We start from the raw sequence: 115,343 nt of genomic DNA, 5'->3' as shown, positions 1-115,343 counted from the left end.
CTGGCGGTATCGAAGTAGGTCCGGTAGTTCTTCGGGCCGACGTGCTCGAACATGCCGACCGAGACGATCTTGTCGAAGCTGCCCTGCAGCTCGCGATAGTCCTGCAGCAGCAGCGTGACGGGCAGCCCGCGGCAGCGCTCCTGCGCCAGCGCCAGTTGCTCCTTGGAGACGGTCACGCCGGTCACCTTCACGCCGTAGCGCTCGGCGGCGAACTTGGCCAGGCCCCCCCAGCCGCAGCCGATGTCGAGCAGGGTCTCGCCGGGTTTCAACTGCAGCTTGCGGCACAGCATGTCGAGCTTGTCGAACTGCGCCTGCTCGAGATCGGTGGCGTGTTCCCAATAGCCGCACGAATAGATCATGCGCGAATCGAGCATGGCCTCGAACACGTCGTTGCCGGCGTCGTAGTGCTGCTCGCCCACCTGGAACGCACGGCTTCTCGACTGCAGGTTGAACAGGCGATGCCGCAGGTGCTCGTAGCCGAGCCGCAGCTTGGCCATGCCGACCGCCGCCATGTCGATATCGGTGAGCAGCAGCCTGGTGAACAGCTCGTCGAGCCGCTCGCAATCCCACAGCCCGTCCATGTAGGCTTCGCCGAAGCCCAGCGACCAGCTCGAGAAGATGCGCCGATAGACCTCGCTGTCGTGAACCTGGATGTCCCAGGCGCGCTTGCCGCCGATCTCGACGTCGGCTGCCCTCAGCAGCGAAACCAGCACCGCGGGCGCCGCGCCCGCCTGCCGGGAAGTCCCGTGTTCGGATTGGCCGGGAAGGGATGGTTCGGGTGTCATGCCGGCTGGTTCTCCAGTTCGAGGGTCGTGCGCCGCCAGGATTGCGCGGTCTCTTGTCGGGTCAGCACTATCGCCGGAACGCCGCCGGCCTGTGAAATTCAATATTCGAATGGACCCGATAGCCTGAACCCGCGGGCAGGCCCTCGCCCGCTACCGGCATCCCCCGCCTGTCTCGCCGCGCTCCGTGTCCGGATTGCACGTGAAATGGCAGCAATCGTCGCGCGGTTTTTATTGAGATTGGCTATCGCACAAGGGAAACTGATTGCGTTTTCCGTTGGCTTCGATGCGTCTCGCGCCGCGCTGCAAATACGATAGCCGATCCGCGCCGAAACTGCCGCGAAGCGCCGCGCGCCTGCCGGGACCATCTCTGCAAGCCGCGGCGGCTTCGCCCAGAATCCGCTGCGCGCACATCGCCCGCCGCGAGGCGCGATGCGCGAGACCCCGCCACGGAACACCTGCCCTCGCGCGATGCAGCCCGCTGCCGCGCCGGCAGCGCGTCGTGCCGAACCGATCGGCGCGCGCTCCCCACACTCAAGCTCAGGAGAAGTTTCATGTCCGACAAGACGACCCCGACCTACCTGACCCACGCGGCCGGCGCCCCGGTCAGCGACAACCTCAACATCCAGACCGCCGGCCCGCGCGGCCCGGCCCTGCTGCAGGACGTCTGGCTGATCGAGAAGCTCGCGCACTTCGACCGCGAGGTGATCCCCGAGCGGCGCATGCACGCCAAGGGCGCGGGCGCGCACGGCAGCTTCACGGTCACGCACGACATCACGCGCTACAGCAAGGCGAGGATCTTCTCGGAGATCGGCAAGCAAACGCCGATGTTCGCGCGCTTCTCGACGGTGGCGGGCGAGCGCGGCGCGGCCGATGCCGAGCGCGACATCCGCGGCTTCGCGCTGAAGTTCTACACCGAGGAAGGCAACTGGGACGTGGTGGGCAACAACACGCCGGTGTTCTTCTTCCGCGATCCGCTGCGGTTCCCGGACCTCAACCACGCGATCAAGCGCGATCCGCGCACCGGCATGCGCAGCGCCGACAGCAACTGGGATTTCTGGTCGCTGCTGCCCGAGGCGCTGCACCAGGTCACCATCGTGATGAGCGAGCGCGGCCTGCCGCGCAGCTTCCGCCACATGCACGGCTTCGGCAGCCACACCTACAGCTTCATCAACGAGGCCAACGAGCGCAGCTGGGTGAAGTTCCACTTCCGCAGCCAGCAGGGCATCGAGAACCTGACCGACGCCGAGGCCGAGCAACTGGTGGGCAAGGATCGCGAATCGCACCAGCGCGACCTGTACCAGAGCATCGAGCGCGGCGAGTTCCCGCGCTGGACGCTGTTCATCCAGGTGATGACGGACGCGCAGGCCAAGGCCTTCCCGTTCAACCCGTTCGACCTGACCAAGGTCTGGCCGAAGGGCGAGTTCCCGCTGATCGAGGTGGGTTACTTCGAGCTGAACCGCAACCCCGAGAACTTCTTCGCCGAAACCGAGCAGGCCGCCTTCTCGCCCTCGAACATCGTGCCGGGGATCGGCTACTCGCCCGACAAGATGCTGCAGGCGCGGCTGTTCTCCTACCCGGACGCGCAGCGCTACCGGCTCGGCGTGAACTTCAACCACATCCCGGTGAACGCGCCGAAGTGCCCGTTCCACAGCTATCACCGCGACGGCGCGATGCGCACCGACGGCAACCTCGGCGGCACGCCCTCGTACTGGCCCAACAGCAAGGGCGAGTGGACCGACCAGCCCCAGTTGAACGAGCCGCCGCTGGCGATCGACGGCGCGGCCGCGCATTGGGATCATCGCGTCGACGAGGATCACTACCAGCAGCCGGGCAACCTGTTCCGCATGATGAACGAGGCGCAGAAGCAGGCGCTGTTCGACAACACGGCGCGGGCGATGGGCGACGCGCGCGAGGAGGTCAAGCAGCGCCACGTGGAGAACTGCGCGAAGGCCGATCCGGCCTATGGCGCGGGGGTGGCCGCGGCGCTGGCGAAGCTGGCGGGCAACAGCCGCTGAGCGAGGCAGAGCGCAACCGTGGCGGGCGGTGATCCGGCCGGCGGCTTCGCGCCGCCGGCCGGGCGCTGCCCGAACCTGCTCACGAGCACAGGGAAACCATGCCGCGAGCGCGCGACGCGACGCCGTCAGGCATCCGAATAATCGAACACGCCGATGAACACCGGGTCGCCGTCGAGCCTGGCGGCAACGCGCCGGGGATCATAGGCGAAGTCGTATTGCACGACGACGCTGCGCGCCGCGTGAATGCCTCGCGCGGCGGCCGCGGCGATCACCGCTTCGGCATAAGTCGTGGAATACGACAGCTCGGCAAGCAACTCGGCCACGCTCGTCAGGCGGAAATCGAAGACATTGCTTTCCTGGTCGTCGAGGCGGTAGTAGCGCACACCGCACAGATCGCGTAGCGTATCGAGGTGCGTGTCGTCGCGACGATCGACCATCCCGAGCCACACCGAAACCACGCCCCGGCGCTCGAAATCCTGGGGCGGCGCCTCGTCCGTCCCGTCGTCGGGTGCCGTCATGCTCAGGCGATCGAATCCGGATCGAACACCATCAACTGGTCGTCTTTCATGCCGCATGGCCAGCCGCCCGCGCGATAGAGCGCGAACACGTCCTCGAAAAACGGCTCGCCGAGGAAGTCGTCGAGATAGCGATGGATGGCGATGGTGGACAGGACGAAATAGGCATCCTCGCGGGCATCGGAAAACTGGAAATCGTCGCGCGCGGTGTTCACCTTCCTCACCTTCTTCTTGCGGTAGTCGAGCTGCGCCGAGGCGTGCTGCTGCTGAAGCTCGCCGAGCTGGTCGCCGACGAATTCATGCGCCTCGTCGAACTGCGCGTGTTCGCGCAGCCGACCCCGCCAGTTCTCCACCACGTCGAGCCAGACCGCCTGGCCGGCCGGCAGGTTCTGCTCGAAGGCCGCCTCGAAGGCGAGGGCGAGATCGCCGATCACGATGGCCCGCGGCGGAACCTGGCCGGACAGGCCCTTGAACAGGGCCGGCGTGAAGGCGAAGGCCAGTGCTTCGGTCGCGCGTTGCGGGTTCATTACCATCCCCCTTTGCTGAAGATTCCCGACCACATGTTGTAGACCCTCGAATTGCCGGCCTGACCGCCGGCCGGATCCATGTCGAGCGGACGAATCGGATAGCCGTCCTGCATGCCCTTCTTGGCGACGTTCTGGATGTCGGCCACCTGCTTGGCGATCTCGCTGTTCGACTGGTTGAGGTCGATCTTGTCGAGCGCGTCCTTGACCGACTGGGTATAACCGTCGTGGTTGCCCTGGTGCCGCGACATGGTGCTGACGCCGTCGTCGGTCTTCCTCAGGAAAATGCCGTTGTCGGCGCTGTCGATGTCGTAGTTGATCCGTTCGAGGGCCGGGTGATTGTACAGTTCCTTCGGAATCACGTGATGCGCCTGGTAACCCTTCCAGCCGGTCGAGCGCGGCAGGCCCATGTCCTCCATCATGTTCTTGCCGAGCTTGGTCGAGCAGCCGACCAGGCCCAGCGGATCGGCCCAGGCGAGCGGATCGGCCACGTAGGCCTGGGTATTGAAGCCGCCCGCCAGCCCGATCGGATCGACGCTCAGGTAGCGCCCCGAATCGGGATCGTAGTAGCGCTGCAGGTTGTAGCTGAGCCCGCTCTCCTCGTCGGCCCATTGCCCGGGAAACCGCAGCGTGGTGTCGATCGCCGCGTCGGCGTCGTTCGCGGCCACCTGCCCTGCCGCCATCAACTTGCCCCACAGGGTGCCGCCCGACTGCCACACCGCCCTGCCGCGCGTGTCGAACACGGCGCTCGGCAGGCCGACCTGGTCGCCCAGCACCGGATAGAGCCCCGCGTCGGTTTCCTGCGCGAGCGGCGCGAAACTCCCCGGCTCGATATGCCAGGTCACCACCTGCCCGGTGGTGCCGTCGCGCTGCTCGGTCCAGTGCTCGGCAAGCAGGTTGCCGTCCCACTGGAAGCGGACCCGCTCGGGCGCGCCGACGCGCTGTTTCGCGACGCGCCGGTTGAAGGCGTCGTAGCGATAGGCCCAGACGCCGCGCTCGGGCGTGACCACGCGCACCAGGCGATTCAGGCCATCCCAGCGGTATTGCCAGGTCCGGGGGCGAAAGCCGGGCTGCTCGACGGTCTTCTCGATGGTGCGCCCGCGCGCGTCGTAGCGGTAGCGCGTGTGGCCGATCTGCTCCGGCAACCCGCCGCGCGCGTAGCGATGCGTGTCGTCGGGGCCGCGCCGGCCGTGCGCGGCGATATTCATGGCCGCATCGTAGGCATAGTGCTCGGCGGGCTGCAGCAGGCTGCCGACCGAGACCACCTGTCCGCGCAGGTCATGCTGGTAGTCGCGCACGTCCTGCCCGGTCTCGACGCGCTCGAGCTGCCCCGCCGCGTCGTAGTGATAGACCTGCCGCTGCAACTGCGCCAGCGCATCGGCCGCGCCGCCCTGCAAGGCCTCGAAGGCCGCGTGCGGACCGGCGATCTGCCGCTGGATCCGCCCCATCACGTCGTACTGCCGGTGCGCGACGAACTCGCCCGCGCGCCGGCCGGTCTCGCGGCTCAGCACATCGCGCGAGATCGACAGGGCGCCGACCCGGGTCAGCCCGCCCAGCGCATCGTGCTCGTAGGATGTCTCGCGCCCGGCCGTGCCGCGCCAGTTGCGGCGGCCGTTGGCGTCATAGGCATGCCGCAGCAGGGCGCCATGCTGGTCCTCGCCGACCAGGCGGCCGCTCGCGTCGTAGGCGAAGCGGATGGTGTGCGGCGTCTCGCCGAGCACCTGCGCCGCCGCGATGCGCCCGTTCGCGTCGTAGCGATAGACGAGCCGCACGTCGCCCGCGTCGATCTCGCTCACGCGATCGCCGTCGTCGTAGGCGTATCGCCATATGCCGCCGTCGGCGAAGCGGCGCTGCACCAGGCGGCCGCAGGCATCGCGCTCGTAATGCGTGGTCCGCCCGCCCCAGTCGGTCTCGCTCGCCAGCCGGCCCGCCGCGTCGTACCGGTAGGTCCAGCTCTCGCCCAGCGCATTGGTGACGCGCGCGAAGCGCGTCGCGTGATCGTGCTCGAAGCGCGTGACCTGGCCGGCCGCGTCGATCGACTCGCGCAGCATGTCGAACGGCCCGTAGGCGCGCTTCACCGAACGCCCGAGCGGATCGACCAGCTCGATGGCCAGCCCCTCGCTGTCGTAGCGCGCCTGCGCGGTGGTCCCGTCGGGGCGCGTGATGGTGCGCAGCGCGCCACGCGGATTGTCCGGGCCGGCACGATAGTCGAACCGCGTGCACTGTCCGTCCGGCCCGGTTTCCTCCAGCAGCCGCCCGAGCACGTCCACCTGCCGCCGGAAACGCGCGCCGCCCGGCAGGACGATCTCGCTGGAACGCAGGCGCGCGTCGTAGTCGAGGCGCGTTTCGCGATCGCCCTGCACGATGCGCAGCAGCTCGCCGCGCGCGCCGTAGCGATAGCTCGTGGTGGTGCCGTCCGGCGCCTTGCGCGCAATCAGCCGCCGCAGGTGATCGTATTCGAGCTCGACGCGCAGGCCCGTGGGCAGCCTCACCGCAACCAGTTGCTGCGCGTCGTCGTACTCGAAACGCGCCTCGCTGCCGGATGCGTCGACGATGGCGACCAGCTGACCGCGCGCGTCGTAGCGGAATTCGGTGCGCCGGCCCAGCGCGTCGACACGCGCGAGCTGCCGGCCGAGCGCCCACTCGATGCGCGTGCAATGGCCGAGCGCATCGGTATAGGCATGCACCAGGCCTTCGCCGTCGTAGTCGTAGATCCGCTCGCCATCGGCGTCGATCACGCGCGTGCGCCGATGCTCGTAGACGAAGCGGCCGGTATGGAAGCCCTGCCGCGTGCCGGTCTCGACCACGCGGCCCTCGCCGTCGTAGAGGTAGTGCACGTCGGTACGGCCGGCGTCGCGCCAGTTCGTCATCCAGCCGCGCGCATCGTAGTCGTAGCCCAGCGTGCCGAACTGGAAGCTCGCCGCGCGCACCAGTTGCCCGTGCCGATAGGCGTATTCGACCAGGGTCTGCGCGCCGCCGTCCGCGTCGTGCAGCACGATCCGCTCGGGGCAAGGCGCGTCGCGGTCATAGGCCAGTTCGAGCCGGTAGCCGTCGCTGTGCCGCAGTTCGGCGAGTCGGCCGGCCTCGTCGTAGGCAAACGCGATCGCGTTGCCGTCGAGATCCTCGATGCGCTCCAGGCGCGACGCCCGCTCGGCGTCGAGCGGCGCGAACACCCGTACCTGGCGCGTGTCGCGATCGATCAGGCGCGGCTCGCGCCGGCAGCCGACCAGCCGGTAGCGCGGCTCGCGCAGGTTGATGCCGTCCAGCGCCGCCTGCGGCGCATCGAACCCGAGCGCCAGTCCGGCGCCGTCGTGGAAGCGCACCATGCGCCCGCCATCGAAACGCAGATGCTGCGACCAGTTGTCGGACCAGCGCTCGCCCAGCAGGCCCGCCTCGGTCGAGCGGGTGCGGTAGCGACGCGTCAGCTCGAGCGGCAGCACGCCGGGGATCGCCAGGTCGCGGCGGATCTCCACCACCTCGCCGGTCGCCACGTCGACCGGGTCCTCGTCGCAGGTGCTGTTCTTCTCGTTGACGCCGCTCTGCTCCACCGATTCGCTGGAGCGCGGCTTGAAATGCTCGCCGGCCATATGCCCGAGCTTCGCGCCGATCAGGCCGCCCAGCAGCCCGGCCAGGAACTCCTGGCCGGCCGTCAGCTCCGGGTTCTTCGGGCCGTATTGCCCGGTGGTCTTGTCGATCCAGATGCTGTTGCGCCCCGAGTTGACCTTGCCGCTGCAATGCGTCTCGTGGCCGATCCGAACCAGCGGCAGGCCGTTGACGAAGATCGTCCTGCTGCCCTCGACCAGCGGCTCGGGCGCGCCCGAGTGATGCTCGCACTGCACCAGGTCGCTCACGCGCGCGACCTTCTTCTTCTCGAAGTAGACGGTGCGCGAGCCGGTCATGATCTTGCCGCAGTTGCTGCCCATGCTCTGGCTGGCCTGCGCGAGCGCGCTGCCCAGGCTCAGGCCGCCGGCCATCACGCAGCCGACGATCACCGCGCCGGCCAGCCCGCCGGTGGCGACCGTGGCGGCGATCGCCGCGCCGATCGCGACACCGACCGCGAGCCCCGCCACCATGCCCCAGAAGCCCGAGGAATGCGCGATGTCGTCGCCGACGCAGGCCGGGTGCGGGTCGCCGCGGCCGATCGTGAGCCCGAGCGCGTCGCCGAGCCGGGTGAAGCCGCTGGCCATCGCGCCGGTCACGCCGATCTTCTCCAGCAGCATCGCGCCGCCGAAGGCGATCACCGCGGGCGCCGCGGCCAGCGCGCCGGCGCCGAGCGCGGCCGCGCCGCCGGCGCCCCCCGCCAGCGCGGCCGAGCCGCCCGCGTAGGCGGCATAGCCGATGTCGGCGCCGGTCATGCCGTAGTTGGCGCCGTCCACCCAGCCCATCTGCTGCTGCTTGGTCTTCTCCCCGTCCTCCAGCGTCTGCAGGTTCGCGACGCGCTGCTCGGCGCTGCCGCTCGGCTCCTGGTAGGTGGGCGTGGTGGAATCGGACATGGCCGCTGCCCCGCTCAGGCCGGCTCGCGCAACTGCAGGCTGGCGATCAGCGCCTGAAGTTGCTCGCGCTGCGTGTCGCTGATCGCGCCCGGCGCCGTGAAGGTCAGCATCAGCACCACGCGGCCGTATTCGACCATCGTCAGGCGCTGCTGGATCGGCGCGCGGTTGTTGGTCCAGGTGTATTCGTGCGCGAAGGCCTCGCGGCCCGACACGCTGGTTTCCTCGCTGGAGACCGCCGCGTAGTCGCTGACCTGCCGCGCCAGCTTGCGGATCTCGCCCGCGGTGTATTCGGCGAACTTCATGCCCCACGGCAGGGGCTCGCGGGTGATCACGAAACTCACGCCCTCGGTGCCGGTGGCAGCCGACACGAATACGTTCATGGTCTTGTCCTGCCACGCCTCGGGCATCGCGAAGCTGCCCTCGTGCATCTGGTACATGCTCGGCTTCCTGGTGGGTGAGCGATGCTCGCCGGCTCGCTCAGCTGTTGTCGGGATTGATGTCGGTGCGCGCGGCCTGCACCTTGATGTTGTCGGCGTCGATGTGGATCACCGACCGGCCCTTGTAGATCTCGATCACGTCGCCGGTCATGTGGATCTTCGTGCCGGCATCGCCGCCGATCTTGATCCACAGTTCCTTGGCCTCGATGGTGTGCGTGCCGTTGGGCGCCAGGTAATCGGTCTTGCCCTGCGCCACCACGGTCTTCTGGTCGCCGACATGGACGGTGGTCGCGTCGTTGCCCTTGGCGACGTGGACGGTGCGATCGCCCTTGAGCACCGAGGTGGTCTGCGCGTCCTCCACCACCGTGTTCATGTCCTTCTGCGCGTGCAGGTAGAGCATCTGCGCGCCGGCCACGTCGCTCATCAGCAGTTCGTTGGAGCCGGCGCCCTTGTGCGTCTGGCTCTTGATGCCCATGGTCTGGCCGGCCGCGCCGTGGTACGGGTTGCCCTGCTCGCCGTTGAACATGCGCCCGACGATCACCGGGTTGTCGGGGTCGCCCTGGTTGAAGGCGACGAGCACCTCCTGGCCGATCCGCGGGATCGCCGCGGCGCCCCAGCCGGCGCCGGCCCAGGGCTGCGAGACGCGGATCCACATCGAATCGGAGCCGTCGCATTTGCCGCGCCGGTCCCACAGGAAATGCAGCTTCACGCAACTGCCGTTGGTGTGGATCTCCTCGCCCTTGGGGCCCACCACGATGGCCGACTGGGTGCCCTGGATCAGCGGCTTGGCGGTCATCCGCTGCGCGCGATAGGCGACCTTCTGCGGCAGCAGCGCGAAGCTGTTGCGATAGGGCAGCCTGGCCGCGTGCTGGGTGTAGTCGTTGACCGCCTCGTGGCGCACCTGCAGCACCACGTACTCCTGGTTGTCGGCCGCCACCGGATGCCCGGTCACGCTCACGCTGCCGGCCGCCGTCATGCGCCAGGCGTAGCCCTGCCCCGTGTAGCGATGCGCCTGCGCCTCCTCGGCCTCGATCGCGTAGCGCGCATAGCGGTTGCCGTCGTCGCTGTGGTCGTAGAGCGACTGGTGCTCGAAGCGCTCGGTGGTATCGAGCCGCGCATGCGTGAGCGTCAGCGATTCGGCCTGCACCATCATCAGCGGCGAGGACGGCGTCTGGTGGTTGAAGTCGCGGTAGGTCACCTTGCCCACCCCGAAGCGCCCGCCCTCGTGCAGTTGGTCGATGCCGTTGTATTCGCTGGAGGCGCTGTCCGCGTAGGGCACGCTCGCCAGCCCGTCGATCGGGCGGAACACGCCGTTGGTGTCGCCGATCGCGAGGATGTGCTTGTCCTTCTGGTAGCGATGCGTCCAGATCAGCCCCTCCTGCTCCATCAGCCGCGCGCAGAAGTTGAAATAGGACTCCTGGTACATCACCACGTAGTCGAGCGGCTTCTGCGCATTGCGGATGTCGAAGGCGAAATCGGAGAAGCCGTGCTCGGTGAAGATGGTCGAGAGGATGTCGCGCGCGCTCTGGTTCTGGAAGATCCGGCAATCGGTCGAGCGCGTCAGGAACCAGAACCACGGCACCACCGACATCTGGTATTGCGTGACGCTGCCCGGGTTGCCGACGCGGTCGAACGAGCACACGTAGCCGTCGAAGTAGCGATAGTTATCGCCGCTGGAGGCCGTCACGCGCTCGAGCGATACCTGGGTGGGCTGCTGGTCGAGGCGCAGCTTGACCTGCTGGCCGATCAGGTCGGCCGGCTTGAGGTCGTTGCGATGCGAGAGCAGGTCGAGATGGATCTCCGGCAGCCGGTTCACCTGCTCGTCGACGATCGCCACGCTCACCAGCAGCACGTCCTGGCCCAGCGGCGTGTCGAGCGTGACGTAGCGGTTGGCCTGGGTCAGCGTGGCGCTGCTGCCGGCCACCTGGCCGTTGATCGACTCGGCGATCGCCGAGGGCGGCCGGTTCAGCAGCGAGAAGCCGGTCTGCGCGAGCTGCATGGCGCGCTGCACGGTGTCGAGATGGCTGGCCACCCCGGCCAACGGGCCGAGCTGGCCGGCAACGCCAGAGGCCAGCGAACCGGCGAGTCCGCCGAGCGGACTGGGTAAGGGGCTGCCGCCGATCGCACTGAGCAGGCCGCCGCCGTTCGGAGCAAAACTCATCGTGGTTCCTTTCCGTCTCGGGTTCCGCCAAGGCAGCCGGGGCCGCGCCGAGGCGTCGATACTTTAGGGGAAATTCCGCCGACAAGAAAGCTCAGGATCACTATTGAATCGCATGAAAAGCGCCTTGTTTTAAGGGTTCGAACGTATCGCGCCGCGCAACGGAAATCCCTACCTGAAAGCCGCGTCGCGCACTGGAAAGACTTGCCGATTTCCGGCGCGCGCGTCGCCGACATGCCGTCGGCATGTCCGCCGCATGACACCTCGATGACGCGTTGCGCGAGGCCGCCCACGGCGCGCTGCCACCGCTTCCGGCAGCGATTCATCCGACGATTCCTCACCCCGGCACTGCGCGCCACTGTTCGCGTTTCGAGAAGAATCCATTCGCGCCGCGGCCGATTCCCCGCCCGGCGCCGCGTCCCTAGACTGGCTTCATGCGATCGGATGGTCCGGTCGCCCAGACCCAAAGGACTCCACCATGAAGCTCTATCACCACCCGCTGTCCGGCCATTCGCACCGCGTGCGCCTGCTGCTGTCGCTGCTCGGCATCGAGTACGACGCGATCGAGGTCGACCTGGCCGCCGCCGCCCACAAGTCGCCCGAGTTCCTGAAGCTGAACCGCTTCGGCCAGGTGCCGGTGCTGGTCGACGGCGAGACGGTGATCGCCGATTCGAACGCGATCCTGGTCTACCTCGCGCGCCGCGCCGGCAAGCCGGGCTGGCTGCCCGAGGCGCCGGTCGAGGAAGCGGCGGTGCAGCGCTGGCTGTCGGTGGCCGCCGGCGAGATCGCCTACGGCCCGGCCGCGGCGCGCCTGATCACGGTGTTCGGCGCGAGCTACCATGCCGACGAGGTGATCGCGCGCGCCCACCGGATCCTCAAGCTGATCGACGAGGAACTGGCCGGCCACGCCTTCATCGCGGGCGAGACCGCGACGATCGCCGATGTCGCGCTGTACGGCTACATCTCGCGGGCCCCCGAGGGCAACGTCGACCTGTCGTTCTACCCGCGCATCAATGCCTGGCTGAGCCGCATCGAGGCGCTGCCCGGCTTCGTCGAGTTCCGCAAGACGCCGGTCGGCCTGGCCGCCTGAACGACACGCAATTTCCCGGGAGTCCTGGCATGAAGCTCACGCACACCGAAACCGCATCGCCCTGGCACGAGGGCGAGCTGGCGATCCAGCGCAGGACCGGCGTGGCCGGGAAGATGCACGAGGTAGGCCAGCGCGTGGTGCGCGACTACATGCCGGACCAGCATCGCGAGTTCTACGCGCAGTTGCCCTTCATCGCGTTCGGTGCCGTCGATGAACGCGGCGATGCCTGGGCGAGCTTCCTGAGCGGCCATCCCGGCTTCATGCAGTCGCCCGAGCCGGGGCGGCTGCATGTCGAGGCCGGCGTCGATCCCGCCGATCCGGCCGCGCCCGGCCTGTACGAAGGCGCGGCGATCGGCCTGCTCGGCATCGAACTGCATACGCGCCGCCGCAACCGCATGAACGGCACGCTGCGCGCGCACACGGCCGGCGGCTTCGACGTGCAGGTGCGGCAGAGCTTCGGCAACTGCCCGCAGTACATCCAGTTGCGCGATTTCGGTTTCGTGCGCGAGCCCTCGCAATACACCGACATCGCCCCGCTCGAGTTCGACCATCTCGACGCGCGTGCCCGCGCCATCATCGCGGCGGCCGATACCTTCTTCGTCGCCTCCTATGTCGGCGAGGGCGAGGCGCGCCAGGTCGACGTCTCGCATCGCGGCGGCAATGCCGGCTTCGTCAGGATCGACGAGGACGGCCGGCTGACCGTGCCCGACTTCGCCGGCAACCTGTTCTTCGCCACGCTCGGCAACTTCCTCGTCAATCCGCGCGCCGGCCTGGTGTTCGTCGATTTCGAAACGGGCGACATGCTGCAGATGACGGGCGAGGCCAGCGTCGAGCTCGAGTCGGAGGAGATCGCCGCCTTCCAGGGCGCCGAGCGGCTGTGGCATTTCAAGCCGCGCCGCGTGATCCATCGCCGGCAGGCGATGCCGCTACGCTGGCGCTTTCGCGTCGACGGCTGGTCGCCGAACTCGCTGATGACGGGTAGCTGGGACGAGGCCGCCAGCCGCCTGAAGGCCGCCGCGCTGGCCCATGCCTGGCGACCCTTCGAGGTCACCCGCATCGTCGACGAGACGCCGGCGATCCGCTCCTTCCACCTGCGGCCGGCCGACGGCGCCGGCCTGCTGCCGCACGCGGCGGGCCAACACCTGCCGATCCGCGTCACGCCGCCGGGCCAGGAGCGCGCGCTGATTCGCACCTACACGCTGTCCACCGCGCCCTCCGACGGCGTCTACCGGATCAGCGTCAAGCGCGACGGGTTGGTGTCCGCCTACCTGCACGACACGCTGCGCCTGGGCAGCACGCTCGAGACGCGCGCGCCGGCCGGCGCCTTCACGATCGACGCGGCGCAGATGCGGCCGGCCGTGCTGCTGGCCGCGGGCGTGGGCGTCACGCCGATGCTGGCGATGCTGCGGCACATCGTGTACGAGGGGCTGCGCAAGCGCCGCGTGCGGCCGACCTGGTTCTTCCATTCGGCGCGCTCGCTCGGCGAGCGGGCCTTCTCCGCGGAGATCGCGCAACTGGCCGCCGCCTCGAAAGGCGCGGTGACGGTGGTGCGCGCGCTCAGCGACACGGTGGGCGCGCAAGCGCACGAGGACTACGACTTCGGCGGCCGCCTCGATATCGCGCTGCTGCGGCGCACCCTGCCCTTCGACGACTACGACTTCTATCTGTGCGGCCCCGGCGGCTTCATGCAGTCGATGTACGACGCGCTGCGCGACCTCAACGTGGCCGACGCGCGGATCCATGCCGAGGCCTTCGGCCCCTCGGGGCTGCAGCGACGACGCGATGCCGCCGCCGCGGCCGCCCCGGCGCGCGAGCCCGCCACCGAGCCGACGCCCGTGGCCTTCGTGAAGTCGGGCAAGGAAGCGCGCTGGCAGCCGGACGGCGGCTCGCTGCTGGAGCTGGCCGAGGCGCGCGGGCTCGCGCCCGAATACGGCTGTCGCAGCGGCAGTTGCGGGTCCTGCCGCGCACGTGTCGTCGAGGGCGCGGTGGCCTATCCGAGCGCGCCGGAGTTCGAGGTGGCCGAGGGCGAGGCGCTGATCTGCTGCGCGGTGCCGGCCAGCCCGGCATCGGGCGGCGGCTCGCGCCTGCTGCTCGATCTTTGAGACGGGTGCCGCCGGGTTCAATCGGCCCGGCGACGGCGCCCGATGCTGCTATCTTTACGGCCATCGCGCCCGCTCACCCGCCACACCATCTTCACGCCCGCCCATGGACAAGCATCAGGCAATGACCGTCTTCGTCACCGTCGTCGAGACCGAGGGTTTCGCCTCGGCCGCGCGCAAGCTGCGCGTCTCGCCCTCGGTGATCAGCCGCGTGGTGACCGAACTCGAGGCGCATCTCGGCGTGCGGCTGCTCACGCGCACCACGCGCGTGGTGCGCGTGACCGACGCCGGCGCGCGCTTCTTCGAGGACAGCCGGCGCATCCTCGCCGACACCGCCGCGGCGGAGCTGGGCGCCGCCAGCGAGAACACCACGCCGCGCGGCCAGTTGACCGTCACCGCGCCGGTGATGTTCGGCAAGCTCCATCTGCTGCCGATCACGCACGCGTACCTGCGGCGTTATCCGGCCGTCAACGTGCAATGCTGGTTTCTCGACCGCATCGTCAACCTGGTCGACGAGGGCGTGGACGTGGGGATCCGCATCGGCGAGCTGCCCGATTCCTCGCTGCAGGCGGTCCCGGTCGGCAAGGTGCGGCGCGTGCTGTGCGCCTCGCCCGCCTACCTGAAGGCGCATGGCACGCCCCGGCATCCCGACGAGCTGGCCTCGCACGTCACGATCCAGAGCGTGAGCGCGGCGCCCACGGCCGAGTGGCGCTTTCGCGAAGGCGAGCGCCAGACCCTGGTGTCGATCCAGCCGCGCCTGTCCACCACCACCAACGATTCGGCGATCGACGCGGCGGTGGCGGGCCTGGGCATCATGCGCGGCATCTCCTACCAGATCACCGAGGAAGTCGCGGCGGGCCGCCTGCGGATCGTGCTGGCCGACTACGAGATCGAGCCGCTGCCGGTGCACGTGATCCATCGCGAAGGCCGGCACGTGAACCAGAAGGTGCGCGCCTTCGTGGATCTCGCGGTGGAGACGTTGCGGGCCAAGTCGGGAAGATGGGGCGCGGGCTGAGGTAGGCACATGCGGGATTCGCGCCGGGCATGGTCCGAGCCGCTCAGGCCGAAGGCGTCCTCGCCCACTCTCCCAGCGCCTGTCTCACGCGCGCCACCACCCGCTCCCATCCCTCCCCGTCCCGTTGCCGGAACAGGCGCAGACGCGCCGGGTACCAGGGCGTGTCCTCGCGCCCGTGCATCCAGCGCCAGTCGACGTCGCGCCCCGGCAGCAAGACCCAGCAAGGCACGCCCAGCGTCGCGGCGAGATGGGCCACCGAGGTATCCACGCAGATCAGCAGGTCGAGCTGGGCGAGGATGGCCGCGCTGTCGGCCAGGTCCTCCGCCTCGGCGCCGAGCGCCAGCAGCGGCTGGCTGGCCGCCGCGGGCGCGATCTCGTCCTCGCCCGCGCCCTTCTGCAGGCTGACGAAGCCGATCCCCGGCACCGACCAGAGCGGCGCCAGCGCAGCCAGCGACGGCAGCGAGCGATGCGCGTCGTTGTGATGTTGCGGATTGCCCTTCCATGCCAGCCCGACCTTGCGCCCGGCTCCGGGCGCCAAGGTATCGAGCGTATCGAGACGGGCGCGCCAGCGTGCCAGCCGCGCCGGCTCCATCGGCAAGACGACGGGCGCCGGAATCGTGATGGCCGAGGTGCCGAAATGCGCGGGCGCGCTGAGCAGGCTGGTCCAGCAATCGAAGCTCGCCGCCCGCGCCTGGGCGCTGTCGTGATCGAGCACCGCGTCGACCCCGGCCACGCCCGCCAGCAGGCGATGCAGGGCGCCCATGCAGGCGACGCTCACGCGGCTCGCGCCGGCGGCCTTGAGCATCGGCAGGTAGCGCGCGAACTGGATCATGTCGCCCAGGCCATCCTCCTGCCATACCAGCAGCGAGCGCCCGGCCAGCGTCTCGCCCTGCCATTGCGGGCAAGGCAGCATGGCGCGGGTGCGTTGGTGCACGAAGCGCGGGTGCGCGTAGCGCGACTCATAGAGCGGCCAGCCCTCCTCGAAGCGCCCGAGACTCAGCAGCAGCGTCGCCAGGCCAAACAGCGCATCGGGATAGTCGGGGCGCAGCGCCAGTGCGCGTCGATAGGCGAGCTCGGCCTCCTCGAGGCGCCCTGCATGGCGCATCAGGCTGGCGAGGTTGCAATGGGCTTCGGGCAGGTTCGGGTCGAGCACCGAGGCGAGGCGCACGTGCGCCTCGGCCTCGGCGAAACGCTCCAGCACCTCGAGCACGTTGCCGAGATTGCTGTGCGCCACCGCGGCGCCGGGCAGGATCGCCAGCACCTGGCGATAGGCGTGCTCGGCCTCGGCATGGCGGCCTTGCGCGACCAGCGAGAGGGCGAGATCGAAATGCGCTTGGGCCGGATGCGGATCGGGCAGCGTGGCGGTCATGGCGAGGTGGCGGCAGTCTCGTGGGACGAAGACGCTACGCTAGCGCAAGCCCGCCCCGCCCGATCGCGAGAGTTGCGCGCCTGCCGGGCCGCAATTCGGGCAATCGCGGCCGCGCGCGGCGATCTGGAGGGAAGCAAGGCGCGAGGATCAGCCCGGCTGGCCGGCGCGTGCCTCGCGCGAGGCGAAATGCGCGCGCACGCGCTGGCGCGCCGCTTCCCACAGCACGGGCGAGCCGCGCTCGATCACCGGGCCGTAGCGCTCCAGCACCTGCTGCTCGCTCACGCCGTTCTCGGTCCAGGTGCCGCCGTCGGTCAGGGTATTGAGCAGCAGCGGCTGCAGCCGGTCGAGCGACTTGGCGAACACCGCCTCGGGCGTTTGCGCCGCCTCGAACTCCTCCCACAGGCCCAGCATCGCCTCGGCCTGCGGGCTGGGCAGCAGGCCGAAGATGCGCCGGGCGGCGCGGCGCTCGGCTGCCTCGATCTGCGCGGCATCGGCGCTGGAGGCGTGGATCGGATGATCGCCGGCGTCGATCTCGACGATGTCGTGCACCAGCAGCAGCCGGACCACGTGCAGGACATCGACCTCGCCGGCGTGCTCGGCCAGCGTCAGCGCGAACATCGACAGGTGCCAGCCATGCTCGGCGGAGTTTTCCTTGCGGCTGCGATCGATCAGCGGCGACTGGCGCATCACGGATTTGAGCTTGTCCAGCTCGGCGAGAAACTCGAATTGCCGCGCGAGCGCGTCGGTGGCGCGGGCGGGGGTGTTCGGGGTCAAATGCATCCTCCTGACGAGTCCTGATGGGGTGGATGCCGCAGTTTGGCACGACTGGCCGCCGGCGATCGCCCCGATATCACGATCCAGGCAATTTATCCCTAAAAACAGTCAGGCTTCGCGCCGGCGGGGCGCACGCATGGGATACTGAAATTCGATACATTCGCCGTGGGCAAGGGATGAACACGACTCAAAACATGAGCGTCTTTGTGCGAGTCGCCGAATCGGGCAGCTTCTCCGGCGCCGCTGCCGCGTTGCAGCGTTCGACGGCCCAGGTCTCGCGCGCCGTGTCGGACCTGGAGGCGCACCTGAGCACCCGGCTGCTGAACCGGAACACCCGCCGCGTCGCACTGACCGAGGCGGGCGAACGCTATCTGCGGCACTGCCGCAAGATCCTCGCCGACCTCGAATTCGCCGAGGCGGAACTGCTCACCGACCAGCCGCCCCAGGTGCCGCGCGGCCAGTTGCGCATCCATTCGATGACCAGCTTCGGCACGCACTACGTGATGCCGCTGGTCGCCGAATTCATGCGCGCCTATCCGCAGATCAGCATCGACCTCACGCTCTCCCAGCGCTCGGTCGACATCCTCAACGAGATGTACGACGGCACCCTCACCATCTCCGACATGCCGGCCGGCGACGGCATCGTCTCGCGGCGGCTCGGCGAGATCTCCTGCATCGTCTGCGCCTCGCCGGACTACCTGGCCGCCCACGGCGTGCCGCGAACGCCCGCCGATCTGCAGGCACATACCTGCCTGCACCTGCGCTCGCCCGGCATGCCCTTCAGCGACTGGCAATTCAGCGGGCCCGCCGGCATCGAGCAGGTGCGCTTCGAACAGCATCCCTTCGTCGTCAACGTGGCCGCCTCGATGGCGGTGGCCGTCGAGCAAGGCATGGGCGTCGGCATCCTGCCCGCGCCGATCGCCCTGGGTGGCCTGCGCAAGGGCACCCTGCGGCGCCTGCTTCCCGCCTACACGATGCCGTCGATGCTCGTCGAGCTGGCCCACCCGGCGCGCGCCCAGCTCAGCCCGCAACTCGGCGCCTGGATCGCGTTCCTGGCCGATCGCCTGCCGGCGATGCTGGCGAGCGATGCCCAGGCGCTGGCCGAGGGCACCGGCAATGCGGATGCGCCGGCGCAAGGGTGAGCCTTGCGCAACCCGAACCCCGCTCACGCTCCGGCCGCCTTCGACCCGGATCACCATTCGGCCGGCGCCGTGGCCCTGCACCTGGATGCGCGCGACAACGCGGTCGAGTTGCCGGTTCACCGGCACCGGCGAGGCCAGTTGGTGATCGCGCGGCGCGGCTTCGTCACCTGCCTGGTCGAAAGCGGCGTGTGGGTGGTGCCGCATCATTGCGGCGTCTGGATTCCCGGAGGCGTCGCGCACAGCAACCGGGTGGCGGCCCATGGCGAAATCACCGTGCTGTTCGTCGAGCCGGGCGCGGCGCGCATGCCGCAACACTGCTGCACCTTCGCGATCCCGCCGCTGATCCGCGAACTGATCGCCCATCTCGCCGAGCGCCCCCACGACTACGAGGAAGACAGCGCGACCGGCCGCCTGGCCGCCGTCCTGCTCGAACAACTGGGCGGCATGCCGCTGGAGCAGTTGCACCTGCCGATGTCGCCGAAACGGCAACTGCGCCGGATCGCGGCCGCCTTGCTCAAGGACCCGTCGAATCGCGCCACGGTCGCGCAATGGGCGGCGCAGGTGGCGCTCAGCGAGCGCAGCCTGGCGCGGCTCGTGATGGCCGAGACCGGCTTGAGCTTCGGCCGCTGGCGGCGCCAGCTGCACATCGTGGTGGCGATCCAGAGGCTTTCGACGGGGCTGTCGGTGCAGCGCGTGGCCGCGGAGCTCGGCTACGAATCGGTGAATGCCTTCATCACCATGTTCAAGAAGGTGCTGGGGAAAACGCCGGGGCATTACCTGCCGCGCGCGGCGCAGGTTCGCGACGACACGCATCGATCGTGAACAATCGCGCCAATCGCATCGCACTTGCGCAATTGACAAAATCCTTTCATCGCTCGTAAAACAACACCGGATTTCGCCAGCCATTTCCACCACGAACAAATAATCAAAATCGACCATCAACGGCCGATCATCAAACGAAATACATTTCTTTTCCGGAACCGGAATTCCTTGAAAGATCCCTGCCCGGTTTCGCGGAATCTCGCCAGACGGCCAATTTCCTGCGGTGTTTATCGAAATCGCGGCAACAAGAATGCTCGCCGCCGGGCATATAAGCATCCGAGAAAAAACACTAAAAAATGTCTCCCGGACATTTGACCCATTCGATTTTCCCCACTATCTTCCCCATCACTTCAGCAATCTTTCAAATTCTCACCAACGCTTTCCAGGCATTTCATCCGATGCGCCCGCATCGGGGATGAGATTCGCACTCCGGAATATCCGCATCAGCGCATGCATGACAGGCGGCCTGCCCGATCCGGGTAGCGCAGCCGCATTGGCGTCGCCGCTCCGATCACCCCCGGCGCGGCGGCATACGAGGGGGCCGCAAGGTCGCATCGGTGGATCACCGATCGCCCGACCGGTCTTGTTTTGCCGGGAGGGAAACATGTCGCCGTGATTCGCGTCCGCTTCGCCGTGCTCGCAGCAAGCGAGCGCCGCCCGTCGAGCCTCGACGGGTATCGCCGATTTCATCTCCTGCCTTTCCGTTCGGAGTCGAACATGTCAAACCATCAGTCCGTCCAGCGCCGTGCCCTGAAGCGTTTTGCCTTTTCGCTGCTCCCCATCGCGGCCGCCGTGCTCGCGCAGCCTGCCGCGCACGCGGCCGATCCCGGCAACTGGGTCGCCACCCGCACCCAGGCCTTCCTGCTGCCGGCCGGCGCGAGCGCCGGCACCGCCACGGCCAGCATCGCCAGCACCACGCAAGCGCGTACCGCCGCCGCCCGCTACGCGCTCAACAGCGCCGGCAAGCCCGCCCTGCCCAACACGCAGGTCACGCCGCTGGAACTGAGCCAGCCGCTGCATATCGCGGTGGCACTGAAGAATCGCAACGAGGCCGAGCTCGACGCGCTGCTCAAGGAGATCGAGCAGCCGGGCAGCGCCAACTACCAGAAATACCTCACGCCGGCCCAGTTCAAGGCCCGCTTCGCGCCCACCGACGAACAGGTGCAGGCGGTGGTCGCGCATCTGAAGGCGAGCGGTTTCAGCCATGTCGAGGTATCGGCCAACAACAAGCTGGTCACGGCCAGCGGCAACGCGAACGACGTGCAGAACGCCTTCCATGCCAGCCTCAAGCGCTTCAGCTACCTGGGCAAGCCGGTGTATGCGAACGACACGCCCGCGCTGGTTCCAGCGCAGCTGGGCGCGACCGTGGACAGCGTGCTCGGCCTGCAGAACGTGGTGACGCCGCGCCCGCAGATCGCCCTGCCGCCGGCGAACCCGGCGCGCAACCAGGGGGCCTCGGCCAACGCGGCCGCGCCGCAGGCCGCCGCGGCCTCGCAGGTGGCCCACCAGCCCACCGATTTCGCGAAGATCTACAACGCCGGCAGCCTGCCGGCGGCGACCAGGACCACGGTGGGCATCATCACCTGGGGCGATGTCTCGCAGGCCATCACCGATCTCGACATCTTCACCAGGAACGCCGGGCTGGCCACCGTCGACACCAAGGTGGTGGCCGGCGGATCGGGCACCCTCAATCCGATCGACGACAATTCGCTGGGCGAGTGGAATCTCGACAGCCAGAGCATCATCGGCACCTCGGGCGGGGTCAAGCAGCTGATCTTCTACTCCGCGCTCAATACCATCGACGACGGCTCGGGCGTCAGCTACGTGGCTTCCGATGCGGACATCGCCGCGGCCTACGACAAGGCGGTGAGCGACAACGAGGCCAAGATCATCAACGTCTCGCTGGGCGCGGACGAGACCGCGGCGGGCGGCAGCGGCGCGCTGGCCGCGCTCGACAGCACCTTCAAGCAGGCGGTGGCGCAGGGGCAGATCTTCTCGGTGTCCTCGGGCGACGCGGGCGTCTATCAGTGGTCGCGTTCGCCCTATGGCCAGCCCGGCGTGGTCGGCAGCGACTCGAACTACTGGTTCGATGCCTTGTTCGGCTCGCCGCGCCTGACATCGACCGTCGACCTGGGCAAGTACAGCGTGTCGACCCCGGCCAGCTCGCCGTATGTGGTCGCGGTCGGCGGCACCACGCTATCCACCACCAACACCACCACCTGGGCCGGCGAAACGGCCTGGAACGAAGGCCTGCGCTTTGCCGACGCCACCAGCAGCGGCGCGCTCGACGATGCCGTTCGGCTGTGGGCGACCGGCGGCGGCGTCAGCCAGTACGAACCCGTGCCTTCATGGCAAACCGCCACGCTGGGCAAGTCGGTCACCAAGCGCGCGCTGCCGGATGTGTCCTTCGATGCGGCCAGCGCGACCGGCGCGATCCTGGTCCACAAGGGCAAGACCGGTTATGGGCCGGTGGGCGGCACCAGCCTCGCCTCGCCGATCTTCGTGGGCGGCTTCGCGCGGGTCGAGTCGGCGCACGACAACAGCATCGGCTTCCCCAATCCCGGCTTCTACCAGAACCTGCCCACCAGCCCGACGCTGGTGCACGACGTCACGTCCGGCAACAACGGTTATGACGGGCATGGCTACAAGGCCGGCGCGGGCTGGGACTACGCGACCGGTCACGGCAGCCTGGACTTCGCCAAGCTGAGCGCCAGCTACAAGTGATGTCGCGCGACGGCATCGACAACCTGAATCGGGGGCGTCGATGTCGTCGGGAGAAAAGCGCGGCGATTCCCGGTGATTCGAGGGGAATGCCGCGCGCCAAGCAGGACGGGCCCGGCACGCGAGGCAACAAGCTCGCGTGCCGGGCCCGTTGCCGGGTACCAGGTATCGGGTACCGGGTTCAGGCCGCTGCCGATTGCGGCCGGGCCGCCCCCTGCCCGCGCGGCCAGCCGGGACGGCTCGGCGCCGTGAGATCCGCGAGCGTATAGCGGAACTCGCGCAGCGTGGCGTCGATCGCCGCGCCGATCTCGTCCTCCGAAGCCCCGCGATAGCGGAAGCGCGCGAGGATCGTATCGTAGCCGCCCTTGCCGTCGAAGCCATGATGGCGCTTGGGCAGCACGGCACGATACAGCGCCGCGATGCCCGACGGCACCTCGGCCTCGACGAAGCGGCTGCCGACCGGCTCGGGCAGCATCAGGAAGCCGCCGCGCAGCGGCGAGGCGGACGCGGCCCGCGCCGCCTGCGCGCGCGCGGCGAAGCGCGCCGCGTCGCCCGATTGCTGGGCGACCCACAGGTCGTAGAGGTCGACGCCATAGAGATCGCGGAACAGGAACGGAATCTCCCCGCCGCCGACGCGCGCGCCGATCTCCAGGAAGGTCAGGCCATCGCCGCCGCGGATCACCTCCAGGTGGAAGGCGCCGTCGTCGAGCCCGAGCGCGCGCAGGCTGTCCCGCGCGAACGCGAGCAGCGCGTCGTGGGCCGGGCCGGGGTCGAGCATCACCGAGCCGAGCGGCTTGCCGTTGGCGAAATCGAGGCAGGTATTGACGTAGCGCGAGGCACGCGCGATCACGAATTCGCCGTCGGCGACCAGCCCGTCGACGTGATAGATCGGCCCCTCGATGTACTCCTCGCACTCGTGGTCGGCACGCGCCAGCGTCGGCCACAGCGCCGCGAGCTGCGCGGGCGTATCGACACGCCGCACGCCCGCGCTGGCCGCGCCGGCGCGCGGCTTCAGGACCAGCGGAAAACGCAGCGCGGCGAGCGCCGGCGCATCGGGCGCGTCGACCTCGTCCAGCGCGACGAAGCGCGGCACGCGCAGGCCCGCCGCGGCCACCACCTGCTTCATCACGGCCTTGTCGCGAAAGCGAGCCACCGCCGCGGGCCGATCGCCGGGAATGTCGAAGGCCTCGCGCAGCCGGCCCGCCGCGATCAGGTCGAACTCCGACAGCGCGACCAGCCGGTCGATGCCGCCCAGCGCCGCGCCGCAGGCTCGCACGGCCTCGTGCAGGGCCGCCTCGTCGAGGAAGTCGGGCAGCGGCTCGAGATGCGCGATACGCGAGGCGGCGAGCGCGGCGGCGCCGTCGGGCGTGCAGACATAGGCCACCTCGTGCGCGTCGTGGTCGATGTAGCGGTGATAGGCGGCGAAATCGTCGGACCAGCGATTGAGCACGACGATGCGGCTGCGCCCGGGAGAAGGTTGCGGATGCAAGCTCATTGGCGTATCTCCTTCAGAGATCGGTCAGCGCGGGGCCGAATTCGAGCGCGCGCAGCGCCTCGGCCACGCGCCGATCGAGCGTCGCCCGATCCGGCGCGGTGAACAGCACATGTCCGACGCGGCCGCGAAAATCGGTCAGGCGCGGCACCAGCTCGCCAAGGCGCGGGTAGATCTCGATCTCCTCGAAACCGGGCAGCGCGCGCACCGGCTCGATGCCGTGCACGCCGGCGAAACGCCCCGCCGCGTCCGGCGCGAGGAAACGCACGCCGCTCACCTGGGTGGCGAGCCGGCCCTCGTAGGCGGGCGCCGGATCGGCCTCGCCGAGATGGCCGCGGATCATCACCTCGGGCAGCGAGATCGACTTGCTGAGCTCGACCAGCCGATAGATGCGATCGCCGCCGAGTCGCGCGGCGATCTCGATGAGCACCGGGCCGTCGCGCGTGATACGCGCCTCGGCATGGAACACGCCGAGCGTGAGCCCGATGCGCGCCGCCGCGGCCTCGACATAGGCGACCAGCGTCGCCCGCGTCTCGGGCGCGAGCGGCGCGTCGACCACGTGCCCCATCTCGACGAAGTACGGCTCGGGCCCGAGCAGCTTCTCGGTCACCGCGAGCACGCGCGGCCCGTGCCGGCCGACGTAGCCCTCCAGGCTGTATTCGGGGCCGTCGAGATATTGCTCGAGCAGCAGCGCCTGGCCGAGCTCGCGGCCCATGTCGACCACGCCCTCGCGGGTGGCGCGCTCGACGGCCTCGCGCAGCGCCGGCAGCGAATCGACGCGCGTCACCAACTGGCTGCCGCAGCCGTCGACGGGCTTGAGCACGGCCGGGAACCCGACCCGCTCGGCGGCGGCCTCCAGCTCGGCCGGTGACGCGATCCGCGCGAAGCGCGGCACCGCCAGCCCGGCCTCGGCCAGCCGCTGCCGGCTGCGATGCTTGTCGCGCGTGAGGGCCGCCGCGTCGGGCCGCAGATGCGGCAGGCCCAGCCGCTCGGCCGCCTGCGCGGCCACGCCGACCACGTATTCGAAGCCCGGGACGATCGCCTCGGCGCCCACCGCGCGCGCGGCGGCCGCGACCGCCGCCGGCGAACTCGTATCCACGGCGGCAAACGAGGCGGCGGCCGCGCGCAGTTCGGGCGGCACGATGCGCTCGTCGTGGTCGGCGGAAAACACGTGGGCGGCAAGCCCGAGCCGCGCGGCGGCGGCGACCAGCGCCGCGCCCGACGACGCCGGTTCCAGCACGATGATGGCGGTCATGGCGCGCCCCTCAAGCGGCAACCGCTTCCGGCTGCGCCTGGGTCGCCTCGCGCAGTTCGTCGAAGTACTCGCCGATCAGGCCGACGAAGTGGCGCAGATAGGCTTCGGCCTTGTCGATGCCGCCCCAGCCGTCGATCGCGCGCTGCACCGCGCCCCACATCAGGTCGTCGTGATCGTGCGATTCGTCGTACTGGATATGGCCGAGCGAGCCCTTCACCAGCTCCTGGCCGAAGGCCTGCGCCGCCGCCTCGGTGATGATCTTGTTGTAGCGATCCGAATACCATTCGACGAACCAGTTCCACACCATGGTCGGCAGCGGGCCGTCGCGGCCGATGCTCAGGTACAGGTAGCCGATCAGCTTGTCGGTGCTGTGGAAGGGCTGGATCGCGTCGACCTGCTTGTCGGTCAGGCCAAACTTCTCGATGTCGCGCAGGAACAGGCCTTCATGGCCGTATTCCTCGGCCAGGTATTGCGCGAGGATCTGCGCGAGGTGGTTGTCCTTGAAGCCGATCTTGTAGAGCGCGAAGGCATCGACTTCGTTGTTGAGGCGGATGCGCAGCACGGTTTCGACCAGGTGCCGCCGATAGAACTCGCGGTCGATGCCCTCGCCGCGATGGAACGCGGCCGTTGCCGGCGATGCCGCGAACAGCCGGTTGATGGACTGCTCGGCGACTTGCTCGAAGCGGGCGCGATCGTGGTTTGCCATCTTTTCTCTCCAGGTTCCAGGTCATAGGGGACGGTTGTCCGGCGCGGGCACTGCCCGCGATCCGGCTTTCGGCTGCTCGATGACATGGGAGGAAAGACAGCGCGGCTGCGGAGGGCGGCGCCGCTCGGCGCGCCATCCTGCGTCGGCTTTTATGATGACCGGCGGGGCCGGTTACTTCTGTACGACCGCGCCGATGCTCGCGGCCACCACGCAGAAGGTGCCGGCGATCTGCAACGCGCTCAGGGGCTGCGAGAGCACCACGAAACCGATCGCCGCGGCGATCGCCGGCTCGGCGCTCATCAGGATGCCGAACGACGAGGCGCTCATGCTGCGCAGCGCGATCAGCTCCAGCACGTAGGGAAACAGCGGCACCAGCATCGCCAGGTAGGCCGCGTCGAGCAACTGGCCGGCAGGCAGGTGGCCGCCGCTTTGCGCGATGCCGAACGGCGTGGTCACCAGCGCGGCCACGATCAGCGAGGTGGCGAGCCCCTGCAGGCCGTCGAACAGCGTGCCCACGCGCTTCATCAGCAGGATGTAGGCGGCCCAGCCGAGCGCCGATCCGACCGGGAACACCAGCGCGGCGGGCGTGGCCACCCACATGCCGTCCTGGCGCGCCAGCAGCAGCACGCCGGCCAGCGCCAGCACCGGCCACAGCAGCAGGGCCGGCTTGCGCACGCGGAAGGTGGCGATCGCCAGCGGCCCGAGGAAGTTGATCGCGACCGCGAGCCCGAGCGGCACGCGGCGCGCCGCCTCGAAGAAGCACAGCGTCATGCCGGCCATCGCGCTGCCCAGCGCGATCGCGGCGATCCAGCGCTGGCGAGAATAGCTGTGCAGCGGCGGGCGCACCACCACCGCGAGCACCAGCGCGGCGAAACAGAGCCGCAGCCAGGTGGTGCTGACGGTGCCGTATTCGATCGTCGCCGGCCGCGACAGCGCGGCGCCCAACTGCACGCTGCACATCGAGGCGACCGCCAGCAACGGCGCGATAGCAGCCACGAACGACGCAGGAGCGCGCGATTCGGCAGGCGGGCCGCCGTCCGCCCGGGCGGCGCTCAATTCATCGCTCATGGTGGGTTCCAGGTAGGTGACCGAACGAGTCTAACCGGGCTCGGGCGCGTGGTATAAGCTGCTTATTCTTATGGCCGCATCAGGAAAATTGATGATCCGAGATCTCGACAGCACCCTGCTGCGCACCTTCGTGACGGTGGTCGAAACCGGCAGCGTAAGCGGCGCGGCCACCGCGCTGCGGCGCACCCAGGCCGCCGTCAGCATGGCCTTGCGGCGGCTCGAGGACGAGGTCGGCCAGCGCCTGCTGGAACGCTCGCCGCGCGGCGTGAAGCCGACCGCGGCCGGCAGCGTGCTGCTGCCCTATGCGCACGAGCTGCTCGGCATCGGCCTGGCCGCGCGCGCGGCGCTCAACGCGGGCGAGATCTCGGGCACGGTGCGGCTCGGCATCCTGGAGGACATCGCGGTGGGCCACCTGCCGCACGCACTCTCGCAATTCGCGGCCGCGTTCCCCAATGTCGCGCTGGAGATCGTGGTCGACGCGAGCCCGGTGCTGTCGCAGCGCCTGGCCAACACCTCGCTCGATTTCGCGATCGGCGATCCCAGCCTGATCCGCGCCGAGCCGCTCGTCACCTGGCAGCATCCGCTGCACTGGGCCGCCGCGCGCACGCGCGAGGCGTTCACGCGCGGCGAACCGCTGCCGATCGTGGCCTTCGGCGGCACCTGCCCGTGGCAGGAGAAGCTGTTCGCGACGCTGCGCGATGCGGGCATTGCGTGGCGCGTGATCTGCACCAGCACCAGCCTGTCGGCGATCCAGTCGGCCGTGGAGGCCGGGCTGGGCGTGGCGGTGCTGCTGGACTGGAACGTGCGCCGCGACTCGATGCGTGTGCTCGATCCGCGCGCGGCCGGCCTGCCGGCGCCGCCGATGGCGGATTTCGGCTTGTTCAGCCATGCGGATGCCGGCGATCCGGGTTCGGCGGCGGCCACGCTGCAGCGCTTCCTGTTTCATGCCTTGCAGCTCGGCACGCCCGGCGAGGCGGCCGGCGACGGCGGGCGTCGGGTCGGGTCGCTGCGGGTGGCGATCTGAGCGCGCTGCGGGCTTCCCGCGAGGTCACCGAGCGAGTTGTCCAGGCTCCCGCCAGCGTCTGGCGAACTATGGGCAACACCGATCGCGCCTCGCGTTTTGTCATGAAATACTCCGGGAACCATTCATCGCGATCCTGTCATCCCGACAATTCGCCCACGCCCGCCCGGCGCCGCGCCTCGTGCCGCCCGGCCGGGCTCGCTTCCCGGTCCAGCCCCTTCAGCGGCAATGAAACAGCATTCGGCACATAGGATCCTCATCGTCTTCTCCCTCGCCTCGGCCATGCTCGCCGCCAGCTTCCCGGCGGCCGCGCAACACGCGCCCCGGCAGCCGCGCCACTGCCTGGACCTGGCCGGCGTGCAGATTCCCCCGGCTGAAATCGGCCTGCCGACCGACGGCGCGATGGTGCAGACCGCCTCGACCATCGGCGCGACCACGATCGGCAACCAGGATGGCGATTATTGCCGGCTGACCGGCGTGATCCGCGCGAAGACGGCCGGCACGCCCGACATCCGCTTCGAGATGAACCTGCCGGATCGCTGGAACCGCCGCGCCCTGCAGTTCGGCGGCGGCGGCTACAACGGCGTGGTCGTGACCGGCACCGGCCCGACGCCGTTCTCGCCCGACATCGCGCCGCTCGCCCAGGGTTACGCCACCTTCGGCGACGATTCCGGCCATATCGGCAACCCGGGGGAAGGCAGCTTCGGCATGCTCGACGAGGCCGTCATGAACTACGGCTACGCGCATCTGAAGAAGGTCCACGACGTGGCGCTCGCGCTGATCACGCGCGGCTACGAACGCGCGCCCGACAAGATGTATTTCGCGGGCGGCTCGACGGGCGGCCGCGAAGCCTACACGGTGATCCAGCGCTACCCCGACGACTACGACGGCGTGATCGCCAACGCGCCCGCGCTGAACTTCACCGGCGTGCGCCTGATCGGCGTGGCGGTGGGACGGGCCGAGTACCGCAGGCCGGGCGGGTTCGTGTCGAGGCATTTGCTCGAACGCGTGTACGAGCGGACCTTGCAGGTTTGCGATGGGCTGGACGGCGTCGCCGACGGGATCGTCAGCGATGTCGAGGCCTGCCGCGCGAAGGAGCCGGAGATCATCGACTCCTTGCGTTGTCCGGATCAGCGTGCATCGGCGGAGGACGTGCCGGCGCAGATGCCGGCGATCGTCGCCAGCCCCGGCACCATGGCGCGCGGCGGCAACCCCGCCGGCGCCTGCCTGACGCCGACGCAGCTCGCCACGCTCGAATTGCTGCGCGACGGGCTGCATCTGCCCTACCCGCTCGCCTGGAACGTCGACGGTTATCGCGGCTACAACGTGTTCCAGGGCACGCGCTTCACGAGCGGACTCGGGCTCGCCAATTCGCCCTTGCCGCTCGCGCAGCCGCAGTTCCATGAAAACGGCTATCTGTTCGCGCAGGGCGATGCCTATATCCGCTACTTCGTCACGCGCGACACCGGCTTCAACGGTCTCGACTTCGACGTGAAGCACCCGGGCCGCTACCAGCAGCGGCTGGTCTCGCTGTCGAAGACGATCGGCGCGATGAATCCGGACCTCTCGCGCTTCATCGCGCGCGGCGGCAAGCTGATCACCATGCAGGGGCTGGCCGATGAAGTGATCAGCCCGAACCAGACGATCGCGTATTACGACAGGCTGGTTGCGCGCTACGGGCAGGAGCGTGTGGATGGCTTCATGCGCCTCTACATGGCGCCGGGTTTCCAGCACGGCAATGGCGTGTTCATTCCGTCGGTCGATCTGCTGGGCGCGCTCGATCGATGGGTGTCGCATGATGTGTCGCCGGAAACGCTGCTCGCCACCGATATCGTGCCGGCCACCAACGGGCGCACGCGCCCGCTGTGCCGATATCCGGCGTTTCCGCGCTATGTGGGCAAGGGGAATGTGAATCGGGCGAGCAGCTTTGTCTGTGCGATGTCGTGACGGGGGCGGCCTCGCGGTTCCCTACTAGGCGCCGACCATCGAACCCAGGAACATCGCGACCTTGGCCTTGCTGGTCTTCTGCAGTCGCGACATGAGTGCGTGATCGATGCGGCTCAGGCCGTAGGTCCGCGCCATGTCGCTTTGCAGGCGGCACCACAGATGGCTCGCCATCTCCGCGTCGACCATCGCCCGGTGGGCACGGCCCGTCTTCGGCAGGCTCAGCATCTCGACCAGGCTCGACAGTCGATGGCTCGGCGCCTGCGGATAGATGCGTCGCGCGACCAGCAGCGTGCAGGCGAATTCGTGTGCCGACGGCACGCCCAGCAGCCCCAGCTCCGATTGCCAGAAACGCCGGTCGAAACCGGCGTTGTGGGCCACCACCGGATGGTTTCCGACAAACGCCGCCGCCTCCCGCATCACGCTCGCCACCGGCGGCGCCGACGCGATCATGTCGTTCGTGATGCCGGTCAACGCGACCACGTCCGACGGGATGCGACGCCCGGCGTTCATCAGGCTCTGATAGCGGTCGACGATTTCGCCATCGCGCAACAGCACGATGGCGATTTCGGTAGCGCGGTCGCCCTGGGCGGGGGAAAGTCCGGTGGTTTCGAAGTCCAGAACGGCAACGGTTTGCATATCTCTTTGCTTGTGCGGCGGGTTGAATCGGGCGAACTCCCAGGCCCGTGCGGGCTTCGACGCTTGAGCTTGCGGGACGCGGCGGCTTTCGACGCCGCGTCCCAAGTGCCGATGAGAACGAGCTCAAACGGCGACTTGCCGACTTACTTCGTCAAGCGCACCACATACAGGCCGGAAGCCTGTGCGTTGGCGGCCACGCTGTAGTTCGGCGCGTTCGAAATCGATGCGCCTTGCTGCAGCGGCTGATAGCTCACCGTGCCGCCCGACAGGCTCGCATACTCGATCACGGGCGGATTCTGCGTCGGCTTGACGTCCGTCTTGAAGTTCAGCGTCAGCGTCGACGAGGCCATCGAATGCAGATCGCCGGCGGATTTTACCTCGTAGACATAATCGGCCGCCACGCCGGCGAGAACCGGATCGGGTTTGCCCAGGCAAACGGCGAAGTCGCCGGAGATGCCGTTGGCCGGCGTCTTGATCGTCAGCGTCGCGATGCCGTCGTCGGTCACCAGGTTCATGTTCGCGTTCGAGATGCTGCTGTTCGAGAGCGTCAGTTTCTTGTAACTGGACGGGCAGGAGAACGCCGCCTCCTTCGTCGTCTCCTTCGAACCTTGCGAGGTCGAACCCGTGGTGTTGCCGCCGGCCACCGGGGTGCCGCCATCATCGTCACCGCCGCCGCATGCCGACAGAAGGACCGCCACGCTCATGATGCTTGTCAAAACGAAACGCTTTTTCATCTTCATCCTCGTAATTGTTAAATATAACTAACGAACAACATCACATCCTCGGATCGATCTGGATTCCATCGTCCCGTGTGATTCTTGATAAACCTCGCGCGGCTATGGAAATAGCTACGCGGAAGCTACATGCCTGGGTGAAACTCGCTTCCCGGCAACACTAGAGTTGTGCGGTCACCTGGAGCGAATTGAATCTGTTTCAACCATTCGAGCCAGGGCGCTTGCCACCGATTTTGAGACGTGGCCTTCGCACCTGCCGCGGCGGCACGGTCAGCAGGCGTGGAAGTTTGCCGAGCAAAAAGCAGCGAGCGGCAAAAGCGATGTTGCCGCCAGCGTCATCACGGATAGGCGAATGATCATGCGTGTGGTGATGTCGATTTTTTCTTATGGCTTTGGCGCCAAATGGCCTGGAATCCAAAGCCATTCCGAGCCGCTCCATTTCCAGTAACCCATGACCCACATCTCGCTCGACCAGGATGGAAGCACGGGTTCCATTTCAGGCCTCCGCGGTGGACGTGGTGCTGCATTGGGTGGCACGGTCTCGCATGCGGCGAGAAGTGCGGACATGGCGATCAGCAGGATGATTGACCTTGTTGATTTCCTCACTGACACCTCGATTTCCGTGCGACGTGCTCTCTGCTCATGATTTATGCCAGCGAGAGATTTTGGAGGCCGGCTTCCACAAGAGTAGTACGCAGGTTGGTCTAAGAAATTGTCATATGTCATCACAATCATAAAGTGATTAATCGGCATCAAGTTCATCAAAACCTTCCGATCAAGATTTTCACGACTCGAACAAAATCATTCGCTCGATCCACAAATTATTTCCACGTCTCCAGATGCGATTGACCATTAAATCAGTTTCTCAGAATCTTGATTTCGTCTTTATTTCGACTGATCTTGCCCACGATCCTCCCCCCTATAGCTCTCTCGTGCCCGCTCGTAGCTATTGTCGAATGGTTTAATATTCAGCTGATGAGCCTTGCTGGCGTACCCACCGATGGCCGCGACCCCCAACCCTACTGACATCAATATAATCGAACGACACCAGATAAAACTAACCACACCGATACCAATTCCAACAACAATCAGCAGAGCACGAACATGACGCGATAAATTTCCGTTTTCCATCAACTTCATCACTCCCCTCCACTTTCCATGAGATGAGTTTTTATCTGGTTAGCCCATGCCGAATTTTTTATTAATTCACCGATTTCAGTAAAAATTGGGCCTGCCAACGGATATCGATCTGATTCATAAAATACTGCCAAATCGACAAAGCCATCGAACCCCAAACCCCAAGGCTGTGGATTCACCAATTGCAGAACACCGCTCGCCCCCAAACTCACAGTAGCAGCACCAACCGATAATCCAACTGCAGCAACCGAGTGGGGTCCAGGTACGGCAGCAGCAGCGCCCGCGGCCGCACTTACCCGTCCAGCATTCACGGAAATCGCCTCGGCAGCATCCGCCGTCGTATCTTTCACGTAATTCGCATCCGACGGATCAAACTTCGTGAACGGTCCCGTTACCTCAAAACCAAAGCTTTTCTTACCGGCCCCGTCGTACATGATGCTCGGCACGTCGTCTTGCGCCCACGCAGAATTCGCAAGAATGTAGCTCTGCAATTCAGCATTCGGCTTCACCGTGATCTGCGTCAGAATCTGCTTGCCGTCGTCGGTCGTTCCCGCATACAGCCATTTCGCTCCCGAATCGGTCGGCATCGTCCCCACCAAGGTTTCCGGCGTTCCAGACTCACGATCGCCGCCAATCAACCCGCCCATGATCCGCATCTGATCCTCGATCTGCTGCTGCGTATATTTCCCCTCGCTCTTCACTGCCAGTTGCTTCGCAAGCGTCTTTTCATCTGCCCGGTTGCCCTCGTGCAACTGCCTGTTATAGACCTCGTTGCCAATCGCCGAGCCCGCACCCGCCAACGCCCCCGACGTCCCCCTTCCAGCCAACGCCCCACCTACGGCCCCCCCTGCCGTTGCCACGATCTCATTCAACGCGTTCCGCGCGGCCGATTGCGCACTCAACGGCAACTGACTCACCGTCTGATCGACGATCGGCTGCGCCAGCGACTGCAACACATCACCCGCCAACGACCCGGCAACCGCCCCACCGACATTCCCTCCCGACAGCGCCGCCCCGATCGCCGCCACTGCGGCGTGCATGGCATCGCGCCCTGCACCACCCTCGCCGAACAGCGTTTTCATTTCCGGACTGCTGTCGGCCAGTTTGGTGGCCGCTTCCGCGAGCGCGAACGTAGCAACCTTGCCGAACGCGTGGGCAAAAGCCAGATTGTTCTGAACCTCACGCAGGTTGAACGTGCTCTGCACCGTCTCATTTGCATTTGCAGTGTCGCGCGACAAACCTGCCGTGCTGTCGGTGCCGTTCTGTTGATCCGATTTCACGACGATCTTCGCCGGGCTGACTGCGGCATGCGTGACACCGCTCGCACTATCCCCTGTCTGTGCGAAGCTCGGCCCGCCGGACAGCGAAATACCTTCCGACGACCCGGAATACGACATCCTGTTTTGAATGTCACTGAACCCCAGCGTGTTGGTCGTCAGCGTGTTGTGGTCCGCAGGGGCGACACTCGCTATCTGCGCGCCATTGAGCTGCGTATGGCCGGCTACCTCGACATCGAATCCCTGTTTGCCCGCCACGATGCCGGTCTGTTGGTTCACCGACGCGTAATTCGAATCGATGCTCGTGTGGCCGATCGACGCGTCGATACTGCCGCCACCGCCGGGGCCAAGGGTGAAGCCGCCGCTCCCGCCGGCGTTGTGCTGGTTGTTGCCATAGCTCGACATATCCTGAAGGCTCGCTATCGTCAGGTTACCGCCGACATCCGCCTTGACCTTGTCGCCTGACAGTTGCGCCCCAGCAAGCGCGGTGTCGCCGCCGGACTTCATCGTCAGCGTATTGCTCGCCGCCACCGTCGTATTGGTTTGCGTGACACTATCCCCGTTGCCTCGGCCATGTGCGTTCGAACCATTCGCGAAAACGCTGATGCCGGTGCTCTTGCCAACACCGATGGCAATACCCGCATTCCAGCCGGTCGAACTGTTCGAACTACTGCCCTGCTCCGTGCTCCGCGCGCTTTGCAGCAGGATCGCGTTATTGGCGTCGAGCGTGACGTCCTTGCCAAGCAAGGAAGTTCCAGTCAGCGCGATATTGCCGGTGCCGGCCTGAGCATTGCCGTCAGCGTCCGGGCTTCCCCGAGCCGTGATGGAAACATCACCGTTGCCGATGATCGACGAACCCTTGGCATGGGTGATCGATGTGGTCGCGTTATTGCTGCTATGGCTCGATCCGATGCCGAGTTGTACCTGCACGCCCTTCGCGGCTTCGCTCAGGTTTCCGCCAGACAAGGCGCCGACAGCATCCTCGAGGCCACCGCGGCTGCGATAGGTTTGCCCGACAGCCGCAACGGCCTGTACTGCCGCTAGGCGCGAATCCCCCGATTGCTGCCCCTGGCGGACAGTGCTCGCCATCGACTGGCCGAGGCCGAGCAGCCCGCCGCCCAATCCGACGCTCAACCCCGATTGGCTGAACCGTTGGGACTGCGCATCCTCGTAACTGTCATATGCCGTATTCACGCTCACGTTTTGCGCGTTGATGCCGACATTCTGGCCCGCGACCAGCGTGCTCCCGGTAATCGCCGCATCCTTTCCGGCCTGGATCGAGAGATTGCCTTGCGACGAGCCGATCACGCTCGCGTTATTGGTTACCGATCTGTTCTGATCCTGTTCCGCCCCGGAGCGGGAGCCCACGGTCAATGAAAGGCCGCCATTCGTAAGCAGCCCGGATTCCCTCTTCTGGTAATAGCTGGACGACTGCGTCGTATCCTGCGAGGTCGTGATATTGACGTTGCGCGACGCCTGCAATGCAACGTCGTTCGTGCCGACCACGTTGCTGCCGGCGACATTGATGTCGCGGCTGCTGACAATGTGGATGCCGTCAGCCGACACCGTACTGCCCTGGCTATCGGTCGCTGTCCGATCTACCCCGCTGGCAATCTTCGCGCCGCTCACGATATTGCCGTGGCTATGCGTTTCGCGTGAGTTCAGTTCATGTGTCTCGGCCGTGGCACCGATGTTCACGTCCCCTGCCGCGATCAGAATCGCATTGCCTTTATCCAGGCTCACCGTGCTGCCGATGATCGAGAGATCCTTGCCCGACGCGATCGTAACGGCACCTCCGCCCTCGAGTTGCGTGCCGGTAAGCGACTGATCCAGGGTGTACAGCATTTGCGCAGCGCTACCGTGACCATCTCGGCTCGAACTGTTGCTGTTCGAGATCGAAGTCGCGCTAGCCGCACCGAGTGTGACATTGCCCTTGGCCGCGATGACTCCACCGCGCCCAAGATCGATTTGCGCGCCCTTCGCGTCAAGGTCTCCACCAACCCCGACGCTCGACTGCCCGCCCACCTGCACCACGCTGCCCGTCACCTGGTTGACTTCGGTATTCGACACCCCATTCGCGCGCTGCACTATCTTGTGCTCGCCTGTCTGCACCGCGCCGAGATCCCAGCCGCCCCCCACGTTCATCCCGAGATTGCCGCCGACCGACAGTTCACCCGCGTTCTGCCGGAAGTCGCCGCCCGTCGTGATCGCGGCGTCGCCGGTCACACCGAGCCTGGCCATCGGCCCGAGCGTCGTGGTCGTGCTCGTCGCGCCATCGCGGCTCACTCTCGCCACGGTGGCCGTTGCCGTATCAAGCATCAGGTCCTTGCCCGCCTCCAGTTGCAGGCTGCCTGCCTTCACATTGGCTGAAATCAGATTCACATTGTCGGTCGTCGTCAGCGACATCAGTCCGCAGCTTTGCAGCGCGCCGAATGCGTCGTCGATCTGCCTGCCCTGAATCGCCAACGTGTTGTCCGCCTTCAGCGTGCCGCTGTTCGTGAAGTCCTGGGTGTCTTTCAGGTCGATATCGGTCGCGCTGATCAGCGGCCCGTTGACATTGCGCTGCCCCGCCCGCGCGAGATACACGACAGGCACCAGAGCCGCTTGCCCGTCCACTACGCGCGTTTCCATCATGATCACGTTGCCGGACAGCTTCGAGACCTGGTCGGCCGAGAGGCTCGCGCCGATCGGTAGATCGAGCGATTTCGCCACGCCCGCGCCCGCGGCCATCAGCGATCGATACATCGTCTGCAGGTCAGTGTATGGTCCGAGCAGCGCCTTGCCGGTCAGCGCCATGACTTCGTCGCGCACGAGTTGCTGCTCGTGGAAACCGTCACCCAGGCGCTTCGGGATATGTGTGAGGTCCACGCCGATCTGGCTGAAGAAGTAGTCGCTGGAAATGAAATTCCTCTGGTTCGTGAAGGCAGGATTGGTCTCGACCACATAACTCGCGTTGGGCGACGGATTCGGCTTGTACAAGCCGCCCGGTGGAGTCGCCAGGTTGCTCAGGACGTTTTGCGCCGTCGCGCTGGCCACGATTGGATCGACTGCCTGCATCGGCTTGCCGATCGAGCCGACGCCCTGTGCGCCGATACCTTCAACCTGGCCGGCCACCGTGCCGCCAAACGTCTTCGGCACGCTGACATTGCCGCTCACCTCGCCGAACGTCAGGCCTTGCACGGCCTGGCCCGGAAGCAGGCCGAGCGGAGGCAGCGATGCGTTGGCGGCGGTATTGTGGACGCTGACGCCCGTTCCCGATATCGCACCATTTGCGCCCAGGGTCGATCGGTAATCCGGAAGCGAATAATCCTTGAACGAGCCCGGCGCCGCCTGCGTGTACCCTCCCGGATGCCTGGTGACGAACGGAGCATTGCCGAACGGCAGTTGCCAGTCATGCTCCTGGTTGTTGTAGTTGTTGTAGTGATACTGGCCAGAGTAAGAGACGGTGACGCCGGGAGCCTGCTGCCCCGAGGCAGCCCAGCCGTCCGCGTCGTAGTATCGCGGCATCTGGAGATTGCCGACGGCCGTGATGCTGCTCCAGTAGTTCCGCAGCGTGCCGCTCCGCGACGCGTCGATATTGCCGCCCGACACGATTTGCGCGGCCGGACTGAGCCCCGCCACTGTCGTTGCCGTCGCACTGTCCGCGTAATAGGTCGTGAAGTGATAGTCGCTGTTCCAATGTCCCTCATGAGGCGGCTCGGTGTACACGCCGCCGATGTTGTTCGGATCCTTTACATTGATCTGCCCGGTTTGCCCTTTGATCTGGATACCAAACTGCGCCAGCGTCGCCGGATCGATCGAGCCGGTCGAGGTGCTCATCACGCGACGCTTGTTCACCAGTTTGTCGGCATGCAGTTGCATGTCGCCGCCGGATTGAATCAGCGCCGACGAGTTGTTGACCAGGGCCGCGTTCGTGTAATGGCTGGCCGCGTCCTTGCCGCCCGCGAGCACCAGCGTGCCCATGCCGAGGATCGCCGCGGTCGCCGTCGCGTCGGTGGCCGTGCTGTCGTCGCGGTTCTCGATATCAGGCGCGAGAATCTCGAGCGTGCCCTGGCTGTCCGAAGCGCCGATCAGGGCCGAGGGCCCGAGGTTCGATGCCGTGCCGGTCGCATTGATCGAGGTGCTGCCGCCCACGATCGAGCCGCTATTGACGAGATCCGCCGATTGCGCGCGCAACAGGCCACCCGCCATCATCGTTCCGCGATTGACGATGTTGCCCGCGTCGATGCTCACCTCGTTGACCGCCTGGATGCTCGCGCCGTTGCTGAAGGTGCCCGACAGCGTAAAGACGAGATTGCGGCCGGCGTTGAGCTGGAAGTCGGGCGTGGTCGAGAAATCGCCCTGCATGCTCAAGGCGGCGTCACGAGCGGCCTTGTACGCGCCACCGTCTTGTAGCGTCGCTGCCTTCACGGTCAGATCGCGGTTCGAGCCGATCTGACCGCCGGTGTTCGCGATGGCGCCGTTCATCGTCACGTCCACGTCGCCGTTCGTATCCTGGACGCTGCCGATCCGTCCTCCTGAGTTGTCCAGGCTGGTTCCCAGCACCTGGAGGTTCGCGCCGCTCAGCTGGCCGCCTTGCGTATTGCGAATCGAGGCGGCCTGGATCGTCACGTCGCCGTTGCCGGTGATCACGCCACCTTGCGCTCCGATCCCGGCGGCACCGGCTGCGTTCGTGAGCAGGCCCGTCGTGTTGAGTCGCAGCCCGTCGGCATTGAGGGAGATGATGCGACCGGCCGTGTTGTCGATCGTGGCTCCTTCGACAATGGCATGCCCCTCGCTCTGGATCGTGCCTTGATTGTTGGCCAGTTTGCCGCCGTGCAGCACCATCGTGCCCGCGGAAACCAGCGTGCCCGTTTGGTTGGCGATCTGTTCGGCGGCCGTCACCGACAGCAAGCCTTTCGAGGATACGCTGCCCCCCTGGTTCGATACCGTGCCGCCGCTCAGCGTGGCGGAACCGCTGCTCGTCAGCACGCCGTGATCGTTCGCGATCGTGCCCGCCGCCTTCGCCGTGGCGGCGCCCTGCGCGCTCGTTGTCGCGTTCGCGAGGTTCACGTCGCCAGTCGTGGCGCGCAGCGACAACTCGCCGGCCGCGGCCGTCGTGCCGCCGGCGAGATTCACACCCGCGCCCGTGGCCGAGAACTTGCCGCCCGCGATGTTCAGTCCAGTAGCAGTCAACTGGCCCACAGTCGTGACCTCGAGATCGCCAGCTTGCGTGACGGCACCGTCACCATTCACACCCGAGCCGAGCATCCCCGTCGAATTCAGCGTGCCGGCTCTCAGCTCGACGCCGTGCTGCGCCGCGAGCGCACCGGCATTCGCTACATCGGCGCCGGTGTCGAGCGACGCCGATTGCCCGGCATAGGTCGTCCCGCTGTTTTCCATGCCGGCCACCGCCGATACGACGAGATTGCCGAGCGAGCTTAGCTTGCCGGCCTGCGTCAGGCGCCCGTCGGTATTCAGCGTCAGCCCCATGGCATCGGCCGCGATGGTGCCGGCATTACGCACGCCGACGCCGCCCTCGGTTCCAACCAGGAAGATGCGATTGCCGTACATCCCGCCCAGTTGGCCAACATCGATCGCGACAGCCGGCGCCGCACCCTCGCCCTGGATGCGCGTCGCCCGGAGCAGGTCGTGATCGACCCGGTTCGCGCCGGTCACGACGTTCAGAGTCGATGCATGGATGGCCGCATTGGCCTCTATGGCCCGGGAAATGAGATCGACCTGATCGACATTCGTCGCATCGAGGCCCGCGCCCCGCACGGCAATGAGGCCGCGCGTGACATTGAATCCGGCCAGTGATCCGTCCGCATTGAGATTCGGCGTACCCGTCGTCAGAATGGCGCGCGAAGTATTGATGAAGCCACCGCCATCGACCACGAGACCAGACGGATTTGACATGATCATCTCGGCCCGCTGGCCGGCAATCTCGATAAAACCTCGTAACTGTGACGGATTATTGCTATTGACTTGGTTGACAATGATCCGGGCCGCGTCGTTCGCGCCGAAATTCGGATTTCCGTTGATATAACCCGCCTGCTGCGTGTTCGTCATCACCGCTGAGTTGTTCACGATCACGCCGGGTTTCTGGACGTCGAACCGGGAATAGGTATTAAGCGAAACACCGCCGCCTCCCGGCTTGTTGATATTGACCTGCGGCAGGCCGTTGGGCGTCTGGATAACCGAAGGCGCGTGCGCGCCGCTGCCCGCCACCTGGGCCTTGCCCGTCAAGGGTGTCGCGCCCGCGGCAAGCCATGCCGCGAATGCCACTTGACGCAGCGCGAATCGCGCAACCAGATGTGGCACGCGGGCCGCGACAACGGACTTGCCCTCGTTGCCGCGCCCCGGCGCATGCACGGTTTCCTCCACGGCGACAAACATGCCGTGGACGCGACTGAACACCAATCGGTGGCTATTTTTGTTCACGTGATTTGGTCTACTCGCAAGTCGCGCCCCGGCGCGATACTGATCAACTGACAATCACATTCTTACCCGAAACATCCCTCCATTCGATTATCTCGATTTAAAGAATGTCAAATCAGGTAGGCACGTGGGGTTTTCACCTCAATCCGTCAATCCGAATGCGCAATGCAGCACCGTCTCAAAAATAACGGCACCCCTCACCGGTCGATAATGACGCGCGACAACCAATTCGAGATATCGGGATAGACGTGAAAATATCAGCAGTTCTTTTATCTAATTATTAGCCCGAACGGCGCGGACTCGCGCTGGCACACATGGACGGCACGCGACTTGATCGACTTACCTTTCGCGATATCTCAGTCAATTTGACGCGGCTCGCACCCAACAAAAAACCCGCGATGCCTTGCGCGATCGCGGGTTTCAACCTCTCACCGAATCTCGGTGCACTGCTTGTCTGGTGCCGGGGACCGGACTCGAACCGGCAAGCCAATGAAGGCGGCGGATTTTCGTCACACTGCTTCTTTCGAAGCCGGCCGGGCGCGTGCCTGGCCGTTCGTGCGCTGGACTATGCCTTCGCCGTCGCCTGCACGCGTTCGCCGCATGCAAGGCCTTAGGCGCCCCCCGTCTAGTCTCTACACCTTCCCGCGCATCGCTCGCGCGATGTCCGGGCTTGGCTCGGCGTTGCCTCGTCGCGCTGCGCGCCAGGGGTTTCACCGAATTTGAGGGGTTCTGCACCGGACGTTTCCGACCGGGCACTCAAATCATTTAAGTCCGCTATGTTTACCAATTTCATCACCCCGGCTAAAGGGCGGACCGCATTCTACCACTGGTCCGGCACGACTTCAGTCCGATAAACAGGCTCGCCTGCGGATTGGCGGCGAGGGTTTCGCCATCGTCGGGGAAACCACCCTGACCATCCCCGCCGGCGCCTTGCCCCATCTCATCCGGCCCGCGTCATCGAAGCGTCACACGCACTGCCGATAATCGTCGACGTAAACGTTTACATCGCGAGTGCCCATGACGTCGACCATCAAGGATGTTGCAGCCTTGTCCGGCTTTTCGATCGCCACGGTCTCGCGTGCGATCAACGCCCCGCACACGGTGGGCCCGGATACGCTCGCGACGATTCGCGCCGCGATCGAGACACTGCAGTTCCGGCCCAATCCGCTGGGCCGACAGTTGCGCAGCGATCGCACCCAGTTGATCGGCGTGATCCTGCCCACCTTCGCCAACCCGGTGTTCACCGAATGCCTGCAAGGCCTCGACGAGCTGGCATCGCAAGCCGGCTTCAAGCTGATCGTGATGACCACGGAGTACGACACGGCGCGCGAGCGGCATGCGATCGAAACGCTGCGCGCGCAGCGCGTCGAAGGCCTGATCCTGACGGTCGCCGACGCGCATGCGCATCCCCTGCTCGACGCGCTCGATCGCGACGGCCTGCTCTACGTGCTGATGCACAACGACACGCCGCATCGCCCCTCGGTGGCGGTCGACAATCGCCAGGCCGCCTACGACGGCGTGAGCCACCTGATCGCGCGCGGCCATCGTCGCGTGCTGATGCTGGCCGGCTCGCTGGCCGCCTCGGATCGCGCCAGGCAGCGCCATCTCGGCTACGCGCAGGCGCTCGCCGATCACGGTCTCGAGCCGCTGCCGGCGCTGGAGGTCGACTTCAACGCACCCGAGCTGCCCAACGCGGTGCTCGCGCACCTCACCTCGAAGGCCACGCGCCCCACCGCGATCTTCTGCAGCAACGACCTGCTGGCGATGGTGGTGATGCGCGGGCTGCGTCGCGCGAAGTTCCGCGTGCCCGACGACATCTCGGTGCTCGGTTTCGACGGCCTGGCAATCGGCGAACTGCTGGCGCCGCCGCTGGCCAGCGTCGCCACGCCGAATCGCGAGATCGGCCGCTCGGCCTGGCGCCGCCTGGCCGAGCGCCGCGCCGGCGAGACCCATGCCGCGCCCGCGCTGGTCCTGCAACACACGGTGCGCGACGGCGGCTCGGTGACGGCGATCGGCGATGCGCTCGATACCGGCTGCGGCAACGGTCACGGCCCGGACGGCGCGCATGGCCTCGACACCCACGACTGAGGACGACGCGATGCTCATTCCGTTTCCGCCGTTCAAGCAATTCGTTTCGTCATCCCTATCGATTGGCTCGACGCACGCGTCGCCGCCCACCCCGCATTCCTCGAGTGGACGGCAAGTACCGTCCGCTCCTTGCTCGTTCCCCCCTGTCCATGCTCCATCCGTCCTCGCCAGGAGACCTCACGTGACTTTCCGCTTCCCCTTCCCGCGCGCGCTTGCCGGCGCGCTGCGCCGCGCCGCGGCCCTGCCGGCCGCCTGCGCACTCGCGCTGGCCGCGTTCGCGCCGCTCGCCGCGCACGCCGACGAAACCGCGATCTGCTACAACTGCCCGCCCGAATGGGCCGACTGGGCCTCGCAGATCGCCGCGATCAAGCAGAAGACCGGCATCCGCGTGCCGTTCGACAACAAGAACTCGGGCCAGGCGATCGCGCAGCTGATCGCCGAGCAGAAGAGCCCGGTGGCCGACGTGGTGTATCTCGGCGTGTCCTCGGCCTTCCAGGCCACGGACAAGGGCTTGGTCGAGCCGTACAAGCCCGCGCACTGGAACGAGATCCCGGCCAACATGAAGGACCCGCAAGGCAACTGGTTCGCGATCCATTCGGGCACGCTGGGCTTGTTCGTCAACAAGGACGCGCTCGACGGCAAGCCGGTACCGCGCTCCTGGGCGGACCTGCTCAAGCCGGAGTACAAGGGCATGATCGGCTACCTCGACCCGGCCAGCGCCTTCGTCGGTTACGCCGGCGCGGTCGCCGTCAACCAGGCGCTGGGCGGCTCGCTCGACAACTTCAAGCCCGCGCTCGACTGGTTCCGCAAGCTCAAGGCGAACCAGCCGATCGTGCCGAAGCAGACCGCCTATGCGCGCGTGCTGTCGGGCGAGATCCCGATCCTGATCGACTACGACTTCGACGCCTATCGCGCCGAGTACAAGGACCACGCCAACGTCGCCTTCGTGATCCCGGCCGAGGGCACCATCTCGGTGCCCTATGTGATGAGCCTGGTGAAGAACGCGCCGCACGCGGCCAACGGCCGGAAGGTGCTCGACTTCGTGCTGTCCGACGAAGGCCAGAAGCTGTGGGCCAATGCCTACCTGCGCCCGGTGCGCGCGCAGGCGATCAGCCCCGAGGTGGCCGCCAAATTCCTGCCGGCCAGCGACTACGCGCGCGCCAGGCCGGTCGACTTCGGCAAGATGGCGGCGGGCCAGCAGGCCTTCGGCCAGCAGTACCTGCAGACCATGCAATGAGGAGCGACGGCGAGATGCGCGACCTGAGCTTTCCGCTGCGCTGGCGCCTCGCGCTGCTCGCGCCGGCGCTGGCGGTATTCACCGCGTTCTGGCTGCTGCCGATGGTGGTGCTGGTGCGCGTCTCGGCCGAGGGCGGCTTCGTGTCGACCTACCTCGCGCTGCTCGCCAATGCGCGCTACATGAAGAGCCTGGCCTCGACGGTCGCGCTGTCGGCGGCCGTCACGCTCGCCACGCTGGCGCTCTCCACCCTGGCCGGGCTGCTGCTGGCGCGTCGCGAGTTCGCGGGCAAGCGCGCGCTGGTGGCCCTGCTGACCTTCCCGCTCGCGTTCCCCGGCGTGGTGGTCGGCTTCATGGTGATCATGCTGGCCGGCCGGCAGGGGCTGGTCGGCATGCTGTCGGCGAAGCTGACCGGCGACAAATGGGTGTTCGCCTATTCGGTGGCGGGCCTGTTCGTCGGCTACCTGTATTTCTCGATTCCGCGCGTGATCGTCACCGTGATCGCCTCGGCCTCGAAGCTCGATCCCTCGCTGGAGGAAGCCGCGCGCTCGCTCGGCGCCTCGGCCTGGCGCGTGTTCGCCGACATCGTGCTGCCCGCGCTGGCGCCGGGCCTGATCGCCTCGGGCGCGATCTGCTTCGCCACCTCGATGGGCGCCTTCGGCACCGCCTTCACGCTGGCCACCGAGCTCGACGTGCTGCCGATGACGATCTACACCGAGTTCACGCTGAACGCGAACATCGCCACCGCCGCCGGCCTGTCGATCGTGCTCGGCATCGTCACCTGGGCGGTGCTCGCGCTCGCACGCAGCCTGACCGGGCAGGCCGCGGCCGTCGCCTGACTTCATCGAGGACCCCGCCCCGACCATGACCACGCTCCCACCCCCGACCGGCCTCGATGCCGAGCAGGCCGCGCCGCCCGATCGAAACCGCGCGAGCGGCGCGCTTCGAGGCTCACATCACGGCCCACATCACGGCCCGCATCACGGCCCACGACGCGGCCCGCTGCGGGCCTTGCCGAGCGGGCGCAGCCTCGCGGCCGCCGCGCAATGGGCCGTCACGCTCGGCCTGTGCGCCTTCCTGATCATCCCGATCGGCATGTCGGTGCTGGCCGGGCTGACCGTCAACTATTTCCGCGGCCCGTCGAGCGGCCTCACGCTGCGCTGGCTCGGCGAAGTCTGGGCCCAGTACCAGGGTTCGGTCTGGCTGTCGCTCGAGGTGGCGGCCGCCACGCTCGCGCTCACGCTGGTCACCGGCGTGCCGGCCGCCTATGCGCTGGCGCGCAGCCGCCATCGCCTGGCGCGCCTCGCCGAGGAGGCGCTGGTGCTGCCGATCGCGCTGCCGGGCCTGGCCTCGGCGCTGGCCCTGCTGATCGTCTATGGCGGCTTCTCGTCGTTTCGCACCAGCCTGTGGTTCATCGTGGTCGGCCACGTGGTGTTCACGCTGCCCTTCATGGTCCGCGCGGTGGCGGCGGTGGCCGCGCGCGCCGACCTGCGCACGCTGGAGGAAGGCGCCGCCAGCCTCGGCGCCTCGTTCGCCACGCGCTTTTTCACCATCGTGCTGCCCAACCTGCGTCCCGGCATCGTGGCCGGCGCGCTCGCGGTGCTGACGCTGTCGATCGGCGAGTTCAACCTGACCTGGATGCTGCACACGCCCGACACCAAGACGCTGCCGGTGGGTCTCGCCGATACCTATGCCTCGATGCGCATCGAGATCGGCAGCGCCTACACCATCCTGTTCCTGCTGATGACGCTGCCGTTGCTGGTGGCGATGCAATGGCTCGGCGTCGACGCGACCGGCACGCGCGTCGACGCCGGCGCCGCGCGCAAGTCGCGCAAGCCTTCCGCCTGACCTCTCACCGCCCCCTCCCGACGATGAAGCTCGATTCCATCCCCGTCACGCTGACGCGCTGCACCAAGACCTTCCGCGACACGCGCGTGCTCGAACCGCTGGACCTGACCATCGGCGCCGGCGAAACCCTGGTGCTGCTGGGCCCTTCCGGCTGCGGCAAGACCACCACCTTGCGCATGATCGCCGGGCTCGACCGGCCCGACGCGGGCGGCGCCATCCACTTCGGCGACGAGGACGTGACGGCGCTGCCGATCGAGCGGCGCCAGGTCGGCATGGTGTTCCAGAGCTACGCGCTGTTCCCGAACCTGACGGTGCGCGGCAATGTCGGCTACGGCCTGAAGATCCGCCGCACCGCGGCGGCCGCGCTGCGCGAGCGCGTCGACGAGCTGCTGGCGATGATGCAGCTCGGCGCGCATGCCGACAAACCGGTCACCGAGCTGTCGGGCGGCCAGCGCCAGCGCGTCGCGCTGGCCCGCGCGCTGGCGGTGCGCCCGCGCGTGCTGCTGCTCGACGAGCCGCTGACCGCGCTCGACGCCAAGCTGCGCGACACCCTGCGTCGCGACATGAATGCCCTGCTGCGCGAGCTCGGCGTGACCACCGTCTACGTCACGCACGACCAGGCCGAGGCGATGGAGCTGGGCGACCGCATCGTGGTGATGGGCGCCGGGCGCATCGAGCAGATCGGCACGCCGCGCGACATCTACTACCGCCCGGCCAGCCGCGCGGTGGCGCAGTTCATCGGCACGCTCAACCGCATCGAGGGCGTCTGGCGCGACGGCGCGCTGGTCACCACCGGCGGCGCGGTGCCGAGCGATCGTCAGGCTTCCGAACTGTTCTTCCGCCCCGAGGATGCCCAGCTGGTCGATCCCGGCACGGCGCCGCTGCGCGGCGCGGTGGCCGGCTGCGCCTTCCTCGGCGAACGCACACGCCTGACGATCGAGCAGGCCGCGCCCGACGCGCTGGTGATCGACGTTCCCGGCCGGATCGCGCTCGCGCGCGGCACCGCCGTCGGCCTGGCGATCGCCCCCGAGGGGCTGATCGCGCTTCCCTGACTCCACACAAGTACCCACGAGGATTTCCCCATGTTGCTCGCCCAGATCAGCGACCTGCACATCAAGCGCCGGGGCGCGCTCGCCTATCGCCGCGTCGATACCGCCGCGAGCCTGGCGCGCACCGTCGCGCGCCTGAACGCGCTGGTGCCGCGTCCCGACGCGGTGCTGGTGACCGGCGACCTGACCGACTTCGGCCACGACGACGAATACCAGCACCTCAAGCGCCTGCTCGCGCCGCTCGAGATCCCCTACTACCTGCTGATCGGCAACCACGACGAGCGCGGCGCGCTGCGGCGCGTGTTCGCCGAGCGCGCCGAGCTGCAGGGCGGCGAGTTCGTGCAGTACGCGCTCGACCTGGGCCCGCTGCGGGTGATCGCGCTGGATTCGCAGATCACCGGCCAGAGCGCCGGCACGCTGTGCGAGGCGCGCCTCGACTGGCTCGCGCGCGAGCTGGAGGCCGCCGCCGGGCGCCCGACCGTGGTCGCCCTGCACCATCCGCCGTTCGCCTCGGGCATCGCCCACATGGATCGCCAGCGGCTCGATCCCGAAGCCGCGCGCCGGCTCGATGCGCTGCTGCGCGCCCATCCGAACGTCGAGCGCGTGCTGTGCGGGCACGTGCATCGCACCATGTTCGCGCGCTTCGGCGGCACCATCGCCCTGGCGGTGCCGGCGCCCGCGCACCAGGTGGCCTTCGACCTGCGCCCCGACGGCCCTTCGGCCTTCGCGATCGAGCCGCCGGCCTTCGCCGTGCACCGCTACGATCCCGTCGAGGGCCTGGCCACCCATCATGTGTATGTCGACGACAGCGACGGCCCGCATCCGTTCTATGACGCCTCGGGCGCGCTGATCGACTGAAGCGGCCGACGGCGGCACGATGTCCCTCGCCGTGCGCGCGGCACGGGCAGCCGGCCCGGCAGGCCACGATGCCGGCGCCCCCGGGTGCCGCGTCGGCAGAGTTCACGGCGCTCCGGTATGATCGGCAGCCTCGCCGGCGCGGCCGTCCTCGCGCTGCCCCGGCCCCGCCGTTCCGGCGCGCCCGGCTTCGCGCGCCCCGCTTCGTCCCGATCGCCCATGTCCACGCCGCCTTCCGCCATCCCCTCGCCGTCCGCCGCCCATCGCCATTACTCGCGCGGCCTGCTGCTCCTGCTCGCGACCATCGCGGGCGTGTCGGTCGCCAACATCTACTACAACCAGCCGCTGCTCGGCGCGCTGCGCCTGTCCTTCCCCGACGGCGCGGCCTGGATCGGCGTGGTGCCGACGGCCACCCAGCTCGGCTACGCGGCCGGCATGCTGCTGCTCGCGCCGCTGGGCGACCGCTTCGACCGCCGCAAGCTGATCCTGCTGCAGATCGCCGGACTGTCGGTGGCGCTGCTGGTGGCGGCCGCCGCGCCGGCGCTGCCGATGCTGGCCGCGGCCAGCCTGGCGATCGGCGTGCTGGCCACCATCGCCCAGCAGGCGGTGCCCTTCGCGGCCGAGATCGCGCCGCCGGCCGAACGCGGCGCGGCGGTCGGCACGGTGATGAGCGGCTTGCTGCTGGGGATCCTGCTGGCGCGCACGGCGGCCGGCTTCATCGCCGAATATCTCGGCTGGCGCGCGGTGTTCTGCGCCTCGGTGGCGGCGCTGCTGGCGCTGGCGGTGGTGATCATGCTGCGCCTGCCGCGCAGCACGCCGACCTCGACGCTGCGTTATCCACAGCTGCTGGCCTCGCTCTGGCACCTGGCGGTGGAACTGCGCGAGCTGCGTTACGCGGCGGCCACCGGCGCGGCCATGTTCGCCGCGTTCAGCGCCTTCTGGCCGGCGCTCACCCTGCTGCTGGCCGGCGCGCCCTTCCATTACGGGCCGCAGGCGGCCGGGCTGTTCGGCGCGATCGGCGCGGCCGGCGCGCTGGCCGCGCCCTATGCCGGCAAGTCGGCCGACAAGCGCGGGCCGCACGCGGTGATCGCGCTCGGCATCTGGCTGGTGGCGATCTCGTTCGCGATCTTCGCGGTCTCGGCCAGGTCCCTGGCGGGGCTGGTGATCGGCGTGATCGTGCTCGACGTGGGCGTGCAGGCCGCGCAGATCTCGAACCAGTCGCGCATCTATGCGCTCAAGCCCGAGGCGCGCAGCCGCGTCAACACGGTCTACATGGTCTGTTATTTCATCGGCGGCGCGATCGGCTCCTCGGCGGGTGTCGAGGCCTGGCATGCCGGAGGATGGCTCGGCGTGAGCGTGGTGGGGCTGTTGTTCGCCTGCCTGGCCGGCGCGATCCATCACGTCGGCGCGCGCCGCCGGGGCTGAGCGGAGCGGGCCGCCGCGAACCAGGCCCTACCGGCTCGGCTGCCGTGAATCGGCAGGCGCTGCCGGGGGCCGGCGGCGGGCGCGCTTGCCCGTGAATCGGGCCAGGTTGCCCGAGCCTGTCTAAATCTCGCTGCCTCGAGCATGATCCTGAGGAATCCGTGCATCGCAGGCCGCCCCGAGCCGGCCGAGGCCGCGCGCCCTACTTCACCGCCTTGCGCGCCGGATCGCAGACGAAGGACAAGCCCACGCTGCCGAGGATCGCCAGCGTCGCGATCACAGTGGCGGCCGTGACCGGCTCGCCCAGCAGCAGCGCGCCCAGCGCCACCGCGACGATCGGGTTCACGTACATGCAGCTGCTGGCCAGCACCGGGCTGGTGTTGCGGATCAGGTAGCCGTAGGCGACATACGCGATCATGGTGCCGAAGATCATCAGGTACAGGAACGCGAAGGTCGGCAGCACCGCCCACTGCACGCTGCGCTCGCCGAGGAACATCGCGGCGATGGTCGACATGGTGCCGCCCAGGCCGATCTGCAGCGAGGTGGACAGGAACAGGTCGCTGGGCAGCTTGAGTCGGCTCGACAGATGCACGCCGCCGGCCCAGAACAGGCCGCCGCACAGCACCGTGATGCTGCCGAGCGTGGAGCCGGGCGTGGACGGCCCGCCCGAGTTCAGGATCACGATGCCGACCATGCCCAGCCCGACCGCCACCCACTCGCCGCGCGCGACCTGGCGCCCGGCGATGGCGGCGATGACGGTGGCGAACAGCGGCACGGTAGCCACCATCACGGCCGCCGAGCCGCTGCTGACGGTGCGCATGCCGAGCGCGATCAGCCCCGAGGAGGCCGCCACCAGCATGGTGCCGACGATGCCGGCATTGCGGATCTCGACCAGGCTGGGCATCACCGGCTTGCGTCGCATCGCGAACACGAACAGGCCGATGCCGGCCAGGCCGTTGCGCATGCCCGAGAGCAGCAGCGGCGGAAACGACTCGAGCGCGATGTGCAGCGCCAGGTAGGTCGAGCCCCAGACGAAATAGATGAAGGCCAGCGCCAGCGCGATGCGCCCGCCGCGGCTTTGCGGCAGGCTGATGCGGACTCGCCCCGCGATGGCGAGCAGACGGTCGAGCAGGGTCATGGCTCAGCTCGGCTCGTTGGCGGATCGGCAAGACGGGACGGATCGAGGGCCCGGCATGGCAGCCGCAGCCGTCGCCCAGGCGGCGGGCAGCGCGGCGAAACCATCGTGGCGGGCAATGCGGACGTGCGAGGGCGACCGGCGCGAAGCCGATGCGGCGGGGAAAAACGAGCGGGACGGCATGTCGTCGAGAACGGAACCGGAGAAGTCGAACTGACCCAGAAGAATGGGCGCGCCGCGACCGACGGCGCCTTTGAAAGCATTATGCATGACAGCCAGGAAGGCGAATCGGGGTCAATCAGGAAAAGCTCGACGCTGACGTTTCGGCGCGACAGCCCCCGCTCGCCCTTGTCGCGACCCGACGCGAATCTGCCGCAAAACGACAGCCACCGCCGCATTTCAAACCATCCCGGCAAGACCCCGCGCGGCAAGCCCGCCGGCCCTGCCCGGCGAATTCGGCGGCGCGCCGGCCAAGCGAGCGGTTGAAACCTCGGCCGTCCGGGTGTATCGTTCGCCCTTGCTAACGCGGGGGTCCTGCGTTGCGCCATTCGGAATGCGGCGCATCGCGGGTGAGAAATACCCTTTGAACCTGATCTGGATAATGCCAGCGCAGGGAAGCGTACGGGCCTCGCCACACGTGGTACCTCCGGCCGGCCTGCCGCCCTCTCTCGTCTCCTGCTTAGCGCCCCACATCAGGAGATGACCGCATGAATGCCAACCCGAAGTTCCTGTCCGCCGATGCCCGCGTCGACGCCGCCGCGATCGCCCCGCTGCCGAATTCCCGCAAGGTCTACGTGACGGGCTCGCAGCCCGACATCCGCGTGCCGATGCGCGAGATCACGCAGGCGGACACGCCGACCGGCTTCGGCGGCGAGAAGAATCCGCCGATCTACGTCTACGACACCTCGGGCCCCTATACCGACCCGGAAGCCAGCATCGACATCCGCTCGGGCCTGCCGGCGCTGCGCCAGGGCTGGATCGAGTCGCGCGGCGACACCGAAACGCTGGACGGCCTGAGCAGCGCCTACGGCCGCGAGCGCGCCGCCGACGCGGCCACCGCCGAGCTGCGCTTCCCCGGCCTGCACCGCCAGCCGCGCCGCGCGCAGGCCGGCAGGAACGTGACGCAGATGCACTACGCGCGCCAGGGCATCGTCACGCCCGAGATGGAATACATCGCGATCCGCGAGAACCAGCGCCGCGCAGAATACCTCGCCAGCCTCGAGGCGAGCGGCCCGAACGGCGCCAAGCTGGCCGCCATGATGGGCCGCCAGCACCGCGGCCAGGCCTTCGGTGCCGCCGCCTTCGGCGAGAACCCGCTGGGCGAGATCACGCCCGAGTTCGTGCGCGAGGAAGTCGCGCGCGGCCGCGCCATCATCCCCGCCAACATCAACCACCCGGAATCGGAGCCGATGATCATCGGCCGCAACTTCCTGGTGAAGATCAACGCCAACATCGGCAACTCGGCCGTCACCTCCTCGATCGGCGAGGAAGTCGACAAGATGACCTGGGCGATCCGCTGGGGCGGCGACACGGTGATGGACCTGTCCACCGGCAAGCACATCCACGAGACGCGCGAGTGGATCATCCGCAACAGCCCGGTGCCGATCGGCACGGTGCCGATCTACCAGGCGCTGGAGAAGGTCAACGGCCGTGCCGAGGACCTGACCTGGGAGATTTTCCGCGACACGCTGATCGAGCAGGCCGAGCAAGGCGTCGACTACTTCACGATCCACGCCGGCGTGCGCCTGCAATACGTGCCGCTGACCGCCAACCGCATGACGGGCATCGTCTCGCGCGGCGGCTCGATCATGGCCAAGTGGTGCCTCGCGCATCACAAGGAAAGCTTCCTCTACGAGCACTTCGAGGACATCTGCGAAATCATGAAGGCCTACGACGTGAGCTTCTCGCTCGGCGACGGCCTGCGCCCCGGCTCGATCTACGACGCCAACGACGAGGCCCAGCTCGGCGAGCTCAAGACGCTGGGCGAGCTCACCCAGATCGCCTGGAAACACGACGTGCAGGTGATGATCGAAGGCCCGGGCCACGTGCCGATGCAGTTGATCAAGGAGAACATGGACCTGCAGCTCGACTGGTGCAAGGAAGCGCCGTTCTACACGCTCGGGCCGCTGACCACCGACATCGCGCCGGGCTACGACCACATCACCTCGGGCATCGGCGCGGCGATGATCGGCTGGTTCGGCACCGCGATGCTCTGCTACGTGACGCCCAAGGAGCACCTGGGCCTGCCGAACAAGGACGACGTCAAGGAAGGCATCATCACCTACAAGCTGGCGGCGCACGCGGCCGACCTGGCCAAGGGCCATCCGGGCGCGCAGGTGCGCGACAACGCGCTGTCCAAGGCGCGCTTCGAGTTCCGCTGGGAAGACCAGTTCAACCTCGGCCTCGATCCGGACAAGGCGCGCGAATTCCACGACGAGACCCTGCCCAAGGATTCGGCCAAGGTCGCGCACTTCTGCTCGATGTGCGGCCCGCACTTCTGCTCGATGAAGATCACGCAGGACGTGCGCGACTTCGCGGCCAAGCAGGGCGTGTCGGAAAGCGAGGCGCTGAAGAAGGGCATGGAAGTCAAGGCGGTCGAGTTCGTCAAGACCGGCGCCGAGATCTACCACCGCCAGTGAGCGGCATCGGCGCGGCCGTTGCCGCGCGCGGGATCTCCCCTGCGCGCGGCCTCGCGCTGCGCCGCAGCATGCGCAGCCTCGGGGGCGCGGCCGGTGCAAGCCGCGTACCCGCGGCGATACATTTGATTACGCCGGAAAAGCGGCTTAACAAGTCCTTACAGCAACCGGTTCGCGGCTCCTCTAGATTGATAGTGTCGCGCGCGAATCGGATTTCACGGGCCGCGCGCCACGACTCACTCTTCACTCTTTCCGAGGACACACCATGAACTCGATCCGACGTGTTGGGATAGGGGCGCTGCTGATCGCCACCATCGCGAGCCTGTCGGCCTGCGACTCGATGACGACGCGCCAGCGCGATACGGCGATCGGCGCCGGTGTCGGCGGCGTGGCCGGCGCGGCCATCGGCGGCAGCGCGCTGTCGACGCTGGGCGGCGCGGCCGCCGGCGGCATCATCGGTAACCAGGTCGGCAAGTAAGCGCCCGCCCGGGCTTGAAGCAGTTGGTCGCCCCGCCCGCGCGTTCGCGGGCGGGGCGAGTCGTCCTGCCGCCCTCGCTCCCCGCGATCCGCCTCGTGACACGATGCGGGCTCGCGCGTGTTGAAATCTGCCGTTACTGTTTCACACAGCGTTTCGTCCGCGACGCGCCTAAGCTCCCCGTATCGCCACCGTCACAGGACGCCTCCGTCCGGAGGTCCGCCATGAAAACCCGCACTTTCGTCGCCGCCGGCCTCGCCACCGTCGCCCTCGCCGGCTGCTATTACCCTTACGGCTATTACCCGGCCGGCGGTTATTACGCCGCCACGCCGGTCGCGCCCGCCGCGACCGATCCGAACTACCCGGCACCGGCCTACAACACCGCGCCGGCCTATGTCGCGCCCGCCTATCCGGCCTATTACCCGGCCTACCCGGCGCCGGCCTACTATCCGGCCTATGGCGGCTGGTGGGGGCCGTCGGTCTCGCTGGGCTTCCGCTTCGGCGGAGGCGGCTACTGGGGACACGGCGGACGCTGGGGCGGCTGGCACGGCCATCGTTGAGCGTGGCGAGCGCGGGCTGCCGGTTCGCCTCGCCCGCGCCCGAGCGATCGCGGCCGCGCCGCCGTGCGTGGCCTGATCCATCGTCAGCGTGGCGCGCCGGGCGCCCGATCGTGCGTGCGGCTGCGAGAGCCGGCCTTCGGAGTTCAAGGCCCTTCGCCTTGCCACGCGCCCCCACGCGCCCGACCTGCCGCCTTCGCCGGCAAGCCAGCATCGACGATTCCTCAGACCTATCTCCGCCTTTTTGCCATTTCATCCGTTCCTGTAACATCGGCGGCCGGCGCGGCGCTACCATGCCTCGGCATCCCGCGCCCCCATTCGAGCCCGCCATGTCCACCCGCCATCTCTCGCTGCTGATCCTGCTCGCCGCCTTCTGGGGCGCCTCGTTCCTGTTCATCCGCGTCGGCGTGGCCGACTTCGGCGTCGCCCCGCTGATGGTGCTGCGCGTCGGCTTCGGCGCGCTGTTCCTGCTGGTGCTCGCGCTGGCGCGCAACGGCGCGGCCGGACTGGCGCGCACGCTGCGCCGCCATGCCTGGCCGCTGCTGGTCTGCGGCCTGCTCAACTCGGCCGCGCCGTTCTGCCTGTTCGCCTTCGCCGAGTTGACGCTGCAGGCCGGCATCACCTCGGTGATCAATGCCACCGCGCCGCTGTGGGCCGCGGTGGTGGCCTATCTCTGGCTCGGCGAACGGCTCTCGATGCCGCGCGTGTTCGGCCTGGTGCTCGGTTTCGCGGGCGTGCTGCTGCTGGTCGGCAACCAGGTGCTCGCGCCCGAGGGCAGCACCGGCGGCGCGAGCGCCGGCGCCACCGCGCTGGCCGCCGCGGCCGCGCTCGGCGCGACCCTGCTGTACGGGATCGCCGCCAACTACACCAAGCGCAAGCTGTCCGGCGTCGACCCGCTGATCAACGCGACCGGCACCATGACCGGCGCCACCCTGTTGCTGCTGCCCTTCGCGCTGGCCACCTGGCCGGCCGCGCCGGCCTCGGCGCAGGCCTGGGGCGCGGTGATCGCGCTCGGCATCCTGTGCACCGGCGTCGCCTACCTGATCTTCTTCTACCTGATCGCGCATGTCGGGCCGTCGCGCACCATCACCGTGACCTTCGTGATCCCGATCTTCGGCATCCTGTGGGGCGCGCTGTTCCTCGGCGAAACAGTCGCGCCGATCATGCTCGCCGGCTGCGCGGTGGTGCTGCTCGGCACCGCGCTGGCGACCGGCGCGATCCGGCGCATCCCGGGCTTCGGGTCGGCACGCGACACGGCCGCCTGAACCGCGACGCGCGGCGGCAATGCTTCGAATCCTGCCACGCATCGCCACTGCAATGCTGCCTCTCTTTTTCCTCGCTTTCCGGCTTTTTCGACACTTCAATCGTTTGCGCCCAGGCTTTCGCGCAGGGCCGACAAGGCCCCGCCAAGCGCTGCGCGTGCGGCCGAACAACAGGTGTGCGAAGCGTCGATGATTCGTAGCGCCGATCATTTTCCGTGCTCGTCCATTCGGTGTAGAGTACGTGGGCGCGCGACGCGGCGGCCACCGCGTCAACCCGGCCGGCAGCGCGCTGCCACACACAGCCTCACGCAGCCTCGGGTAGCCACACACGACCGCGCGGTGCCGCCGCCGATCCCCCCGGATCGCACGACGCCCGCCCCCCACCGAACTCACGCGCAATGCGACCGTCCGCCGAACTGACGCTAGACCATCTCGTCAGCCTGCTCGTATCCGACGGTGCCGGCGGCTGGACCGCCAACTATCGCGGCATGCGCCTGACCACGGCATTCCAGCCGGTACTCTCGATCACGCACCGGCGCATCGTCGGCTACGAGGCGCTGGTGCGCGCCCAGGCTTCGAGCGATGCCTCGCTGGAACCGGAAGCGCTGTTCGCGCTCGCGCGCACGCGCGGCGACGCGCCCCTGCTCGATCGCATGACGCGCTGCCTGCACGCGGCCAATTTCGCCGCGCAGGATCCGGGCCACGGCTGGCTGTTCCTCAACGTGATGCCGCAGATGCTCGACTCGGGCAGCGCGCAGCGCGAATCGATCGACGAGCTCTGCGCGCATTTCTCGCTGCCGCCCACCCGCGTGGTGCTCGAGGTGATCGAGCAACCGGTGCGCGACGAAGCCGCGCTGGCACGCACCATCGACCGCATCCAGCATCGCGATTTCCTGATCGCGATCGACGATTTCGGCACCGGCTTCTCGAACTTCGACCGCGTCTGGCAGGCGCATCCCGACATCGTCAAGCTCGACCGCTCGCTGGTCGAGCGCGCGCAGCAGCCCGGCGACGCGCGCCGCAACATCCGCCACCTGGTGACCATGCTGCATCAGGCCGGCGCGCTGGTGCTGGCCGAGGGCATCGAAACCACCCACGCGCTGCAGGTGCTGATGGATGCCGACGTCGACTTCGTGCAGGGTTTCCTGTTCGGGCAGCCCGATGCCTCGCTGGCACGGGCCGGCGAAGGCGGCACGCGCCATATCGACGAGGCATGGGCGCGGCACGCCGCGCGCCGCGAGGCGCGGGCGCTGCGCAACGGCCCCTGTTTCGGCGAGCTCGAGCGGCGGCTGCTGGCGGCCGCGCAGGCCTGGCTCGCGAACGGCGACCTGGCCGCCGCGGCCGCGCCGCTGTTCGAACTGCCCGAGATCCGGCGCTTGTTCGTGACCGACCCGCAGGGCCGCCAGCCGGTCCCCTCGATCGCGCGCCCCGACGCGGTCTCGCCGACCCAGGCGGCGCGCCTCGCGCCGCTGTTTCCCGATACCGACAGCAACTGGTCGCGCCTGCCGGTCTGGCAGCGCGCGATGCAGACGCCGGGCCGCGTGATCATGGCCGGCCCGCAGCATTCGCTGACCGAGGGCCGCAACGCCTGGTCGGCGGCGCTCGCGGCGAGCGCGCCGCAAGGCAGCGAGGTGAAGGTGGTGCTCTGCGTGGAGTTCGTGTCGGACCCGCACGACGACGGCGACGCATTCGAGGCGGCCGACGAGTCCTGAGCCGCGTTCACGCGCGCCGAGCCGTTCCCTCGTGATTCGAGCCGCAACCGGCTCGATGCCTCAATCGACCACCTTGCCCCGCCCGGCCTTGACGGTCCCGCGCCGATTCTTCGCATCGAGCCGGCGCTCCTTCGAGGCGCGCGTCGGGCGCGTCGCCACCCGCGCGCGCCGCACCACGGCGACACTCGCGATCAGCGCGTCGAGCCGCGCCAGCGCGGCCACGCGGTTCTGCTCCTGGGTACGATATTCCTGCGACTTCAGCACCACCACGCCGTCGCGCGTGATGCGCTGGTCGGACAGCGCGAGCAGGCGCTCCTTCAGCAGCTCGGGCAGGGAGGAGGCGCGGATGTCGAAGCGCAGGTGGATCGCGCTCGACACCTTGTTGACATTCTGGCCGCCGGCGCCCTGCGCACGCACCGCCGAGAGTTCGACCTCGGCCGGATCGAGCGTGTAGCGGATCATGTTCCGTTCTCCTGATCGACTGTCTTGCCGGCGCCTGCGTGCCGCGCGGCGGCCTCGGCGATCCGCGCGGCAAGGCCCGAGTCGCGCTGGGTGCGCGTGGCGATCGCCTGCGCCAGCACCGTGCGCGGCCCGATCACCTGCACCCGTGAACGCGCGCGCGTGATCGCGGTATAGACCAGCTCGCGCGACAGCACGCGCCCGAACGCGGCCGGCAGGACCAGCGCCGCCTCGTCGAACTCCGAACCCTGCGACTTGTGGACCGTCAGCGCGAAGGCCGTATCGTGCGGCGGCAGCGCGGCCGGCGAGACCGCGCGTGCCTGCCCGTCGGCGCCGCGGAACCAGACCCGCAGCGCGCCGCGCGCATCGGGCAGCGCGATGCCGATATCGCCGTTGAACAGGCCGAGCGCGTAGTCGTTGCGCGTGACCATCACGGGCCGGCCCGCGAACCAGTGCGCGCCGACCGCGAGCGGCACGCGCACCGCGCGGCGCACCTGGGCGGCGACACGCTGGTTGACCTCGTCGGCACCGCGCGCGCCGCTGCGGGTGGCGCACAGGATGCGGAAGCGGTTCAGCGCGTCGAACAACGGCAGCGGATCGGGCTCGGCCGTGGCGAGCGCGGCGCGCAAGGCCTCGCCATAGGCATCGAAACCATGCGCGAGGCGCTCGATGGTGGCCACGGACAAGGCATCGCCGCCGTCGTCGTAGTAGCGCGCGGCGGCGCCGACTTCAGTCGACAAGGCGTCGAGCGCGTCCTGCGCCGCGCCGCGGCGGATCGCCAGCGACAGCCGGCCGATCGGCGAATCGAGGCCGAAGCGATAGTTGCGTTCGAGCCAGACGACACAGTCGGCCAGGGGGGAGATGGCGCCGGCGGAAGGTGCCGGTTCGAGTCCGGTCCCCGGCACCCAAGTTCGCGCCTCCCGATTCATCGCGGCGCCCCCGACATCCTGCTCGTCGATCCGCCAGGCATCGAGCCAGCCCAGTTCCTCGGGCTCGATCCAGGCATCGAGCGGCGCGCCCGCGAAGCTGTCGATCGATACCGCGGGCAGCGCGACCGGCTCGACGATCGGCGCCTCGTCGAAATCGAACAGGGAAGCCTGCGCCGGCGGCTGCTCCGCTTCGTCACGCGCCTTGCGCTTGCCGCGCGCCGTCGTGCGTTGAGTGGCCGAAGCCGGCCCGGCGGGCGGCGTCACCGCATCGGGCGCCGCTCCAGCCAGCGCCGGCGGCCCGCCCGCCTCCGCCGGCAGCGCCGCCACGAAGTCCGCCACCTCCACGCCCAGCGCCTGCGCGATGCGCCGGCAGCCCGCCGCGCTGAAGGCCGGCCGCGCGCTCAGCTCGGCGAACACGGCGCCGGCCTCGACGGCGGCGAGCTGGTCCTTGTCACCGAGCAGCACCAGCCGCGCGCCCGGTGCCAGCGCGTCGAGCAGGTGGGCGGCGAGCGCGACGTCGATCATCGAGGCCTCGTCGACCACCACCAGCTCGTAAGGCAGCGGATTGTCGCGATGATGACGGAAGCGCCCGCCCGGCAGCCAGCCGAGCAGGCGATGCAGCGTGTAGGAGGTTTGCGGCAGGCGCGCCGCGAGTTCCGGCGGCAGGCCCGAGGCGCGCGCATGCAGGGCTTCCTGCATGCGCTGCGCGGCCTTGCCGGTCGGCGCGGCCAGCGCGATCCGCAGCGTTGGCTGCATCTCCATCAGGCAGGCGATCACGCCCACCACGGTGGTGGTCTTGCCGGTGCCGGGGCCGCCGCTGACGATCGTCACCCGCCCGCCCAGCGCGACCAGGGCCGCGACGCGCTGCCAGTCGATCTCGCCGGCGCGCGGCGCCGCGAAGAAGCGCTCGAGGCTCTCGCGCAGCGCGACAGGCGAGAACGCGGCCTCGTCCGCTTGCGAGGCCGCGCCCGCGTGCATCACCAGCGCATCGGCCAGGCGCGTCTCGTAGTCGTAATAGCGCGCGAGATAAAGCCGCCCTTCCCCATCCACCACCAGCGGGCAATCGGCCCCGCGCGGCGCGCGGCCGAAGGCGGCCACGCCGCTGGCGGCCAGCTCGGCGCGCACCGCCTCGAGCGTGGTGTCGTAGCGTTCGGCCAGCGCCGCCAGCGAGATGCAGACATGGCCGGCGGCGGTCGCGCGGCTGGCCGCGAAGGCGGCGCGCGCGGCCCAGCGCGCGGCATCGGGGGCGGCGCCCAGCCGGCGCGACAGCATGCCGATCCGGCGCGCGAAACCCTCGGCCAGCGCGAGTCCGAAATCGGCCGGCTCGGGCAGGCGCTCGGCCAGCCCGCCGACGAAGCCGAACGGTTCGGTCAGGTCCTTCATGCGCGCTCCTTGCGCATCAGCGCGTCGAGCGCCTCGACCAGCTCGCGCGAGGGCCGCCGCGCATGCACGCCCGAGGGCCGCCCGCCGCTCGACCAGCCGGGACGCACGCCGCGCACGAACAGGTAGAGATACCCGGCCATGTGGCTGTCGTAGTCGTAGCCGGGCAGGCGCACGCGCAGGTAGCGATGCAGCGCGACGGTATAGAGCAGCGCCTGCAGGTGATAGGCGTGGTCGGCCATCGCCGCATCGAGCGCGGCCGGCCCATAGGCGTCGGGGGTCGCGCCGAGATGGTTCGACTTCCAGTCGACGATCCAGAAGCGGCCGTCGTGCTCGACGATCATGTCGATGAAGCCCTTGAAGAAACCCGCGAGCGTACCCGATTCGAGCGCCACGTCGGGATAGCCGTGCTCGACCAGCAACGCACGCAGCGCCGCGAAATCGAGCGCGGCGGCCGGGAACAGGAATTCCATCTCGTTCAGGCGCCGGCCCGGATCGATCGCGGCGAGCTGCATGCCGGGCACCAGCTCGGTGGCGACCACCTCGGCCAGCATGCGCGTCATCATCGCCGGCAGCCGCTTGGCCAGCTCGGGCTCGACTTCCACCGGCCGCTCGTGCAGCGCGCGCCGCGCGGCTTCGTCCCAGCCGCTGGCGTCGCCGAAGTCGCTCAGCTCGAACAGCAGGTGCAGGCACTCGCCCGCCGCCGCGCCGCGCGGGAAACCAACGATATCGTCGGGATCGGGTTGCACGGCGCGCTCGCCGCCGCCGTCGATGCGCGGCACCGGATCGACGGCGGCGGCGAGCGCATCGTGATCGGGACGCAGCGCCTCGTCGGGCACGGCCGCGATGCCTTCCTGCTCGCGCGCGATCGAGACCGTCAGCGAGCTGAAGCTGGCGATGCGCCAGGCGTCGCGCAAAAAGCGCGCGGCCTGGCGCGCGCCGCCGAGCCGTTCGGCATCGTGGCCGGCCGCCAGCGGCGTGCGTGCGCTCACGCCCGGCAGCGGCGCGATCGAGATCGGGCCGGTGGCCAGCGCACGCCAGCTCGCGGCCAATTCCTCGGCCTCGGGCGGTGTCTCGAGCCAGGCGTCGAAGCCGTGGCCGGCGCCGCCGACCAGCCAGTTCAGCACGCTGCGGCGCGCCTCGCGCGTCGAACGCGCCGACTGGTAGACGCCCGCCACCAGGTAGCAGCGATGCACCGCGCGCGTGAGCGCGACATAGACCAGCCGCGCGCGTTCGGCCGCCTGCTCGCGACGCGCCTGCGTGGCGGCCAGCTCGGCGGCCGCCTCGTCGCAGCCGTAATGGAGCACCGCCGCGCCGGCCTCGTCGTGATACTCGCGCGCATCGGGCAGGGCATCCTCGCGCGGCTCGTGCAAGCGCCCATCGTTCAGGAACGGACAGAACACCACCGCGTATTCGAGGCCCTTGGACTTGTGCACGGTGACGATCTGCACCAGGTTGCGATCCGATTCGAGCCGCAATTGCGCGTCCTCGCCGCCGCCCACCGCACGCTGCGCGGCCAGCCAGCGCAGCGTCGGCGCGATACCTGGCTGCGCCGAGGCACGCGCCTGGGTCAGCTCGGCCAGGTGGTTGATGTCGGTCACGCGGCGCTCGCCGTCGGCGCCGCCGATCAGCCGCTCGGCGATCCGCAGCTCGCGCGCGAAGCTGCGCCACATCACCGCGAAACCGCGTTCGCGCCAGAGCAGGCGATAGCGCGAGAAGCGCTCGACCCAGCTCATCGCGTCGGCATCATCGGAGGCAGCGCCGGGCGCCGCCTCGCCCTGCTCCAGCCGCCACAGCGCCGCCGCGTCGAGCCCGAACCAGTCGGTGGCGAGCGCCGCGCGCAGCCGGCGCAGGTCGCCCGGCGCATCGATCGCGGCCAGCACGCGCTCGAGCTGCTCGGCGTCGAGCGTGGCGAACACCGAGGCCTGCGCGAGCTCGACGCTGCCGATCCCCCAGGCGGCCAGCACGCGCTTGACGATGCTGCCCTGCCGGTGGGTCTGCACCAGCACGGCGATATCGGCCGGCGTGAGCGCGGCCTCGCCGAGTCGCACCGCGCCCTCGCGCGCGCCGCGCATCAGGCGCGCGATCTCGGCGGCGCAGGCCTGCGCGGCCTGCCATTGCGCGTCGCGCTTGCCCAGCGCCTGGTCGCCGTCGGGCAGCATCCAGATCCGGAAATCGCCGCTGCCGGCGCGCGGATCGGTGCCGTCGACGAAGGGCGCGCGCTGCCGCGTGCCGGCGCGCACCGGCTGGTAGTCGAGGCCGTCCAGCACGAAGGCGCGCGGGTTCGCGCCGAACACGCGGTTGCAGGCCTCGACGATGGCCGGCGTCGAGCGCTGGTTCACCGCCAGCGTGTAACGCGCGCCGGCCCGCTCGCGCGCGGCCAGGTAGGTGTGCAGGTCGGCCGCGCGGAAGCTGTAGATCGCCTGCTTCGGATCGCCGACCAGGAACAGCGGCCCGGCCGGCGCGAAGATCCGGTCGAAGATCGCGAACTGCAGCGGGTCGGTGTCCTGGAACTCGTCGATCAGCGCGGCCGGGTAGCGGCGGCGCAGCGTGTCGGCGAGCCAGGGATGCGCCTCGAGCGCGTGATACAGGTTGGCGAGCAGGTCGTCGAAGGAGACCACGCGGCGCGTGCGCTTCTTCTCGGCCAGACGCGCCGGCGCCTCGGCCAGCCAGTCGGCGATCAGCGCCAGCCAGCGCGCGCGTTGCGCGGCCTCGGCGGCGGCCAGCGCGGCCTCCAGCGCCTCGGCCGCCTCGAAGAACGGATGCTCGGGCGTGGCGCCGCCCTTCTTGGTGGCCTTTTCCAGCACGCCGCGGGTGAGCTTCAGGGCCGGCTTGGGCAAGGCGGCCGGTGCCAGCGCGCCGGCCGCCTCGTTGAAATAGGCGCCCCAGGCGGCCAGCGCATCGTCCACCGCCTCGGGCTTGTGCGAGCGCTGGTTCAAGGAAGCCTGCGCCAACGCCAGCACGCCGGCGATCGCCGCGCGCTCGGCCTGCCACAAGGCGGCCGCCGCCGCGTGGCTGGCCCGCAGCGCCGCGTCGAAATCCACGCCCGGCGCGTGCGGATCGGGCAGGCCGTCGAAGCGCAGCGCGGCCAGCGGTTTCTTCAGGCGCCGCGCGAGTTGGACGTCGAGCGCTTCCGGCCCGGCGCGATGCGCGACCAGCCAGGCCGCGAAGCCGGGATGCGCGGCCGCCACCGGCTCGACGCGCGTGCGCCAGAACTCGGCCGCCAGCTCGAAGCGCAGCGCCGCGTCGTCGGCCTCCATCTCGAAGGCGAACGGCATGGCGGCCGCGAACGGCGCTTCCTGCAACGCGCGCTGGCAGAACGCGTGAATGGTGTGGATCGCCGCCTGGTCGAAGCCGCGCAGCGCGCGGCGGATTCGCTTGGCGGCGGTTTCGGCATCGATTGCGCTGCCGTCATCGCCGTCGCTGCCCTCGCCGAGCGTGGTCTCGAACAAGCGCGCGACGAACGGATCGCCGCCGTCGTCGCCGGTCTCCAGCGCGTGCGCGAGCTGCGCGAGCCGTCCTCGGATCCGCTCGTGCAGCTCGGCGGTGGCGGCCTTGGTGAAGGTCACCACCAGGATCTGGTCGGCCTGCAGGTCGTGTTCGAGCAGCAGGCGCACATAGAGCGCGCAGATGTTCCAGGTCTTGCCGGTGCCGGCCGAGGCCTCGATCTGGTTCACCCCGTCCAGCGCGCAGGCGAAGACGTCGAGCTCCTGGGGCGCCTGCGAGGCAGCGATGGCGGCGCTCATGGCTCGCTCCTCAGGTGCTCGGCGAGCGGCGTGAAGACCAGGCGCGCGAGCGCCGGGAACGGCGCGTCGAGCGAAAGATTCCTGCCGCGCCAGACGATCGCGAGCGCCGCGTCGTCGGCCTCGCTGGCCACGCGCTCGTTGATCCACACGCCGGCGGCCTTGGCCTCGCCTTCCGCGACCAGCGCCCAGGCGCTCTTCGGGAAGAAGCGCAGCGGCATGCGGCGGCCGGCGCGGAACAGCGCGGCCAGCGGCGCGAGATGCGCGAGCGGGTCGGCCACCGGCGCGAATTCGAAACCCTCGCCGCTGCCGAACCACCGCGTGCGGCGCGGGCCGCCCGGATCGATCGCGCAATAGACCAGGTGCGCGAGCCAGGCCGACAGATGATCGCGCGCGCCGGGCCGCGCGTAGCGGTAGATCACCTGCCCGGCGGGCGTGAGCCGGTTCAGCGTGCCATGCAGCGAGAGCGGCGCGCGCAGCGCGTCGGCCGCCAGCGCCGCATCCTCGGCGCCGAACCAGGGCATCTCGCCTTGCGGCCAGGCCGGCGTGATCTCCAGCGCGAAGGCGCGCCGCTCGGCGCCCGCCTCCAGCGCGAGCCGCACCTTGCCGGCCAGCCGGCCGAGCGCGCCGAGCGCCTGCTCGCGCCATACCGCGCCGGTCGCGCCGCCCGGCATCTCGGGGCTCGCCTCGGCCACGCGGCGCGCGAGTTCGCCCACGCTCTCGCCGGCGCCATGCTCGACGCTCTCGACGAACATCGGCAGCACGCGCGCGGCCAGCGCATCGCTGCCCGCGTAGTCGAGCGCGAAGGGTTCGGTGTCGATCAGCTCGGCCTGCGCGTCGAACAGCGCGACGCCGAGCCGGTCGCGCAGCAGCGCGCGCGCCGGATGCCGCCAGAAGCGCTCGAAGTCGCCGAAGGCCACCGGCGCCTCGGGCTCGGGCGGCAGCGGCGCGGCGAAGAACGGCGGTACGTCCCCGGTCGTGCCGCGCGCGAGCTGGCCGGCCAGCGTGGCGCGTTCGGCGTCGTAGGAATAGAGCCGCCCGCCGGTCTCGAAGTAGTCGGCCGAGAACGGCTGCAGCGGATGCTCGATCACGAAGGCGCGCCGCGCCGCCTCGATCGCGGCCGGCGCCGCGCCCGGCCCGGCCGTGACCTCGGCCACGTAGTCGAGCAGCTCGTCGACCAGGGCGGCCGGCGGCAAGGGCGCGTTGTCGCGGATGCTGCGGCCCGTGTAGGTGATCAGCAGCCGGTCGCGCGCGGCCAGCAGCAGGTCGAGGAACAGGTTGCGCTCGTCGTCGCGGCGCTGGCGATCGCCGAGCTTGGCGAACACCGCCATCAGGTCGAACTCGTCGGCGCGCGCCAGGCTCGGCAGCACGCCGTCGTCCATCCCGACCAGGCAGACCACGCGATACGGCAGGCCGCGCAGGCTGGTCAGCGAGGAGAAGGTCACGCCGCCCCAGGGCACGCCGCCGCGCGCCGGATCGTCGAGCGCGGCGGCGAAACCGGCGCGCATCACGGCGGCCGGCACCGGCAGGTCGCGCGCGCCCTCGCGGATCGTCGCGACCAGCGCGTCGAGCGCGTCGCGCACGCCCGACAAGGCATCCGCGTGGGCCGCGCCCGAATCGAAGAAACGCGCCAGCGCATCGGCGAAGATCTCGCCCCAGGCTTCGGGCGTTTGCTCGCCGGCGATGCGACCGGCGAACCAGTCGAGATCGTCGGTGAAGCGCGCGAGCCGGCCGAGCAGTTCGGCTTCGCCGCCCTCGGGGCCATCCACCGGCAGGTAGGCGCCGACCGGCGCGGCACCATCGGGCATCGCGTAGCCGAGGAACAGCCGCGCCAGCGCATCGGCGAAGGTGTGGCGGCGCACCGGCACGGTGTCGTCGCCGCCCACCGAGCCGTCCGCGGCATCGTTCGCGGCCGCCAGCCCGCGTCGCGCGCCGGCCGCGGCGAGCCAGGTCTGCACGGTCTCGAGCGCGGCCGCGTCGATGCCGTAGCGGGCCGCCACCGCGTCCACGCGCAGCCACTCCACCAGCTCGGGCGCGCCCACCTCGCGATCGGGCAGGGCCAGCCAGTCGAGCAGCACGCGCGCCACCGGGTTGGCCTGCGAGGGCGGCAGCCCGGTGATCCGGTACGGCACGCGCGCGGCCTCCTGCGAGGCGGCGGTGCCGAACACCGCGTCGATCAGCGGGCCGGCCGCGGCCAGGTCGGCCACCGCCACCAATACGTCCGAAGGCGCGAGCGTCGGGTCCTCGGCGAAGGCGGCCAGCAGCCGGTCGTGCAGCACCTCGAGCTGGCGCGCCAGGCCGTGGCAGACATGCACCTCGATGCCGCGCTCGGCCGGCGGCGGCCCCAGCTCGGCCTCGGGCTGCAGGTCGAGGATCGCGTTCTGGATCCGCGCCAGCCAGGTGTCGCCGGCGAAGCCCTCGTATTGCGCGGCATCGGTGGCGGCGGCGGTTTCGGTCAGCTCGTGCAGCATGTGCAGCTGCGCCTGGGTCTGGCGCCCCCACTCGGCCAGCAGCGGATGGCCGACCTGCTGGTAGTCGAGCTGGCCGGCCGCGTCGAGCGACTCGACGCGCGCGGCGCTGACGATGTCGAACCAGAATTCGCGGCAGGGATTGAGCGCGTAGATCCGCACGTCGATCCAGCGCGACAGCTCGCGCAGCAGCGCGACGTGCAGCGGCGGCATGGTCGGCAGCGCGAACACGCTGACCGCGTCGGGCCAGGCGGCCAGCGTGCGCGCGTCGGGCGCGAGCGCGGGCGCCTCGCGCAGGAAACGATGCGCGGGCGGCTCGCCGTCCTCGGCCAGCTCGGCCACCAGCGCGCGCCACAGCGCGGCCTGCCAGTGCTCGTCGTCGCGCGCGGCCTCGGCGCCGCGCGAAGGCGTGCCCTCCAAAGCGAAGAGCGAGCCGCCGTCGCGCCAGGCCGCCAGCCATTCGGGCCGGTAGGTCAGGTAGTGGTCGAACACCGAGGCGAGCCGATGGGCCAGCTCGTAGCGCATCGGCGCATCGGCCGCCGCCAGGTAGGCCGCGAGTCGCGGCGAGGCGAGCCAGGGCGCCGCGCCGTGCGCTGCGCCGGCTTCGTCGAGACCGCCATGAGCGCCGCCCTCGTTCGCCGAATCCACCGAATCCGCCGCCTCCGACAGCAGCCGGTAGCAGCGCCACACCAGCCGGTCCGGCGCGAACGGCGAGCGCGGCGGCACGCGCAGCACCTGGCCGATCTGCGTCCACAGCCATTGCGCCAGGTAGCTGAACTCGAGGTTCGCGCAAATGCCGTGCCGCCCGGCGATGTCGAGCTCGAGCCGCCGCCGCAGCGCCGCGCTCGGCACGATCACCTGCTGGCGCGCCCACGGCCCCGCCGCGCCCGGATGCGAGGCGAGATGCTCGATCAGCGCATCGGCGAGGGTTTCGTGGCGGTTCGAGAAGAAGAGATGGAGCATGCGGGCGGCGCGACGGACGAGGCGCGGCACGAAACCGCGCAGGAAGCGCCAAGGATAGCAAACGCGCCCGCGCCCGGATATTCGGAGAACGGCCAGACGGCCGGCCCGGGGAAATACGATAGACTCGTCCGTCCCCCCGCGCCGTTTCCTCAACCCGTCCTCGATGCGCTATTCGATCGAAATCAGGAAGTTCCTGTACAGCCAGTATTTCTTCGGCGGCCTGCGAATCGCCGTCGGCGTGTCCCTGCCGGCCGTGCTCTGCCTGATCGTGTTCCACGAACGCGACCTCGGCTTCACCATCGCCACCGGCGCGCTGGGCGCCTGCGTGGTCGACATGCCGGGTCCGCTCAAGTACAAGCACAACGAAATGCTCGCGTGCAGCGTGATCGGCTTCCTGTCGGCGCTGGCCACCGGCCTGGCCACGCCGAACATCTTCGCGCTGTGGCTGACCATCGTGCCGCTCACCTTCGTGCTGTCGCTGATCGTGGTGTACGGCAACCGCTGGCCGCAGATCAGCTTCGCCACCCTGTTCATGATGGTGATGACGCTGGAGGACAGCTTCACGCCGCTCGAGGCGCTGGTCAACGCGGCCTGGATCCTCGCCGGCGGCCTCTGGTACACCTACTGGGCCACCCTGGTGTCGCGCTGGCAGGCGCGCCGCATCGAGCAGCAGGCGCTGGCGGACAGCCTGTTCGCCTTGTCCGGCTACCTGCTCGCGCGCGCCGATTTCTACGATCCCGATGCCGATCTCGACGAGTGCTACCGCAACCTGGTGATCAAGCAGGTGGCGGCGGTCGAATCGCAGGAAACCGCGCGCGACATCGTGCTGCGCAACCTGCCCAAGCTGCGCCACGGCAAGCTCGACCCGGCGCGCACCATGATGTTCAACCTGTTCATCAACAGCGTCGACCTGCACGAGATGTTCGTCGGCGCGCATACCGACTACCCGCTGGTGCGCAGCACCTTCGGCGGCTCGGACATGCTGCTGTTCTATCGCGACCTGATCCGCAAGGCCGCCTCCGACCTCGAAACGGTCGGCCTCGCGGTGCTGGAGAATCGCGCGAGCCAGCCGCGCATCAGCGTGAAGGCCGAGCTGCGCGCGATCGAGTACGAGATCGAGCTGATGCGCAAGAAGAACTTCGCGCAGACCAACCCCGAGGCCTACGCGGCCGTGCTGGCCACCTTCCGGCGCATCTGGAGCGCCACGCGCCTGATCGACAAGATGCGCCGCGCGCTCGCCGAGGCGCCGGACACCAGCAAGACCGAGCTGAAGATCGACCAGACCCTGGCGCGCTTCCTGCAGCGCCGCCGCGTCTCGCCGATGCTGATCTTCTCCAACCTCAACCTCGGCTCGCCGAGCTTCCGCCACGCGCTGCGCGTGACGGTGGCGGTGGCCGTGGCGTTCTGGCTGGGGCGCCTGCTGCCGCTCACCAATGCCTACTGGATCGTGATGACCACCATCATCATCCTGAAGCCGGGCTACTCGCTGACCAAGCAGCGCAACGCGCAGCGTATCGTCGGCACCCTGCTCGGCTGCGCGATCAGCATCGCGCTGATCTACACGGTCAAGTCGCCGGCGCTGCTGATCGCGATCATGTTCGGCTCGATGGTGATGAGCTACAGCCTGCTGCTGTTCAACTACGCGGCCAGCGTGGTGTTCACCTCCTCCTACGTGCTGCTGATGTTCCACCTGCTCGCGCCGGGCAGCATGCGCATCATCGGCGAGCGCGCGATCGACACGGTGGTGGGCTGCATGATCGCGATCGCCGCGAGCCGGCTGTTCCCGTACTGGGAATATCGCGCGATGGGCAAGCTGGTGGCCGAGGTGCTGGGCACCACGCGCAAGTATTTCGAGGCGGCCTGGCGGGTCGGGCGCGGCCAGGGTGCGCCGGCGGCGCCCTCGGTGGCCGCCGCCGACGGCGCGGCGGTGGTGCAGGCGGTGGCGGTCGCGGCCGAATCCGGCAAGGTCTCGCCGCTCGAGAGCGACTACCCGTATCGCCTCGCGCGCAAGAACGTGCACATCGCCTTCGCCAACCTGGGCCAGGCCTTCCAGCGCATGATGCTGGAGCCCAAGGCGCACCAGCGCTTCGTGCCCGAGCTCAACGACCTGCTGGTGCAGGCCCACGTGCTGGGCGCGCAGATCACGGCCGCCGCGCCCCTGCTGCGCAGCGCCACCAGCGAGGGCGCGCCCGATGCCTACGCGGCGCTGGAGCAAGGGCTCGCGCAGGTGCGCGAGCATCTCCTGCAGGCCGAGGCCGGCACGCCGCCGCCCGCCGAGCAGGCCGAGCTGACCAAACGGCTCTCGCGCGATCTCGATTCGATGGTGGTGGAGGCGGAGAAGTCGAGCCAGGTGGGCTCGGAGCTGACGCACGACCTGAAGGTGCTGGCGCACCAGTGCAAGCAGATGCTGGCCTCCTCGCTGCTGATCCGCAAGGACGCGAGCCTGATCCGGCTGCCGGCCTGAGGCGGGGGAAGCGGCATCGATGGAAAAAGGCCCGGCGTCCTGCCGGGCCTTTCGGACTTCAGCCGCCCGAGGCGCCCGAGGCCGGCGCCGAGGCGGCCGCGCCCGGCGCCGCGCCATGTTCGGCGTCGTAGGCGCGCTTCTCGGAGATCGCGTTGTAGAGCACCGTGCCGATCACCGCCAGCACGATCACGACGATCATCACCGACACGCCGCGTACCGGGTTCTTCCTGCGCTGCTCGTTCATGGTCTGTGGCCGCCTCGCGGCGGACGATCGAAAGGGCTCATTCTACGCGCGGCCCTCAGGCCGGCGCGAGCTCGGTGCGCACCGGCAGCGCGGTCGAGTACTTGATCTGCTCCATCGCGAACGAGGAGCTGACGTCGAACAGCGGCACGCTGCGGATCAGGTGCTTGTAGACGCGGTCGTAGTCGGCGATGTCGGCCACCACCACGCGCAGCAGGTAGTCGGTCTCGCCGCTCATGCGGTAGACCTCGACCACCTCGGGGATGTCGCAGACGGCCTGGGTGAAGCTGCGCGCCCATTCCTCGGTGTGCTGGTTGGTGCGCACCGCGACGAACACGGTGGTGCCCACGCCGAGCTTGCGCGCGTCGCACAGCGCCACCTGGGCGCGGATCGCGCCGGTGTCCTTGAGACGCTGGATCCGTTTCCAGCAAGGCGTCTGCGACAGGTTCACCTTCTGCGCGAGTTCGGCGATCGGCAGCGTCGCATCGGTCTGCAGCAGTTCCAGCAATTTGCGATCGATGTGGTCCATTTCCCCATTCCTGTTGGTATAGAAAATTTTTCTACGCTGGATGCTACACGGGGAACATTATGAAAACTTATTCGCAACGTCGACCGGGGTAAATACGGAGCCGGCCGGGCCGCCGCGACGGACCGCATGCGAGGACGGCGAGCCGGCGCGATCCGGTGCCGCCCTCGCCGCTCGCCTCGCTCAATACGCGACGGTGGCGATCTCGCGCACGAATTGCCCCTGCTCGATCGCATCGACGAAGGCGATCGCGTAGTCCTCGGTCGAGATCCGGCTGTTGCCCTCGGCGTCGCTGATCAGCTTGCCGGTGCCGGTGCGGAAGGTGCCGGTGCGCTCGCCCGGCGCGATCAGCGCGGCCGGCGCGAAGAAGGTCCAGTCGAGGTCGCTCACGCCGCGCAGGTAGCCGAGTGCCTCGCGATGGGCCAGCGCCTGCGGCTTGTAGGCATCCGGGAAACCTTCGGTATCCACCAGTTGCGTACCCGGCGCGACTTCCAGCGAGCCGGCGCCGCCCACCACCAGCAGGCGCTTGACGCCGGCCGCGCGCGCACCGTCCACCAGCGCGCGGACCGCCTTCGGCACCTGGGTCGCGTCGCCGCCGCCCGGGCCGTAGGCGCTCGCCGCCACGTCCTGCCCTTGCAGCGCCGCCGCCACGCTGGCCGCATCGAACAGGTCGGCCGTCTTCGCCGTGATATTGCCTTCGCCGCCACCGGCGCGGCGCGACAGCGCCGTCACGCGATGCCCGCGACGCGCCGCTTCCGCCGCGATCCGCGAACCGATGCCGCCCGATGCGCCGAACAGCGCGATGTTCAAAGTCTTCTGCGTCATTTGCTTGATCCTCAGGGTGATGTGTAATCGATTCGATTACACTTAATGGCAAAAAAAGCGGGGATCGGCTCCCCGTACCTCGGCACTGCCCGAACTGCATCCTGCCCACCGGCGGCCCGGCCGCCGGCTTCCCGCTATCCGTCCTGCCGCATCTCGTGCTCGCGCAGCACGTCGGCCATCACGTCGGCCACCGTGCGCCGCGCCAGCGAGGCTTCCATGGCGCGCTGCGCGTCGTTGATATAGACCGTCAGCACGCCCTGGATATGCCGCCCCACCAGGCAATCGGGGTTCGGCGCCTCGCGATGCAGGGCGAACAACTGCCCGTCGTCGACCGCGCGATACACCTCGAGCAGCGTGATCGAGCCCGGCTCGCGCGCCAGCAGCGCGCCGCCGCCGGCCCCGAGTTGCGAAGTGGTGATGCCCGCGGCGGCCAGCATCGAGGTCAGGCGCCGGATCAGCGCCGGGTTGGTGTTCACGCTGCCGGCGATGTACTCCGACGACAGCGGCACGCCCTCCTGCTGCGCCAGCAAGGTCAGCACATGCACGGCGAAAGCGAACCGGCTGCTCGTATTCATGCTCGGTGAACCGGCCGCGTGATCGCGCGGCCGTCTCGGCGACAAAGTGTGCTCATCATAGTTACATTTATTCCGGCCTGCAAGCGCCGCCTCAGCGATTCGCTGATTTTTCGGTATCCGCGGACGAGGCGCCCTGGTCGCGGCTCCATTGCTGGAGCTTGCGGCCGGCCGTCTCCAGGCCCGTGCCGGCAGCCGAGGCGGCCAGCCCGAAGGCGGCCGTGGCGGCCTGCTTGAGATGCGCCTGGGCGGCCGAGGCCACGTCGCTGGCCGACACCGGCGGCACGGCCGAAGCCGCCGACGCCACGCCGGCCTTGGCGGCGGCGATCTGGCTGTCGACGAAGCTGGCGGCCTGGTCGAGCTTGCCGGCGGCGGTCGCGGCGGCGGCGGCCACCGCGCTGGCGGCGTGATCGGGCGCGGACGCGTTCGAGGCGGGCTTGTCGCAGCCGGCCAGCGTGGCCGCGGCGAGGCCGGCGATGGCGAGCGCGCGGGCTGCCGGCAGGCCGGGGATCGGGCGGACCGAAAAACGGAAGGAAAGCTTCATGATGTCTGGCGCGTGCCTGCGCTCTCTCGATACGGGAATCGCGATGATACGACGGGCGGGGACCGGCGCTGCATCAAGCTGACAATTGCTTTCAGACCGGGCGCGAAATCTTTCGGATTCGACTGATAGGCGGGGTTCGATGGCCTGCCTATAGTCGATCGCGTCATCGATTCCGCCCCTGGGTTCCCCGCATGATGGATGTCCTCGACTGGCTGCTGGTGCTGGCTGTCGCGCTGGGCCTGACCTTCGCCTTCTGCCGGCGCGCGCGGCTCGCCTGGCCCGATGCGGGCGAGCGGCGCCGGCGCCGGCACGCCGCGCGGCTGCTGTCGCTGGCGGTGGCGGGCCTGTGGGCCGCCGCGCTGATCGTGACGCAGGGCGTGCTCGCGCCATTCGACTGGCTCGACGCACCGGCCCTGCCCCCGGTGCCTGCCCTGCTGCTGGCCGCCCTGCTGTGCGTCGCGCTGTCGGCGTGCTGCGCAAGCCTCGGCTGGCGCCTGCTGCGCCCGCGTCGCCTGTTCTCGGCGCATTGACGCCGGCGGGCGCGGGATCGCGCCGGGCGACCAATATCGAGCGCACCGGAATCGTACGCACACGCATTCCGCGCACCACCAAGCAGCAGACTCGCACCACTTCAAGACATGCGCCGGCACCACGCACGTGCCTGGCACGCGAGACGCCATCGATCCGCCGACCCGATCGCGCGCCATCGTCCCGACACGGTGCGGCTCGCACCGATTTCACGCATCTTTTCACCTGATTGGCCCGAATCTTGCTCGACACGCCCTCTTTTCGAGCAAAAACGGGCAACAGATGGACAGTCTGAAAACGGCCGGCGACACCTTATTTCTTCTTCTCGGTGCCGCCATGGTGCTCGCCATGCACGCGGGCTTCGCCTTCCTCGAGCTGGGGACGGTACGCAAGAAAAACCAGGTCAATGCCCTGGTCAAGATCCTGGTCGACTTCTCGGTCTCGACCATCGCCTACTTCTTCGTCGGCTACACGGTCGCCTACGGCGTCGAGTTCTTCGACGACATCGGCACGCTGGCCCAGCACAACGGCTACGCCCTGGTGCGCTTCTTCTTCCTGCTGACCTTCGCCGCGGCGATCCCGGCGATCGTCTCGGGCGGCATCGCCGAGCGCGCCAAGTTCAACCCGCAGCTGATCGCCACCTCGGTGATCGTCGGGCTGGTCTACCCGTTCTTCGAGGGCATCGCCTGGAACGACCGCTTCGGCATCCAGGACTGGCTCGCGCACGCCTTCGGCGCGCCCTTCCACGATTTCGCCGGCTCGGTGGTGGTGCATGCCTTCGGCGGCTGGATCGCGCTGCCCGCCGTGATCCTGCTCGGCGCGCGCCACGGCCGCTACTCGAAGGACGGCCGGATCGCCGCGCATCCGCCCTCGAACATCCCCTTCCTCGCGCTCGGCGCCTGGGTGCTGGCGGTGGGCTGGTTCGGCTTCAACGTGATGAGCGCGCAGACGCTCGACAAGATCAGCGGCCTGGTGGCCGTCAACTCGCTGATGGCGATGGTGGGCGGCACGCTGGCCGCCTGGTTCGCCGGCCGCAACGATCCGGGCTTCACCTACAACGGGCCGCTGGCGGGGCTGGTGGCGGTCTGCGCGGGCTCCGACGTGATGCACCCGCTCGGCGCGCTGGTGACGGGCGCGGCCGCCGGCGCGCTGTTCGTGGTGATGTTCACCTGCGTGCAGAACCGCTGGCGCATCGACGACGTGCTCGGCGTGTGGCCGCTGCACGGCCTGTGCGGCGCGCTCGGCGGGCTGGCCGCCGGCGTGTTCGGCCAGCCGGCGCTGGGCGGCTTCGGCGGCGTGTCCTTCCTCTCGCAACTGGTGGGCACGCTGGGCGGCATCGCCGTCGCGCTGCTCGGCGGCACGCTCGTGTACGGCGTGCTGAAGGTGTCGCTCGGGTTGCGGCTCGACCAGGAAGCCGAATTCGACGGCGCCGACCTGTCGATCCATCGCATCTCGGCCACGCCCGAGCGGGATTAGACCGCGCATCCGCCCGCTTCGCGGGCAGGAAACCGGGCGCCGCTCGCCTTCCTGCCCGCCGCCTCACGCTCTTCCCGCCGCCCCCCGGCCACGCCTGCCCTTCCCGTCGACGGCCCTCGTCACCGGTTCCTGTTCGCCTCCCCGGCCGCGACGCGGCTCTCCAGGCACGATCGCGTCGCTCCGCCGCTGCCCCTCGCCACCTGCCCGGGCCCACCGTCGTCTTGCCCTGCGCCCTTCAAGATTCCGAAATCAATACGTTCAGCATTCAAAAAACTTTCACGAAGCACACCTACACTCGCGTCCAGTTTTCCAAAGCCCTTCTGCATGCTTTCCATTGCATGACAAACGAAGGCCGTTTCGATCGACCACAACAACCGGACACCCCATGACCGCGCTGCCCAAAACCTCCCGACGCCAGGCCCTGAAGCTCCTCGTCGGCGCCCCGATGCTGCCGCTCGGCGGCCTCGCCCTGCCCGCGCTGCTGTCCGGCTGCGGCGGCGACGACGACACCCCGCCGGCAGCGGGCAACCCCGGCGGCGGCACCACACCGGCGGCCTCCTTCGCGGCCGCCAGCTTCGTCTCGATGGCAGCGCCCACGCTGGCCAATCCGGCGGCGATGGCCACCACCACGGTGGGCTCGACGCTGAAGGTGTCCTTCACCGACGGCAGCGCACGCGACTACAAGCTGGCCTACAAGCCCTTCTTCACCACCGGCGACCTGGTGCCGAACGGCGCCGGCGGCACCATCCTGGCCGGCGGCTACTACGACATCAACAATCGTCCGATCGTCGACAGCTCGAAGGCCGGCAGCGAGCGCCAGTTCTACTCGGACTGCCCGGACGGCAGCTCGCTGCTCACGCTGGCCAACGCCAAGGTGCCGGGCGTGAAGGGCAAGCCGGTGTTCGCGGTGGTTCAGTTCGAATACACCACGCGCAACCAGAACGGCGACTCGACCTACGGCCAGTTGCCCTCGCCGATCGCGGTGCTGACGCTCGACCAGGATCCGGCCACCGGCGCGCTCACGCTGGTCAAGTACCACAACGTGGACACCTCGAAGGCGCATGGCCTGTGGATCACCTGTGGCGCGAGCCTGTCGCCCTGGAACACCCACCTGTCGAGCGAGGAATACGAGCCGGACGCGACCCTCGCCGCCACCGACAAGCAGTTCCTCGCCTACAGCCAGAACACCTTCGGCAGCCCCACGGCGGCCAATCCCTACCACTACGGCCACCTGCCCGAGGTGACGGTCAACCCCGACGGCACCGGCAGCATCAGGAAGCATTACTGCCTGGGCCGGATCTCGCACGAGCTGATCCAGGTGATGCCGGACCGGCGCACCGTGATGATGGGCGACGACGCCACCAACGGCGGCCTGTTCATGTTCATCGCCGACAAGGCGGCCGACCTCTCGGCCGGCACGCTCTACGTGGCGAAGTGGAACCAGACCGGCTCGACCGGCGCCGGCGCGGCCACGCTGAGCTGGATCCGCATCGGCCATGCCGGCAGCGACGAGATCGAGGCGCTCGCCAATACGCTGAAGGCCGCCGATATCATGGACCTGGCCACCGCCGATCCGAACGACGCCTCGTACACGAAGATCCACTTCGGCGGCAAGTTCAACTGGATGCGCATCAAGCCGGGCATGGAGAAGGCCGCGGCCTTCCTGGAGACGCACCGCTACGCCGCGCTGATCGGCGGCAGCATGGGCTTCACCAAGCTGGAGGGCACCACGGTCGACGCGAAGGACAAGGTGGTCTACACGGCGATGTCGCGCATCGAGACCTCGATGGTCAAGGGCAACGCGGTCTCGCGCGACGTGGCGGTGGACAGGAAGATCTCGGCGGGCGCCGTCTATGCGCTGAACCTGAAGGGTGGCCAGCGCGACAGCGCGGGCAACGCAATCGACAGCGAATGGGTGCCGGTCGACATGAGCGCCCCGGCCGCGCTGGTCGGCGAGGACCTGGCCGCCGCCGACGCGCTCGGCAATACCGCCAATGCCGACAAGATCGCCAACCCGGACAACCTGAAGTTCTCGCAGAAGCTGCGCACGCTGTTCATCGGCGAGGATTCCGGGATGCACGTGAACAACTTCCTGTGGGCCTACAACGTCGACACCAAGACCCTCTCGCGCGTGCTGTCCTGCCCGTCCGGGGCGGAATCGACAGGCCTGCACGCGGTCGACGAGATCAACGGCTGGACCTACATCATGAGCAACTTCCAGCACGTGGGCGATTGGGAATCGCCGCTGCACGACAAGGTGAAGGCCACCCTGGACCCGCTGGTGCGAAGCAACTACAAGGATCGCTTCGGCGCCAGCGTCGGTTACCTGACGGCCGAGGCCACCGGCATCCAGCTCGGCAAGGCTTGAGGGCGCGAGCAAGGCAGCGGGTTCGCTGACCGGCCGCCCTGTTCACAATCCTGAAACATCGTTTCATCCGTCATGGCCTGCCCGGCCGTTGCCGCGCGCTGTCGATCCCGACAGCGCGCTTTTTTCTTTTTGTCCGCTTTATGTACGCGCCGCGCGCGGCGCGTGGCCTTACCCACGGTGTAAGCTGCACTTTTGCCTCGTGGGCCCGGCGCGCGCCGGACTCACTCTTTTTGGCCAAAAATCCCAATATTTGGGAAATCAGCTTTCGGCGATCCGGGCAAAAAAAAAGCGCCACGGGGGACCGTGGCGCTAAAAAAGTTCTAGCCATTCCGAGGGCCGTGCTAGAACCTGAGAGACTGCATCGAAACCCCGTTATCGGTAAATCTGGCGAAACGTTGTTTCGAAATTCAGGTACATTTTTTCCGTTTCCCGAGGACAAGTCAAGCGAAAAATACAGTCCCGTTGCGAATTTTGCGACACGCCGATCGGGTTTAACCCTGGAAAACAGGGGCCATTCGGCAATATCTCACGACATGAGATGTTGCTCATCAAACGTGCATGACTCGGCATTTGTCGTACTATTTCGGAAATTTTGAAATTTTGTTTCGGAAAAAAGAGAGTGTTCCGTGTCGATATTGAATAACGCAGCCGCTGCCGCGCGCGATCGGGAATCCTCCACCGACGAGATCTCGGCGCTCGCCCGGGGGCTCGCGGTGCTGCGCCGGATCGCTGCCGCCGATGCTCCCGTCAGCAACCGCGAACTGACAGAATTAACAGGTATCCCCAAGCCGACCGTCTCGCGCATCACCGCCACCCTGGTGAGCGCCGGTTTCCTGTTCCGGCTGCCCGACAGCGAGCGCTTCGTGCTGACCGCGTCGGTGCTCGAGCTGAGCAACGGCTTCCTGCGCAACTTCGACATCCGCGCGCGCTCGCGGCCGTTCCTGATCGAGCTGGCCGAGCGCACCTCGCTGTCGGTCCATCTCGCCGTGCGCGACCGGCTCGACATGGTCGCGATCGACGTGATCCGGCCGCGCTCGGCGGTGCTCGTCACGCGGCTCGAGATCGGCTCGCGGATGGACATCGCCCGCACCGCGGTGGGCCGTGCCTACCTGGCCGCGCTCGAGGAAGGCGAGCGGCGCGAGCTGCTCGGCGCCCTGCAGGCCGCCCACGGCGATGACTGGCCGCTGGTGGTGGCCCGCCTGAACTCGGCCCTCGACGACACGCTGCGCAACGGCTACTCGCTGGCGATCGGCGAATGGCGCGACGGGCTCAATGCCATCGCGGCCGGTTTCGTCGGCCCCTCGGGCCAGCGCTACGCCGTCAATTGCGGCGGCGCCGCCCAGCAGTACCCGCCCGAGTGGCTGCTCGAAACAGCGGTGCCCGCCATGCACGAATGCATCGCCAAGATCACGCGCGAGATCGGCGGCGCGGTGCCGACGCGGCGCGGCTGAGGCCCCGCCGGGCCACCAACCTGCCCGGTCGACGGCGACCGCCATCTTGCCGGAGCATGGCTCGGCACGACGAAATCAAAATGAGCCGGTAACGCAGGCGGGCTGTCCGGCACAGCCCGCTTCGCCTGGCGCAACACGGCATCGCATGGGCCCGCCGTGTGGGCGCCATGTCGGTGCGCGCCCCGACGGCAGCGGGGCCGGCCGGCGCGCGCCCGCCGTCAGCCAATCGTCAAGCTCGCGTCACCCGATCGTCACGACGAAAAAACATGTGGTTACCCCAGTAAACCGCTGAAAGAAAGTCCTCTGGACGATAGGCCGGCTCGCAACGTAGCATCATGCAACCTCGCGCCGGGGCGCTGCCCGCCCGACGCTCCGCTCTTTCGCCGTCCGACGTGGCGCGCCTGCCTGGCGCACCCGCGCACGACGCCTCCCACGCCCGCTCACGCCAGCGTCAGCCAGATCGAACATGAACAATCAGGAATCACCAACGCCTCGTTCCCCCGCTCCTCCGCCGCAGGATCCGGCACCGCGCAAGCGCCGTCGGCCGATCGCGATCGGCGTGGCCGCGCTCGTCGTGATCGGGGGCGCGCTGCTGTGGTGGCATCCGTGGAAGAAGAACGAGGCGCCGGCCAACGGCCAGCAGGCAGGCCAGGGCGGCGGACGCCGCCACGGCGGCCCGGCCGACTTCGCCAACCAGCCGCAGCCGGTGCAGGTGGCCACCGCCTCGCGCGGCGAGATGCCGATCGTGCTGTCCGCGCTCGGCACGGTCACGCCGCTGGCCACCGTGACGGTGAAGACGCAACTGTCCGGCTACCTGCAGTCGGTCAACTTCACCGAAGGGCAGATGGTCAAGAAGGGCGACGTGCTGGTGCAGATCGACCCGCGCCCCTACCAGGTCGCGCTCGAGACCGCCGAAGGCACGCTGGCGCGCGACCAGGCGCTGCTGGCCACCGCGCGGCTCGACCTCAAGCGCTACCAGACGCTGCTCGCGCAGGACTCGATCTCGGGCCAGCAGGCCGACACGCAGGCCTCGCTGGTCAAGCAGTACGAAGGCACCGTGAAGACCGACCAGGCCTCGATCGACTCGGCCAAGCTGAACCTGACCTACGCGCGCGTGACCGCGCCCGTCTCGGGCCGCGTCGGCCTGCGCCAGGTGGATGCCGGCAACTACGTGACGCCGGGCGACACCAACGGCCTGGTGGTGATCACCCAGCTGCAGCCGATGAGCGTGATCTTCACCACCTCGGAGGACAACCTCCCGCCGATCCTGAAGCAGGTCAATGCCGGCAAGTCGCTGTCGGTGACCGCCTACAACCGCAACAACACGGTGCCGCTCGAAACCGGCTCGCTGGAAACCTTCGACAACCAGATCGACACCACCACCGGCACCGTCAAGCTGCGCGCGATCTTCGACAACAAGGACAACCTGCTGTTCCCGAATCAGTTCGTCAACACGCGCCTCTTGGTGGACACGCTGAAGGACGCGGTGATCGTGCCGACCGCCGCGGTGCAGACCGGCTCGATCGGCCAGTTCGTCTATATCGTCAAGCCCGACAACACGGTCACGGTGCGCAAGGTCAAGCCGGGCCCGGTGGACGGCGAGCGCACCAGCATCGCCGAGGGCGTGCAGGTCGGCGAGCGGGTGGTCACCGACGGCGTCGACCGGCTGCGCGAGGGCGCCAAGATCACCATCCCGGCCGAGCAGCCGGCGGGCGCCAGCGGTGCCTCGGCCGCGCATGCCGCATCGGGCGCCTCGGGCGCGCACGGCCATCGCCATCACGGCGCGTCCCAATCCGCCGCGCAATGACGACGCCTGATCGATGAATCCGTCACGTCTATTCATTCTTCGCCCGGTCGGCACCGCCTTGCTGATGGCGGCCATCATGCTGGCCGGCCTGGTCTCGCTGCGCTTCCTGCCGCTGGCCGCGCTGCCCGAGGTCGACTACCCGACCATCCAGGTGCAGACCTTCTACCCCGGTGCGAGCCCCGAGGTGATGACCTCCTCGGTGACCGCGCCGCTGGAGCGCCAGTTCGGCCAGATGCCCTCGCTGAACCAGATGTCCTCGCAGAGCTCGGCCGGCGCCTCGGTGATCACGCTGCAGTTCAGCCTGGACCTGCCGCTGGACATCGCCGAGCAGGAAGTGCAGGCCGCCATCAACGCGGCCGGCAACCTGCTGCCCTCGGACCTGCCCGCGCCGCCGATCTACGCCAAGGTCAACCCGGCCGACGCGCCGATCCTGACGCTGGCGATCACCTCCAAGACGCTGCCGCTCTCGCAGATGCAGGACCTGACCGACACGCGCCTGGCGATGAAGATCTCGCAGGTCTCGGGCGTGGGCCTGGTGAGCCTGTCGGGCGGCAACCGGCCGGCGGTGCGGATCCAGGCCAACCCGCTGGCGCTGGCGCAATACGGCCTGAACCTGGACGACCTGCGCACCACCATCTCGAACCTCAACGTCAACACGCCGAAGGGCAACTTCGACGGCCCGACGCGCGCCTACACGATCAACGCCAACGACCAGCTGACCAGCGCCGACCAGTACAACGACGCGGTGGTGGCCTACAAGAACGGCCGCCCGGTGATGCTGACCGACGTGGCCAAGGTGATCGCCGGCACCGAGAACACCAAGCTCGGCGCCTGGGTCGATTCCGAACCCGCGATCATCGTCAACGTGCAGCGCCAGCCGGGCGCCAACGTGATCCAGACCGTCGACGCGATCAAGGCGATCCTGCCCAAGCTGCAGGAGACGCTGCCGGCCGCGCTCGACGTGCAGATCGTCACCGACCGCACCACCATGATCCGCGCCGCGGTGCGCGACGTGCAGTTCGAGCTGGCGCTGGCGGTGGTGCTGGTGGTGCTGGTGATGTACCTGTTCCTGGCCAACATCTACGCGACCATCATCCCGAGCCTGTCGGTGCCGCTCTCGCTGATCGGCACGCTGGCGGTGATGTACCTGGCCGGCTTCTCGCTGAACAACCTCTCGCTGATGGCGCTGACCATCGCCACCGGCTTCGTGGTCGACGACGCGATCGTGATGATCGAGAACATCGCGCGCTACGTGGAGGAAGGCGAGGGGCCGCTGGAGGCCGCGCTCAAGGGCTCCAGGCAGATCGGCTTCACCATCATCTCGCTGACGGTCTCGCTGATCGCGGTGCTGATCCCGCTGCTGTTCATGGGCGACGTGGTGGGCCGACTGTTCCACGAGTTCGCGATCACCCTGGCGGTGACCATCGTGATCTCGGCGGTGGTCTCGCTGACCCTGGTGCCGATGATGTGCGCGAAGCTGCTGCGCCACACCCCGCCCAAGGGCGAGCACCGCTTCGAGACGCGCGTGCACGTGGTGATCGACAAGGTGATCGCGCGCTACGGCACGGCGCTGCGCTGGGTGCTGGAGCGCGAGCGCTCGACCCTGGTGGTGGCCCTGCTGACCCTGGCGCTGACCGCCCTGCTCTACGTGTACGTGCCCAAGGGCTTCTTCCCGGTGCAGGACACCGGCGTGATCCAGGCCATCACCCAGGCGCCGCAGGCGGTCTCCTACGGCTCGATGGCCGAGCGGCAGCAGGCACTGGCCGCCGAGGTCCTGAAGAATCCGAACGTCGACGGCCTGACCTCCTTCATCGGCGTGGACGGCTCGAACATCACGCTCAACAGCGGGCGCATGCTGATCAACCTGAAGAACCGCGACGACCGCAGCGAATCGGCCACGCAGATCATCCGCGACCTGCAGAAGCAGGTGGCGAACCTGCCCGGCATCCAGCTCTACATGCAGCCGGTGCAGGATCTGACCATCGACTCGACGGTCAGCCCGACCCAGTACCAGTTCCTGCTGACCAGCCCGAACCCCGACGACTTCGCCACCTGGGTGCCCAAGCTGATGCAGCAGTTGCAGAAGGAGCGCTCGCTGGCCGACGTGGCCACCGACCTGCAGGCCAACGGCAAGTCGGTCTATGTCGAGATCGACCGCGCCACCGCGGCGCGCTTCGGCATCACGCCGGCCACCGTCGACAACGCGCTCTACGACGCCTTCGGCCAGCGCATCGTCTCGACCATCTTCACGCAGTCGAACCAGTACCGCGTGATCCTGGAAGCCGAGCCGCAGATGCAGCACTACGTGGAATCGCTCAACAGCATCTACCTGCCGGCCTCGGGCGGCGGCCAGGTGCCGCTGTCCTCGATCGCCAAGTTCCACGAGCGCCCCGCGCCGCTCCTGGTCACCCACCTCGGCCAGTTCCCGGCCGCCACGGTGTCCTTCAATCTCGCGCCGGGCGCCTCGCTGGGCGAGGGCGTCAATGCGATCACCGCCGCCGAGAAGGCGATCGGGCTGCCGGCCTCGTTCCAGACCCGCTTCCAGGGCGCGGCGCTGGCCTTCCAGTCCTCGCTGTCGAACCAGCTGTTCCTGATCCTGGCCGCGATCGTGACCATGTACATCGTGCTGGGCGTGCTCTACGAGAGCTACATCCACCCGATCACGATCCTCTCCACCCTGCCCTCGGCCGGGGTGGGCGCGCTGCTCGCGCTGATGATCACCGGCCACGACCTCGACATCATCGGCATCATCGGCATCGTGCTCCTGATCGGCATCGTCAAGAAGAACGCGATCATGATGATCGACTTCGCGCTCGAGGCCGAGCGCAACGAAGGCAAGTCACCGCGCGAGGCGATCTACCAGGCCTGCCTGCTGCGCTTCCGGCCGATCCTGATGACCACCCTGGCCGCCCTGCTCGGCGCGGTGCCGCTGATCGTCGGTTCGGGCGCGGGCTCGGAGCTGCGCCAGCCGCTGGGGATCGCGATCGCCGGCGGCCTGATCGTCTCGCAGGTGCTGACGCTGTTCACCACGCCGGTGATCTACCTCGGCTTCGATTCGCTGGCACGCCGTGTGCGGCAGGCCTTCGAACGGCGCCGGCCGGCCGCCGGCGGCAACGGAACGGGCGCGTAAATGAACCTGTCGCGCCTGTTCATCGAGCGCCCGATCGCGACCACCCTGCTCGCGCTCGGGATCGCGCTCTCGGGCCTGTTCGCCTTCGTCCGGCTGCCGGTCTCGCCGCTGCCGCAGGTGGACTTCCCGACCATCTCGGTGTCGGCCTCGCTGCCCGGGGCCAGCCCCGACACGGTCGCCACCAGCGTGACCAGCCCGCTGGAGCGGCACCTGGGCTCGATCGCCGACGTCACCGAGATGACCTCGACCAGCTCGGTGGGCAGCGCGCGCATCATTCTGCAGTTCGGGCTGGACCGCGACATCGACGGCGCCGCGCGCGACGTGCAGGCCGCCATCAACGCGGCGCGCGCCGACCTGCCCGCCAGCCTCAAGAGCAACCCCACCTACAAGAAGGTCAACCCGGCCGACTCGCCGATCATGGTGCTGGCCGTCACCTCCGACACGGCCTCGCCGGCGCGCCTGTACGACGCGGCCTCCACCGTGCTGCAGCAGGCGCTCTCGCAGATCGAGGGGATCGGCGAGGTGGACGTGTCGGGCTCGGCCAACCCGGCGGTGCGCATCGAGCTCGAGCCGCACGCGCTGTTCCACTACGGCATCGGCCTGGAGGACGTGCGCGCCGCGCTCGCCTCGGCCAACGCCAACAGCCCGAAGGGCGCGATCGAATACGGGCCCGCCCACTACCAGCTCTATACCAACGACCAGGCCTCGCAGGCTTCGCAGTACCGCGACCTGGTGATCGCCTACCGCAACAACGCGGCGGTGCGGCTCGACGACGTGGGCAGCGTGGTCGACTCGGTCGAGGACCTGCGCAACGTGGGCCTGGCCAACGGCAAGAAGGCGGTGCTGGTGATCCTCTACCGCTCGCCGGGCGCCAACATCATCGACGCGGTGGATCGCGTCAAGGCCTCGCTGCCGCAGCTCACCGCCGGCATGCCGGCCGACGTGGACGTGGCGCCGGTGCTGGACCGCTCGCGCACCATCCGCGCCTCGCTGACCGATACCGAGCACACCCTGCTGATCGCGGTGGGCCTGGTGGTGATGGTGGTGTTCCTGTTCCTGCGCAACTGGCGCGCCACCCTGATCCCTAGCGTGGCGGTGCCGATCTCGATCATCGGCACCTTCGGCGCGATGTATCTGCTCGGCTTCTCGCTCGACAACCTCTCGCTGATGGCGCTGATCGTCGCCACCGGCTTCGTGGTCGACGACGCGATCGTGGTGCTGGAGAACATCTCGCGCCATATCGAGAGCGGCAAGCCGCGCCTGCAGGCCGCCTTCGAGGGCGCGCGCGAGGTGGGCTTCACGGTGCTGTCGATCAGCCTGTCGCTGGTGGCCGTGTTCCTGCCGATCCTGCTGATGAGCGGCATCGTCGGGCGGCTGTTCCGCGAGTTCGCGCTGACGCTGTCGCTGGCGATCTTCGTCTCGCTGTTCGTCTCGCTCACGCTCACGCCGATGATGTGCGCGCGCCTGCTGCCCGAGCACGATCCCAAGCGCGAGGAAGGGCGCGTGGGGCGCTGGCTCGAGCGCGGCTTCGCGCGCCTGCAGCGCGGCTACGACGTCACCGTGGTGTGGGCGCTGCGCCATCCGCGCCTCATCATCCTGTCGCTGGTGGCCACCGTCGCGCTGAACGTGCTGCTCTACGTGAAGATCCCCAAGGGCTTCTTCCCGCAGCAGGACACCGGCATGCTGATCGGCGGCATCCAGGCCGACCAGTCGACCTCGTTCCAGGCGATGAAGCTCAAGTTCACCGAGATGATGAAGATCGTGCAGTCGGACCCGAACGTGGCCACCGTGGCCGGCTTCAGCGGCGGACGCGCGACCAATACCGGCTTCATGTTCATCACCCTCAAGGACAAGCCGGGCCGCAAGCTCTCGGCCGACCAGGTGATCGCCCAGCTGCGCCCGCGCCTGGCGCGCGTGGCCGGCGCGCGTACCTTCCTGCAGGCCGCCCAGGACCTGCGCGTGGGCGGCAGGCAGTCGAACGCGCAATACCAGTTCACGCTGTTCGGCGATTCCACCGCCGAGCTCTACCAGTGGGGGCCGAAGCTGACCGAGGCGCTGCAGGGCAAGCCGCAGCTGGCCGACGTCAACTCCGACCAGCAGCAGGGCGGCCTGGAGGCGATGGTCAACATCGACCGCGCCACCGCCGCGCGCCTGAACATCCAGCCCGCCGAGATCGACAACACGCTGTACGACGCCTTCGGCCAGCGCCAGGTCTCGACCATCTACAACCCGCTGAACCAGTACCACGTGGTGATGGAGGTCGCGCCGCGGTATTGGCAGGACCCCGAGATGCTCAAGCAGATCTGGATCAGCACCACCGGCGGCTCGGCCAGCGGCTCGTCCTCCACCAACGCCACGGCCGGCACCTTCGTGGCGGGCAGCGCGGCGGGCACCGGCACGGCCGGCACCAGCACCAGCAGCGCGGCGGCGATCGCCTCCGATTCGGCGCGCAACGCGGCGCTCAACTCGATCGCGGCCACCGGCAAGTCGAGCGCCTCGTCGGGCGCGGCGGTCTCGACCTCGAAGTCGACCATGATCCCGCTCTCGGCGATCGCCAGCTTCGGGCCGGCCACCACGCCGCTGTCGGTCAGCCACCAGGGCCTGTTCGTGGCCACCACCATCTCCTTCAACCTGCCGCCGGGCGTGGCGCTGTCTGACGCCACCCGGGTGATCTACCAGACCATGGCCGAGCTCGGCATGCCGCCCACCATCACCGGCAGCTTCCAGGGCACCGCGCAGGCCTTCCAGAAGGCGCTGCAGGACCAGCTGCTGCTGATCGCGGCGGCGATCGCGGCGATCTACATCGTGCTGGGCATGCTCTACGAGAGCTACATCCACCCGGTGACGATCCTCTCCACCCTGCCCTCGGCCGGGGTGGGCGCCCTGCTCGGCCTGCTGCTGTTCAAGACCGAGTTCGGCATCATCGGCTTGATCGGCGTGATCCTGCTGATCGGCATCGTCAAGAAGAACGCGATCATGATGGTGGACTTCGCGATCGAGGCCACCCGCCAGGGCCGTTCCTCGTTCGACGCGATCCACGAGGCCTGCCGGCTGCGCTTCCGGCCGATCATGATGACCACCATGGCCGCCATGCTCGGCGCGCTGCCGCTGGCCTTCGGGCACGGCGACGGCGCCGAGCTGCGCGCGCCGCTGGGCATCGCGATCGTCGGCGGGCTGATCGTCTCGCAGGTGCTGACGCTCTACACCACGCCGGTGGTCTATCTGTACATGGACCGCATCCGCGTGGCCGCCGAGCGGCGCCGCGCGCGCCGCATGCCGCCGCCGCGGCCGGCCGGCGCGAGCGAATGAGGCGCGCGCCGCGATGAGGCAGCGGGAAACCGCCCGCGCCGCGACGCACCTCGAAGCGGACGCGCTGGCGATGCGCGCGCTCACGCGCGAGGCCGACGAGGCCGCCGTGCTGCGCCTGTTCCTGGCCGCCCCGGCCTATACGCTGGCCGTCGAGGGCCGCATGCCTTGCCAGGACGATGTCGACGACTTCTTCGAGGGCATGCCGCCCGGCAAGCGCGCGGCCGACAAGTTCATGCTCGGTTTCGAACTCGGCGCCGAAACCATCGGCTGCGCCGACCTGATCCGCGCCCACCCCGAGCCCGACTGCGCCTTCCTCGGCCTGCTGCTGTTCGACCAGGCCCGGCAGGGCCGCGGTCACGGCCGCGCCGCGCTGGGCCTGATCGAGACGCTCGCGCGCGGCTGGGGCGCGACGCGGCTGCGGCTGGCCGCCGTGTCGAGCCATCCGCGCGCGGTGGCGTTCTGGCAGCGCGAGGGCTTCGCGCTGTGCTCGCGCGTGAGCCAGCCGCGCTTCACCGGCGAACTGCTGGTGATGGAACGCGCGATCGGCTGAAGACGCGGCGCCGTCGTCCTCTCGCCTGCTGCTCGCATCCCATTGCATCGCGGCGCCCTTCTCCGCTGTCGCGCCGCCGCTTCCTCGCCATCGCCTTGTCGTGGGCATTCTGTAAGATATCGGTCGATCCACCGTCCTCGTCCATCCGGCCGGGCGCCACCGTCCACGCCTGCGTGCGGGGACGGATTCGGCATACACTGGTGGCTCCTGCGTCGCCCGGCGCGGCCGGCGAGGACGCGGCGTCACGAAGGAGCGGTTCCATGTCGATGAAGGTATTGCTGATCGGTGCGACCGGCCGGACCGGCCATGCGCTCGCGGACCTGCTGCTCAAGCAGCGGGATTTCGAACTGACGGCGCTCGCGCGCCGGCCCGGCTTCGCCCTGCCCGGCGCGAAGCCGGTGGTGGCCGATCTGAACGGCGATTTCTCGGCCGCGTTCCAGGGCATCAGCCATGCGATCTACGCGGCCGGCTCGGCCGAATCGGAAGGCGAGGCCCAGGAAGCCGCGATCGACCGCGACGCGGTCGGCCGCGCCGCCGAATACGCCAAGGCCGCCAACCTGCAGAAACTGGTGGTGATCAGCTCGCTGAGCGCCTACGAACCCGAGCGCGGCCCCGCCGAGCTGGCCCATTACTCGCGCATGAAGCGCGAGGGCGACGATCGCGTGATCGCCTCCGGCGTCGACTACGTGATCCTGCGCCCCGGCCCGCTGTCGGACCAACCCGGCGTCGGCAAGATCGCGCTGACCGACCGCTGGCAGGAAGACGCCACGCCGGTGGCCCGCCAGGACGTCGCCTGGGCCGCCGTCGAGGCGATCAAGCTCGGCATCTCGCGCAAGATCATCGGCTTCATCGGCGGCGGCAGCCCGATCGAGCAGGCCTTGCGCGCCTGAAGCGCGTCGCCTGCCCTCCATGAAAGAAGCGCCCCGAGGGGCGCTTCTTTCGTCCGGCTCGCGGCCGCGCTTACTGCGTCTTGTGGGCAGCCGCCCAGGCCTTGACCGCGTTCATGGTGTTCTCCACGTGCTTGTCCGGCGACATGCTGGTGTACTCGTAGAGCACCTTGCCTTCGGGCGAAATCACGTAGGATACGCGGTTGGCGCGGTCCACGGCCGGCAGCTTGGCGTCGTACTCGCGGATGATCTTCGCGTCCGGGTCGGCGGCCACCGGGAATTTGCTGCGGCACTCGCTGACCGAGAACTTGGTCAGCGTGTCGATCTTGTCGGCCGACACGCCGATCACGGTCGCGCCGTACTTCTTGTAGTCGTCCACCGCGTCCGCGAAGGCATGGGCCTCGATGGTGCAGCCGGTGGTGAAGGCGGCCGGGTAGAAGTACAGCACCACCGGGCCCTTCTTCAGCTGGTCGGCCAGCGAATAGTCGTAGGTCTTGCCGCCGATCGAGGCCTGCGTGGTGAAATCGGGCGCCGCGTCGCCCGCCTTCAGCACCGCCTGCGCGGCCAGCGCGTGCATGGCCAGCGCCGCCACGGCCAGGCTCGACAGAATTTTCCGCTTCATTTTGTTCCTCGTTTTCAATAAAGTCCGGGAGTGTCCCGCCCCCGCTCGTTCGCCTGTCGAACGAATCGCCAGCCAAATCAAGCGATTTGCATACCAGTACCGCACCACTGGCTAAAGAATCGGAGCCGATAGCCGTTATTGCAACCGAACCAGCGGTTCCAGCCTCACCAGCCAGCGAGAAACATGGAAGCCAACAGGAACACGTCGCCGCACAAGCGCACCTGGCGTCACGCCCTACGCGCGCTGCGCCGACTCGCCTGGTCCGGCGGCGCCTTGATGCCCGCCCGGGCCAGCGCGCCACGCGACGATGATACCGTCCGCCACTGGCTCGAACAGACCGTCGGCGCGGTCGATTTTCTTGCCCACGTCGACCGCGACCTGCGCTTCCTCTACGTCTCGGAAGCCAGCCTGCGTTTCATCGGCTATCACCGCGACTACCTGCGCACGCTGACCCTGCGCGACCTGATCCCCGAGCAGGATACCGCGACGCTGGAGGCCTTGCTCGCCCGGGCGAGCCAGACCGGCCATGTCGAGAAGGCCACGGTCTGCATCGTCAAGTCGCTGACCTATCCGCTCGACGTGGAACTGCGCGCGGTGCGCAGCCATCACGCCGGCGTCGACGGCTACGCGATCGCCGCCTTCGACGTGTCGGCCTGGCGCGCGCTGGAGGCGCGCCTCACCTACGAGATGCACCACGACCCGATGACGGGGCTCGACAACCTGTCGGCGCTGATCCCCGGGCTGATGGAGGCGCAGCGCGCGGCCGACGAGGACGGCCGCTGCGCGGCGCTGCTGCTGCTCGACCTGGACGACTACCAGCGCATCAACCGCGGGCTCGGCTACGACGCCGGCGACATGCTGCTGCGCGACACCGCCCAGCGCCTGCGCGGCGCGATCGCCGACGAGGAGCGGCTGGCGCGGGTGGCCAGCGACAAGTTCGCGATCGTGTTCAACGCGCCCGACCGCGAGGCCGCGCGCGATCGCGCCCAGGCGCTGGCGCGGCGCCTGCAGGCGGCGATCCAGCCGCCCTATCGCTACGACGGCCAGTCAGTGCACCTGTCGGCCAGCATCGGCATCGCGCTGTACCCGGACGAGCGCCCGGCCGCCACCCGCCCGCATCATCACAGCCCGCTGCTGCGCCGCGCCGACCACGCGCTGACGCAGGCCAAGGCGCTCGGCGGCAATACCCTGGCCTTCCACCAGAGCGCGGCCGACCCGACCGACGCCGAGCGGCTCAAGCTCGAATCCGATCTCTACGACGGCGTGCGCAACGGCGAATTCTCGCTGCACTTCCAGCCGATCACGGAAAGCCGCAGCGGCGCGGTGGCCGGCGTGGAGGCGCTGATCCGCTGGCACCACCCGGTGCACGGGTTGGTGCCGCCCGCCACCTTCATCCCGCTGGCCGAATCAATCGGCCTGATTCATTACCTCGGCAACTGGGTGCTGAAGGCCGCCTGCATGCAGCTGGTGTCCTGGGACGACCAGGGCATCGTGCTCGAATACGTGGCCGTCAACGTCTCGCCGCAGCAGTTCCGCGACCCGCGCTTCGTGCAGGGCGTGCGCGAGGCGATCGCGCTGACCGGCATCAGCCCGCAGCGCATCGTGCTGGAGATCACCGAGAGCCTGCTGATGCACGACCCGGTCGGCGCCAAGGCCCTGCTCGAGGAGGTGGCCGCGCTGGGGATTCGTTTTGCCGTCGACGACTTCGGCACCGGCTACTCCAGCCTCGCCTACCTGCAACGTTTTCCGCTCGCCCGCCTGAAGATCGACCGCAGTTTCGTCGAAAATCTGTTGACGTCGCGCAATGATCGCGCGATCGTGTCGGCCGTCGTCGGACTTGCGCAGACGCTAGACCTCGAACTCGTCGCCGAAGGCGTCGAGACGGAGGCCCAGCGCGCACTGCTGACGGAAATGGGTTGCGACCATATCCAGGGCTGGCTCGTGTGTCGTGCGCTACCATCCGACGAACTCGCCCAGCGTTTCGAGGCTCGTCTGCTTCACCTGCGCGAAACGGCCTGAGGGCCGGCACCGAGCCATTAACCGTATGACGACATACACCGAACACCTGCCGAAAGCGGCGCTGCTCGACAAGCTGTGGGCGCGCATGAACGACCGCGGCGATTTTCCGATGCTGTCGGATTCGCTGCGCGCGACCATGGCCGCGATCGACAACGACAACCTCGACTTCACCGCGCTGGTGGGCGTGGTGCTGTCCGACTTCGCGCTCACGCAGAAGGTGATCCGGCTCGCCAACTCGGCGATGTACATCGCGTTCGGCGGCAACATCACCACCGTGACCCGCGCCCTGATGGTGCTGGGCATGGACGCGGTCGGCCACCTGGTGGTCGGCCTGAAGCTGGTCGACCACTTCCATCAGGGCGCCTCGCAGCGCATCGACGCCAAGCTGGAGCTGAACCGCGCGCTGCTGTCGGGCTGCGTGGCGCGCAGCCTGACCGAGGATGCGGAGCTGCGCGCCGGCGAGGAGGCGATCGTCTGCACCCTGATGCGCCAGGTCGGCAAGCTGCTGGTGGTGTTCTACCTGGACAGCGAGTGGGACGCGATCCGCCGCCGCGCGGCCGAACTCGGCGGCAACGACGCCGCCGCCTGCGTCGACGTGCTGGGCGTGGGCTTCGACGAGATCGGCCGGGAGGCCGCGCTGCGCTGGCGCCTGCCCGAGTCGATCCGCGCCGGCATCGCGCCGTTCGACCCGGCCGACGAAACCAGCGCGGAAAGCATCCAGTGGCTGCGCGCGGTCAGCGACTGCTCGACCGAGGTGGCCGCGGTGATGACCACCCCGGGCCTGAGCGCCGGCCAGCGCGACACGCGCCTGCTGGCGCTGGCCCAGCGCTTCGCCGCCACGCTCGAGATCGAGCCCGACGAATTGGTGCGTATCGCCCGCGAGCTGGCCCACGACGAGGCCAGCGACACGGTGCTGCGCGAGATCGTGGCGCTGCGCGCCAACGCGGCGGCGCTCGAACGCGCGGCCGCCGAGCCGCAGGCCACGCTCGACACCGGGCTGGCCGACCTGCGCGCGCTGCCCACCGAGAACCAGCAGGAACACGTGCTGGCGCTGGCCTCCGAAAGCGTCCTGGCGGGCCTCGCGCTGTCGCGCACCATCATGTTCGTGCGCGATGCCGACGGGGTGTTTTCGGCCAGGCTGGGTTTCGGTTTCGGCGTGGAGGCCGCGCTGCCGCGCATGCGCTTTCACGAGACCTTCGAGCCCGACGTGTTCCACCTGGCGATCTCGAACTCGGTCGGGATCTTCATCGAGGACGCGCACGAGCCGAAGATGCGCCGCCGCCTGCCCGCCTGGTACCGCGACGCGCTGCCCGACGTGCACGGCTTCGTGCTGCTGCCGGTGCGCAGCGGCGATCACTGCGCGGCCCTGCTCTACGGCGATTGGTCGGGCCCGCAGCGCACCCAGCGCATCGCCCATCGCGAGATGGCGGTGCTCAACAATATCGGCGCCGAGCTGAGCCGCTTCTTCTCGCTGCGGGACGGCGAGGCGCACTGAGCCGCGCCCGCCGCCCGCGACGGACAAAAAAACCGGCCGCCCCCAGACGGGAGCGGCCGGTTTTTTCTTGTCGCCGGCTCCGGCGGCTTACTTCAGCACCACCGGCACGCTGAAATACTTCTTCGCCAGCTTGTCGATCGTGCCGTCGGCCTTCAGGTCCTTCAGCGCGCCGTTGATGGCGTTGCGCAGGTCGGTGTCGTTCTTGCGCAGGCCGAAACCGACGCCCGAGCCGAGGATCTCGGCATCGACCACCTGCGGGCCCGCGAACGCGAAGCCGGCGGCCTGCGGCTTGGCCAGGAAGCCCTTGGCGGCCGCTTCCGAATCCTGGAAGGTGGCGTCCAGGCGGCCCGACTTCAGGTCCTCGTAGGCCAGGTCCTGGGTCTGGTAGGGCACCACCTCGACGCCGGCCGGGGCCCAGCGCGCCTTGGCGTAGGACTCCTGGATCGTGCCCTGCAGCACGCCGACGCGCTTGCCCTTGAGCGAGGCGGGCGTGGGCAGCAGGCCGCTGCCCTTCTTCGCGATCAGCTGGTTCGGGATCGAGTAGATCGGATCGGTGAACGCGACCGCCTTCTTGCGCTGGTCGGTGATCGTCATGTCCGAATTGATCGCGTCGAACTTGCGGGCCTGCAGCGCCGGGATCAGGCCGTCGAAGTCGTTCTCGACCCACACGCACTTGACCTTCAGCTTCGCGCACACGGCATTGCCGACATCGATGTCGAAACCGGCGAGCTTGCCGTCGGGCAGCTTGTACTCGAACGGCGCATACGAGGCCTCGACGCCGAAGCGGATCTGCTTCAGGTCGGCGGCGCTCGCGCCGGACAGGGTGGACATCGCGGCGGCCGTCGCCACCGCGCCCGCGGCCATCTTTCGCCAGTTCAACTTCATCGGAAGGTTCTCCTCGAGATACAGATCGGTTCTTGGACAAACGGGCGCGCGCCCTCGTGGGACGGGCGCCCGGACACTACGCACGGGTCAAACCGTGATGCGGCGGAAAACGCCGCAAGGGCGCGATTGTACCGCCGCGCGCGCCGCGCCCCGCCGCGAGCGGGCCGGCTTGCCGCGCGACGCGGCGCGCGAAGGGCCGCTCCGCATCGAGCCCAACCGCGCCGGGCGGCCTTCAGCCGAGCGCGGCCAGCGTGGCCTCGGTGGTCTCCACCACCATCAGCCCGGCTCGCAGGCCCGGCTTGACCGCCGGGTTCGGGAACACGATGCGCTCCTCGTCGTGCGAGACCAGGTAGCGATAGTCGCCGTCGCGCGCGACCAGGGTGCCGCGCGCCAGCGGCGTGAAATTCGCCACGTCGCCGGCCACCAGCAGCTCGAAAGCCTCGCTCTGCTTGGTGAGCTGGCCGATCACGGTGAACACGCGCGGCAACAGGGGCGCCAGGGGCGCCGCGGCGGCGGCGGCGGCGTCCGCGACGGCGCCGCCGACTTCACCCGCGACCAGCGCGCGCACCGCCGCATCGGCGCCGGCGAAGCGCGACAGCTCGTTCTGGCCGAACGGGCGCACCTTGCCGAGCTCCAGCGTGCAGGCCAGCGCCCCGCAGGCGCTCGCGCAGAACTGCGAATAGGTATTGCCCGCCTCGGTATGCAGCAGCACCGCCGCGATCCGCGCGCGCGCCAGCCAGTCGATCATGGCACGCGCCGGCGGCTCGCCGATATGCGGCAGCAGCGCGAACTGCTCGAAGGCCGAGGCGCGGATCGCCGTGTGCATGTCGAGGTGCCAGCGCGCCTGGCGAGACTCGGGGGCGGTGGCGAAGAACTCGCGCGCCGCGGCCTCGAGCACGGCCGCGCGCGGTGCGTCGCGGCTGCCTTCGCGCTGCGCGTGGCGGCCGTTGAACAGGCGGTTCAGGTCGTCGTCGAGGTAGCGCGTGCCGGCACGCATCGCCGCCGGGTGGCCCAGCACCACCAGCAGGCGGTTCGCCAAGGGCAGCGCGCCGCGCGCCAGGTCGCGCACCATCATCGACAGCAGTTCGATCGGCGCGGTTTCGTCGCCGTGCACACCGGCCGATACCAGCAGGCTGGCCGACGCCGCGGCCCCCGCCGCCGAGGCTGCCGGACCAAGTTCCAGCAGGCCCTCGCCTCGCCAGGCGTAGCGCACCGCCCCGCCGGCGCAGACGCCCTCGCGCGCGTCGGGCGTCCCGCCGGCCAGCGTGAAGGCCAGGAAATCGTCGAGCCAGGCGGACGCGCCGCCGCGATCAGCGCTGGAAGTCATACAGCGAACCGAGCTCGAGGATCTGCGTCAGCTCGTCGAGCGCGGTGCGCGACTCGTCGAGCAGAGCCGGGTCGGTCAGGTCGGACGGCGCGAGGCGGTCGCGATAGTGCTTCTCGATCCAGGCGTCGAGCGAGCCGAACAGCGCGTCGTCGATCCACACGTTCGGCCGCACCGCGGCGCGCTCGGCCTCGTTCAGTACCACGCGCAGGCGCAGGCAGGCGGGGCCGCCGCCGTTCTTCATGCTCTCGCGCAGGTCGAACACCAGCACCTCGCCGATCGGGCCGTTGCCGGCCGCCAGCGCGTCGAGATAGCGTCCCACGCGCTCGTTCTCGCGGCATTCCTGCGGCACCACCAGCACCTGCGAGCCGTCGGCGCGCGACAGCAGCTGGCTGTTGAACAGGTAGGAGCCGACCGCGTCGGCCACGCTCACCGCCGCCTCGGGCACCTCGATCACGTTCAGATGCGCGCCGCGCGTCGCCAGCGAGGCCGTCAGCGCGTCATACACCGACTGGCGCTCGGCGAAGGCCAGCTCGTGGCAGAACAGCGTGTCGCGATTGCCGACCGCGATCACGTCGTTGTGGAACACGCCCGCATCGATCACCTCGGGGTTCTGCAACGCGTAGACGGTCGCGTCCTCGGCCAGGCCGTGGCGCTGCGCCACCGCGCGGCTCGCCTCGAAGGTCTGGCGCGCCGGAAAGCGCTTGGGCTCGGGCCCGCGCCGGTACTCGCTGCGGCCGTAGACGAAGAATTCGACGCCGGCGCTGCCGTATTCGGCGCACAAGCGCGTGTGGTTGGCCGCGCCCTCGTCGCCGAGCGCCGGCGTGCCGGGCAGCGCGTCGTGCACCATGAAGCGCGACTCGTCGGCGAAGATCGCCGACAGCGTGCGGCGCGTCGATTCGTGCTCGATCGCGCGATGCAGCTTGCTGCACAGGTTGGCCGGCGTGAAGTGGACCCGCCCGTCGCCGGTATCGGCCGAGGGGCTGACGGTGGCCGCGTTGGCGGTCCACATCGCCGAGGCCGAGCTGGCGGCCGCCAGCAGCTCGGGCGCTTCCCTGGCGGCCTTGGCGATCACGTCGGCGTCCTTGCCCGAGAAGCCGAGCTCGCGCAGCAGGCGCAGCGAGGGGCGCTCCTGCGGCGGCAGCACGCCCTGCGCGAAGCCGAGATCGGCGAGCTGCTTCATCTTGCGCAGCCCCTGCTTGGCGGCGGCCTTCGGGTTGGCCGCCGACTTCTCGTTGCTCAGCGAGGCCACGTTGCCGAACGACAGCCCCGCGTAGTTGTGGGTCGGGCCGACCAGCCCGTCGAAATTCGCCTCGATGGCGTTGCGCGTTGCGTTCATGGTCGTTTCCTGCTCAGAAATGGAGGCCGGGCGAGAGGCTTGCCGGCATGTTCAGCCGTTCGCTCTCGACCGAGGCCATCGGGTAGGCGCAGTAGTCGGCCGCGTAATAGGCGCTGGGCCGATGGTTGCCCGAGCGGCCGGTGCCGCCGAACGGCGCGGCGGAAGAAGCGCCGTTGGTCGGCCGGTTCCAGTTGACGATGCCGGCGCGGATGCTGCGCTGGAAATGCGCCCAGGCATCGGCGTCGTCGGACAGCAGCCCGGCCGACAGGCCGTAGGCGGTGTCGTTGGCCAGCGCGATCGCCTCGTCGAAGCTGCCGTAGCGGATCACCTGCGCGAGCGGGCCGAAATATTCGGTGTCCGGAAGATCGCGCACCGCCGTGACGTCGAGGATCGCCGCGTTGACGAAGCCGAGCTTCGGGTCGCGCTGCTCCATGGCGATCAGCGCCTGCGCGCCGGCGCCCAGCAGCGAGGCCTGCGCCTCGACCAGGCGCGAGGCCGCGCGCGCCGAGATCACCGCGCCCATGAAGGGCTGCGGCTCGGCGTCGTAACGACCGGCGCGGATCCGCGCCGTGACCTCGACGAAGCGCGCCAGGAAACGCTCGCCATCCGCGCCTTCCGGCACGAAGATGCGGCGCGCGCAGGTGCAGCGCTGCCCGGCCGACAGGAAGGCCGACTGGATGGTGTGATGCACGGCCGCGTCGAGATCGGCCACGTCGCCGATCACCAGCGGGTTGTTGCCGCCCATCTCCAGCGCCAGCACGATCTCGGGCCGGCCGCCGAACTGGCGGTGCAGCAGGGTGCCCGTGTCCGAGCTGCCGGTGAAGAACAGCCCGTCGATCTGGCGATGGTTGGCCAGCGCCACGCCGGTTTCCTTCTCGCCCTGCACCAGGTTCAGCACGCCGGCCGGCAGCCCCGCGTCGCGCCAGGCCTCGACGGTGGCGCGCGCCACGCCCGGCGCCAGCTCGGAAGGCTTGAACACCACCGTGTTGCCGGCGATCAGGGCCGGCACGATATGGCCGTTGGGCAGGTGGCCCGGGAAGTTGTACGGCCCGAACACCGCCACCACGCCATGCGGGCGATGCCGCAGCACGGCCGTGCCGTCGGCCATCGCGGTGCGCTTCTCGCCGGTGCGCTCGTGGTAGGACGTGATCGAGATCTCGACCTTGGCGGCCATGGTCGCCACCTCGGTGCGCGCCTCCCACAGCGGCTTGCCGGTCTCGCGGCCGATCGCGGCGGCGATCGTCTCCTTGCGTTCGCCGAGGATCGCGGCGAAGCGCTTGACGATCGCCACCCGCGCCTCGAAGTCGAGCGCCGACCAGGCCGCGAAGGCGCGACGCGCGCTGGCCACGGCGAAGTCGACGTCGGCCGGCGAGGCGCCAGCGCCCTGCCACACCAGCTCGTCGGTGCCGGGGTTGCGCGAGGAGAATTCGGGACCGCTGCCGGCGACCCAGTCGCCGTCGATGAAGAGTTCGGACATGGTGTTATCTCGGTTGTGACTTCAGCGCGTAGACCCGCAGCGTCTCGCCCGCGGCCACGCCGAGCGCGACAGCGTCCTCGGCGCTCAGCACGAAGCGGCCCGCCTCGGTGACGGCGCCGCTGGCCATGCCGACCCGGAAGTCGGCCAGCGAGGTGTTCGAGACCAGCGCGCGCGGCGCGCCCTCGCCCGCCTCGGGCGTGCCGATCTCGACCGGCACCAGCACGCTGTCGCGCACCGTGCGCAGGTCGCCGACGTGGCATTCGAGCACCGGGCCGGCGTCGAAGATGTCGACGTGGTTCTGGTAGCGCAGGCCCTCGGCCTCGAGCATCTTGCGCGCCGGCAGCGTGTCGCGATGGGTCAGGCCGATGCAGTCCTGCGCGTCCTGCGGCAGCAGGTCGACATAGACGGGAAAGCGCGGCATCAGCTCGGCCAGGAAGGACTTGCGGCCGTGCGAGCTGAGGTAGTCGGCGGCGTTGAAATCGATCTGGTAGAAGTGCGAACCGACCGCGCGCCAGAACGGCGAGCTGCCGTGTTCGTCGAAATGGCCGCGCAGCTCGGCGCAGATCCGCTCCGGGAAGCGCTCGCGGAACTGCGCGATGAACATGAAGCGCGAGCGCGAGAGCAGCCCGCCCACGCCGGCGGTGCGATAGCGCGGGCTCAGGAACAGCGAGCAGACCTCGGCATAACCGGTCAGGTCGTGCGAGATGTTCAAGAGCGACATGCGGGTCCACACCCCCAGGTCCTGGCTGGCATGCACCACCGTGCTGACGCGATAGTTGTAGAAGGGCTGGGCCAGGCCGACCTCGGTCTCGATCCCGCACACGCCGGCGATATCGCCGCTGGCGGTGTCCTCCATCACGAAGAAGTAGCCGGCCTCGGCGGGCGAGGCCGCGCCGTCGACGGTGCGCCGCGCGCGCTCGATGCGCGCGGCCAGCGCCTCGCGGTCGGGCTTGAAGGTGGTCAGGCCCGGGCCGGTTTCCTGCGCGAGCGCGACCAGCGCATCGACGTCGCCGGTCTGTACCACGCGAACCACGATCATCGTGCGTCTCCCGAAAGCGTGTTGGTCTCGTCGCGGCGATGCAGCGGCACGCAGCGCACGGTGTCGCCGTCCACCACGCCGAGCGCGGCGCGCGCGGCCGCGTCGAGCGGCGCGTCGATCGCATTGCCCGCGGCCGCGTCGGGCAGGTCGGCCAGCACGCAGCGGAACGCGTCGCCCTCGCCGGTGGCCACCAGGTGCGTGAGGCCGGCGGTATCGGCATCGGCGCTGCTGCCGGCTTGGCCGGCATTGCGCACGGTGCGCGCGCCGTTATGCGTGACGCAGGCGGTGCGATCGATCTGCGCGGTCAGCACCGGGCCCGCATCGAAGATGTCGACGTAGCGATCCGGCTCGAAACCTTCCTCGAGATGGATGTCGTAGGCCAGCAGGCCATGCTGGTTGGGCTCGCCGAGCACGCGCTGCGCCGCTTCCGGCAGCAGCGGCACGTAGACGGGATAGACCGGCATCACCTCGGCGATGAAGGTGCGGCTGCGGCCGCCCGATTCGACCTCGATGTCGGCGAAGTCGCGCCGGAAGAACTTGCGGCCCACCGCCTCCCAGAACGGCGAGGCGCCGTTCTCGTCGGTCACGCCGAGCAGCAGCGAGAACACCTCGGGCGTGAAGCGGCGGCGATGCGCGGCGATGTACATCATGCGCGCGCGCGACACCAGGTGCGCCGCCGCGTCGCCGCGCAGGGAGGGATCGACGTAGAAGCCCGCCAGCCGGCTCTTGCCGGTCAGCTCGTGCGACATGGTCAGCGCGTGGATCTTGCGGTTCACGTGCAGTTCGCGCGAGGCGTGGATCAGCGCGTCGTTGCGGAACGCGTAGAACGGCTCCGAATAGCCCGCCGCGGCGACGATGCTGGCCGTGCCGAGCAGGCGCCCCGTCTCGCTGTCCTCCAGCACGAACAGGTAGAACTCCTCGCCGGGGAAATCGGCGTCGGCGCGAAACGAATCCTCGGACAGCGCCACGCGCGCCTCCAGCGCGCGACGGTCGTGCGGCAGCGAATGCAGCACCGGCCGCGCGGTGCGGGCCATCTGCGCGAGCGCGTCGAGATCGGCAAGCCTGCCGGGGCGTACGAATAGCATCGTCGTTCCTGTGGACGGAGGAAGGCGGGACTCAGCGGCCCGCGGCGATCGCCGCGACCACTGCGTCGACCGCGCGCGCGAAGCGCTCGAGGCCCTCGTCGAGCACCTCGAGCGGGATCACCAGCGAGGGCACGAAGCGCAGCACGTTGGGCCCGGCGATCAGCATGATCACGCCGTGCTCGGCGGCGGCCGTGACGAAGTCCTTGGCGCGGCCCTCGAAGGCCGGGTTCAGCTCGGCGCCGAGCAACAGGCCCTTGCCGCGGATCTCGCTGAACAGGCCGTGCCTGCCGTCGAGCTCGCGCAGCTTGGCGCGGATCCGCTCGCCGCGCTCGGCCACGCCGGCCAGCAGCTTCGGGTCGCTGACCAGTTCCACCACCTTGTCGGCGATCGCCGAGGCGAGCGGGTTGCCGCCGTAGGTGGTGCCGTGCACGCCCACCTTGAAGTGCGCGGCCAGTTCCTCGGTGGTCAGCATCGCGCCGATCGGGAAGCCGTTGCCGAGCGCCTTGGCGGTGGTCAGGATGTCGGGCGTCACGCCCGTGTCCATGTAGGCGTAGAAGTGGCCGGTGCGGCCCACGCCGGTCTGCACCTCGTCGAAGATCAGCAGCGCGCCGTGCGCGTCGCAGGCCTCGCGCAGCGCCTTCAGGAAGGCCGGATCGGCCGGGATCACGCCGCCCTCGCCCTGCACCGGCTCGACGATCACCGCGCAGGTGCGCGGGCCGATCGCGGCGCGCGCGGCCTCGATGTCGTTGTAGGGCAGATGGTGGATGCCGGCCGGCTTCGGGCCGAAGCCGTCGGAATACTTCGGCTGGCCGCCCACGCTGACCGTGAAGAAGGTGCGGCCGTGGAAGGACTGCGCGAACGAGATGATCTCGTATTTGTCCTCGCCGAAGCGATCGAAGGCGACGCGGCGCGCCAGCTTCAACGCGGCCTCGTTGGCCTCGGCGCCGGAGTTCGCGAAGAAGGCGCGATCGGCGAAGGTCAGGCTCTCGAGGCGCCGGGCCAGGCGCAGCACCGGTTCGTTGGTGTAGCCGTTGCCGATGTGCCAGAGCTTGCGGCCCTGCGCCTCGAACACCTTCAGCACTTCCGGGTGGCCGTGGCCGAGCGCGGTCACCGCGATGCCGCCGGCGAAATCGACGTAGTCCTTGCCGGCGGTGTCCCAGACGCGGGAACCCTCGCCGCGGTCGGGCACGAACGGGGCCGGCGAGAATACCGGCACCATCACGTCATCGAAAGTCTGTCGGGTCACGTTCTCGGAGGTCATGGCGGTTCCTTGGTCCAGAAATCACAGCGTTCAGTGTAGGCAACGGGGCGCGATACGTCTTGCGCAATTGCGACGGGTTCTATCGGCTTGGCCGGGGGCGCCTCGCGCCGGGCGCGCGGCGCCGGCCGGCATCACGAGACATGCCCGGGCGGCGACGCTGCAAGCCTGGCGACATCGGCCCCCGCCGCGTCAATCCTCGTCGCCGCGCTCCACCAGCGCGCCGGCGCGCGGCTCGCTCGCGCCGCCATGCTGCTTCTCCAGCCAGGCGCGGCGATCCTCGCGCGGCGTCACGCCGAAGCGCTCGCGGTAGGCGTTCGAGAAATGCGCGGCCGAGGAGAAGCCGCAGGCCAGGCTCACCTGCACCACCGACTTGCTGGTGCGCTGCAGTTGCGTGCGCGCCTTCAAGAGGCGCAGGTTCAGGTAGTACTTGGACGGCATCGCGCCGAGATACTGGCGGAACAGCCGTTCGAGCTGACGTCGCGAGATGCCGACCAGGGACGCGATCTCGTCGGTGGTGAGCGGGTCCTCGACGTTCGCCTCCATCAGCTGCAGCGCATCGTTGAGGCGCGGATGGCGCTCGCCCGGCGCGGTCACGAAGGGAATCCGCTGGCGCGACTCGCCGCTGCGCGGCGTGCCGCAGCCGAGCGCGTCGGCGATCCGCTCGGGCAGCTCGGGGCCGTGGTCGCGGCCGATCATGGCCAGCATGAAATCGATGCTGGCCTGGCCGCCCGCGCAGGTGGCGCGATCGCGGTCGATCTCGTAGATCTGCTGGGTGACGATGGTGCGCTCGAACTGCTCGGCGAACTGCTGGTAGGTCTCCCAGTTCACGGCCACGCGATAGCCGGCCAGTTGCCCCGCCATCGCCAGCCACCACACGCCGTGATGGATGCCGCTGACCAGCGGCGTGCGCTGGCCCACCCGTGCCAGACTGGCGAGGAACAGGCGGTAGTCGGCGAACTGCTGGAAGCGCTCGCTCACCACGATCAGCCAGTCGCAGGCGACAGCGTCGTTGAAGGCCGCGTCGGCGTGCCAGCTCGCGCCGCCCGCGAGCGGCACCGGCTTGCCGTCCCAGGAGCAGACCTGCCAGCGATAGAGCGCCCGGCCCTCGATCTCGTTGGCCAGCGCGAGTGCATCGACGATCGGGCCCACGCCCGACATCGACACGGGCGGCAGCGCGACGATCGCGACCTGCGTCGCGCGCGCCGCGCCGCCGGGACGACCGATCGCTGCCACCACCGCGCCGCCCCTTACTTGAGGCTGCCCGACAGGAATTGCCTGAGGCGCTCGCTCTGCGGACGCGACAGCACCTCGGCGGGATCGCCCTGCTCCTCGGTGCGACCCTGGTGCAGGAACATCACATGGTTCGAGACGTTGCGCGCGAAGCCCATCTCATGCGTCACCACGATCATGGTGCGGCCTTCCTCGGCCAGCTTCTGCATCACCTTCAGCACCTCGCCCACCAGCTCGGGGTCGAGCGCGGAGGTGGGCTCGTCGAACAGCATCACGTCGGGATGCATGGCCAGCGCGCGGGCGATCGCCACGCGCTGCTGCTGGCCGCCCGACAGATGCGAGGGATATTGCTTCTCGACGCGCGGCGGCAGTCCCACCTTCTCGAGGTACTCGCGCGCGCGTTCCTCGGCCTCGCGCCGGGAGAGGCCCAGCACGTGCACCGGCGCCTCCATCACGTTCTCGAGCACGTTCATGTGCGCCCACAGATTGAAGTGCTGGAACACCATCGCGAGCTTGGTGCGGATGCGCTGCAACTGCTTGTGGTCGGCCACCTCCAGCGCGCCGCTCTTGTCGGCCCTGGTGCGCACGGTCTCGCCGTCGACCACGATCTGCCCCGCATTGGGCCGCTCGAGGAAATTGATGCAGCGCAGGAAGGTGCTCTTGCCCGAGCCGCTGGCGCCGATGATGCTGATCACGTCGCCGGCCTTGGCGTCGAGCGAGACGCCCTTGAGCACCTCGTTGTCGCCGTAGCGCTTGTGGATGTCGTGGGCCGCCAGCTTGCTGGCGGCGTTCGGCTGCGTGGTCTGAGCCAACTGGCGTCTCCCGGGATGAGGTCGATTCAATGACGGCCGGCCGCGAGATACGCGAGCCAGTGGCGCTCGGCCCGGCGAAACGCCGCGACGAGTGCGAACGATACCGCAAGATAGATCAGCGCGGCGATCCCGAACGACTGGAACGCCATGTAGGTGGCGGAGTTCGCGTCGCGCGCCACCTTCAGGATGTCGGGCACGGTGGCCGTGAAGGCGACCGTGGTGGCGTGCAGCATCAGGATCACCTCGTTGCTGTAGAGCGGCAGCGCGCGGCGCAGCGCCGAGGGCAGGATCACGCGGCGATACAGGGTCCAGCCGCCCATGCCGTAGGCGCGCGCGGCCTCCACCTCGCCGTGCGAGGTGGCGCGGATCGCGCCGGCGAAGATCTCGGTGGTGTAGGCGCAGGTGTTCAGCGCGAAGGCCAGGATCGCGCAATGGAAGCCGCTGCGGAAGAAGGCGTCGAGCAGCGAGTGCGATCGCACGAACTCCAGGCTGTACATGCCGGTGTAGATCAGCAGCAACTGCACGTAGAGCGGCGTGCCGCGGAACACGTAGGTATAGGCGCGCACCGGCATCGACAGCCAGCGCTTGCGAGAGACGCGCGCCACCGCCAGCGGAATCGCGCAGACGAAGCCGATGCCGATCGAGGCGACCAGCAGCCACAAGGTGACGGCCAGGCCCGAGAGCCGCTGGCCGTCCCAGAACAGGAAGGCCTTGCCGAATTCCTGGAGGATCTCGATCATAGTTCCGCGTGCCTCACGCCCAGCGAGTAGCGCCGCTCGAGCTGCCGCAGCACCAGGTTGGAGACCGTCGTGATCGCCAGGTAGATCAGCGCCGCGACGAGGATGAAGAAGAACATGTTGAAGGTGCTCTTGCCGGCGTCCTGCGCGGCCTTCACCACGTCGGCCAGGCCGATGATCGAGACCAGCGCGGTGGCCTTCACCAGCACCTGCCAGTTGTTGCCGATGCCGGGCAGCGCGAAGCGCATCATCTGCGGGAACAGGATCCGCGTGAACACGCGCAGGCCGCTCATGCCGTAGGCGGCACCCGCCTCCAGCTGGCCGCGCGGCACCGACAGGAAGGCGCCGCGGAAGGTTTCCGTGAAGTAGGCGCCGTAGATGAAGCCGAGCGTCAGCACGCCGGCCACGAACGGGTCGATGTCGATCTGGTCCCAGCCCAGCAGGTCGGTCAGGTCGTTGAGCCAGATCTGGATGCTGTAGAACAGCAGCAGCATCAGCACCAGGTCGGGCACCGAGCGGATCAGGGTGGTGTAGGCGGTGCCGATGCCGCGCATCACGCGGTTGGCGGACAGCTTCGCGACGGCGCCGAGCAGGCCCAGGATCACCGCGGCGGCCAGCGACAGCACCGACAGCTCGATGGTCTGCACGGTGCCCGCCCAGATGACGGGGCCGAATCCGTAGAGGAACACGCGCGTCTCCTGAGATTGTCGAGTCGAATGGGGCCGTCGCGCGGACGGCTTCGGAATGGGGCGGATACTCGCAAGCGAAAAAAACCGGCTCAAATGGAGCGCGGCCGAAATGCTGCATCGCAGCAACGGCTTGCGATGAGCTTGCGGGAAGCCGGGGCGCCCGCAATCAGGGGAACCGGGCGAGCGCGTGGGCGGGCGCGCCGGCTGCGGGCGCTGTTGCCGCCGCGCGTGTTTTTGCAAGTTTCGGGTCGCTTTTTCGATAGCGGGCGCGGCATGATCCGGCGGCGCATGACGCATTTCGTGTTGACAGAGTTGCGGAGCGCAACCAATACTGTTGCGACTCGCAACCATTGGACGCCATCATGGATTTCATCGACCTCCCCGAGCAGAGCCGCGACGCGACCATCCTCGAATTGCGGGACTTCTCCCGCAAGCTGGTGCGCGAGCTGGGCTTCATGCGCACCACGCTGGCCGACAGCGAACTCGCGCCCTCGGCGGTGCACGCGATCCTGGAAATCGGCATGGCGCCCGGCATCAGCGCCAAGGACCTCGGGCAGCGGCTGCGCCTGGACAAGTCCAATACCAGCCGGCAGCTCGCCCGCCTGGAGGCGGCAGGCTACGTGGAGCGACGCGCCGACAGCGAGGACGCGCGCATCTCGGCGCTGAGCCTGACGGCCGAGGGCAGGAAGCTGCGCAGCCGGATCGACCGCTTCGCCACCGAGCAGGTGTCGAACGCGCTGCGCCACCTGGCACCGGCCGACCAGCAGAACCTGCTGCGCTCGTTCGCGCTCTATGCCGATGCGCTGGCCCGGGACAACGACGCCAAGCCCTCCCCTACCCGGGCCGAGGCCTCGAGGATCGTCGAGGGCTACCTGCCGGGCTGCATCGGCGACATCGTCGGCCTGCATGCGCGCTTCTACGCCGAGCATTACGGCTTCCCGGTGTTCTTCGAAAAGCTGGTGGCCACCGAGCTGGCGGCATTCGCCAACCAGTTGCCGGCCGCGGGCAAGGCGCTCTGGCTGCATGTCGAGCAAGGCCGCGTGCTGGCCTCGCTCGCGATCGACAGCGATCTCCAGACGGGCATCGCGCGCCTGCGCTGGTTCATCGTCGACGAGGCGCTGCAAGGCAGCGGCGTGGGACGCGAGCTGATGACGCGGGCGATGCGTTTCGTCGACCAGCAGGGCTTTCGCGAAACCTGGCTCAGCACCTTCAAGGGGCTGGACGCGGCGCGCCATCTGTACGAGTCCTTCGGTTTCGTGCTGAGCGAGCAACACGAGGGAACGCAATGGGGCAGCAGGACCATCGAGCAGCATTTCACCCGCGCCAGGACGGCATCGTGATGCGCGCGACCGAGCCCTTGCCGCCGTCTGTCGAGGAACTGCTGGCGTTCGATACGCTGACGCTGCGCGAGCATACCGAGCAGGCCGGCGACGCCTTCGATCCCGATGCCCAGCGCGAACGGCTGCGGCAGGCGCTGGCCGCCTACGAGATCCGTTCAGTGCGCCGCGACGGCGAGCTGGTGGCCTACGCGATGCTGCGTCCGGAATCGGCGAGCTGCTGGTTCGTCGGCGCGTTCGGCATCCATCCCCGGCATCGCGGTTATGGCGTGCTCGGCGAGCTGTTGGCGAAGCTGGCCGAGCTGGCCGGCGCGCGCGGCATCCGCGAATTCAGGAGCCACGTCTACCGCACCAACCGCCTGTCCATCGCCTTCCATCGCAAGCTGGGATTTCGCGTCACGCGCGAGAACGACAAGGGCTTCGAATTCGTCGTCACGCTGGACGAGCTGGCCAATCACGCCGCCATCCTGCGCGCGACCCGCGCGTGAGCACCCGCCGGTTCCCATTCAGGCCGTGCCGACCGGGAGTTCGATGAGGTTCGGCAGGCCCGAGGCGATGCCGTGTTCGACGGCCGCCGCGATTTCGCCGGCGCGCTCGACACGACGTGCCGGCAGGCCCCAGGTGCCGCCAGCGCCAGGAAGTCGATCGGCGGCTCGTCGAGGTCCATGCCGATGAAACGGCCGGCACGCACGCTGGCGAAGTGATGCTGCGATTTCATGAAGTTCTTCAGGATGTCGTACGAACGGTTGTTGACGATCACGAAGGTCACCGGCAGGTGCTCGTGCGCGGCCGTCCACAAGGCTTGCGGCGCGTAGAGGGCGGAGCCGCGACGCGACTTGCCGGGTTCGGGCGCGGCAGGGCTGCCGCCGGTGGATGGGATCCCCGTCATGGGGCCGGCCTGCTGATTCATGGTCATGGTGTCCTCCTGTCGAAGCGAGGGTAGACCGCGATCCACGACGGCAGCTTGAACGTTATTGCGCTGCCTCGGCCAGCGCGTTCAGCGCGACCGGCTCCAGCGGCCCGGCGATACGCCATGGACCTTCTTGAAATGGCGGCTGAAATGGCTCTGGTCGGCGAAACCGAAGGCGGCGGATACCTCGGTGGCCGACGCGCCCGAGCGCAGCGCGTCGCTGGCCCGGGACAGGCGCACCTGGTTGCGCCAGGCGTGCGGGGCCATGCCGACCTCGCGCGTGAAGATCCGCAGCGCATGAAACTTCGACAGACCGACGGCCTCGGCCAGCACCGACAGTTCGAGCGAGGCCGTCAGGTCGTCGAGCATGCTCGCCTTCATGCGCGCCACCCGGGCTCCGTCCTGCCCGATCGGCCGTGAAGGGGGCCGCGCCTGCGCGTACCGCACCAGCAGCGTCGAGACCGCGTCGAGCAGCATGGATTCGGCGGCCAGCCGGTCGGCGCCGGCTTCAGCATGCGATGCGCGCGCAAGGCGCGCGCCGCGAGGTCGGGGTCCCTGATGATGTCCGAGCCGAACCAGGGCGGCTCGGTGCCGGCCAGCCCGGCCTCGTCGGCGACCTGCCGGACGAAGCCGGTCGGCAGATAGAACGTGCGGCACTGCCAGCCGGCATCGGCCGCGCTCGACCCGGTGTGGATTTCGCCGGGATTGATGATCGGCAGCGAGCCGGCATCGGCCACGTGGCGCGTGCCGCGGTAGTCGTAGCGCTCCGCGCCGCCCTCGATCAGCGAAATCGTGTAGGCCTCGTGCCAGTGAGGCGAATAGCGTGATCGGTGAAGCGGGCCGTCACCATGTCGGCGCCGGGAATCAGCGCCGAGCGCCAGTAATGGGCATCGTTTCGGGGGCCAGCCTTCATCGTCGTCACCATCAGCGTGCCTCGCTCAGCGCCCCGTCGGCAGGTCCGAGCGCGAGGTCGTCGATACCAGCCCGTCGGGACCGAAATGCGCGTTGAAGAACGCGTCCTGGTTCACGCCGTCCTCGCGCCAGCGCCAGCTCCAGACCGTTTCCGGCTTGAGCGGATACTGCGCGACCTCGGTCGGCTTGCCCAGCAGCTGACGCACCTCGTCCTGCGTCATGCCGGGGCGGATCATCGCGAAGTTCTCGGCCGTCAGCACCTGGGTCGCGCCGAGGAACAAGCCGTTGCGGTCGATATCGACCATGTAGGTCTCGTCGCCCATCGGCCCGCGCGGATACTCGAGCCGCTTCGAGCCGTCGATCGCTTGCCGTTCTGTCTCCGGCTTGCCCAGGCGCGAGCGCACCTCCTCCTCGGTCGACACGCCGGGCTTCAGGCCGCGCAGCAGCAACGGCGCCGGCTGGATCGCACGAAAGAATTCCTTGAGTCGATGCACGACCACCTCGTTCTCGTGGCTGTCGCAGCCGCCGAGCAGAAACGTCGCGGCAAGTGCCGAGGCGAGCAGCCAGGGCCGGGCCGGCCGGATTACCGATTCCATCATCGATTGCGGGCGCGCGGTTCGCGCGGGGAAAAGGACAAGCTGGAAGGATACGCGCCTATGGGGGCGTGCAACAACATCGGTCGCCGGATTCGGACCGGGCCGGGCGATCAGGACTGCTTCGGGCCGGGTCGCCCATGCTGCGGCCGCGCTCCGGCGGGGCGGCCTTCAGGCATTCCCGGTCGAGCCGCCTCGCCGGTCGCGATCGGCGGCCTCGTGCCTGGCCTCGCGCTTTGCCTCGTGCCTGGCTTCGCGACGCACCACGACGATTTCCGCGCCCTGCCACGACACCAGCGCCAGGGCGCCGAACAGCAGCTCGCGGGCACGCTTGACCAGCGCCAGCGACAGGGCCGTCTCGCGATCGACGCCGAACATCTGCGCGAGCAGCACCACCGTCGCCTCCTGCACGCCGAGCCCGCCCGGCACCATGAAGGCCGCGTGCCGCACGGCCTGCACCATGGCCTCGATGGCGATCGCCCCGCCCGCGGACACGGGATGCCCGAGCAGGGCCAGCGCCCAGTAGATTTCCAGCGCCCCGCTCACGTAGCCGGCCAACTGCCAGCCGAAGGCGCGCAGCAGCAGGCCGGTGCGCGACATCAGCGCCTCGATGGCCGCGTCGAGCCGCTTGCCGTCGACGCCCTGCAGCAGCGCGCCGGTGTCGCCGAGCAGCCGGCCGGCGAAACGCTCGATCGCATGGAAGATCCCGCCGCGCCGCAGCAGCGCGAAGGCCAGCACGGGCACCGGCACCGATAGCACGAGCGCCAGTGCGATGGTCCTCGCGCCGCCGCCGAGGCCCGTGCCGGCCAGCAGCAGCACCAGCCCGAGCGCGGAGAACGCGTACTGCACGGCCACCGTGACCAGCACCTCGACGATCACCGAGGCGCTCACGAACGCCACGTCCGGTACCCGCCAGCGCGCGAGCCGGATCCCGACGATCTCGCCGCCCACGCCGACCACCGGCAGCAGGCGATTCACCGCCTCGCGCACCGTGGCGACCCACCAGAGGAAGCCCAGCGGCGCGCGCCGGTCGAGTAGCAGGCGCCAGGCATGCGCGTCGAGCAGCAAGGGAAATGCGTGGAAGGGCACCAGCCAGAGCAGGGCGAAACCGGCGCGTCCGATGATGCGAACCACGTCGCCGACGCCTTCGTGGGCCACCAGCCCAAGCAGCAGCGCGATGCCGAGCGGCCAGCCCAGCCGCCGGACCCACTTCGTCATCGCGAGCTCGCGCGGGAAGCGCGCTCCGCATTCGCCTGCGCGTCGCCCTGGCGCGATGCTGCGCCCCGCCCTGCCCCGTTCGCGCCGCCCGCTTCGCCGAACACGGCCGCAAAACCGCCGCGCGCCACGCCGGCCGCCTCGAGCGCGGCCGCCACGCGCGGCGACAGCAGCGCCGCGAGTTCCTCGCCGGGACGGTAGTCGTGCATCGAGGGCGTGATCGGGCCGTCGCCGGGCTCGGCCGGATGCGAGTAGATCTCGCCGACGCCCGAGAGCGGCAGCGCCGCGATCGCATCGAGCAGCGCGCGCTCGTCCATGTGCCCGGTGCGCTCGATCCCGACCACGTAGTCGTTGTGCGCGATTCCCGCCCGGTCGAGCCTGGCGCGCACCAGCGCGATCCAGGGGCGCAGCCAGGCCGGCGCGGAACGCTCGAAAGGCAGGCGCACCGCGCGCAGCCCATAGTCGCGCCCGATCTCGACGATCATCGACAACACGGTGGGATGCAGGTGGAAATGCTTGTGGGCGTTGACGTGATCGAGCGGCAGCCCGCTCGCCGCGAAAGCCTCGAATTGCGCGCGGATCTCGCGACGCAGTTGCGCGCGCACCCGCGGCACGAAGAAGAAGCGGCAGCCGTCCCTCGCCATCGCGTCGCCGAAGCGGCCGTCGGCTGCCACCAGCGCCGGGATCTCGCGCGCCGGCAGCATCGCCGCGCCATCGGCCAGCACCAGGTGCAGCCCGACCGCCAGCGAGGGCAGCCGCCGCGCGCGCGCTACCGCGTCGTGCGCGGCGGGAGCGGCCACCATCAGGCTCGCGGCCGTCAGCACGCCCTCGCGATGCGCGCGCTCGACCGCTGCGTTGACGCGCGGATGCAGGCCGAAATCGTCGGCGGTGAAGATCAGCGCGCGCGGCGGCGACGTGGCCATCGCGTTCAGGCCTCGTGCGCGCGCAGGAAGCGGAAGAACTCGACGCCTTCGCGCAGGCGCCGCTTCATCATCTCCCAGTTGCTCAGCATCTCGCGCACGATCTCCCATATCTTCGCGGGGCGGAAGTAGAAGGCCCGATAGAAGTGTTCGAGCTCGTGGTAGATGTCTTCCTTCGACAGGTGCGGATAACCGATCGCGGCGAGCTGCACGCCGGCCTTGCTGACCAGGTTGATGGTCTTGTTCTCCTCCAGCCAGCCGTTCTCGATCGCCTGCTCGTAGAGCCGCGTGCCCGGATAAGGCGCCGCCAGCGAGACCTGGATCGTGTGCGGATTGATCTCCTTCGCGTATTCGATGGTCTTCCGGATCGTGTCTTTGGTCTCGCCGGGCAGGCCCAGGATGAAGGTGCCGTGGATCTTGATGCCGAGCTTCCTGCAGTCCTCGTTGAAGCGGCGCGCGATGTCGGTGCGCAAGCCCTTCTTGATGTTCAGCAGGATCTGGTCGTCGCCCGATTCGTAGCCCACCAGCAGCAGGCGCAGCCCGTTCTCCTTCATGATCTTCAGCGTCGCGTACGGCACGTTCGCCTTGGCATTGCAGGACCAGGTCACGCCCAGCTTGCCGAGCCCGCGCGCGATCTCCTCGACGCGCGGCTTGAAGTCGGTGAAGGTGTCGTCGTCGAACATGATCTCCTTGACTTCCGGCATGTTGTCGCGAATCCACTTCACCTCGGCCAGCACGTTCTCGACCGAGCGCACGCGGTAGCGATGGCCGCCCACCGTCTGCGGCCACAGGCAGAAGGTGCATTTCGAGCGGCAGCCGCGGCCGGTGTAGATCGACACATAGGGGTAGTTCAGGTAGCCGATGAAGTAGTTGTCGATCTTCAGGTCGCGCTGGTACACCGGCGCCACGAACGGCAGCGCGTCCATGTCCTCGATCATCGGGCGCGCGCCGTTGTGCTCGATCGCGCCGTCGGCGGCGCGGTAGCTCAGGCCTAGGATGTCGGCGAAAGGCTTGCGCTCGGCCACGTCGCGGCAGGTGTAGTCGAATTCCTCGCGGCAGACGAAGTCGATCGCGTTGGAGGCCACCAGCGAGTTGTGCGGATCGACGGCCACCTTGGCGCCGACCATGCCGATCAGCACCGAGGGCTTGCGCTGCTTGAGGTCTTGCGCGAAGGCCGCGTCGGTCGGGAACGAGGGCGTGCTGGTGTGGATGATCACCAGCTCGTAGTCGGCGGCGATCTCCAGCGTCTGCGCTACCGACAGATCGTCGGCGGGCGCGTCGAGCACGCGGCTGCCGGGCACCAGGGCGGCGGGCTGGGCCAGCCAGGTGGGATACCAGAACGAGCGGATCTCGCGCTTGGCCTGGTAGCGCGAGCCGGCGCCGCCGTCGAAGCCGTCATAGGACGGCGCCTGCAGGAACAGCGTCTTCAGTGGGGTTGCGTTTGCTTGCATGATTCGTCTCGATACGATCAGGTTCGTCAATCCGCGCGGCGGGCCGCGCGCCCGTTCAGTCCAGTTCCGTCGAAACGCGTCGCGCCGGGCGCGCGCCGCGCCGCGCTCATCGTCCGTCGCCGCCCTCGCCGAAGCTCGCGCGCGCGCCGCCGGCCACCGCGATGCGCGCGCCGCGCCAGCTCACGTGGGTGCCGAACGCCGCCGCGATCCAGACGCAGAACAGCAGCGCGTCGCGCACCGGCACCAGCGGCAGGTCGCGCCAGAACACCAGCCGGCTCGGCGAGCCGCGCGCATGCAGCACCAGCCGCGCCAGCACGCCGGCACTCGCCGCGCAGGCGGCGATCAGGCCGGGCAGCGTGGCTTCCAGGCGCACCGCCAGGTGCGCGCCCACCAGCAGCCAGGGCGCCGTGAAGGTGATCAGCAGGCTGGCGAAGCCACCGCCCTTCAGCGAGCGGATGGTGCGCAGCCAGCGCGTCTCGCGCGCCCACAGCGCGGCGAAGCTGGCCTCGATCACGTCGGTCCTCACGCTCACCTCGGACAGCACGGTGCGACGCCCCACGCGGCGCGGCAGGGCGGCCAGCCAGTAGTCGTCGGCCAGTTCGTCCTTGAGCGCGGCGAGGCCGCCGATCCGATCGAGCGTGTCGCGGGTGAGCGCCAGCGTCGCGCCGAAGCCGAAATCGGAGGAACCGCCCAGGTGCGCGATGCGCACCGAGGGCGCGAACCAGGCGTCGACGAACTGCGCGCCGATGCGCGCCCAGAAACCGCCGACATCGCGTGCGTGATAGAGGCAGGTGACCACGCCGATCGACGGGTCGGCCAGCGGCGCGCTCACGCGTTCGAGATAGTCGGGGCCGACGGCGATGTCGCTGTCGGCGATCACCAGGCGGTCGTAGCGCGCGCGCTGGGCGATGTTGATCAGGTTGCTGACCTTGAGGTTCTTGCCGTGCACGCGCGAATCGATCACCAGTTCGAGATCGCAGCCGGGGAAATTGGCCTGCACGCGACGCACCACGGCGATCGCCGGATCGGTGGGCGAAGCCACGCCGCAGACGATCTGGTAGCGCGGATGGCGCTGCGAACAGAAGGTGGCGAGGTTCTCGTAGAGACGCGGCTCGGCGCCATAAAGCGGCTTGAGCACGCTGACCGGGGCGCGCCAGCCCTCGCGTGCCGCCGACGAGGGTGTGCGCGGCGCGGGCGCCAGCGCCGCGAACCAGGCATAGGCGCAGGCCGCGCAGGTCAGCGCGACCAGCAGCCAATCCACCACGCAGGACAGGCCGGTCATGATGCGCTCCGGGCGGCGGCACGGCCGGTTCGGAGCAGGAAGAAACGCGATGCGGTAACGACGACTGCGACTGACACGGTCCCGACTCCTGGCGCCCGGGACGAGGCCCCGGGCGATGGTGATATCGATCGTGAACGCCGCCGATTCCGCGATTGCGACTTGATCCGGCCATCGCTTTTCAGGAATCCCGCGGCGTGTCTTGAATATCGGGACGAGTGTATCAGCGAACTCCGAAACCCTGCCCGGAGCCACTCACGACACGGCAAAAACTGCACATATCGACACAGATGGTCGACTTTTCGACGCAATAACGGGGGCGATAACGTAAGCGATTCGCATGTCGATTGCCAGCTTTCTTGTCAGACTTATGTAGCATTTCAGCTAAAAATCTGTCGATTCAAATGGATTTCGACAAATATTTCGGTGCATTACCGCTGATTCCGCGCACGTTATCGAAGAAATATGACAGTCGCATATCGTGCAATTGATGTGCCGTTCTGTCGCACTTGCGGAACCTTCGGCGCCTGGCGTCACGTCGCTGCCGCCGGCAGGCTCACCCTGCGCGCGACAGGGTTATCGGCGCGCCGTCAGCGGGCTCGACAGGGCTTTGGCACAATCGGCGGCACCCGACGTCATGATCCCGCCGCGCAGCACGGCAGGCGCATCGCCAGCAGGCCGCGCCCGCGCCGCCCGGCAGCCGTGACGCCCCACTTTCCGATACCCACCCGCCCATGATCCCGTTCTCCGTTCTCGATCTCGCGCCGATTCCCCAAGGCGCCGATGCCGGCCAGGCGTTCCGCAACTCGCTCGATCTCGCCCAGCACGTCGAACGCTGGGGCTACCAGCGCTACTGGCTGGCCGAGCACCACAACATGCCCGGCATCGCCAGCGCGGCCACCGCCGTGGTGATCGGCCATATCGCCGGGGGCACCAGCACGATCCGCGTCGGCTCGGGCGGCATCATGCTGCCGAACCACGCGCCGCTGGTGATCGCCGAGCAGTTCGGCACGCTCGCCTCGCTCTACCCGGGCCGCATCGAGCTGGGCCTGGGCCGCGCACCCGGCACCGACCAGACCACCGCGCGCGCGTTGCGGCGCGACCTGGTCGGCAGCGCCGATTCGTTTCCCGACGACGTGGTGGAGCTGCAGCGCTATTTCGCCGAGCCGGTGGAAGGCCAGCGCGTGCGCGCGGTGCCGGGCGCGGGGCTGAACGTGCCGCTCTGGCTGCTCGGCTCGAGCCTCTTCTCGGCGCAGCTGGCCGCCATGCTCGGCCTGCCCTTCGCCTTCGCCTCGCACTTCGCGCCCGACTACCTGATGCGCGCGCTGGAGATCTATCGCGCGCAGTTCCGGCCATCGGCCACGCTCGACAAGCCGCATGCGATGGTGGGCATCAACGTGTTCGCGGCCGACACCGACGACGAGGCGCGGCGCCTGTTCACCTCGCTGCAGCAGCAGTTCCTGAACCTGCGGCGCGGCACGCCGGGCAAGCTGCCGCCGCCCGTCGAGGTGCTCGAGGGCAGCGAGTTCGAACTCGCCAACGTGGCGCAAGCGCTGTCGTTCGCGGCGGTGGGCTCGCGCGACACGGTGCGCGAACGGCTCAAGCGCCTGATCGCGCAGACCGGCGCCGACGAGCTGATCGTCGCCGCGCAGATCTACGATCACGCCGCGCGCGTGCGCTCCTACGAGATCACCGCGCAGGTGCGCGACGAGATCGCGGCGCAAGGCGCCTGATCGCTTGATCCAAGGGAAGGGAAATCGCGCGCGACGGCCGCTCGGGCGCCGCGCGCGCGGGGCGAACGCCCCTTATTTCGCGGCCTGGCCGCCCGCGGACGCGGCTGCCGCGTGCGGTGCCGCGAGCCAGCCCAGCAGCGCCTTGTGGAAGGCCGCCGGATCCTGCATCTGCGGCGCGTGGCCGAGCGCGGGAAACTCGATCAGCGTCGAGCCCGGAATCGCCGCGTGCGCGCGCTTGCCGAGCTCGGGATAACGACCCAGCCTGGCATGCACCTCGGGCGGCGCGACGTCCTTGCCGATCGCCGTGGTGTCCTTGTCGCCGATCATCAGCAGCGTCGGCACGCGGATCAGGCCGAACTCATACACCACCGGCTGGCTCAGGATCATGTCGTAGAGCAGGGCCGAATTCCAGGCCACGATATCGCGGCCCGGGCCGCGGTACATGCCGGCCAGCATCTGCACCCAGCGCTCGTAGTTCGGCGACCACTCGCCGGCGTAGTAGGTGCTCTGCTCGTAGCGGCGAATGCTGTCGGCGGTAGTCTTCAGCTCGCGCGCGTACCAGTAGTCCACCGTCAGCGGCGGCACGCCCAGCGCCTTCCAGTCCTCCAGGCCGATCGGGTCGACCAGCACCAGTTGCCGGGTCGCCTTCGGGTACATCAGCGCGTAACGCACGGCGAGCATGCCGCCGGTGGAATGGCCGATCACGGTCGCCTCCTTCACGCCCAGCGATTCGAGCAGCGCATGCGTGTTGTGCGCGAGCTGCTGGAAGCTGTACTGGTAGCGCTCGGGCTTGGTCGACTTGCAGAAGCCGATCTGGTCCGGCGCGATCACGCGATAACCGGCGCGGCTCAGCACCTCGATCGACCCTTCCCAGGTGGCCGCGCAGAAGTTCTTGCCGTGCAGCAGCACCACCGTGCGGCCGTTCGCGTGCTCGGGCTTGACGTCGAGATAGGCCATCTGCAGCGGTTCGCGCTGCGAGGTGAAGGCGTAGCGGTGGACCGGGTAGGGATACGCGAAACCCTCGAGCTCGGGGCCGTAGGCCGGCCCCTCGTTGCCGGCCGCGGCCGAGGCGAGCGCCGCCAGCGAGGCGGCCGGCAGCGTGACCGCGCCCGAGGCGAGCGCCTCGGACTCGGCGGCGAGGCTCTCCGACGCGGGCGCGAGCAGCGCGGCGGCAAGCGCCGCGCCGCCGAGCATGCCGGCCGCGACGCGGCGCGCCGGGAAGCGTGCCGACGAGCACGCAGATAGGCGCGAGGAAACAATCGTGCGAATCGAAAACATCGTGGGATACCGGGCAAGAGGAAGGGAACGGCGCGACGTTCGCGATTTTACGTTCAGTAAGCCAGGGCTGCCGCGAGGCGCGCCGGCGCCCGTATTACCGCGTGTTTCCGCGCGGCTGCGACTTAATGTATCGTTCATGACAGCCCCGAACCCGCGACGAGCCGCCGACCATGAAGAACGTCCTCAGCATCCAGTCGCACGTGATCTACGGACATGCGGGCAACAGCGCGGCCGTGTTCCCGATGCAGCGCCTTGGCGTCAACGTCTGGCCGCTCAACACGGTCCAGCTCTCCAATCACATGCAGTACGGCAACTGGGCCGGCAGCGCGATCGACGCGGCCAAGATGGAGCAGTTGGTGGACGGCATCGCCGCGATCGGCGCGCTCAAGCGCTGCGACGCGATCCTCTCGGGCTTCCTCGGCTCGCCGGCGCAGGCGCATGCGGCGGTCGACATCGTGCGCACCGTCAAGTCGATGAACCCGAACGCCTGGTATTTCTGCGATCCCGCGATGGGCCAGACCGGTGGCATCCGGCCCGAACCCGGCGTGGAGGAATTCATCGTCACCGAACTGCCCGCGCTCGCCGACGGCATGGCGCCCAATCACAGCGAGTTGCAGAAGCTGGCAGGGCGCCGCGTCGAGACGGTGCGCGAGGCGGTCGACGCCTGCCGCGAGATCATCCGGCGCGGGCCCAAGGTGATCCTGGTCAAGCACCTGCATGATCGCAACAGTCCCGCCGATCGCTTCAACATGCTGGCCGTGACCGAGCACGAGGCCTGGATCGGCCAGCGCCCGCTGTATGCCTTCCCGCGCCACCCGGTCGGCGTGGGCGACCTGACCAGCGCGGTGTTCGTGGCGCGGCGGCTGCGCGGCGACTCGGTGCGCGCCGCCTTCGAGCACACGCTGGCGGCCGTGCACGCCGTCGTCAAGGCCACCTACGACGCGCGCCGCTACGAGCTCGAGCTGGTCGCCGCGCAGGACGAGATCGCCAATCCGAGCGAGTGGTTCGGCGCCTGGGTCACCGATATCGAGTGAGGCGCCGGCTGTTGGCCGCGCTTTCATCAACCGCCTGATCCGGCTTCGCCGCGCCGCCGGCTCGTCCACCCTGCCTCGCCCCTCCCGTCCCGATTCCCACGCGATCCACCCCGCTCGACCAG

General features: G+C 68.9%; 85 protein-coding genes, 1 pseudogene and 1 riboswitch (1 of these 87 running past the window's edge). Of the genes and pseudogenes, 38 read left to right on the top strand and 48 right to left on the bottom strand.

The annotated features are described in order from the left end of the window. A protein-coding gene (gene cfa / locus FB600_RS13455) for a cyclopropane fatty acyl phospholipid synthase (RefSeq protein WP_098154323.1) crosses the window boundary here: on the bottom strand, positions 1–785 show its 5' portion. The gene continues 412 nt to the left of window position 1, outside the view; 785 of the gene's 1,197 nt are visible here — the first part of the coding sequence; the start codon lies at positions 783–785; its stop codon lies off the left edge, out of view. A gap of 551 nt (positions 786–1,336) precedes the next feature. On the opposite strand from cfa, the gene FB600_RS13450 reads away from it, so the two are divergent. Then, positions 1,337–2,800, top strand: a complete 1,464-nt coding sequence (locus FB600_RS13450; protein ID WP_098154324.1) for a catalase — start codon at positions 1,337–1,339, stop codon at positions 2,798–2,800. 125 nt (positions 2,801–2,925) lie between these two features. On the opposite strand, the gene FB600_RS13445 is transcribed toward FB600_RS13450, so the two are convergent. The 5 genes from FB600_RS13445 to FB600_RS13425 are packed head-to-tail and all read right to left on the bottom strand — an operon-like array spanning position 2,926 to position 10,930. After that, positions 2,926–3,318, bottom strand: coding sequence for a hypothetical protein (locus FB600_RS13445; protein WP_096749414.1), 393 nt, complete (start codon positions 3,316–3,318; stop codon positions 2,926–2,928). 2 nt (positions 3,319–3,320) lie between these two features. Then, a complete protein-coding gene (locus FB600_RS13440) occupies positions 3,321–3,842 on the bottom strand; it encodes a hypothetical protein (protein WP_145756910.1) in 522 nt (173 codons plus the stop codon). After that, positions 3,842–8,332 carry an AHH domain-containing protein gene (locus FB600_RS13435; RefSeq protein WP_145756911.1) on the bottom strand — a complete coding sequence of 1,497 codons (4,491 nt, stop codon included), beginning with the start codon at positions 8,330–8,332 and terminating at the stop codon, positions 3,842–3,844. Before FB600_RS13435 ends, FB600_RS13440 begins: the two co-directional genes overlap by 1 nt. Positions 8,333–8,346: 14 nt before the next feature. After that, positions 8,347–8,769: a DcrB-related protein gene (locus FB600_RS13430; RefSeq protein ID WP_013697245.1), complete on the bottom strand. Its 423-nt coding sequence runs from the start codon at positions 8,767–8,769 to the stop codon at positions 8,347–8,349. 40 nt (positions 8,770–8,809) lie between these two features. Further along, entirely contained in the window at positions 8,810–10,930 is a 2,121-nt protein-coding gene (locus FB600_RS13425) for a type VI secretion system Vgr family protein (protein ID WP_145756912.1), read from the bottom strand. 475 nt (positions 10,931–11,405) lie between these two features. Between FB600_RS13425 and FB600_RS13420 the strand changes: the two genes are divergently transcribed. The 3 genes from FB600_RS13420 (at position 11,406) to FB600_RS13410 (ending at position 15,131) form a co-directional block, all read left to right on the top strand. After that, positions 11,406–12,017 carry a glutathione S-transferase family protein gene (locus tag FB600_RS13420; protein WP_013697243.1) on the top strand — a complete coding sequence of 204 codons (612 nt, stop codon included), beginning with the start codon at positions 11,406–11,408 and terminating at the stop codon, positions 12,015–12,017. 29 nt (positions 12,018–12,046) lie between these two features. Next, complete coding sequence (locus tag FB600_RS13415; RefSeq protein WP_098154329.1) at positions 12,047–14,119, top strand: pyridoxamine 5'-phosphate oxidase family protein; 2,073 nt, start codon at positions 12,047–12,049, stop codon at positions 14,117–14,119. A 103-nt stretch (positions 14,120–14,222) separates the two neighbouring features. Continuing rightward, positions 14,223–15,131, top strand: a complete 909-nt coding sequence (locus tag FB600_RS13410) for a LysR family transcriptional regulator (protein ID WP_145756913.1) — start codon at positions 14,223–14,225, stop codon at positions 15,129–15,131. A 43-nt stretch (positions 15,132–15,174) separates the two neighbouring features. On the opposite strand, the gene FB600_RS13405 is transcribed toward FB600_RS13410, so the two are convergent. Continuing rightward, positions 15,175–16,500, bottom strand: a complete 1,326-nt coding sequence (locus FB600_RS13405) for a tetratricopeptide repeat protein (RefSeq protein WP_145756914.1) — start codon at positions 16,498–16,500, stop codon at positions 15,175–15,177. Positions 16,501–16,647: 147 nt separating this feature from the next. After that, on the bottom strand, positions 16,648–17,280 hold the full coding sequence (locus FB600_RS13400; RefSeq protein WP_096749422.1) for an HD domain-containing protein: 633 nt from the start codon (positions 17,278–17,280) through the stop codon (positions 16,648–16,650). A gap of 170 nt (positions 17,281–17,450) precedes the next feature. Here FB600_RS13400 and FB600_RS13395 point away from each other — a divergent pair, with 170 nt between their 5' ends. From FB600_RS13395 to FB600_RS13385, 3 genes are all read left to right on the top strand, one after another. After that, complete coding sequence (locus FB600_RS13395; RefSeq protein ID WP_096749423.1) at positions 17,451–18,416, top strand: LysR family transcriptional regulator; 966 nt, start codon at positions 17,451–17,453, stop codon at positions 18,414–18,416. A 3-nt stretch (positions 18,417–18,419) separates the two neighbouring features. Beyond that, a complete protein-coding gene (locus tag FB600_RS13390) occupies positions 18,420–19,238 on the top strand; it encodes an AraC family transcriptional regulator (RefSeq protein ID WP_145756915.1) in 819 nt (272 codons plus the stop codon). Between the two features lie 717 nt (positions 19,239–19,955). Continuing rightward, positions 19,956–21,962 carry a protease pro-enzyme activation domain-containing protein gene (locus FB600_RS13385; protein ID WP_145756916.1) on the top strand — a complete coding sequence of 669 codons (2,007 nt, stop codon included), beginning with the start codon at positions 19,956–19,958 and terminating at the stop codon, positions 21,960–21,962. Positions 21,963–22,140: 178 nt separating this feature from the next. Here the strand turns inward: FB600_RS13385 and FB600_RS13380 are convergent, their stop codons facing one another. The 4 genes from FB600_RS13380 to FB600_RS13365 all read right to left on the bottom strand — a co-directional run bounded on the left by FB600_RS13380 (position 22,141) and on the right by FB600_RS13365 (position 26,480). Then, entirely contained in the window at positions 22,141–23,454 is a 1,314-nt protein-coding gene (locus tag FB600_RS13380; RefSeq protein ID WP_145756917.1) for an acetyl-CoA carboxylase biotin carboxylase subunit family protein, read from the bottom strand. A 13-nt stretch (positions 23,455–23,467) separates the two neighbouring features. Then, entirely contained in the window at positions 23,468–24,706 is a 1,239-nt protein-coding gene (locus tag FB600_RS13375) for an ATP-grasp domain-containing protein (protein ID WP_145756918.1), read from the bottom strand. A gap of 10 nt (positions 24,707–24,716) precedes the next feature. Then, on the bottom strand, positions 24,717–25,412 hold the full coding sequence (locus FB600_RS13370; protein ID WP_013697234.1) for a hypothetical protein: 696 nt from the start codon (positions 25,410–25,412) through the stop codon (positions 24,717–24,719). Positions 25,413–25,583: 171 nt separating this feature from the next. Further along, complete coding sequence (locus tag FB600_RS13365) at positions 25,584–26,480, bottom strand: EamA family transporter (protein WP_098181188.1); 897 nt, start codon at positions 26,478–26,480, stop codon at positions 25,584–25,586. 91 nt (positions 26,481–26,571) lie between these two features. Here FB600_RS13365 and FB600_RS13360 point away from each other — a divergent pair, with 91 nt between their 5' ends. Then, on the top strand, positions 26,572–27,504 hold the full coding sequence (locus tag FB600_RS13360) for a LysR family transcriptional regulator (protein WP_098154343.1): 933 nt from the start codon (positions 26,572–26,574) through the stop codon (positions 27,502–27,504). A 225-nt stretch (positions 27,505–27,729) separates the two neighbouring features. Beyond that, complete coding sequence (locus FB600_RS13355) at positions 27,730–29,448, top strand: tannase/feruloyl esterase family alpha/beta hydrolase (protein ID WP_145756919.1); 1,719 nt, start codon at positions 27,730–27,732, stop codon at positions 29,446–29,448. A 24-nt stretch (positions 29,449–29,472) separates the two neighbouring features. Here the strand turns inward: FB600_RS13355 and FB600_RS13350 are convergent, their stop codons facing one another. The 6 genes from FB600_RS13350 to FB600_RS13330 all read right to left on the bottom strand — a co-directional run bounded on the left by FB600_RS13350 (position 29,473) and on the right by FB600_RS13330 (position 39,655). Beyond that, the gene (locus tag FB600_RS13350; protein ID WP_013697230.1) at positions 29,473–30,084 is read right to left on the bottom strand and encodes a PolC-type DNA polymerase III; all 612 of its coding nucleotides are present in this window, start codon (positions 30,082–30,084) and stop codon (positions 29,473–29,475) included. A gap of 143 nt (positions 30,085–30,227) precedes the next feature. After that, the gene (locus FB600_RS37720; protein WP_244117912.1) at positions 30,228–30,824 is read right to left on the bottom strand and encodes a hypothetical protein; all 597 of its coding nucleotides are present in this window, start codon (positions 30,822–30,824) and stop codon (positions 30,228–30,230) included. A 193-nt stretch (positions 30,825–31,017) separates the two neighbouring features. Next, positions 31,018–31,242 (bottom strand): hypothetical protein, encoded by a 225-nt coding sequence (locus FB600_RS37190; protein WP_127841080.1) that lies wholly within the window; start codon positions 31,240–31,242, stop codon positions 31,018–31,020. Next, on the bottom strand, positions 31,203–31,385 hold the full coding sequence (gene bcpO, locus FB600_RS13340; RefSeq protein WP_098154809.1) for a CDI system lipoprotein BcpO: 183 nt from the start codon (positions 31,383–31,385) through the stop codon (positions 31,203–31,205). Before bcpO ends, FB600_RS37190 begins: the two co-directional genes overlap by 40 nt. Before the next feature lie 318 nt (positions 31,386–31,703). Next, positions 31,704–31,958, bottom strand: coding sequence for a hypothetical protein (locus FB600_RS13335; RefSeq protein WP_098154347.1), 255 nt, complete (start codon positions 31,956–31,958; stop codon positions 31,704–31,706). Beyond that, complete coding sequence (locus FB600_RS13330; protein ID WP_186467857.1) at positions 31,958–39,655, bottom strand: hemagglutinin repeat-containing protein; 7,698 nt, start codon at positions 39,653–39,655, stop codon at positions 31,958–31,960. Before FB600_RS13330 ends, FB600_RS13335 begins: the two co-directional genes overlap by 1 nt. A 1,014-nt stretch (positions 39,656–40,669) precedes the next feature. Between FB600_RS13330 and FB600_RS13315 the strand changes: the two genes are divergently transcribed. The 7 genes from FB600_RS13315 (at position 40,670) to FB600_RS13285 (ending at position 48,151) form a co-directional block, all read left to right on the top strand. Continuing rightward, positions 40,670–41,740, top strand: a complete 1,071-nt coding sequence (locus FB600_RS13315) for a substrate-binding domain-containing protein (RefSeq protein ID WP_145756920.1) — start codon at positions 40,670–40,672, stop codon at positions 41,738–41,740. A 181-nt stretch (positions 41,741–41,921) separates the two neighbouring features. Beyond that, complete coding sequence (locus FB600_RS13310; RefSeq protein WP_098154351.1) at positions 41,922–42,977, top strand: ABC transporter substrate-binding protein; 1,056 nt, start codon at positions 41,922–41,924, stop codon at positions 42,975–42,977. 14 nt (positions 42,978–42,991) lie between these two features. Continuing rightward, a complete protein-coding gene (locus tag FB600_RS13305) occupies positions 42,992–43,813 on the top strand; it encodes an ABC transporter permease (RefSeq protein ID WP_098154353.1) in 822 nt (273 codons plus the stop codon). Between the two features lie 25 nt (positions 43,814–43,838). Further along, entirely contained in the window at positions 43,839–44,822 is a 984-nt protein-coding gene (locus FB600_RS13300) for an ABC transporter permease (RefSeq protein ID WP_098154354.1), read from the top strand. Positions 44,823–44,845: 23 nt separating this feature from the next. Next, on the top strand, positions 44,846–45,874 hold the full coding sequence (locus FB600_RS13295; protein ID WP_145756921.1) for an ABC transporter ATP-binding protein: 1,029 nt from the start codon (positions 44,846–44,848) through the stop codon (positions 45,872–45,874). 30 nt (positions 45,875–45,904) lie between these two features. Further along, on the top strand, positions 45,905–46,729 hold the full coding sequence (locus tag FB600_RS13290; protein WP_098154356.1) for a phosphodiesterase: 825 nt from the start codon (positions 45,905–45,907) through the stop codon (positions 46,727–46,729). A gap of 216 nt (positions 46,730–46,945) precedes the next feature. Beyond that, positions 46,946–48,151, top strand: coding sequence for an MFS transporter (locus FB600_RS13285; RefSeq protein WP_096749434.1), 1,206 nt, complete (start codon positions 46,946–46,948; stop codon positions 48,149–48,151). A 199-nt stretch (positions 48,152–48,350) separates the two neighbouring features. Here FB600_RS13285 and FB600_RS13280 read toward each other — a convergent pair whose 3' ends face one another. Further along, positions 48,351–49,286, bottom strand: coding sequence for an EamA family transporter (locus FB600_RS13280; protein ID WP_098154357.1), 936 nt, complete (start codon positions 49,284–49,286; stop codon positions 48,351–48,353). Between the two features lie 105 nt (positions 49,287–49,391). Between FB600_RS13280 and FB600_RS13275 the strand changes: the two genes are divergently transcribed. From FB600_RS13275 to FB600_RS13250, 6 genes are all read left to right on the top strand, one after another. Further along, entirely contained in the window at positions 49,392–49,769 is a 378-nt protein-coding gene (locus FB600_RS13275; RefSeq protein ID WP_145756922.1) for a hypothetical protein, read from the top strand. Between the two features lie 31 nt (positions 49,770–49,800). After that, positions 49,801–49,917, top strand: a riboswitch (TPP riboswitch). A 73-nt stretch (positions 49,918–49,990) separates the two neighbouring features. Continuing rightward, on the top strand, positions 49,991–51,922 hold the full coding sequence (gene thiC / locus FB600_RS13270; protein ID WP_017919122.1) for a phosphomethylpyrimidine synthase ThiC: 1,932 nt from the start codon (positions 49,991–49,993) through the stop codon (positions 51,920–51,922). 262 nt (positions 51,923–52,184) lie between these two features. Continuing rightward, on the top strand, positions 52,185–52,397 hold the full coding sequence (locus FB600_RS13265; RefSeq protein ID WP_013697213.1) for a glycine zipper 2TM domain-containing protein: 213 nt from the start codon (positions 52,185–52,187) through the stop codon (positions 52,395–52,397). 221 nt (positions 52,398–52,618) lie between these two features. Beyond that, positions 52,619–52,954 carry a hypothetical protein gene (locus tag FB600_RS13260; protein ID WP_013697212.1) on the top strand — a complete coding sequence of 112 codons (336 nt, stop codon included), beginning with the start codon at positions 52,619–52,621 and terminating at the stop codon, positions 52,952–52,954. 326 nt (positions 52,955–53,280) lie between these two features. After that, positions 53,281–54,216, top strand: a complete 936-nt coding sequence (locus FB600_RS13255) for a DMT family transporter (RefSeq protein WP_036052190.1) — start codon at positions 53,281–53,283, stop codon at positions 54,214–54,216. A gap of 395 nt (positions 54,217–54,611) precedes the next feature. Then, the gene (locus FB600_RS13250) at positions 54,612–55,925 is read left to right on the top strand and encodes an EAL domain-containing protein (protein WP_096749436.1); all 1,314 of its coding nucleotides are present in this window, start codon (positions 54,612–54,614) and stop codon (positions 55,923–55,925) included. Between the two features lie 60 nt (positions 55,926–55,985). Here FB600_RS13250 and arfB read toward each other — a convergent pair whose 3' ends face one another. The 4 genes from arfB to recC are packed head-to-tail and all read right to left on the bottom strand — an operon-like array spanning position 55,986 to position 65,867. Then, complete coding sequence (arfB, locus tag FB600_RS13245) at positions 55,986–56,387, bottom strand: alternative ribosome rescue aminoacyl-tRNA hydrolase ArfB (protein WP_098154360.1); 402 nt, start codon at positions 56,385–56,387, stop codon at positions 55,986–55,988. Beyond that, a complete protein-coding gene (locus FB600_RS13240) occupies positions 56,384–58,696 on the bottom strand; it encodes an AAA family ATPase (RefSeq protein WP_145756923.1) in 2,313 nt (770 codons plus the stop codon). Before FB600_RS13240 ends, arfB begins: the two co-directional genes overlap by 4 nt. After that, positions 58,693–62,439 carry an exodeoxyribonuclease V subunit beta gene (gene recB, locus FB600_RS13235; RefSeq protein WP_145756924.1) on the bottom strand — a complete coding sequence of 1,249 codons (3,747 nt, stop codon included), beginning with the start codon at positions 62,437–62,439 and terminating at the stop codon, positions 58,693–58,695. The genes FB600_RS13240 and recB overlap by 4 nt, the downstream gene beginning before the upstream one ends. Continuing rightward, positions 62,436–65,867: an exodeoxyribonuclease V subunit gamma gene (gene recC / locus FB600_RS13230; protein ID WP_145756925.1), complete on the bottom strand. Its 3,432-nt coding sequence runs from the start codon at positions 65,865–65,867 to the stop codon at positions 62,436–62,438. The genes recB and recC overlap by 4 nt, the downstream gene beginning before the upstream one ends. Before the next feature lie 163 nt (positions 65,868–66,030). Here recC and FB600_RS13225 point away from each other — a divergent pair, with 163 nt between their 5' ends. After that, positions 66,031–68,331 carry an FUSC family protein gene (locus FB600_RS13225; RefSeq protein WP_105821025.1) on the top strand — a complete coding sequence of 767 codons (2,301 nt, stop codon included), beginning with the start codon at positions 66,031–66,033 and terminating at the stop codon, positions 68,329–68,331. A gap of 58 nt (positions 68,332–68,389) precedes the next feature. On the opposite strand, the gene FB600_RS13220 is transcribed toward FB600_RS13225, so the two are convergent. The 5 genes from FB600_RS13220 to FB600_RS13200 form a co-directional block, all read right to left on the bottom strand. Continuing rightward, positions 68,390–68,575, bottom strand: coding sequence for a hypothetical protein (locus FB600_RS13220; RefSeq protein ID WP_096749441.1), 186 nt, complete (start codon positions 68,573–68,575; stop codon positions 68,390–68,392). A gap of 55 nt (positions 68,576–68,630) precedes the next feature. Next, entirely contained in the window at positions 68,631–69,101 is a 471-nt protein-coding gene (locus FB600_RS13215; RefSeq protein ID WP_013697203.1) for an Lrp/AsnC family transcriptional regulator, read from the bottom strand. Positions 69,102–69,281: 180 nt separating this feature from the next. Beyond that, positions 69,282–69,923 carry an NAD(P)-dependent oxidoreductase gene (locus tag FB600_RS13210; RefSeq protein ID WP_098154367.1) on the bottom strand — a complete coding sequence of 214 codons (642 nt, stop codon included), beginning with the start codon at positions 69,921–69,923 and terminating at the stop codon, positions 69,282–69,284. A gap of 134 nt (positions 69,924–70,057) precedes the next feature. Further along, a complete protein-coding gene (locus tag FB600_RS13205; protein WP_096749443.1) occupies positions 70,058–70,498 on the bottom strand; it encodes an Rrf2 family transcriptional regulator in 441 nt (146 codons plus the stop codon). A gap of 91 nt (positions 70,499–70,589) precedes the next feature. Beyond that, a complete protein-coding gene (locus FB600_RS13200; protein WP_098181198.1) occupies positions 70,590–71,039 on the bottom strand; it encodes a hypothetical protein in 450 nt (149 codons plus the stop codon). Between the two features lie 191 nt (positions 71,040–71,230). Between FB600_RS13200 and FB600_RS13195 the strand changes: the two genes are divergently transcribed. From FB600_RS13195 to FB600_RS13155, 9 genes are all read left to right on the top strand, one after another. Beyond that, positions 71,231–71,569, top strand: a complete 339-nt coding sequence (locus FB600_RS13195; RefSeq protein WP_096749445.1) for a hypothetical protein — start codon at positions 71,231–71,233, stop codon at positions 71,567–71,569. A gap of 280 nt (positions 71,570–71,849) precedes the next feature. Then, positions 71,850–73,043 carry an ammonium transporter gene (locus FB600_RS13190; RefSeq protein ID WP_025099724.1) on the top strand — a complete coding sequence of 398 codons (1,194 nt, stop codon included), beginning with the start codon at positions 71,850–71,852 and terminating at the stop codon, positions 73,041–73,043. 385 nt (positions 73,044–73,428) lie between these two features. Next, positions 73,429–75,411 carry a PhoX family protein gene (locus tag FB600_RS13185; RefSeq protein ID WP_145756926.1) on the top strand — a complete coding sequence of 661 codons (1,983 nt, stop codon included), beginning with the start codon at positions 73,429–73,431 and terminating at the stop codon, positions 75,409–75,411. A 626-nt stretch (positions 75,412–76,037) separates the two neighbouring features. Then, positions 76,038–76,862, top strand: coding sequence for an IclR family transcriptional regulator (locus tag FB600_RS13180; protein WP_013697196.1), 825 nt, complete (start codon positions 76,038–76,040; stop codon positions 76,860–76,862). A 466-nt stretch (positions 76,863–77,328) separates the two neighbouring features. Next, a complete protein-coding gene (locus FB600_RS13175; protein WP_145756927.1) occupies positions 77,329–78,669 on the top strand; it encodes an MdtA/MuxA family multidrug efflux RND transporter periplasmic adaptor subunit in 1,341 nt (446 codons plus the stop codon). Between the two features lie 13 nt (positions 78,670–78,682). Beyond that, the gene (locus tag FB600_RS13170; protein ID WP_145756928.1) at positions 78,683–81,799 is read left to right on the top strand and encodes an MdtB/MuxB family multidrug efflux RND transporter permease subunit; all 3,117 of its coding nucleotides are present in this window, start codon (positions 78,683–78,685) and stop codon (positions 81,797–81,799) included. After that, complete coding sequence (locus FB600_RS13165; protein WP_145756929.1) at positions 81,800–85,108, top strand: efflux RND transporter permease subunit; 3,309 nt, start codon at positions 81,800–81,802, stop codon at positions 85,106–85,108. Between the two features lie 13 nt (positions 85,109–85,121). Then, positions 85,122–85,658, top strand: coding sequence for a GNAT family N-acetyltransferase (locus FB600_RS13160; protein ID WP_098154375.1), 537 nt, complete (start codon positions 85,122–85,124; stop codon positions 85,656–85,658). A gap of 260 nt (positions 85,659–85,918) precedes the next feature. Further along, the gene (locus FB600_RS13155) at positions 85,919–86,548 is read left to right on the top strand and encodes an SDR family oxidoreductase (protein WP_036052222.1); all 630 of its coding nucleotides are present in this window, start codon (positions 85,919–85,921) and stop codon (positions 86,546–86,548) included. 70 nt (positions 86,549–86,618) lie between these two features. Here the strand turns inward: FB600_RS13155 and FB600_RS13150 are convergent, their stop codons facing one another. Further along, positions 86,619–87,167, bottom strand: coding sequence for a peroxiredoxin (locus tag FB600_RS13150; RefSeq protein WP_096749450.1), 549 nt, complete (start codon positions 87,165–87,167; stop codon positions 86,619–86,621). Between the two features lie 276 nt (positions 87,168–87,443). Here FB600_RS13150 and cdpA point away from each other — a divergent pair, with 276 nt between their 5' ends. Together cdpA and FB600_RS13140 are read left to right on the top strand one after the other, a co-directional pair. Then, the gene (cdpA, locus tag FB600_RS13145) at positions 87,444–89,186 is read left to right on the top strand and encodes a cyclic di-GMP phosphodiesterase CdpA (RefSeq protein WP_193759520.1); all 1,743 of its coding nucleotides are present in this window, start codon (positions 87,444–87,446) and stop codon (positions 89,184–89,186) included. A gap of 25 nt (positions 89,187–89,211) precedes the next feature. Next, positions 89,212–90,681 (top strand): HDOD domain-containing protein, encoded by a 1,470-nt coding sequence (locus FB600_RS13140; RefSeq protein ID WP_096749452.1) that lies wholly within the window; start codon positions 89,212–89,214, stop codon positions 90,679–90,681. An 87-nt stretch (positions 90,682–90,768) separates the two neighbouring features. Here the strand turns inward: FB600_RS13140 and FB600_RS13135 are convergent, their stop codons facing one another. From FB600_RS13135 to FB600_RS13085, 11 genes are all read right to left on the bottom strand, one after another. Then, positions 90,769–91,566: an ABC transporter substrate-binding protein gene (locus FB600_RS13135; RefSeq protein ID WP_096749453.1), complete on the bottom strand. Its 798-nt coding sequence runs from the start codon at positions 91,564–91,566 to the stop codon at positions 90,769–90,771. A 232-nt stretch (positions 91,567–91,798) separates the two neighbouring features. Beyond that, the gene (astE, locus tag FB600_RS13130) at positions 91,799–92,893 is read right to left on the bottom strand and encodes a succinylglutamate desuccinylase (protein WP_096749454.1); all 1,095 of its coding nucleotides are present in this window, start codon (positions 92,891–92,893) and stop codon (positions 91,799–91,801) included. Beyond that, positions 92,877–94,229, bottom strand: coding sequence for an N-succinylarginine dihydrolase (astB, locus tag FB600_RS13125; RefSeq protein WP_096749455.1), 1,353 nt, complete (start codon positions 94,227–94,229; stop codon positions 92,877–92,879). Before astB ends, astE begins: the two co-directional genes overlap by 17 nt. A gap of 13 nt (positions 94,230–94,242) precedes the next feature. Then, positions 94,243–95,706: a succinylglutamate-semialdehyde dehydrogenase gene (astD, locus tag FB600_RS13120; RefSeq protein WP_096749456.1), complete on the bottom strand. Its 1,464-nt coding sequence runs from the start codon at positions 95,704–95,706 to the stop codon at positions 94,243–94,245. A 4-nt stretch (positions 95,707–95,710) separates the two neighbouring features. Further along, the gene (gene astA / locus FB600_RS13115) at positions 95,711–96,745 is read right to left on the bottom strand and encodes an arginine N-succinyltransferase (RefSeq protein WP_145756930.1); all 1,035 of its coding nucleotides are present in this window, start codon (positions 96,743–96,745) and stop codon (positions 95,711–95,713) included. Continuing rightward, positions 96,742–97,830: an arginine/ornithine succinyltransferase subunit alpha gene (aruF, locus tag FB600_RS13110; protein ID WP_096749458.1), complete on the bottom strand. Its 1,089-nt coding sequence runs from the start codon at positions 97,828–97,830 to the stop codon at positions 96,742–96,744. Before aruF ends, astA begins: the two co-directional genes overlap by 4 nt. A gap of 31 nt (positions 97,831–97,861) precedes the next feature. After that, the gene (locus FB600_RS13105; RefSeq protein ID WP_145756931.1) at positions 97,862–99,091 is read right to left on the bottom strand and encodes an aspartate aminotransferase family protein; all 1,230 of its coding nucleotides are present in this window, start codon (positions 99,089–99,091) and stop codon (positions 97,862–97,864) included. A gap of 189 nt (positions 99,092–99,280) precedes the next feature. Continuing rightward, positions 99,281–100,327: a GlxA family transcriptional regulator gene (locus FB600_RS13100; RefSeq protein WP_013697180.1), complete on the bottom strand. Its 1,047-nt coding sequence runs from the start codon at positions 100,325–100,327 to the stop codon at positions 99,281–99,283. Positions 100,328–100,338: 11 nt separating this feature from the next. Then, positions 100,339–101,133, bottom strand: coding sequence for an ABC transporter ATP-binding protein (locus FB600_RS13095; protein WP_096749460.1), 795 nt, complete (start codon positions 101,131–101,133; stop codon positions 100,339–100,341). A 26-nt stretch (positions 101,134–101,159) separates the two neighbouring features. Continuing rightward, on the bottom strand, positions 101,160–101,873 hold the full coding sequence (locus FB600_RS13090) for an ABC transporter permease (protein WP_013697178.1): 714 nt from the start codon (positions 101,871–101,873) through the stop codon (positions 101,160–101,162). After that, positions 101,870–102,559, bottom strand: a complete 690-nt coding sequence (locus tag FB600_RS13085) for an ABC transporter permease (protein WP_013697177.1) — start codon at positions 102,557–102,559, stop codon at positions 101,870–101,872. The genes FB600_RS13090 and FB600_RS13085 overlap by 4 nt, the downstream gene beginning before the upstream one ends. A 362-nt stretch (positions 102,560–102,921) precedes the next feature. On the opposite strand from FB600_RS13085, the gene FB600_RS13080 reads away from it, so the two are divergent. Continuing rightward, positions 102,922–103,899, top strand: coding sequence for a helix-turn-helix domain-containing GNAT family N-acetyltransferase (locus FB600_RS13080; RefSeq protein WP_096750642.1), 978 nt, complete (start codon positions 102,922–102,924; stop codon positions 103,897–103,899). Continuing rightward, positions 103,899–104,384, top strand: a complete 486-nt coding sequence (locus tag FB600_RS13075) for a GNAT family N-acetyltransferase (RefSeq protein ID WP_013697175.1) — start codon at positions 103,899–103,901, stop codon at positions 104,382–104,384. The genes FB600_RS13080 and FB600_RS13075 overlap by 1 nt, the downstream gene beginning before the upstream one ends. On the opposite strand, the gene FB600_RS13070 is transcribed toward FB600_RS13075, so the two are convergent. The 7 genes and pseudogenes from FB600_RS13070 to hpnI form a co-directional block, all read right to left on the bottom strand. After that, positions 104,351–104,812, bottom strand: a complete 462-nt coding sequence (locus tag FB600_RS13070) for a thiamine pyrophosphate-dependent enzyme (protein WP_208455722.1) — start codon at positions 104,810–104,812, stop codon at positions 104,351–104,353. The genes FB600_RS13075 and FB600_RS13070 overlap by 34 nt on opposite strands. A gap of 81 nt (positions 104,813–104,893) precedes the next feature. Further along, a pseudogene (locus tag FB600_RS13065) lies at positions 104,894–105,731 on the bottom strand (helix-turn-helix domain-containing protein). A gap of 13 nt (positions 105,732–105,744) precedes the next feature. Next, a complete protein-coding gene (gene bamE / locus FB600_RS13060) occupies positions 105,745–106,317 on the bottom strand; it encodes an outer membrane protein assembly factor BamE (protein ID WP_036030168.1) in 573 nt (190 codons plus the stop codon). 165 nt (positions 106,318–106,482) lie between these two features. Beyond that, positions 106,483–107,529 (bottom strand): lysylphosphatidylglycerol synthase domain-containing protein, encoded by a 1,047-nt coding sequence (locus FB600_RS13055; RefSeq protein ID WP_096749465.1) that lies wholly within the window; start codon positions 107,527–107,529, stop codon positions 106,483–106,485. Further along, on the bottom strand, positions 107,526–108,449 hold the full coding sequence (hpnK, locus tag FB600_RS13050) for a hopanoid biosynthesis-associated protein HpnK (protein ID WP_145756932.1): 924 nt from the start codon (positions 108,447–108,449) through the stop codon (positions 107,526–107,528). The genes FB600_RS13055 and hpnK overlap by 4 nt, the downstream gene beginning before the upstream one ends. Before the next feature lie 5 nt (positions 108,450–108,454). Then, entirely contained in the window at positions 108,455–109,876 is a 1,422-nt protein-coding gene (gene hpnJ / locus FB600_RS13045; RefSeq protein ID WP_145756953.1) for a hopanoid biosynthesis associated radical SAM protein HpnJ, read from the bottom strand. A gap of 127 nt (positions 109,877–110,003) precedes the next feature. Next, positions 110,004–111,179, bottom strand: a complete 1,176-nt coding sequence (gene hpnI / locus FB600_RS13040; protein ID WP_098154383.1) for a bacteriohopanetetrol glucosamine biosynthesis glycosyltransferase HpnI — start codon at positions 111,177–111,179, stop codon at positions 110,004–110,006. Between the two features lie 731 nt (positions 111,180–111,910). Between hpnI and FB600_RS13035 the strand changes: the two genes are divergently transcribed. Next, entirely contained in the window at positions 111,911–112,909 is a 999-nt protein-coding gene (locus FB600_RS13035; protein WP_025098875.1) for an LLM class flavin-dependent oxidoreductase, read from the top strand. 72 nt (positions 112,910–112,981) lie between these two features. Here the strand turns inward: FB600_RS13035 and FB600_RS13030 are convergent, their stop codons facing one another. Then, a complete protein-coding gene (locus FB600_RS13030) occupies positions 112,982–114,187 on the bottom strand; it encodes an alpha/beta fold hydrolase (protein ID WP_145756933.1) in 1,206 nt (401 codons plus the stop codon). A 170-nt stretch (positions 114,188–114,357) separates the two neighbouring features. Between FB600_RS13030 and pdxY the strand changes: the two genes are divergently transcribed. After that, entirely contained in the window at positions 114,358–115,221 is an 864-nt protein-coding gene (gene pdxY / locus FB600_RS13025; RefSeq protein ID WP_013697166.1) for a pyridoxal kinase PdxY, read from the top strand. Positions 115,222–115,343: the final 122 nt, after the last annotated feature.

Origin of the sequence: Burkholderia sp. SJZ089 (assembly GCF_007828315.1) — a bacterium.
Classification (GTDB): Bacteria; Pseudomonadota; Gammaproteobacteria; order Burkholderiales; family Burkholderiaceae; genus Burkholderia; species Burkholderia gladioli.
This window is presented reverse-complemented; position numbering and strand designations above follow the sequence as displayed.

What these genes read in the sequence shown, in the direction of transcription:
- FB600_RS13450 (WP_098154324.1), top strand. Translation starts at nt 1,337, where the DNA reads ATGTCCGACAAGACGACCCCGACCTACCTGACCCACGCGGCCGGCGCC.
- FB600_RS13445 (WP_096749414.1), bottom strand. Translation starts at nt 3,318, where the DNA reads ATGACGGCACCCGACGACGGGACGGACGAGGCGCCGCCCCAGGATTTC.
- FB600_RS13440 (WP_145756910.1), bottom strand. Translation starts at nt 3,842, where the DNA reads ATGAACCCGCAACGCGCGACCGAAGCACTGGCCTTCGCCTTCACGCCG.
- FB600_RS13435 (WP_145756911.1), bottom strand. Translation starts at nt 8,332, where the DNA reads ATGTCCGATTCCACCACGCCCACCTACCAGGAGCCGAGCGGCAGCGCC.
- FB600_RS13430 (WP_013697245.1), bottom strand. Translation starts at nt 8,769, where the DNA reads ATGTACCAGATGCACGAGGGCAGCTTCGCGATGCCCGAGGCGTGGCAG.
- FB600_RS13425 (WP_145756912.1), bottom strand. Translation starts at nt 10,930, where the DNA reads ATGAGTTTTGCTCCGAACGGCGGCGGCCTGCTCAGTGCGATCGGCGGC.
- FB600_RS13420 (WP_013697243.1), top strand. Translation starts at nt 11,406, where the DNA reads ATGAAGCTCTATCACCACCCGCTGTCCGGCCATTCGCACCGCGTGCGC.
- FB600_RS13415 (WP_098154329.1), top strand. Translation starts at nt 12,047, where the DNA reads ATGAAGCTCACGCACACCGAAACCGCATCGCCCTGGCACGAGGGCGAG.
- FB600_RS13410 (WP_145756913.1), top strand. Translation starts at nt 14,223, where the DNA reads ATGGACAAGCATCAGGCAATGACCGTCTTCGTCACCGTCGTCGAGACC.
- FB600_RS13405 (WP_145756914.1), bottom strand. Translation starts at nt 16,500, where the DNA reads ATGACCGCCACGCTGCCCGATCCGCATCCGGCCCAAGCGCATTTCGAT.
- FB600_RS13400 (WP_096749422.1), bottom strand. Translation starts at nt 17,280, where the DNA reads ATGCATTTGACCCCGAACACCCCCGCCCGCGCCACCGACGCGCTCGCG.
- FB600_RS13395 (WP_096749423.1), top strand. Translation starts at nt 17,451, where the DNA reads ATGAACACGACTCAAAACATGAGCGTCTTTGTGCGAGTCGCCGAATCG.
- FB600_RS13385 (WP_145756916.1), top strand. Translation starts at nt 19,956, where the DNA reads ATGTCAAACCATCAGTCCGTCCAGCGCCGTGCCCTGAAGCGTTTTGCC.
- FB600_RS13380 (WP_145756917.1), bottom strand. Translation starts at nt 23,454, where the DNA reads ATGAGCTTGCATCCGCAACCTTCTCCCGGGCGCAGCCGCATCGTCGTG.
- FB600_RS13375 (WP_145756918.1), bottom strand. Translation starts at nt 24,706, where the DNA reads ATGACCGCCATCATCGTGCTGGAACCGGCGTCGTCGGGCGCGGCGCTG.
- FB600_RS13370 (WP_013697234.1), bottom strand. Translation starts at nt 25,412, where the DNA reads ATGGCAAACCACGATCGCGCCCGCTTCGAGCAAGTCGCCGAGCAGTCC.
- FB600_RS13365 (WP_098181188.1), bottom strand. Translation starts at nt 26,480, where the DNA reads ATGAGCGATGAATTGAGCGCCGCCCGGGCGGACGGCGGCCCGCCTGCC.
- FB600_RS13360 (WP_098154343.1), top strand. Translation starts at nt 26,572, where the DNA reads ATGATCCGAGATCTCGACAGCACCCTGCTGCGCACCTTCGTGACGGTG.
- FB600_RS13355 (WP_145756919.1), top strand. Translation starts at nt 27,730, where the DNA reads ATGAAACAGCATTCGGCACATAGGATCCTCATCGTCTTCTCCCTCGCC.
- FB600_RS13350 (WP_013697230.1), bottom strand. Translation starts at nt 30,084, where the DNA reads ATGCAAACCGTTGCCGTTCTGGACTTCGAAACCACCGGACTTTCCCCC.
- FB600_RS37720 (WP_244117912.1), bottom strand. Translation starts at nt 30,824, where the DNA reads ATGAAGATGAAAAAGCGTTTCGTTTTGACAAGCATCATGAGCGTGGCG.
- FB600_RS37190 (WP_127841080.1), bottom strand. Translation starts at nt 31,242, where the DNA reads ATGGCTTTGGATTCCAGGCCATTTGGCGCCAAAGCCATAAGAAAAAAT.
- bcpO (WP_098154809.1), bottom strand. Translation starts at nt 31,385, where the DNA reads ATGTCCGCACTTCTCGCCGCATGCGAGACCGTGCCACCCAATGCAGCA.
- FB600_RS13335 (WP_098154347.1), bottom strand. Translation starts at nt 31,958, where the DNA reads ATGAAGTTGATGGAAAACGGAAATTTATCGCGTCATGTTCGTGCTCTG.
- FB600_RS13315 (WP_145756920.1), top strand. Translation starts at nt 40,670, where the DNA reads ATGACGTCGACCATCAAGGATGTTGCAGCCTTGTCCGGCTTTTCGATC.
- FB600_RS13305 (WP_098154353.1), top strand. Translation starts at nt 42,992, where the DNA reads ATGCGCGACCTGAGCTTTCCGCTGCGCTGGCGCCTCGCGCTGCTCGCG.
- FB600_RS13300 (WP_098154354.1), top strand. Translation starts at nt 43,839, where the DNA reads ATGACCACGCTCCCACCCCCGACCGGCCTCGATGCCGAGCAGGCCGCG.
- FB600_RS13295 (WP_145756921.1), top strand. Translation starts at nt 44,846, where the DNA reads ATGAAGCTCGATTCCATCCCCGTCACGCTGACGCGCTGCACCAAGACC.
- FB600_RS13290 (WP_098154356.1), top strand. Translation starts at nt 45,905, where the DNA reads ATGTTGCTCGCCCAGATCAGCGACCTGCACATCAAGCGCCGGGGCGCG.
- FB600_RS13285 (WP_096749434.1), top strand. Translation starts at nt 46,946, where the DNA reads ATGTCCACGCCGCCTTCCGCCATCCCCTCGCCGTCCGCCGCCCATCGC.
- FB600_RS13280 (WP_098154357.1), bottom strand. Translation starts at nt 49,286, where the DNA reads ATGACCCTGCTCGACCGTCTGCTCGCCATCGCGGGGCGAGTCCGCATC.
- thiC (WP_017919122.1), top strand. Translation starts at nt 49,991, where the DNA reads ATGAATGCCAACCCGAAGTTCCTGTCCGCCGATGCCCGCGTCGACGCC.
- FB600_RS13265 (WP_013697213.1), top strand. Translation starts at nt 52,185, where the DNA reads ATGAACTCGATCCGACGTGTTGGGATAGGGGCGCTGCTGATCGCCACC.
- FB600_RS13260 (WP_013697212.1), top strand. Translation starts at nt 52,619, where the DNA reads ATGAAAACCCGCACTTTCGTCGCCGCCGGCCTCGCCACCGTCGCCCTC.
- FB600_RS13255 (WP_036052190.1), top strand. Translation starts at nt 53,281, where the DNA reads ATGTCCACCCGCCATCTCTCGCTGCTGATCCTGCTCGCCGCCTTCTGG.
- FB600_RS13250 (WP_096749436.1), top strand. Translation starts at nt 54,612, where the DNA reads ATGCGACCGTCCGCCGAACTGACGCTAGACCATCTCGTCAGCCTGCTC.
- arfB (WP_098154360.1), bottom strand. Translation starts at nt 56,387, where the DNA reads ATGATCCGCTACACGCTCGATCCGGCCGAGGTCGAACTCTCGGCGGTG.
- FB600_RS13240 (WP_145756923.1), bottom strand. Translation starts at nt 58,696, where the DNA reads ATGAAGGACCTGACCGAACCGTTCGGCTTCGTCGGCGGGCTGGCCGAG.
- recB (WP_145756924.1), bottom strand. Translation starts at nt 62,439, where the DNA reads ATGAGCGCCGCCATCGCTGCCTCGCAGGCGCCCCAGGAGCTCGACGTC.
- recC (WP_145756925.1), bottom strand. Translation starts at nt 65,867, where the DNA reads ATGCTCCATCTCTTCTTCTCGAACCGCCACGAAACCCTCGCCGATGCG.
- FB600_RS13225 (WP_105821025.1), top strand. Translation starts at nt 66,031, where the DNA reads ATGCGCTATTCGATCGAAATCAGGAAGTTCCTGTACAGCCAGTATTTC.
- FB600_RS13220 (WP_096749441.1), bottom strand. Translation starts at nt 68,575, where the DNA reads ATGAACGAGCAGCGCAGGAAGAACCCGGTACGCGGCGTGTCGGTGATG.
- FB600_RS13215 (WP_013697203.1), bottom strand. Translation starts at nt 69,101, where the DNA reads ATGGACCACATCGATCGCAAATTGCTGGAACTGCTGCAGACCGATGCG.
- FB600_RS13210 (WP_098154367.1), bottom strand. Translation starts at nt 69,923, where the DNA reads ATGACGCAGAAGACTTTGAACATCGCGCTGTTCGGCGCATCGGGCGGC.
- FB600_RS13205 (WP_096749443.1), bottom strand. Translation starts at nt 70,498, where the DNA reads ATGAATACGAGCAGCCGGTTCGCTTTCGCCGTGCATGTGCTGACCTTG.
- FB600_RS13200 (WP_098181198.1), bottom strand. Translation starts at nt 71,039, where the DNA reads ATGAAGCTTTCCTTCCGTTTTTCGGTCCGCCCGATCCCCGGCCTGCCG.
- FB600_RS13195 (WP_096749445.1), top strand. Translation starts at nt 71,231, where the DNA reads ATGATGGATGTCCTCGACTGGCTGCTGGTGCTGGCTGTCGCGCTGGGC.
- FB600_RS13190 (WP_025099724.1), top strand. Translation starts at nt 71,850, where the DNA reads ATGGACAGTCTGAAAACGGCCGGCGACACCTTATTTCTTCTTCTCGGT.
- FB600_RS13185 (WP_145756926.1), top strand. Translation starts at nt 73,429, where the DNA reads ATGACCGCGCTGCCCAAAACCTCCCGACGCCAGGCCCTGAAGCTCCTC.
- FB600_RS13175 (WP_145756927.1), top strand. Translation starts at nt 77,329, where the DNA reads ATGAACAATCAGGAATCACCAACGCCTCGTTCCCCCGCTCCTCCGCCG.
- FB600_RS13170 (WP_145756928.1), top strand. Translation starts at nt 78,683, where the DNA reads ATGAATCCGTCACGTCTATTCATTCTTCGCCCGGTCGGCACCGCCTTG.
- FB600_RS13165 (WP_145756929.1), top strand. Translation starts at nt 81,800, where the DNA reads ATGAACCTGTCGCGCCTGTTCATCGAGCGCCCGATCGCGACCACCCTG.
- FB600_RS13160 (WP_098154375.1), top strand. Translation starts at nt 85,122, where the DNA reads ATGAGGCAGCGGGAAACCGCCCGCGCCGCGACGCACCTCGAAGCGGAC.
- FB600_RS13155 (WP_036052222.1), top strand. Translation starts at nt 85,919, where the DNA reads ATGTCGATGAAGGTATTGCTGATCGGTGCGACCGGCCGGACCGGCCAT.
- FB600_RS13150 (WP_096749450.1), bottom strand. Translation starts at nt 87,167, where the DNA reads ATGAAGCGGAAAATTCTGTCGAGCCTGGCCGTGGCGGCGCTGGCCATG.
- cdpA (WP_193759520.1), top strand. Translation starts at nt 87,444, where the DNA reads ATGCCCGCCCGGGCCAGCGCGCCACGCGACGATGATACCGTCCGCCAC.
- FB600_RS13140 (WP_096749452.1), top strand. Translation starts at nt 89,212, where the DNA reads ATGACGACATACACCGAACACCTGCCGAAAGCGGCGCTGCTCGACAAG.
- FB600_RS13135 (WP_096749453.1), bottom strand. Translation starts at nt 91,566, where the DNA reads ATGAAGTTGAACTGGCGAAAGATGGCCGCGGGCGCGGTGGCGACGGCC.
- astE (WP_096749454.1), bottom strand. Translation starts at nt 92,893, where the DNA reads ATGACTTCCAGCGCTGATCGCGGCGGCGCGTCCGCCTGGCTCGACGAT.
- astB (WP_096749455.1), bottom strand. Translation starts at nt 94,229, where the DNA reads ATGAACGCAACGCGCAACGCCATCGAGGCGAATTTCGACGGGCTGGTC.
- astD (WP_096749456.1), bottom strand. Translation starts at nt 95,706, where the DNA reads ATGTCCGAACTCTTCATCGACGGCGACTGGGTCGCCGGCAGCGGTCCC.
- astA (WP_145756930.1), bottom strand. Translation starts at nt 96,745, where the DNA reads ATGATCGTGGTTCGCGTGGTACAGACCGGCGACGTCGATGCGCTGGTC.
- aruF (WP_096749458.1), bottom strand. Translation starts at nt 97,830, where the DNA reads ATGCTATTCGTACGCCCCGGCAGGCTTGCCGATCTCGACGCGCTCGCG.
- FB600_RS13105 (WP_145756931.1), bottom strand. Translation starts at nt 99,091, where the DNA reads ATGACCTCCGAGAACGTGACCCGACAGACTTTCGATGACGTGATGGTG.
- FB600_RS13090 (WP_013697178.1), bottom strand. Translation starts at nt 101,873, where the DNA reads ATGATCGAGATCCTCCAGGAATTCGGCAAGGCCTTCCTGTTCTGGGAC.
- FB600_RS13080 (WP_096750642.1), top strand. Translation starts at nt 102,922, where the DNA reads ATGGATTTCATCGACCTCCCCGAGCAGAGCCGCGACGCGACCATCCTC.
- FB600_RS13075 (WP_013697175.1), top strand. Translation starts at nt 103,899, where the DNA reads ATGCGCGCGACCGAGCCCTTGCCGCCGTCTGTCGAGGAACTGCTGGCG.
- FB600_RS13070 (WP_208455722.1), bottom strand. Translation starts at nt 104,812, where the DNA reads ATGACCATGAATCAGCAGGCCGGCCCCATGACGGGGATCCCATCCACC.
- bamE (WP_036030168.1), bottom strand. Translation starts at nt 106,317, where the DNA reads ATGATGGAATCGGTAATCCGGCCGGCCCGGCCCTGGCTGCTCGCCTCG.
- FB600_RS13055 (WP_096749465.1), bottom strand. Translation starts at nt 107,529, where the DNA reads ATGACGAAGTGGGTCCGGCGGCTGGGCTGGCCGCTCGGCATCGCGCTG.
- hpnK (WP_145756932.1), bottom strand. Translation starts at nt 108,449, where the DNA reads ATGGCCACGTCGCCGCCGCGCGCGCTGATCTTCACCGCCGACGATTTC.
- hpnI (WP_098154383.1), bottom strand. Translation starts at nt 111,179, where the DNA reads ATGACCGGCCTGTCCTGCGTGGTGGATTGGCTGCTGGTCGCGCTGACC.
- FB600_RS13035 (WP_025098875.1), top strand. Translation starts at nt 111,911, where the DNA reads ATGATCCCGTTCTCCGTTCTCGATCTCGCGCCGATTCCCCAAGGCGCC.
- FB600_RS13030 (WP_145756933.1), bottom strand. Translation starts at nt 114,187, where the DNA reads ATGTTTTCGATTCGCACGATTGTTTCCTCGCGCCTATCTGCGTGCTCG.
- pdxY (WP_013697166.1), top strand. Translation starts at nt 114,358, where the DNA reads ATGAAGAACGTCCTCAGCATCCAGTCGCACGTGATCTACGGACATGCG.